Origin of the sequence: Aeromonas sp. Lyrl_2 (assembly GCF_051948815.1) — a bacterium.
Lineage (GTDB): Bacteria > Pseudomonadota > Gammaproteobacteria > Enterobacterales > Aeromonadaceae > Aeromonas > Aeromonas veronii.
The window spans coordinates 114,352-229,029 of sequence record NZ_JAYJLJ010000002.1 but is presented as its reverse complement, the minus strand read 5'-3'; the positions used below and the strand labels follow the sequence as shown (position 1 = coordinate 229,029).

The window sequence follows — 114,678 nt, the reverse complement described above, 5'->3', positions numbered from 1 at the left end:
CAAACAGGTTACCGCTCTTGCTATCAACAATACCGGTACCTGCAACTGCATCCAGCACTTCGTCAAACTGGCTAACTTTTACAGTTGCATTGCCGCCCTGTGCTTGCACAGTACCCAAGGTCAGAACCACATTCTGATCGGCTGCGATATCGGCAGTAGCAGCTACTTCAACAATAACGAAGTTCTCACCAGTTTTACCGCCTTGCATGACGGTTCTGGTAGAAGTAGGCGCAGTGACATCACCGGCAACTACGTTGGCAGAAAACACAGCGTTAGTCAGGTCAAAACGGATGTAGGTTTTCTTAGTGTCGGCTACAGCTTTCTTGATGGGATAAGTTACATTAAGAGCAGTAACACCACTCTTCAGTACAACGGGCATCTTCAGCTCTGCTGCGTAGAACGGTACTGTACCGTCAGTGACTTTACCATCAGCAGTGAAAGTAACAGCTGCGGCATTGAAGCTCAGACCTGCAATGGCCAGTGCAATTAGTGACTTTTTCATTAAAGTAATTCTCCAAAAATTAAACTAGTTTAACCCGAGCACCTCAGGTCATACTACCAACCTGCTTTTCCCGCCGACTGCCTCTTATTCCGGACAAGAGCGCAGTCACTTGAAAAAAAGATGAGGCTCTATCGCTTAAAAGCGTAACTGATCATATCTGTCGCCATAAAATAATCAAGAACTCTGTCAGGCCAATCGCCCAAAAAAGCGCCATACGCACCATTTTTAGGGGGAAATCACATAAATAAAAAGCACCACTTGACACCAAGTCGCGATAGCCGGCTGTTTTTTACCCCCCCTCTTGCTTTGATGCACCTGCAAAAGAGCCCCGTATGGTTCAAGGTGATATCCCCCCCGCCCGGCCACATTAATTAACAGGATTGACATTTAGCGCGCATTGCTAAAGCGGTTTCAGTTGAGGTGGAGCAACAATGGAGCGCCCTGAACAAACAGAGCGCCAATATCAGCAAGGTGGACTGTGCTCACACTGGCACCGAGCTATGGCGTAAGGGCAGCACGGGGCGCAGAGGGTCACGGAAAAGCGATCAAAAGAGAGAGCAGGTATAAAAAAGCAGGGATAACTGATGCTAGAGCTTAAGTCATAGCCGATTGCACCTTGCACCAGCCAGTAGGAACGCGCCAAAAAAAACCGCCCGGCAACGTCAGCCAGGCGGGGGTTATTACAACAGATTAAGCAACCGAATGGGGTCAGCGCAGATAAGTCATTAGCGCAAGGGTGTTACTGGTGCAGTTCCAAGCTCTCGCTCGGCTCTTCGGGGGCCATGCCCGGCAAAAAACGGCGCTTAAGGGTCGGGGCGTTATTGAGCTGCAACTGCTGTTGATAGCGTTCGGTCAAACTTTGCGCCTCGTTAAAGTCGCGCATCACATAGGGGATGATCATCACCACCAGTTCGGTGCGGTTTTCGCTGTTGCTCTTTGACTTGAAGAAGTTACCCAACCAGGGGATGTCCCCCAACAATGGCACCCCGGTATCCCCTTCGCCTTTTGAACTGGAGATCAGACCCGCCAGCATCACCGAGCCACCATCGCGCAGGGTGAGTGCAGTCTCCACCTTGCGGTTCATAATGGTGGGGCTTAACGCCTCACTGCTGGAGGAGGTATCGGCCTGCTCAGAAAGTTCTTGACTGACCAGCAGATCCACCACACCACTGGCTTGCACCGTGGGCTTGATAGAGAGGATCACCCCGGTCTTGCGGTACTGCACGGTTTTATTAATGGGCGCATCTGGGTTATCGCTGGCCTGGCTGGTGCCGGTGACCACAGGTATTTCGTTACCGACCTCGATGCGGGCCTCTTCGCCGCTGCGCACCATCAGCTTGGGGCTGGAGCGGATCACGGCTTGCTTGTTGTCATAGAAGGCATTGAGGGTCGCACGCGTCTGACCCGCACTATTAAGCGCCATATTGAGACCCGAGCTGCCCAGGCCGTTGGCAGTGCCCATGACCAGATCTCTAGCCCCCAAGTCAGTGCGGATATTTTTCCAATCCACCCCCAATCCCTCTTTATCATTGAGGGTCACTTCGGCCAGCAGCACATCGATCATCACGGAAGGGACGGCCTTATCCAGCTGATCGAGCAACGGGCGCAACTTGATCCACTCCTTGCCACTGCCTTTGAAGATCAGCGCATTGCGGTTGGCGTCCACTACCACAGCGCCCGCCTCACCACTACCGCCGGTGGTTGTACTGCTGGTGGCACTCGCTGCCGCACGCTGCGTACCACTGGTGGTATTACCAATTCCCTTGGCCAAACCGTTATCGCCGGCACTGCGGGTATTGCTACTATCGATGCCGCTGGCAGGTACTGTGGCACTGTACCCGAGGGAGCCAAGCATAGTGGCAATGGCCGCCGCCTGGGTATTTTTAACCTGATAGATAAAGAGGCCGTTTTCGACTTTCTCCTGGGACTCTCGATCCAGGATCTCCACCCAGTCACGCACATGACTGAGGGTGGTGCCATCGGCGGCAAAAATGATTAACCGCTGCAGCTCTGGTAGCTTTAGTACCATCACCGACCCCATGGGAGGGGTATCGGAGACGTTATAGCCCTCTGATTGCAACACCTTGATCAAGGCATTGCCAAGCTGATCGGCAGCGGAGTAAACCGGGGTAATACTCAAACTATTACTGCCTTTAAGGGTGGGCTGGTCAAATAAACGTATCGCAGCAACAGCCTGTTTGACCAACTCTACAGAGCCTCTTAGCATTATCGTATTTGCAATGACATCCTGAGATATTTTCAGTTCCTGGTTTGGGAACATCTCTTTGAGCCACCCCTCCATCTGGTTACTTTGCACCACCTTCATCGGCACAATTTGAAATACAGGCCTATGGGACATAGGTACATCCGGTAGGGCATCACCACTCACCATTAATGGCAAGGCATCATTGGCAACTGTGCTACTGACGGCAAAGTTATAGAGTCCATCGCGCAGCTTGACCTCAACACCATAGTCCGCCAGCACATTACGGGCGGTATTGAAGAGAGCAGCCGGAGGTTGCGGCTCGCTCATTCGCAAGGTCACCAGATCCGTTTTTTTCTGTAGCTCAGGGCTCAAGGTAAAGGAGAGTCCGAGCTGCTTGCCAAATACCTCGTTAATAAATGCAGGTAAGGGAAAGTTGTTGACGTTGAGGCTGACGGCATCGCCCTTCAGCCCCTGCCCCAAGGGCTGGCCATCCGGTTCCACTACACGCACTTGTTGACGCTGGCTTGGGGTACGGTTAAAGCGCTGAGCCAAGCCTTGACGGGCATCAGGTTCGGCACTGCCCGCCTGCAGCGTTTCATCCTGCTCGGTCTGGACTAACGGGGCACGCAGTGGCCCGGGCAGCGGGGTGGGATTGGTGTTGATAGCACAGCCAGCCAGCAGGCCCAAGGCACTGGCCAGCAGGGTCAGACGAGGAAGCTGCCGATGGATCATGGTCGTTACAGTGTGGTTCATAACTCGCTTCTTTATGGCCGAGTGGGCGATAAGGTTGAGATGGAAGATGTTGACGAAAAATCACCCTGTTCGGGCGAGGGGTAGAGATAGAGTATGCCTTCTTTTCCTTGCGCATCACGCCACTGCAGGCTGTCGGCATTGATAGCCAACACATCACGTCCATCCGGCAGGGCCATACCGGGACGCAGAGCAAGAGGTTCAGCATCAGGGCCCAGCAGCAACGCCTGACGCCCCCTACCTTGGGTAATAATGGCGATCAGGATGCCGTTCTGTTGCATGGCTTGCCTTGCAGCCTCTTTGCGAGCAGCGTCCATGGTGACTGAATCAGTATCTTTTAGCTGCTTTGGTGCCATCGGCCATAGGCTCGCGATCCGTGCCGGCATGGGCGGCAGATCTTGCGCCAACGGCAGGTCTGGCCAGTACCAATCTCGGGTGTTGGCAGGGCGCTCCGTCAAAGAAGGGTGGCTACAGAAGTAACCAAGCAGCATTAAAGAGAGGATGGACAAAAGGGGTACCCCGATCGTGATCCCCCGGCGCTGCAAACTCAGCTTAGGGACCATCACTTATTCTCTCCCTTTTGTTCTCCAAAGGGGTGATACCAAACCGTAGCCAGCAGCGTGAAATTGAGTTTGTCGTTCATCTGATTATTGACAGTCAGTGCGTTAACGATGAGCCGGGGTGAATGTTTTTCCAGCTCGTTGACCAGACCGATAACACCATCCCCGTTGGTGCGCCCAGTCACCCGCAACTGCAGGGGGATCAGACCATTCTGATCAAGCTGTTGTGGCGATTTTGATACCTCAACTTGGGGCTGGCCGACAGCAAAGCGAGTGAAAAGGGCTGAGACCCTGCTCTGTACTTCAGCACGAGCAAGTGCTTCATTGGGGGCCATGCCAAAGTACTTATCGAGGGCTTTGTTCGCAGCCCGAGCTTGGGTTAGTCGCTGCTGCCAACTCTCTCCTTGCAGCAGACTTTGTTGATCCTGTTGTTGCCAGGAGAGCTCTTGTAGTTGTTCACTCAGCTGCTGGCGCTGTTCTTGGCAAAGCAAGTTAACCCAGAACAACAGAATGATAATGATAAGCCACGCCCCCCATTGCAGGCGAGGGTTGGCTTGCCATTGTTGGCGAGCTTGTTGCCAATGCGGCTGAAGATTGTCGATCAGAGCATTCATATCCCGTTTATGACTCCTTGCCGGTTGTCCTTTGGACAATCCGAGGCAGTACTTCTATATCTGCTTGCAAGCGCACCAAGGTACCGTTGCCTTCCAGCTTTACTTGGACATTGTGCAGTCGTTGGCCATTGAGGGTTATCCCCTCCAACCGCCTGACATACTCCCTTGGATCTGGCGCTTTATCCTGTAACAACAATTGCAAACGCAGGGGCTGATAGTCGTATTGCTGAAGTGTGTTGACACTGGCAGGCAGAAGCGCGATTAACTGGGGCAGAGTGCGAGATTGTCCCTGCCCAAGTAAAGTGAGTCGAGCTTCATACTGGCTACGCAAGCCCTCGGCCCGCAATCTCGCATGACGGGCAGTAATAAGCCCTTCGTCAGCGGAATCGAGCTCAACCAAAAGCGTATTTGTCTGTTGCTCAAGTCTGAACCAAGACCCCAACTGCCAAGACATGCAGGCGACTAACAGTAACGCTACTACGCCACAGGCAAGATGGCCAAGTAACTGCCGATCCCTCGGAGCCAAGGGACTGGCTTGCTTAAATGAGAGTTGAATCACTGTTGAGGCATCAGGCTGAAGTACAGGCAACCAACGGCTATCGATTAATATGCCATTTTGCCAACGTTGCCACTCATAACCCTGCAGTCCGGATAGATAGCGCTGCCAATCTGCTGACTGTACTTGCTCCGGCAGTGGTGATGGTGCTAACGCGCTTTCCGGCACTACCTGATAGCGTTTTGCTTCAGCGACCCGAGCAACCAACGCAGCCTGATCCCATATCCAGACTGCCGCCCTGCCCCGATGCCAGTTGACATAATATCCCGGTTCAGTAAATGGAGTATGTAGGCTGACCTGTTGCTTCAGCGCCTGCTCACGACGAGCCTTGGGTACAGCGCCAAGATCGCAGGAAATAAAAATGCAAAGGGAGCGAGCAACAATCACCCTGGGACGCCAACCAGGGTAACTGTCAGAGGTGATTTGTTGGCGCTCAATCAGCCATTGGGGCTGGGAATAGCGGCTCCACCACCATTTGCTCAGCTGATTGGCAAGCGCGGTTATGGTTATAGGTAAAGGCATAATCAAATTCCCAAGGCGCCCGAAACGAAGAGGGCGACAATGATATCCCAATCCACTGAGCCTGTCTGCATCCTGCGGCGCTCGCATCGCTCCACAGGATGATGCGATGAAAAGCAGATACTATCGACGGAATTTGTTCCTCGGCTATGGGTAGGAGTTGTCCCAGCCTCTGATTGGCATCTTGGAGTGAATCAAATGGCTCCACCCACCTTAGTCGCACCAGCTCAGCAGCTGTTCGTTCATCAAACCGGCTCGCTAGTAATGGCTCCGGCATGGTATTCAAATTAAGGAGCATGCCTGAACGAGCGGTGACCAAAGGCATAAGGTCAGGCAACCAGCTCTGCCAAGTTGGTGCATCCAGAAGATTATTTAGCTCACCAGGACCAACCATAAAGCGGTGGCGAGGCAGTGTCAGGCCACGAGCAAGGTATTGCGCATCATTTGCTCCATTCAAGCGAGATAGATCATCTTGATCCGTGTAGTCATTCACTAGATCAACAACTCTATCTATTTGAACAGGAGTAAGCCCAAAACGCGCTAGCAGCGGCTGCCAACGCACGGGATCAGCATCAAGCACACTGAGCAATGGCCCCTCATCTTGAATCGAGAAATCTATTGTCCCTATTCCGTGATAAGCTCTGCCATCTGCTGCAAGTTGTCGATCTAACTCTGCCAAAGAGCTAACCGAACTACGTTCTTGATCATTGGCCGACGTCAGCTCGAACCCCTGATTACCACGGGGGCGCGTGGCCACTAAATGGAGTAACGTTGCCAAGGTCGCCTGCTGATCCAGCTGCTGCTGCCAGCTGCTACGAAGTTCGACAGCCTGTTGCAAGCGGCCTTCGGCATAGCTACCAATAAAGGCGGCAACCAAGGAGATAACCGCGATCAATCCTAACACGGCTATAAGAACGAACCCCCCTTGATGGGGGGGCGGCACACTCAATAATGAGATACCTCTATTTCTGACTCTGGTTACACTCATAGATCACGATAATCATTTCGAGGATAAGTTCGTCCCTTTAGGGCTATATACCAGTTCAATGGTTTCATCGCAGGTGAACTCACCATCAACTGGATTGCTACTGGCATTCTTCCATCTGGCCGGAGAGAGATAAGGGTTTGCTCCGGTGGCCATTGATTATGGGTATTACCCTGCTCATCCAGATAGCTGAACGTAACTTGAGTCCCTTCAGGCCAGCGAAAAAGGGTCCAATTTCTACCAGGCTGGCGATAATCGAGGGTCACGCCACCGGCTCCTCGCTGATTAATTGACCAGCGTACCGGCTGTACTTCACCATTCTGGGCAACCAGTGGCTGCTGACTGCTCCCCTCAAAATAGAAACTGTCACCACGGAGCTGGCGAGGAGCATCTAGCTCTGCCTGCATGGACGCGACACTATCATTCAACCATTGCATGACCAATAGTTGTGGCACACCTTCATATTGTCGCCTTTGCACACGTTCATAAATTGCTAACGACTGGGATAATCCTTGCATTAATAAAGCTGTTATCACGGAGAGCAGAACCATGACGACCAGCAATTCGAGAAGGGTCATCCCTTGCTGGCGGTTAATAGATTTCACGGCGCTCTTGCACTCCGGGCTTGAGGTGATAGTTAACGACTCGAGTGGTCAGGGGAGGTAAAGTGCGGTTCTTATGAATGATGGTAAGCTCAACCTGATAAAGCGAGAGGATGAAATTACTGCCCATCACGCCATTACGTTCTTTCTCTATAGGTGTCGCATGCCAGCTTATAGATATGTTACCACTCTCGAAAGTACCTTGTGGGTTATTGCCCAAATCCTTCAGCTTGAGATAATTCACCGCACTTTGCAAGGTGGGAGCAGCGTCAATATAGCTCTCGGCTCTTGTCAGTTGGGCCAAGCTACCACCTATCCAGCCAAATAGAGCCATAGTGGCACCCGCCAATATGGTTAATGCTACTATGGCCTCCAATAACGAAAAGCCTTGTTGACGCATTATGGTATTCCTTGCCATTGGCAATATGGAGATTCCAGCTGAATGCTCTGCTTGATGACCCCACCTGCTAGTATCTGTAATTCACCACCCAGACAGATCCCGTTGGCAAGGTAGTATATCGGTTGAGGGGCCTTAAGCTGCCAGCCTTGCGGTAAGGGAATATCGTCGGTGTGTGACCCCAGCACCACTTGAACTCCCCTCTGGCGTACTGTAAAAGGCAACTCATTGATGGCTTGTTGAACAGTTTGCCAATCGTTGCGATGCCGCAGTTTATCTGCCATCTCGAGAAAACGTGGACCTACAACCGCCGCGATCATACCAATCAAAGTCAACACCACAAGCAGCTCAAGCAGAGTAAAACCCCGTTGTTGCATGCTTACTTCTCCAGTATACCTACCTCGGCATCCAGCCCTTCGCCGCCCTCCTTACCATCTGCGCCAAGCGAATAGAGAGAAAAACCTTGCAAGTTACTCACCGGGCTTTTGTAGACATAATCTTTACCCCAAGGGTCTTTAGGTAGTTGATCTTCCAGATAGGGCCCCTGCCAGCTTGGCACATCAGCCGGCGCTTTCATCAAAGCCGATAGCCCCTGCTCTGTAGTGGGATAGCTCCCCACATCCAGGCGATAGGTTTGCAAGGCCCCGCGCAGCATCTTGACCTGAGTCTCTGCCGTTTTGACTTTTGATTTATCCACGTTGGAGAAGAGGCGCGGGCCGACCAAACCGGCCAGCATGCCCAGAATGACCAGCACGACCAGGAGCTCGATCAGGGTAAAACCGCCTTGATGGCGGGCGAAACGTTGCAATTGCATGAAGAGTCCTCAGAGTTACTATACGGCCATTTCGTTCACACTGGTGATGGCCAGGATGATGCCAAGAATAATGACGCCGATGATAGAGCCAATCAGCAGAATGGCAAGGGGTTCGATCAACGCAAGCACCTTCTTGACGCGGTTCTTACTGTTCTCTTCATACATGGCGGCCAGCGAAGAGAACATCTCGGCAAGGCGGCCACTCTTCTCGCCGACCCGCACCAGATTGACCCCGGAGCGAGCGATCAATCGCGTCTCGGCAAGAGAGTCCGACAGGCTCTTGCCCGAGCGCACCAGACGGATCACCTCTCCCATCCCGCGCTGACGAAACGGAATGCGAAAAGAGCCGCGCGATAGCTCTAGCGCCTGTAGTAACTCGACCCGGGATCCCAGCATGGCTGCCAGGGTGTAAGACCAGCTGGCAACATCGCTCTGGTAGAGCCATTCCCCCACTACTGGCAGGCGTGACACACCGTTGAGCAGACGCTGCCGCACATCGCGCGAGCGCAGCGCCAGGGCCATGCCAGCGATACAGAGGATGAGTGCTATAAGCAGCAGATCCCAGTTGGCGTTAAACCACTCCCCTGTCGAGAGCACCATTTCGGCCAACCAGGGCAACGTCACCTTACCGTGGCCCAACATACCGGTGAATTTAGGCACCACCACGGCAAACATCAGCACAACCGCAGACAAACCTGCGAGCACCAATACGATGGGATAGGTCAAAGCATTGCGCAGTTCATTGCCGGTTCGTTGATCAAACTGCATTTTCTCCAAAGCGCGACTGAGCGCCTCACCCAACTCACCGGTGGCCTCACCCGCTCTCACCAGATGAAACAGGTAGTCGGGAAGCGGTAACTTGCTTTGGGCAAGAGCTGCGGAAAAACTCTCCCCCTGCTGTAAAGCCCTGCCCATGGTGCGAAATGCCTGCTCAATTTGAGGATGGTGTCCCCCCTCAATCAGGGCATCGATTCCCTCTGAGAGCGTCACCCCGGAAATGATCAGGGTGGTCAACTCATGTAGTGCCTGCAGCAACTGGGCACGGGTCAAGCGCGGAGTAAACCAGGGAGCACGAGCCACTACCGCCTGTTCAGTTAGCTCAATGACGATGATCCCCTTGTCCCTGAGCTGGCGTAATGCAGCATGATGATGGACTGCCTCCAGCTCTCCCTTCAGACTGTTACCCTGCGCGTCTACGCCTTCATATTGAAAAATCATCAGTCATGTTCCACATAGGCGACCCGCATCACCTCTTCAATACTGGTTAATCCCCTGCTGGCCTTGATCAGGCCATCTTCAAACAGTGTCCGCTGGCCTTGTTGCCGGATCAGCGACTTGATCTCCTGAAGGGGAGCTTGTCGATTGACCAGCTGTTGCAATGCACCATCTAGGGCAACAAGCTCATAAATCCCCAATCGCCCACGATAACCAGTATGATGACAGTGCGAGCATCCCATCGCTTTCTTCCAATTAGCGGCAGCAAACGCTGGTTGGCTGATTGACCACCCTTGTGGCAAGAGCGGATGGTCGTCATCAACGGCACACTGCTCACAGAGGCGACGAACCAACCTCTGTGCCTGAACACCGCGGACCGACGCCGCCACCAGGAAGGGCTCAAGCCCCATGTCAACTAGGCGGGTAAAAGCTGAGGCGGCATCGTTGGTGTGCAACGTTGAGAGCACCAAGTGACCGGTAAGGGCTGACTGAATGGCTATCTGCGCCGTATCCAAGTCCCGGATCTCACCGATCATGATGGTGTCGGGGTCTTGACGCAAGATGGCACGCAGTGCACGGGAAAAGGTGTAACCAATCTCGTTGTGCGCCTGGATCTGGGTCACACCCGAGACTTGATACTCAACAGGATCTTCTACCGTGATGATCTTGTTGCTGCCATCGCGCATGGCTTCGAGCGCGGCATAGAGCGTGGTGGATTTACCGGAGCCCGTCGGGCCTGTGACCAACACGATCCCATTGGGACACGCCAACCAGCTGTGCAGCAAACTGAGATGGTCAGGCTCAAACCCGAGTTTTTCCAGCGACAACGTTCCCCTGTTCTTGGGCAGCAGACGCATCACGATCGACTCACCATGAACACCCGGTGCCGTCGAGACACGGATATCCATATCCTGACCACTAAGGCGCAAGGTGATACGGCCATCCTGTGGCAAGCGCTTCTCGGCAATATCCAATCCGGCAATCAGCTTGATCCGTGACCCTATCGCCGGGTAACGCTCTGCCGGTTGCACCATATGAGTGTGAAGCACACCATCTACCCGCATGCGTACCGTGAAACGAAGCTCTTCGGGTTCCACATGAATGTCTGACGCACCACTGTCGACAGCTTGTGCCAGCAAGTTATTGACCAGCTCCACGACCGGAGCCTCTTCGATCAACGCCTGTAGCGAATGCTCGCTGTTACTGAACAGGTCGGTGACGGCACTCTCACGCCTGACTTGGTCCACCAGTGTGTCGATGTCCTGGGTTCGAGCCAGCCAGTACTGCACCGGGCGCCCCGCAAACAGGTAGGCAATGAGATCCTGCAGCTGCGTCTCTAGCGGGTCTTTTGCAACCAACTGCAGCTGACCGTCCACCTCCCACAACAGAGCATCGTTATCGAGCCACCACTCCAACCTGACCGGCAGAGGCAGCAGGCATTTATAGATATCCAAGGGAGCAGGCATGTGAGCAGGCTCGACACAGGGATAGCCCAACTGCTCTGACAGCGATCGCAATACCGCATCTTCAGAGACAGCCCCCATCCTGACCAGGATGGAGCCCAGGCGTCCGCCGGCCTGACGTTGTACCTCCAAGGCTCGCTCTAAGTCTTCGCGCCCAATCGCTCTTTTGGCGATCAGTCTCTCACCAATCTTCATGATACGTCCTACAAAACATCGGCAAATCCGACCTCGGATCTATTACAGCACTCATCATGCACAATAAACTCTTTTGAATCCAAATCATTCTAAGCAAGTGATAGACATGGATTAAAAAACTTAACAGATTGAATATATATTTTTTATTATATTCGCCAAAATGGCTTAACCTAACATTCTTTAATCTGCTTTCCATATAACAAGCAAGCGCCTTATTTGATCACCAAATTAAGAATAAGCGATTTGTGTTCAAGAGAGAATTTGAAGAGCACAATTATCAGCAGTGCTCTGCGTCATTGAACGCTGCAGCAAGCGCATCTTTGGGCGACAAGGTTGGAGAGGTTATCATCTCAGGCCACACAATAGCCAAGGTGGCATCGTTCCACACGATGCTGCGTTCAGCGGCGGGTTGATAGTAATTGGTAGTCTTGTAGATAAACTCTGCGTGTTCACTCAAGGTGAGAAAACCATGGGCCAACCCTTCCGGGATCCACAACTGTCGCTTGTTTTCACCTGACAGGTGAACCCCAACCCACTGCCCGAAGGTCGGCGAGCTTTTGCGGATATCTACCGCCACATCAAACACTTCACCCACCACACAACGCACCAGCTTGCCCTGGGCATGGGGAGACAATTGATAATGCAAGCCACGCAATACCCCTTTCGACGATTTGGAGTGATTATCCTGCACAAAGTTAACCTGATATCCGACGGTCTCTTCAAATAACTTGTGGTTGAAACTCTCAAAGAAAAAACCACGCTCATCACCAAATACTTTCGGTTCAAAAATAAGTACGTCAGGAATCGCTGTCTTGATTACATTCATCTGTCTATCCACATTTGATTCAATTTCTATGGGGGAGCATCTTCCCTCCCCCTATATCACATCAGACTTTGGCAACCATTCTTAACAAATATTGGCCATAGGCATTCTTTGCCAGCGGCAGAGCAAGTTCACGAACCTGCTCCGCAGTAATGAATTTCTGGCGATAGGCAATCTCTTCCGGACACGCCACTTTCAACCCCTGGCGCGTCTCGATGGTCTGAATAAAGTTGCTCGCTTCTATCATGCTTTCATGGGTACCGGTATCAAGCCAGGCATAACCACGGCCCATCATGGCCACCGACAGATTACCTTGCTCCAGATAGATACGGTTCACATCGGTGATCTCCAGTTCACCACGGGGCGACGGCTTCAGACTCTTGGCGATCTCCACCACGCTGTTGTCATAGAAATAGAGGCCGGTCACCGCATAGTTGCTCTTGGGCTCCAGTGGCTTCTCCTCCAGAGAGATAGCGGTACCCTCTTTATCAAATTCCACCACCCCATAACGCTCGGGGTCATGCACATGGTAGGCAAAGACGGTAGCACCGCTCTCTTTGGCCGCTGCCGCCGCCAACTGTTTCTGCAGGTCGTGGCCGTAGAAGATGTTGTCCCCCAGCACCAGCGCACAGGCGTCTGAACCGATAAACTCCTCACCCAGAATAAAGGCTTGTGCCAACCCGTCCGGGCTTGGCTGCACCTTGTACTGCAAATTCAGGCCCCACTGGCTGCCATCACCCAGCAGTTGTTCAAAACGGGGGGTATCTTGCGGCGTACTGATGATCAAAATATCGCGAATACCGGCCAGCATCAGGGTACTAAGCGGATAGTAGATCATCGGCTTGTCATAGATGGGCAGCAGCTGCTTGCTCACCGCCATGGTGACCGGATAGAGACGGGTGCCTGAGCCACCAGCCAGAATGATGCCTTTACGTTTGGTCATGATGCTTGTTTCTTATTTTTAAATTGCAAAAGAAAAGGGTGGCTTGCGGCCACACCTTCCTGTTTTATCCCTGTCAGCCAGGGAGGCGTTCAACACATCCCTGACCAGTGATTTATTTGCCCAGGATCTCGGTCAACATCCGCTCCACACCGACTGTCCACTCCGGCAGCACCAGATCAAAGGTGCGCTGGAATTTGCCGGTATCAAGGCGGGAGTTATGGGGGCGTTTGGCCGGAGTCGGGAAGGCGCTGGTCGGAACTGCATTCAGTTGTGTCACCGCCAGTTCAACGCCAGCCTCTCTGGCTTTGGCAAACACCAGCTGGGCGTAGTCAAACCAGGTGGTGGTACCGGAGGCAATCAGATGGTACAGCCCGGCGACCTCGGGTTTGCACTGCGCCACGCGGATCGCATGGGCGGTGCAATCGGCCAGCAACTCGGCCCCGGTCGGAGCGCCGAACTGGTCATTGATCACTGACATCTCGCTACGCTCTTTGCCAAAGCGCAGCATGGTCTTGGCAAAGTTGGCGCCGCGGGCGGCGTAGACCCAGCTGGTGCGGAAGATCAGGTGACGAGCGCAGAGAGCCGCCCCCTGTTCCCCTGCCAGCTTGGTTTCGCCGTAGACGTTGAGCGGGGCGGTCGCATCGGTTTCCACCCAGGGGCGCTCACCGCTGCCATCAAACACATAGTCGGTGGAGTAATGCACCAGCCAGGCACCCAATGCTTCCGCTTCTTTGGCGATAGCGGCCACGCTGGTTGCGTTGAGCAGCTCGGCAAACTCACGCTCGCTCTCTGCTTTATCCACTGCGGTATGGGCCGCTGCGTTGACAATCACATCCGGCTTGACCAGACGTACCGTTTCTGCCACCCCTGCCGGGTTGCTGAAATCGCCGCAATAGTCGGTGGAGTCAAAATCAACGGCAGTGATGCGCCCCAGCGGCGCCAGTGCGCGCAGCAGCTCCCAGCCTACCTGGCCGTTTTTGCCAAACAGCAGAATATGCATCAGGCATGCTCCCCATCGTTCTGTTCAATCGCGGAATAGTGCTGCTCAATCCAGGATTGGTAGGCGCCGCTCTTGACGTTGCTGACCCACTGCTGGTTATCCAGATACCACTGCACGGTTTTGCGAATGCCAGACTCGAACGTTTCTTGCGGTTGCCAAGCAAGCTCACTGCTCATCTTGCTCGCATCGATGGCATAGCGACGATCGTGACCGGGACGATCCGCTACATAGGTGATTTGATCGCGGTAAGAGCCCGCCTTCGGCACCATCTCGTCCAGCAGATCGCAGATGGTGTGTACCACCTCCAGATTCTGCTTCTCGTTATGACCGCCGATGTTGTAGGTCTCCCCCACCAAGCCCGTGGTCACCACCTTATAGAGCGCGCGCGCGTGGTCTTCCACGTAGAGCCAGTCACGGATCTGGTCGCCCTTGCCATAGACAGGTAACGGCTTACCATCCAGCGCGTTAAGAATAACCAGCGGGATCAGCTTCTCGGGGAAGTGGTACGGGCCGTAGTTGTTGGAGCAGTTGGTGACTATGGTGGGCAGGCCATAGGTGCGGCGCCAAGCGCGCACCAGATGGTCGCTAGAGGCCTTGGAGGCCGAATAGGGGCTGCTGGGGGCGTAGGGGGTGGTCTCGGTAAAGAGCGGCAATGGCTCACCGGCGGCTACTTCATCCGGATGGGGCAGATCCCCATACACCTCATCGGTGGAGATATGGTGGAAGCGGAAGGCCGCCTTGCGCACCTCATCCAGACCGTTCCAGTAAGCGCGGGCCGCTTCCAGCAACATATAGGTGCCAACGATATTGGTCTCGATAAAGTCGGCTGGGCCAGTGATGGAGCGGTCAACATGACTCTCGGCAGCCAAGTGCATCACCGCATCCGGTTGGTGCTGGGCAAACACCCGATCCAGCTCGGCGCGATTGCAGATATCCACCTGCTCAAAGACATAACGCTCGCTTGACGATACATCTGCTAGGGATTCCAGATTGCCGGCATAGGTGAGTTTATCGAGATTGATAACGGCATCCTGAGTATCACGGATGATATGGCGCACAACGGCAGAGCCGATAAAGCCTGCGCCACCGGTAACGAGAATTTTCATATTAATTATGCTCTTACGAGAAGTTGGAGTTCAGTTAAATCGGATAGAACTAGCTAATCAGGGGATAATATGACTTGGAGCTTAATGAGAAAGCGTGAATGTGGGCAATAATGGCACACATACACATATAAAGGCATTCAAAATTCACACAACCATTGATAAGGAGTATGGCTACCGCACTGGGTTACAGCCCCCAGTTCGCTGCTTTTCACCACATTGCTCACGCTGTTGGCCATCATGTCCTCCAGCTCTATATATGTTTTTGGCAATGAATATCACAGTACGCAATCAAAGCATTGTCCTGACATAACTCATCATATAGACCCGATTTTATCGTCGAATTCTATCTCGTATCCCCCCAAAATGAACAGCTAAAACTACCCCATAGAGGGGGTAACTTGAGGCTGAACACGAGGCTGATCACAGCCACACTGCACCGGTTGCTGTTTCTTTAAACACCTCGTGAAGCGCACTGAGTGTCAATTTCAGTAAAAAAACAGGGCAACCCATGGGGTTGCCCTGCTTGATTGTCAGCCAGACCAAAGCAGACTGGCGATTTATTGAACTCTGTTCAAATTAGCTAAACCTGCATGCCATCAGTCACCTTTTGACTCAACTGCTGCAGCCATGCGCGCCTCTTTGCTCTGGTGGCTGGTGAAGTAGCGCATCACCAGCACAAAGAAGATCGGCACGAAGAAGATGGCCAGCACGGTGGCACTGATCATCCCCCCCATCACGCCGGTACCGATGGCGTTACGGCTGCTGGCACCGGCGCCGGAGCTGATTACCAGCGGTAGCACCCCGAGGATAAAGGCGAGCGAGGTCATCAGGATCGGACGCAGACGCAGGCGTGCCGCCTCCACCACAGCCTCACTCAAGCCCATCCCTTTGTCGTAGAGCTCTTTGGCAAATTCCACGATCAAAATCGCGTTTTTCGCCGACAAGCCGATGGTGGTGAGCAGACCAACCTGGAAGTAGACGTCGTTCTCCAGCCCGCGAAGGGTGGCAGCCACAATGGCCCCCAGAACCCCGAGCGGTACTACCAGCATCACCGAGAACGGAATGCTCCAACTCTCGTAGAGGGCCGCCAGACAGAGGAACACCACCAGCAAGGAGATGGCGTAGAGCGCGGGTGCCTGTGAACCGGCCTGACGCTCCTGGAAGGAGAGCCCGGTCCACTCGATGCCTACCCCTTCCGGCAGCTGTTTCACCATCTGCTCGATGGCGGCCATCGCATCACCGGTACTCTTGCCGGGCGCCGCCTCACCGACGATCTCCATCGCCGGCACGCCGTTGTAGCGCTCCAGACGGGGCGAGCCGAAGCTCCACTCGGTGCTGGCAAAAGCGGAGAAGGGCACCATCTGACCAGCACTGTTGCGCACATACCAGAGCTTCAGATCTTCCGGGTTCATCCGGAAGGGGGCATCTGCCTGCATGTAGACCTTCTTGATCCGGCCACGGTCAACGAAATCATTGACGTAGGACGAGCCCCAAGCGGTAGCCAGGGTGTTGTTGATATCCGCGATGGAGAGCCCCTGCGCCAGCGCCTTCTCGTAGTCAATCTTGATGTCGAGTTGCGGCGTATCTTCCATCCCGTTCGGGCGTACCCGCACCAGGGTGGGATCCTGCGCCGCCATACCGAGCAGCTGGTTACGCGCCGCCATCAGCTTGTCGTGACCGATACCGCCGCGATCCTGCAGGAAGAAGTCAAAACCGGTCGCCGTCCCCAGCTCCGGGATCGGAGGCAGGTTGAAGGCGAACACTTGCGCCTCCTTGATGCTGAACAGATAGCCCATGGCGCGACCGATAATGGCATTGGCGCTGCGATCCGGGCTCTTGCGCTCGCTCCAGTCCTTGAGCTTGATAAAGGCCATCCCCGCGTTCTGGCCACTACCGGCGAAGCTGAAGCCAGACACGGTCAGCACAGAATCGACGTTATCCTTCTCGTTTTTCAGGAAGTAGTCGCGCATGTCCGCCAGCACCACCTCGGTGCGCTGCTTGGTCGCCCCCACCGGCAGTTGGACCATGGACATGATGACCCCCTGATCCTCTTCCGGCAGGAAGGAGGTGGGCATCCGCATAAAGAGCACAGCCAGCACCGCCAGCATGGCGCCGTAGATCAGGCTGTAGCGCACGCCCTGTTTGATCACCTTGCGCACGCCGCTCTGATAGCGGTTGGTACCCGCATCAAATGCGCGGTTGAACCAGCCAAAGAAGCCGCGCTTGGCACCAAACTCGCCATGTTTCATCGGCTTGAGCAGGGTGGCACAAAGGGCCGGGGTCAGGATCAACGCTACCAGCACCGACAGCACCATGGCCGAGACGATGGTCAGCGAGAATTGGCGATAGATGGCGCCGGTCGAGCCGCCGAAAAACGCCATCGGCACGAACACGGCGGAGAGCACCAGGGCGATCCCCACCAGCGCGCCGGTGATCTGGGTCATCGACTTGCGGGTCGCTTCCAGCGGGGAGAGATCCTCCTCGCTCATCAGCCGCTCCACGTTCTCCACCACCACGATGGCGTCATCCACCAGCAGGCCGATGGCCAGCACCATACCGAACATGGTGAGAGTGTTGATGGAGAAGCCGAACGCCGCCATCACCCCGAAGGTACCGAGCAGCACCACAGGCACCGCAATGGTCGGGATCAGGGTGGCGCGGAAGTTCTGCAGGAACAGATACATGACGCAGAACACCAGGAAGATCGCCTCGATCAGGGTCTGCACCACCTCCTCGATGGAGATCTTCACAAACGGCGTGGTGTCGTAGGGGTAGACGATCTCCATGTTGGCCGGGAAGTAATCCGACAGCTCATTGAGCTTGGCACGCACCTTCTCGGCGGTATCCAACGCATTGGCGCCGGTCGCCAGCTTGATGGCGACCGCGGCGGTGGACTGGCCGTTGTAGAGCGCATCGGCGTCATAGCTTTCGCCCGCCAGCTCGACCCGGGCCACATCTTTCAGCCGTACCTTGGAGCCATCCTGATTCACCCGCAGCAGGATGTCGTTGAACTGATCCACGGTAGAGAGACGGGTCTGCCCCATGATGGTGGCGGTGAACTGCTGATCTTCTACCGACGGGGTGCCGCCCAGCTTGCCGAAGGCCACCTGGGCGTTCTGCGCCTTGATGGCCGCCTGCACATCCCCCGGGGTCATCTGCACCCGGTTGAGTTTGTTGGGATCGAGCCACACCCGCATGGAATACTGGCTACCGAACAAGGTGATATCCCCTACCCCGTCCAGACGGCTCAGGGGCTCCTTGATATTGGAGACCACATAGTCCGCCAGATCGTCGTTGTTCATCGAGCCATCGCTGGAGATGAACGCCGCGACCATCAGGAAGCTGCTGGAGGTCTTCTGTACCCGAATGCCCTGCTGCTGCACCTCTTGCGGCAGCAGCGACATCGCCTGCTGCAGCTTGTTCTGCACCTGCACCTGGGCAATATCGGGATCGGTCCCCGGCTGGAAGGTGAGGGTCACCGACACCCGCCCCGCGGAGTCAGACTGAGAGGACATGTAGAGCAGGTGATCCAGCCCGGTCATGTTCTGTTCGATGATCTGGGTCACCGAGTCTTCCACCGTTTTGGCAGATGCGCCCGGATAGCTGGCGGAAATACCGACCGCGGGCGGCGCAATGCTCGGATACTGGGCGACCGGCAATTTGATGATGGCCAGGCTGCCCGCCAGCATGATCACCAGCGCGATCACCCAGGCAAAAATGGGTCTGTCTATAAAAAATCGAGCCATGAGGCGACTACTCCATCCTACTTGTTGGCCGGGGTGCTGGACGCGGCTTGAGCAGACGGTGCATCAGCACCCTGCTCGGCGGGATTGACCACGGCGCCCGGTCGTACTTTCTGCAAGCCAGCCACGATCACCCGCTCGCCGGAGGTGAGTCCTGACTCCACCACCCAGTTGCTGCCAACGACGCGGCTCAGCTGCACGTTGCGCAGCTCCACCTTGTTGTCAGCGGTCACCACCATCACGGTGGCGCCGCCGTTGGGGGTGCGAGTCACCGCTGTTTGCGGCACCAGCAGCCCTTGTGCCCGCTCACCCTCTTGCAGGGTGGCGCGCATAAACATGCCGGGTAGCAGCAGCTGGTGAGGGTTGGGCACAATTACCCGCAGGGTCACCATGCCGGAGGTCTCATCCACGGTCACATCAGAGAACTGCAACGAGCCCTCTTCGCCATAAGTGGAGCCATCTTCCAGCTGGAAGGTCACCTTGGCCCCTTTCTGTTCGTCCTGGGTCAGCTTGCCCTCGGCGACCAGTCGCTTGAGGCGCAGCAGATCGGCGGTGGACTGACGCACATCCACATACATGGGATCGAGCTGCTGGATGGCGGTCAGGCTGTCAGCCTGCTGGGCAGTCACCAGCGCCCCCTCGGTCACCGCAGATTTACCGATGCGGCCGCTGATGGGGGCGGTGATGCGGGTGTAACCGAGATTGATCTCGGCAGTGCGCAAAGCCGCCTTGCTTGCCATGATCTCCGCCTTGGCCTGCTTCCAGCTGGCGTCGGCGTCGTCATAGTCCTGACGGCTGATGGATTTGACCTTGAGCAGTTCCTGATAGCGCTGCGCCTTGAGGCGGGCACTCTGCTCGTTAGCCTCGGCCTTGGCCAGATTGGCCTTGGCGCTGGCAACCGCCGCCTGATAGACAGCCGGATCGATCTGATAGAGCAGATCGCCCGCCTTCACATCGCTCCCCTCGGTAAAGAGGCGCTTGAGGATGATGCCGCTCACCTGCGGACGCACTTCGGCCACCCGCAACGGGGCACTGCGACCGGTCAACTCTGTGGTCAACATCAGCGGACCGCTCTGCAGGGTCACCACGTTGACCGCCGCAGGGGGCATGCCGCCCTGTCCCTGAGGTGCGCCCCCCTTGTCACCACAACCTGCCAGCAAGCCTGTAGCCAGCAAGGCAAGACCAACTGAACGAGCAAGAATATGTTTATGCATGAAACACCTGAGCCTTTGCCAGTCAATGAACAATCAGGGCCACACGGGCCCTGTTGGTAAATAGTCGAAAGATGAGGCAATATACATACATTCATAAATGTATGTAAGTGACTTTTTGCTTGCATGAGGCACAAATTTCGATGGCCAGACGAACCAAAGAAGAGGCGCAGCAAACCCGCTGCCACATCATGAGCACGGCGCTGGATCTGTTCTGCTCTCAGGGCTTGGCCAAGACCAGCCTGACCGACATCGCCAAGGCGGCAGACCTGACCCGCGGGGCCATCTATTGGCACTTCAAGAACAAGGATGAACTCTTCATTTCGCTCTGGCAGGAGCTCTGTAGCCCCCTCGCCCACCAGCTCGATGCCTGCCTCAACCCAGATGAGCCGGATCCGCTGGGGCAACTGCGCCTCTTCTTCGAAGGGGTGCTCCACAGCTTCATTCACAATCCGGCCCAGCGACAGATGTTCACCATCCTGTTCAATCTCGAATCGCTGGAGGGGGAAGCCATCTCACTGCGCGAACATATCCGCAGCCAGTCCGCCAACTTCTTTCGGGACCTGGAGACCACCCTGGCCAACGCGGTACGGCGGGGGCAACTGCCCGCCAACCTCAACCTGCAGCGCGCCGCCACCCTGCTCCACTGCACTCTGGATGGCTACATCATCAACTGGCTCCACTTTCCGGGGCGGATAGACCTGCAGGGCGAATCCGCCTTTATGATAGAGAGCATGTTCACCATGCTGGCCCAACCCCACGGGCCTGCCTGTGACCGCTAACCGGCTCCGGCAACTCTCACCCATCCAAATCGGGGCCTGACCGCGCGCTTTGGCAGTCTGGCCCCGATTTGTTACCCTGTGCGCCCCCTGCTTGAGGTAACCCCTGTGCCACACTCTGACGCCATCCCCGCTTCCCGGCCATTTAACGACCAGCACGCCCGCGCTCGGGCTGCCTTTGTGGCGCGCCTTAAACCCGGTGCTCACCTGCTCAATGGTCAGTGCGGTATGGGGGAGGATCTCTGCTGGCTGCGTGCAGAAGGGTATGTGGTCACTGCCTGTGACGCTGTGCTGGCTGACGCCAAAGTCGCCTCGCAGCAATCCGGGCAAGCAGTGCGGGTCTGCCCGCTGGCGAAGATGCACTCGGTGCTCCCTTACGATGGCATCTGGTTAAGCCGCCCGCTTGATGGCAACGCGGCCACCCTTGTCCCCCTGTTGCAACAGTTGGCGACCCTGCTCAAAGCGGGCGCTCCGATCTGCTTCCCCCTGCCGCCAAGCGGCAAGATAACTCAAGCTCAGCTACAGCAGCTGGTCACCACATCCGGGATAGCGCTGCAACTGGCGCCGATGGAAGCCGTATCAGCCAGTACGTCAGATTCCTCAAGTCAAAACGCCACCCAGTACGTCATGTTGCTGCGTGGCGATCATCAGGCCACCTAACGGGCTAATTCATCACGGATTTTCCCGTTCAACGCCAAGCCGACAGCTAGTCGGCGATCTTGGCTTTCGACAATATTTAACTCGGCGTTAACGCAGAAAAGGCAGACATAACACGGCTTACGTGTTAAAAAGTGTGATTAATATCAAATTTTAATAACAAAACAGACAATACAACCAACTCCGGATTTCCTTATGAAACTTGTCCTGAAACTCATTGCTGGCATCCTTGCCGGTCTCTTGCTCGGTCTCTACGCCCCTGAGTGGGTGGCGCGCGTGCTGTTTACGGCCAAGACAGTGATAGGTCAGCTGATCACCTTCACCATTCCGCTCATCATTCTGTTCTTTATCATGAGCGGTATCGCCAGCCTGCCGAAAAACTCCGGCAAGCTGCTGGGCAAAACCGTGGCCCTCTCCTACTGCTCCACCATTCTGGCGGGGCTGTTCGCCTTTACCGTGGCGAGCCACCTGATCCCGCAGTTCACCACCGCCGCCGAGCCCACCACGGCCACGGCTATCAAGCTCGCCTCCTACGTCAATCTGGAGATCCCGCCGCTGTTTGGCGTGATGTCGGCACTGGCCGCTGCCTTCGTGTTCGGCATCGGCATCAGCGCCACCCAGGCCACCGATCTGCGCCGGGTCGCCGATCAGGGTCGTGACATCATCGACCGCCTGCTGGCCAAGGTGATCATTCCGCTGCTGCCGTTCTACATCGCTGGCGTCTTTGTCGAGATGACGGTTGAAGGCACCGTATTCGCTACCCTGAAAACCTTCGGCGTGGTGCTGGTGATGGCGATCCTGATGCACTGGATCTGGCTATCCGTGCTGTTCGTGGGTACCGGTCTGGCCCTTGGCCGCTCACCGGCCCAGCTGATCAAGAACATGCTGCCCGCCTACTTCACCGCGCTGGGGACCATGTCGAGCGCCGCCACCATTCCGGTCGCCCTGCAGTCGAGCAAGAACAACGGGGTGAGCGACGGTATCGCCAACTTCACCGTGCCCCTGTGCGCCACCATTCACCTCTGTGGCTCCACCATTACCCTGGTCACCTGTGCCACCGCGGTGATGTTCCTCTCCGAGCATCTGGCCATTCCGGGCATCGAGACCATGCTCCCCTTCATCATGATGCTGGGGGTGATCATGATCGCCGCACCGGGCGCGCCAGGTGGTGGCGTGATGTCGGCGCTGGGCCTGCTCACCTCCATGCTCGGTTTCGGTGAAGCCTCCATCGCCCTGATGATCGCCCTCTATCTGGCGCAAGACAGCTTCGGCACCGCCTGCAACGTCACCGGTGACGGCGTGATTGCCCTGTGGGCGGATCGCTTCGCCAACGGTAGCGAGAGCGCAGCTCCAGTGGCCGAGGCCGAACAGGCGTAAGCTCGCCGGGATAGCTCGACCATCCTCTGCAAAACCGCAGGCCCGAACCATGTTCGGGCCTGCGTCGTTTCTGCCACCTTCACTGCTTTTGTACGTATTCCTCCTCCCCCTCTTTACCCCCCTCTGCCGTAAACAGCACTGGCGCTACCCTCTGCATCAGACAAAATTATTGGCATATGCTACATATGAGCGTATAAATGGCTTATGCCAATTAGGAGCCACCATGCCAAGACCCAAAATTGCCCGCCAGATCTGTGGCCGCCCCGCCAACAGCTGCTTCAAACCCAACGGCCGCCCCATGCATCAGCTGGAACAGGTCACGCTGGCCCCTGACGAGTTCGAGGCACTGCGCCTCGTCGACCTTCAAGGAATGCAGCAGCAGCAGGCCGCGCTGGTGATGGGGGTTTCCCGCCAGACCCTGGCTAATATCCTGAAAAAAGGGCGCTACAAGGTGGTGGAGTGTCTGAGTCTGGGCAAAGCATTGATGATGCAACCCGCCGAGCCCGACCACCCAACCAGTGGAGAAGAGCCGACATGAATGCTGTCACAACCATGACCACCAACCCCAGCAACAGCGCCCTGATGCTGAGTCAGGGGCTGCTGGCTGGCCACTTTACCCGTGCCGAGCAGCTGCAAATTCTTAACCCCGAAGGGAGCGTCATCGCCACCCTGACCAACCCGGCCGTCGCCGAAGGCTGCCACGGCAAGCAAGCGCTGCTCGACGCCCTCGCCCATCATCAGGTGGGTCAGGTGGTGGTGCGCAATATCGGCGAGCGAATGCTAAGTCGCCTGCTGGCGGCCAATATCCGGGTGCTGCAGTGCCGCTCTGCCCGCCTGCCGCTGCCCGCGCTGCTGGCCCCCGCCAATCTGCAACCTCTCACCGAGGCCAGTCAGGGGCGTCCGTCTCGCCGTCATCAGAGCAAATCTGCGATCCGTGCCATCCAGCCCGTCGGCGCAGGCCAGAGTCATAGCCATTGTCATGGTGGTTGCAACAGTGGCTCCGATCACTGTTGCGCCAGTAGTGGCAATCAGGCAGAGAGCTCACGACAAGGCCATACTTGTTGCCACGGCAGTGAAGGCGCCAACCAGCAGGGTGGTTGCTGCCATCATCACTGATGCCATCGCTGTGCATGTCATCACCATCAAGGAGAAGAGATCATGTCCATCTGGTTGTTGAGCCTGCTCGCCTCGTTCGTGCTGATCCTGGCCATGGGCACCATCATCTGGTGGCGCCAATACCAGCTTGCCCAGAAGCGGGAAGATAAAGAAGTGCGCCCCTGTGGCTGCTCCAGCGCTTGCGCGGATCACCTCTATCAAATCAGCGAGCCGACGCCCAAACAGTAACCTGAGCGCAAACGCCATAGCCGCAGATAGAAGGTCGGCAAACTAAAGGCGCATTTAATAGAAAGACGTATAAAAGAGAGGGGGCACCTGTTGGTGCCCCCTCTCTATATTTATTCCTCGTCATGCTTGATCCGCCGTATTGCCCCTTAAGCTCATCACACACGCTCAACCCGGCTCGGCGCCGCTGGCCGCCACGCTCGCAGAGCAGGCCGGATCCTGATACTGCTGATAGATGGCATAAAACTCGGCCTTGTTGTGCAGGGCTGCGGCGACACAGGCGGGATCAAACTGGCTGCCAGCATGCTCCTCCAGATAGGCAAACGCCGTCTCGAACGGCCATGCCCTCTTGTAGGGGCGCTCGCTGGTCAGGGCATCAAACACATCGGCCACCGTCACGATGCGGGCCGCCAGCGGGATCGCCTCCCCCGCCAGCCCCAGCGGATAGCCGGTGCCGTCAAAGCGCTCGTGATGGCTGGCGATGATGTTGGTCAGCATATCGGTGTGATGAATGCCATCGAGACCAAACTCGTTGATCATCAGGCTGATCATCTCCCGCCCCTTGCCGGGGTGGATCTTCATGATCTCGAACTCTTCCGGCGTCAGCTTGCCCGGCTTGAGCAAAATGGCATCCGGCACCGCGATCTTGCCGATGTCGTGCAGCTCGGAGAAGAGGTAGATAAACTCCACCTCCTCATCGCTCAGCCCGCAAGTCGGGGCCAGCGTCTTGGCGATCAGCCGGGAGTAGGCCGACATCCGGTGCAGATGGTTGGCGGTCTCCTCATCCCGATAGCGGCTGAACTCCCGCGCCGTGGTCAACGCGCCGCCAAGGGTCTGGATGGAGAAAAACTCCACCGCAATGATGGCCGAGAGCGCCTGGGCATAGGCCGACAGCTCGCTGCGGATCGGCTCCTCGAAGTATCCCGGCTCCATGGCATCGCAAAACAGAAAGCCAAACAGCTTGCTGTTGAACAGCAGCGGCTCGGTATAGCTGGAGGCATAACCCGCCTCCAGCACCTTGCGGCTGTGCTCCGACGCCGAGCCACGCAGGGCATCGAGATTTCCGAGCACCCGGGGCTGCTTGTGCTCCGCCAGATAACTCAGGGAGGGAACATCGCTCAGCTTCACCTCATATTGCACCAGTGGCGAGGGCCCCTCTGTGCTGTGGGCAAAGGTCTTGAGCTGATCGGTATGCGGGTCATAAATCGCGATGGCTACCCGACTCAGCTTGTCAAAGCGCTGCCTGAGCGTGGCATGCACGCTCTGCATTTTTTCGCCAAATGAACTTTCCATCGCCTTCTCCAACGGGACCCCGTGATGGAAGTATAGTGACTCCCTTTGACGCTCTCCCCGCCACAGCGTCAAAATTGACAGAAAAATCAACAAAGCAGCTTCCCCACAACCAACCCGCATGGCAGAGGCAATAGCCCCACCAAGTGCACGCCATCACCGACTGCTGGTGCGGCCCAATCTTGCCTGGTCGGAGATATTGTTCGGTTCTGCCATGCTGGCTGTATAGTTTTTGGTTAACCATTCCGGTAAAATCCGCGCCCTTAAAGAAGAGCCACCTAAGAGTGATTGAGCGATGTCCAACACAAAACAGGCCCCCAAAGTAGGATTCGTCTCCTTGGGTTGCCCCAAAAACCTGGTCGATTCAGAACGCATCCTGACCCAGCTGCGTACCGAAGGGTACGACGTGGTGCCCAGCTATGACGATGCGGAGCTGGTGGTGGTCAACACCTGCGGCTTTATCGACAGCGCGGTGCAAGAGTCACTGGAAGCGATCGGCGAAGCGCTGGCCGAGAACGGCAAGGTGATCGTCACCGGCTGCCTTGGCGCCAAAGAGAACCAGATCCGCGAGATCCACCCCAAGGTGCTCGAGATCACCGGCCCCCACGCCTATGAAGAGGTGCTGGGTCACGTCCACAAATATGTGGAGAAGCCGCAGCACAACCCCTTCACCAGTCTGGTACCGGCCCACGGCGTCAAGCTGACCCCGCGCCACTACGCCTATCTGAAGATTTCCGAGGGCTGCAACCACCGCTGCACCTTCTGCATCATCCCCTCCATGCGCGGGGATCTGGTGAGCCGCCCCATCGGCGACGTGCTGGCAGAAGCCAAGCGCCTGAAAGAGGCGGGCGTGAAGGAGCTGCTGGTGATCTCCCAGGACACCTCCGCCTACGGCGTCGATGTGAAACACCGCACCGGTTTCTACGACGGCATGCCGGTCAAGACCAGCATGGTCGCCCTGTGCGAAGAGCTGGCCAAGCTCGATATCTGGGTGCGTCTGCACTACGTCTACCCCTACCCGCACGTAGATGACGTCATCCCGCTGATGCGCGATGGCAAGGTGCTGCCCTACCTCGATATTCCGTTGCAGCACGCCAGCCCGCGCATCCTGAAACTGATGAAGCGCCCGGGTACCGTCGAGCGCACCCTGGAGCGGATCCAGAAGTGGCGCGAAATCTGCCCGCAGATCACCCTGCGCTCCACCTTTATCGTCGGCTTCCCGGGCGAGACCGAGGAAGATTTCCAGATGCTGCTGGACTTTATCGACAAGGCAGAGCTGGATCGCGTCGGCTGCTTCAAATACAGCCCGGTCGAAGGGGCGCTGGCCAACGAGCTGGCGGACCCGGTGCCGGAAGAGATTCAGGAAGAGCGCTTCCAGCGCTTTATGGAGCTGCAACAGCAGGTCTCCATCCGCAAACTGGCCCGCAAAGTGGGTCAGGAGATGACCGTTATCATCGACGAAGTGGACGAAGAGGGTGCCACTGGCCGCTCCTTCGCCGATGCGCCGGAGATCGACGGTCTGGTCTACCTCAACGGCGAAACCGGCCTCAAGCCGGGCGATATGGTCAAGGTGCGGATCGACGAATCCGACGAATATGACCTGTGGGCCAGCCTGATCAGCTAATTGAGGCCTTACCAGCCAAATGAAAAAAGCGCCTGCGGGCGCTTTTTTATTGGCTGAATGTCGCAGGCAAAACCGCTGGCCTAGCTCAAATCATGGAGCGCCTTGCCAAGGGGCGGCGTGAGGCGCAAGTCAGAGAAGCGCACCGCCAGCCCCTGCCGCTCCGGCGTGCAGCACATCACCCCGATAAAGCAGCGCTCGCTTGGCGGGAACGGGGCGAGGCGCAGCAGCGGCCACACCTTGCCATCGGTGGAGTATTGCAAACGCAGGCAATCGGCCAGCCGGGTCAGCCGCAGCCAGAAGCGGCGCGGATTGCCGGTAAAAATACCGGTGGCCCAGTCAGAGCGCGGATTGGTCAGCACGCTGCCGATCATCGGCTGGGCATCGTTGTACTCGATCCCCGCTTTCAGCCAGTGCGCCTCGTCTTGCAACAGCATCAGCCCCGCCTGATCGTAGAGGGTGGTGAACTCCCCCTCGACGCAGACCTGAAAGGTAAACTCCCCCGCCACCTCGCAACCATAGAGATGCCCACTGTGGCGCTCGAAGCCATACCAGGTGCTGCGCCAAAAATCGGTCTGCTGGTCCGTGACTACCTGTAAACCATCGTCTGTCTGGTGCCACCGGGCCGGTTCATTGAGCCAGCGCCATTGTTGCCCTTCCATCATCCTGCTTTGCTCCCTTATCGCGCGTAATCCCGCACGGATGTGGCTCGCCAACGCCTCGTCCGGTCACGGCAGGTTATGGCTGCGCCTCTGCGGAATCCATAAAAGGAGTCAATAGTGTCGCTATTGCCGTCCCGATACAAGGTTTGTGCGTTGCGCCATCAGTGCTCCCAAAAAGCGCGGGGGGCCTGATGGCCCCCCGCAAACACACCGGATGAGAAAATGCCTTACTTGGCGGCGCTATCCTTCACGCACTTCTGGACAAAGCTGTTCTTGGCCGCGCCAGCCAGCTTCTTGTCGGCCGCCGCCTTCTCGCACTTGGCCGCCGGATCGATTGCCGCGCCCGTCTTCACGCACTTCTGGATAAAGCTGTTCTTGGCCGCACCGGCCAGCTTCTTGTCGGCGGCCGCCTTCTCGCACTCGCCGGTCGCGGCGCCAGCGGCATCTTTCACACACTTGCCGACAAAGCTGGTTTTAGCGGCGCCGTTAAGCTTTTTGGCGGCAGCCTGCGCCTCGCACTGCAACTGGGCTGCGTCGTTGGCAAAGACCGGATTGGCCAGCAGCACGCTGCCGCAGAGCAGGCCGAACAGGAGTAACCGTTCACCGGGACGGTGTTGACAGCACCAACTCCTCCGGGAACGGGTAGTCGGTTTTCTCGATGCAGGACCTGACAACTGCCCTCAGCCACTCCTGCGGGCAGCGGCCCAATCGCTTGGCCGTCTCCACCAACGATAGGATACGCTGCCTGAACTGCTCGCCTCGATGCGACCAGACGCCATAGCTTCCCTTGCGCCACAGCACATAGCCACGCAGCGCCCGCTCCGCTTCATTGTTGGTCAGCGCTATCTCATCGTTTTCCATAAAACGCCATAGCATCTCATCGTCCTTGAGCAGTAACTGGCAGCGCCCACGGTAGCGCTTGGAACACAGTACACTGCCCCGCTCCAGCTGCCTTCGCCAGCTTTGCCGACATCGCTGCAACCTTCGCTGGTACTGCTCCCGGCTTAAGCAGCCTTGTTCATAGCCATGCCGGGTTCTGAACACCGTGTCAGCCAGCAGTACCAGCCGGGCTCCGATAGGCTGGTTGACGGCGTCGCTACTCTCGGCAATCGCCGCCACGTTGCGCAGCACATGCGCCCAGCACAGTTGGCGCTGGGCGCTGTCGATGAAGCGGTATCCCGCATACTGGTCGGTCACCAGCACCCCATCAAGCTCACTGCCCAGCAACCGCTTCGCTGCCTCCTGACCGCGGCCAAACGCCGTCATGAAGCAGACCGCGACCTTGCTCAGGGCCAGCCACATCCAGCGTCGCTCACCGCCCCGCTGGTGCCGGGTTTCATCGGCATGGATGATGGCGGCAGACTGCACTTGCTGTTTGATGGCTTGGTGGGTCGGGGTGAGCATGGCGCTGACCCGGCCTTGCGCTTCACTGATGGCGCCTCGGCTAAAGCTCAAACCGAAGTGCTGCTTGAGCTGCTGCTGTATCTTGCTGATGCTCTGGTGGAACTGACCACTCTGCAAAGCGATATAGCTCAGCAGATTAGCCCCCATCTGGCTGTGGCTCACCGTATCGGGCAGGGCTGCTTCACTGGTGATGACGCACCCACGGCAGGTGCCCCGATACAGCTGATGCTCTGTCACCACATAGCTGACCTCGGGCAGGTCAAACACCTGATGAACCCGGTAGGGCTTGTCATGGGACACCACCTGCTCACCACAGCAGGCGCACTGCCGGGCAGGATAGTGTGGTATTGCCGTCAGTCGGTCGTCCTCAGGATGACGTTCACGCCGCTGCCCCTTGTGGCCAGGCTGGGCACCACGAGCCTTGCCGGAAGCGGGGCGCTTGCGCGCAGGCGGGGTCCCCGAGCCATCAGTGGAGGGGGGCTTGGAGGAGTTATTGCTGTTTTGGTTGAGGCGGTCTTCAAGCTCGGCGATGCGCGCCATCAGCTTGTAAATCAGCTCGTTGGCTTGCTCGAGGGTCAGCGGCAGGCCGGGTGGTGGCGTAATGGGTTTGCTCATGACGTGATGGTGCCAAGCTGGCGGGATCAGGCAAGGGGCAACAGTGGATCAAGGGATGATCGTCTCACTTTTTCCTGTCAATGCCATCTGGGTGAACAGTTACGAACAGGATGGTACGCTTCATGGGAGATATCCTCTCTATCAGGTGATGTGTTTGCATGGTCATATTTGCATGGCGATGTGTTGCAAATAGCTGTGATTGCAACAGCTGATTGTTGCCGCAGATCCCCCGCCTCGCCAGCTTGGGAGCGGAGCACAGAGCAACCATCGCCCGCACTATAGCGCCGATTGGCAGAGCGGGATGCCCCCCGCCAGCCCCTCCTCAGCGGCAAGCCAGCCCTATTCCTTCCTGCCACGCCCGCCAACCCCAATAGCATCAAGGGCCATGGGAATCCTGCCTCCGGTCACTGTCTTTTATTGAGCCAGCGCAAAAAATCAGTCATTACTGACACTTACATCACTTTTTGACTGGTACGGCCAGATTCGACTGGCTTAACATAGCCATCCGGTGCCTATTCATCTGCGATGGGCTGCTGCCCTCGCTGGTCAATGGAGCATTTTGGAAGCTGTAATCCACGGGCGGTAGCGTGGTGTTTGGTAGCGTTACGCCTCCCCAAAAAGGTGGGTGTCTCAGATTTCCCTATAGCGCGACTAGCAATAATTACTTACTTACTTACCATCACTCTGAACGCAAAAAAATAAATACCCCATGCGTTAAATCCCCACGTCATTCAGTTAACGCGAGCACCAAATAAATCTAACGCAAAATTTACATAAAAAACAACTCTGAGATTTAACAAAATGAAAAAAATAACTCAAAAACAACGAGAGCGGGATGTTCGAAGAGTTTTAAAGCAGCGATTCAATTTTAAAAGAAAAAACAAGCAGTTTAGAAATGACGATTCATTCATCAAGCATAAAAGAGATATCCAGTGGAAGGAACTAAACGCATGGATTAATAGTGAAAAGAACAATGGCCTTTCCGTTAAAGATTGCAAAACTAAAAGACAAAAAAAACAAAATATGATCGCCATTGAATTACCTCAAGAAATGGATTTCGAGAGTAATTATGACAAAACTGTACAGTCATTAACTGCAATAAGAAGGCTAGTTGAACTATTAGACGCCTATAAAGGCTGTAAATTGCCTGTTAGAGCATATAAAATTGGCACCGTCATTTTTGATAAGTTAACAAAAATTTCAACATCCGCAGCCCTTGTACTAACAGCTGAGATATCAAAATGGGACTCGTCAATTATTAAAAGATTAAAACCACAAGAGGATGGATGGCAAGAAAATATATATGATAATTTTTTCCAATTAGGTTTTTTTGAACTATTTGAAAATAAACCTAAAAAACCACATACAGGAAAGAATACGCCTTCTCACCTCAATTTCGTTAAATACTTCAAAGGTGACTGTTCCGATAGCGAAAAAGCAAGAAAAAATAAAGTAGAACTCAGAACACAAATTTCTGAACTTGTGGGTTCAAAAGTTCCAAAATGGACAATTTTACATAGCGGATTATCTGAAGCAGTTACTAATGTTACACATCATGCATACCCAGATAATTTCGAAAAAAATGATAAATCATGGTATTTAACTGGTTCATATAACACCAATACAAAAGAGATGATGATTTCATTTTTTGATCAAGGAGTCGGAATTCCAAACTCCTTGCCTGATTCAAAAATATGGGAAAAAGTGCTCTCATATTTTGCATCAACCGGAGTATCTATTGCAGAGCAAAAAAAACATGAGACTTTATTAAAAGCCGCCGTTAGTTTAGATCGCACTAGAACTGGGCAAAATGATAGAGGAAAGGGTCTGCAAGACCTGCTTGAATTTATTAGGCAACGAGCGGAAGGCTCGCTTTCCATAATGAGCTACCATGGCGCATACGAATGCAACGTAATAGCAGGAAAAGAGCATGTTAGTACAGCAAGCTTTTCAAGGCCATTATGTGGTACACTAATAACGTGGTGTGTGACACTAAATGATTAATTACGAGGTTAATATGTGCACCATTTATATTGGAAATCAGTTTCATAACGATCCATCAGGTAGATATTATACTGATGGTGATGGCTCTGGCGAAGAGTTTAGAGAAGAGGTTTTAAGACCTTTACTTGAGTGCAAGAGCATTGATAAAATCACAATAAACATTTCGCGTAATGTGGAAGGTTATGGCTCATCATTTCTTGTTGAGGCATTTGGAGGGTTAATCAAATATGGTTATTTTAAATCTAACTTTGTTGATAACAAGATAGAACTATCTGTCGATGAAGAAGACTTAGATGATTACTCATTCTACAAAGATAGAATCTTAGAATATATTAGAAGTGCAAAATTCAACTCACAGAAATATATATCAACAAAAAACAAGGCCATTGAGGAAAAAACATTTAAAGGCATAATCGACAAAACATTTGTAGAAGGATTTATTAAAAATGCTACAAAGTAGTCATATGCTTTCGACCACTGACAAGCTTTTACAAAACTACAATGCCTTAGCTATACCGTCATCAGATGCTAAGGCATGTAATAGCTTGGTTTATAGTTTTTCAGAACCATCTACATTTTATAGCCTCGAACGAATTAACAGTACTGTTAGTTCAATCCCTGACGGCTCTTATCCTCTAACTATTTTATCTGCAGTTTTAGGCGCTCTAGTGGCTGCTATTGCAGCCTTTTTATTTAATATCGCATACTGGAGAAAGTTAAATAAGGAAAACTTCAAGTCTCATTACGCAAATATATGTCTAGAGCACTTGACAACATTTGAAAAGGCAGCGCTGCAATATTGGATAAGTAATAAAACCAATGAAAACGCTCAAGAGATGCAACTACTAGAAGTTAAGATACGCTCAACCTTTATCGTACTTAAAAGTAGCCTAGATAATCTTTCCAACGTTGTAGTTGACCCCGCCGACAAAGCAAGTATATCCACATTCACAACCACAATATTCGATGTTGCAACAGGTGGAAATTTTGAAAGCTCAGTCAAAAAGACAGAACGAAACACGTGTCTAAAAATATCAAAGGAATGTTCTAAAATCATGACCGTAATATTAAGGCACTCACAAAAAACACTATAAAACTATATCTACCACAACAAATAACCCTGCCTAATATAGCAGCCTCGCATCACTCACACTGACGCACCAGAAATAATGTATCTAGGCAACATATCTTTCTGAGCCAGTTATTGCCTGATTGGCTCACATATTATCCATCCTATCCCAAAGGCATAAAAAAACCCGTTGCCGGGTTTTTTTATTTCTATCGGTTATCTAAGCTCAGCTACTTACCCCACCAAAAACGCCCTTAACCGGGCAAACTCCGCAGGCAAATTAACAGAAAGCAGCGGCAGCTCGGCGTGCTTGGCGAGCGGGCCGGGTAGCGGCACATCGAGATGCAAGATCTCGTCCACCGACTCCTTGAACTTGGCGGGATGGGCGGTGCAGAGGAACACCCCCACTTCGTCCTCGGCCAGCTGTTCCCCCAGCAGATCCCAGGCTATGGCGCCGTGGGGCTCACAGAGGTAATCCAGCTGATGCAGCCGTTTAAGGGCAGCGCGAGTCTGGGCATCGTCACGCATGCCGGAGCCTAAGGTCTCCAGCGCCCAGCCCTTGCGACGGCAGAGCTCTTCTACCCGTGGCCAGTTGTTGGGGCGGCTGACATCCATGGCGTTCGACAGGGTGGCTACTGTCTGGTGCGGCTCCCACTGACCGGTTTTCAGATAGCGCGGCACGGTATCGTTGGCGTTGGTGGCGGCGATAAAGCGCTTCACCGGCAGCCCCAGCGCCTTGGCAATCAGCCCCGCAGTGAGGTTGCCAAAGTTGCCGGACGGCACGCTGATCACCGCCTTGGCGCGGGAGGCTTTCGGCAGCTGGGCCACCGCTTCGAAGTAGTAGCAAACCTGCGCCAGCAGACGGCTGATATTGATGGAGTTGGCGGAGTTGAGGCCAATGGCCTTTTTCAGCTCCTCGTCGTCAAAGGCCTGTTTTACCAGCGCCTGACAGGCATCGAAGTCGCCATCGATGGCGATGGTGCGGATATTGCCGCCGAGGGTGCAGAAGAGCTTCTCCTGCAAGGGGCTGATCTTGCCCTTGGGATAGAGGATCACCACCTCGATCCCCTCCAACCCGTAGAAGGCGTGGGCCACGGCGGCGCCGGTGTCGCCGGAGGTGGCGGTGAGGATGGTGATCTTGTCGTTGGTGCGAAACGCCGCGAGACACTGAGCCATAAAGCGGCCGCCGAAATCCTTGAACGCCAGGGTCGGGCCGTGGAACAGCTCAAGGGCATAAGTGCCATCTTTGAGTTTCACCAGCGGCGCCGGGAAGGTGAAGGCGGCGTTGATAAGCTCGCTCACTTTCGCTGCGGGCACTTCGTCCCCCAGCAGGTGACTCAGGATGCGGGCAGAGCGTTCGGCCAGCGGCAGATCGAGCAGGGCATCCACATCGGCGAGCGGTTCGAGTTGTTCGGGGAAGAAGAGCCCTTGTTCGCGACCCAAGCCCTGACGCACCGCCTGCGCGAAGCTCACCTGTTCGCTGTTGTCCTTGATGTTGTAGAGATTCATAGCTCGCTTCCTGTTACCCGTGCCCCGGCCATGTCCAGTTTGCAGACCCGGGCAAATCCATCTTCGTTCTGCACGAAATGTGCTTCCATCCAATCCTTCATCCGCTCGGCCTGCGCCAGATCCTTCATCACCACAAACACGGTGGGGCCGGAGCCGGAGATGCCGGTAGCCAGCGCCCCGTTCTGGGCCGCCTGCGCCCGCACCTCGGCAAAGCCTTCGATCAGCGCCGCGCGGTAGGGTTCGGCAATCACGTCTTTCAGTACGCTCGCCGCCAATCCCTCCTGTCCGGTGTAGCTGGCGTGGACAAAGGCAGCCAGACGGCGGCCATAGGTGAGGCAATCCTGACGGCGATATTGGGCCGGCAGAATGGCGCGGGCGGCAGCGGTCGAAACTACGGTACCCGGGTAGCAGACCACCCAGTACCACTGATCGAACACCGGAATGCCCTGACTGATAACGCCGTGCTCTTCCAACACCAGCTGCATGCCGCCCAGATAACAGGGGGCCACGTTGTCGTAGTGAACGGAGCCGGAGATGCGCCCCTCCATCTCCCCCATCAGCAGCAGCATGTCGTGCTCATTGAGGGGCTCGCCGTGAAAGGCGTTGAGCCCTTCAAGGGCCGCCACCACGCTGCAGGCGCTGGAACCCAGACCAGAGCCCACCGGCAGGTTCTTCTCCAGCACCATTTCGAGCGGCTTGAGTTTAAGGCCGCGCTTTTCCAGCGCCTCGCCATAGGCGACCCAGCAGTCATGGAGGATATTCTTTTTCGGATCGTCCGGCAGCTTGTGGGCGTAGCGGCCCACAGAGGACAGCGCAAACGGCACGTCAGCCGCTTTTACCTGCACCCGATCGCCGAGCAGAGAGCCATCCACGGGGGCGAGCGCCGCCCCCAGTACATCGAATCCCACGCTCAGGTTGGCGCTGGAGGCGGGTGCATAGGCGACTACGCTGCCGCCTTCAGTCATATAAGAGGGGTACATGTCTGAACTCATGCTTATAGCTCCTGCTTCCAGTTCTGGGTGCGCAGCACGTCGGCAAAGACGCCAGCGGCAGTCACTTCGGTACCGGCGCCATAGCCGCGCAGCACCAGCGGGATTGGCTGGTAGTAGGTGGAGAAGAAGGCGAGCGCGTTCTCCCCGTCTTTGACCTTGAACAGCGGCTCGTCGCCACCGACCGCCTTGATGGCGACCTTGCACTTGCCACCCTCGATGGAACCCACGTAGCGCAGCACCTTGCCTTCACGCTGGGCCGCGGCGAACTGGTCGCGGAACCAGCCGTCCGCTTCGGGCAGGCGGGCCATAAAGGCTTCTACATCGCCGCTCACATCAAATCCGGGCGGCAGCGCCTGCTCGACTTCGACATCGGAGAGCTCCAGCGCCATGCCAGCCTCACGAGCCAGAATGAGCAGCTTGCGCGCCACATCCATGCCGTTGAGATCGTCGCGGGGATCCGGCTCGGTAAAGCCGTTGCTGCGGGCAATCTTGGTAGCTTCAGAGAAGGCCATCCCTTCATCCAGCTTGCCGAAGATAAAGGAGAGCGAACCGGACAGAATGCCGTCGAAAGCACGCAGCTTGTCACCGGCCTTGATAAGGTTCTGCAGGTTCTCGATAACCGGCAGGCCCGCGCCGACGTTGGTTTCATAGAGGAACTTACGGCGAGTCTGGCGGGCGGTGCGACGCAGCGCCTTGTAGTAATCGAGCGAGCCGGTGTTGGCCTTCTTGTTCGGAGTCACCACGTGGAAACCGGCGGCGAGGAAGTCGGCATACTGGACGGCCACCGCCTCGGAGGAGGTGCAGTCAACGATCACCGGGTTGATAATGTGGCTATCTTCCACCAGCTTTTTCACCCCTTCCAGCGAGAAGCTGTCGCGGGCTTCCGCCAACTGTTCACGCCAGTTGGCGAGGTTCAGGCCATCCTTGTTGACCGCCATCTGGCGACTGTTGGCGATGCCCACTACCCGCAGACCAGTGCCCTGCTCGGCCAGTACCGGCTGCTGGCGGGCAATCTGATCCACCAGCGCGGCACCGACGCCACCGACACCGACCACAAACAGATCGATAAACTGCTGGCTGCCAAAGAAGTTCTGGTGGCACGCCTTGATGGCTTCCGCCACCTTGCGATCCCGCACTACCGCCGAGATGGAGCGCTCGCTGGAGCCCTGCGCAATGGCGACGATATTGATGGAGGCTTGCGCCAGCGAGGTGAAGAAGCGGGCCGCCATCCCCTTGCTGGTGCGCATGCCGTCACCGATGAGGGAGATGATCGCCAGATCGCTGATGATATCCAGCGGCTCCAGCAGCTGGTTTTTGAACTCCAGCTCGAACTCGCGCTCCAGCACCTTACGGGTCTTCTCACTGTCGTAGCTGTGGATACAGAAGCTGACGCTGTACTCGGAAGATGACTGGGTGATCAGCACGATACTGACCCCGGCGCGGGAGACGGCTGAGAAGATGCGACCGGCCATGCCGACCATCCCCTTCATGCCGGGGCCGGAGACGTTGAACATGCACATGCCGGAAAGATCCGAGATGGCCTTCACTTTCAGGTCATCGTCGCCGCTCTCGGGGCCGATCAGGGTGCCCGGCCCCTGCGGGTTGAAGCTGTTCTTGATGAGGCAGGGAATATGGAACTGGGCCACCGGCGCGATGGTTTTCGGGTGCAGCACCTTGGCGCCGAAGTAGGAGAGCTCCATCGCCTCCTTGTAGGAGAGGGTTTTCAGCAAGTAGGCATCCGGCACCAGACGGGGGTCACAGCTGTAGCAGCCTTCGACATCGGTCCAGATCTCGCAGCACTCGGCATCGACACAGGCGGCCAAGACGGCTGCGGAGTAGTCGGAGCCGTTGCGGCCCAGCAGCACAGTCTCGCCCTTGTCGCTGCCACCGGTAAAGCCCGGCATCAGGTAAAGACAGTCGCGGCGCAGCCCCTTGGCGGCAAAGCGCAGGCGAGAGGCTTCGATATCGACATGGGCTTCCAGATAGCCACCGTCGGTGGCCAGCAGCTCTTCCGGTACGATCAGCTCCAGATCCAGACCGCGCACCCGCAGCAGCTCGTGCATAAAGGCGATGGAGAGGTTCTCGCCACGGCTCAGAATGCGTGCCTGCACGTTGTCCGGGCAGAGGCCCAGCAGACGGATGCCCTGCATCAGCCGCTCCACCTGATCCAGCTCGGCGGTGAGGCGGGCCAGCAGCGCCTTGTCATCGAGCGCCGGATAGGCCGCCTTCAACCCGGCCAGCAGACGGGAGAAGATGCCGTTGACTTCAAACAGGGTGGAACTGGCATCCATGCCGCGGCTGGTCTGCTCGACCAGCGCCACCAGATGATTGGTCACCTTGGCAGGTGCAGAGAGCACCAGGGCTACCTGAGATTGGCCGTGGGTGTTGACCGCGATATCGGCCACCCGTAAAAAACGCTCTGCATCGGCCAGTGAAGACCCGCCAAATTTCAACACTCTCATCGCTTTCTCTCCCTGTAAATCTATGAAATTCAATCTAAAAACCAATCCAACAAAAAGGCCCGTACTGGGTGGGTACGGGCCTTTTCTGATTTCTGTGCTTGTTCGTCAGCGCATCAACCGGCCCCAGTGCCACCTGTGGTGGTACCGGTAATAATGGTGGTGGTGATGACGTTGGTGAATAACTGCATGACGAACACTCGTTGACGAAGCTGGCTTTTAGCAATACCGCGCCGGGCGATGGGCTGTCAACTTAAACCTCTTTGCCAAGTTTGCGCGCAAGGTCTTTGCAGAGCAGGTGGAGCATGTTCAAATCCCGCTGCGGCAGCATGGGCACCCGGTCCATCACCCATTGATGCAGTTTTTCATCCTGCGAAACTCCGAGTTCACCCAGCAATTCTGCTGTTTTGCTTTTCAGCACCCGAACCTGCCCGGCGTTATCAAAATTTTCTGCTACCGCAGCGCCGCCGTCGGCGTTCAGCTCATCCATCAGCTGACTCATCTCGTAGGCGTAGAGCATGATCGCCTGCCCCAGATTGAGGGAGGGGTAGCTCACCTTGAGGGGCAGATAGCTGATGAGATCGACCTCGGCCAGCTGCTCGTTGGAGAGCCCCGACTCCTCGCAGCCAAAAACGATGGCCACCTTGTCGAGGGAAGGCTTGCTGCGGATCTGCTCGCGGATCTCCCCCGGGGTGAGGTAGTGCTGGTAACGACCGCGCTCACGGGCGGTGGTGGCGATCACCAGATCCATGTCGGCCAGCGCCTCGGGCAAAGTCTCGAACGCTTCGGCCTGAGTCAGGATCTCCTGGGCGCCGTGGGCCACCCAGCTCGCCTCCTCCTCTTCGTGTACCCGGCTCGCCACCAGTCGCATGGCATCGAATCCCATGGTTTTCATGGCGCGGGCAGCCGCCCCCACATTCGCAGGTCGGGCAGGTGCCACCAGGACAAAATAGAGCTTCATCGGGTTTCCTCACAGGCCGGACGGCCTCTCAAACAGACAGCAAACAGTCGCTAAACCATCACCAAAACAGGGGCGCAATCTACCGTTTATCCCCGAAAATTGCCACTTGAACAGACGTTTGAATGTTGCGATAGTGGCCTGACGTGTGAACAAATTACACCCAATCCTTCGCGCTATCGGCCCGACAGATCACAAGGAAGAGAGAGATGCAGCAGCCATTGGAACAGGCCGTCGCCGAGACTATCCTGCAACGCTTCGAGTCGTTTTACAGCCGGTTTCTCGAGATAACCCAGGGCAGCAAGAGCCGCTTCGAGAACAGTGACTGGCTGGGGGTACAGCTCGCCGGGCGCGAGCGTATTCGCCTCTATGACCACCATGTGGGGGCCACCGCCAGCTCCATTCGCCAGATGATGGGGGAGCACCACGCCACTCAGGAGCTGCTCAAGCGGGTCAAAAGTGCCTTCAGCGATCTGCTGCCCCGTTGTGACAACTTCGAGGTGGCGGAGTCCTTCTTCAACTCCGTCTATCGCCGGATCTTTCGCCATCGCAATATCCGCGACGAGAACCTCTATATCCACCCCTTTGTCAGCCGTGGCGAAAAACCGGACCTGAGCGCCCTGCTGCGGATCTATCGCACCGATCTGGCCCACTTGCCGCAGACCCTGAGCCAACTTTTGGGAGATTACAGCTTCACCCTCCCCTACGAGGACAAGCAGCGGGATATTGTCGACATCCACCGCCATCTTGCGGAGAACGGCCCACAAATCCTCCATGATGAGCCCTTTGCCATCGAGCTGCTCAAAGAGGTGTTCTACCGCAACAAGGGGGCCTATCTGGTGGGGCTGATCCGGGCCCGGGATCAGGTCTTCCCGTTTATCCTGCCCCTGCTCAGCACCGGCCACAGCATCTATGTGGATACCGTCATCTTCGAGCCGGATCTCGCCTCCATCGTGTTTGGTTTCGCCCGCGCCTATTTCATGGTCTATGCCCGCGAACCGGCGCTGTTTGTCGCCTTCCTGCGCCAGATCATGCCCCACAAGCCCGATTACGAGATCTACAACGCCATCGGCTGCCAAAAACATGGCAAGACCGAGCTCTATCGCCACTACCGCCACCATCTGGCACAGAGTCGGGATCAGTTCATCATCGCTCCCGGCATCAAGGGGATGGTGATGAGCGTGTTCACCCTCCCCTCCTACGATGTGGTGTTCAAGGTGATAAAAGACGAGTTCACTCCCCCGAAGGATGTGAGCCACGAGCAGGTGAAAGCAAAGTACCGGCTGGTTAAACAGCACGATCGGGTTGGCCGGATGGCCGATACCCAGGAGTTCACCAACTTCGAGTTTCCGCTGGACCGCATCTCGCCCGAGCTCCTTGCCGAGCTCAAGACGGTGGCACCCTCGGCCCTCACCATCAGTGACGACAAGCTGGTGATCAAGCACCTCTACACCGAGCGCAAGATGATCCCCCTCAACCTCTATCTGGACAAGGCGGACGAGCAGCAGACCCGCCTCGCGCTGGAGGAGTACGGCAACGCCATCAAGCAGCTGGCGGCGGCCAACATCTTCCCGGGGGACATGCTGTTCAAGAACTTTGGCGTCACCCGTCACGGCCGGGTGGTGTTCTACGACTACGACGAGATCTGCTACATGACGGAGTGCAACTTCCGCCAGATCCCGCCGCCTCGCTACCCCGAGGATGAGTGGAGCGCCGAACCCTGGTATTCGGTGGCCCCCAACGACATCTTCCCCGAGGAGTTCGCCACCTTCCTGCTGCAAAAGCCGCAGGTGCGGGAGATCATGCTGCAACTGCACAAGGAGATGTTCGACGCCAACTACTGGAAGATGCTGCAGAGCAACATCAAGGTGGGGGTGTTCGAGGATGTCTATCCCTACCGGCGCAAGAAGCGCTTCAAGTACCAGCGCGGCGGCTGATCCCGCAGCGCCCGCGCACATCGCAGCAACGAAAACGGGGTGGCCAGTGCCACCCCGTTTTGCTATCCGCTTTGCGCCTTAACTGCCGCGACGGCGGATCACCCCCTCCTGCATGGTGCTCGCCACCAGCACGCCGTCACGGGTAAAGAACTGACCGCGCACCAGACCGCGACCGCTGCTGGCGCTCGGGCTGTCTACCACGTAGAGCAGCCAGTCGTCGAAGCGGAAATCCCGGTGGAACCACATGGAGTGATCGATGGTGGCCACCTGCATATCCGGCTCCCAGTACGACACCCCGTGCGGCTGCAGCGAGGTGAGCAGGAAGTTGAAGTCGGAGGCGTAGGCCAGCAGGTATTTGTGCACCCGCAGATCGTCCGGCATCTGACCGTTGGCCTTGAACCAGACGTGACGCACCGGGTCCTGCACCGTCGGCCGAATAGGGTCGACCAGGGTCACCGGGCGCATCTCGATGGGCTGCTCGCAGAGGATCTTGTCCCGCAGGGAAGCCGGGATCAGGTTCTCGTAGGGGCGCACCAGCTCAAGCTCGCTCTTGAGCTCTTCCGGCGGGGTGATGCCGGTGGGCATCTGCGCCTGATGCTCGAAGCCGTCGGCCGGCACCTGAAACGAGGCGTTGAGATAGAAAATGGGCTTGCCGCCCTGAATCGCCTTGACCCGGCGGGTGGAGACGGTCTGGCCGTCACGGATATTCTCCACGTCATAGACGATGGGACGGGTCACATCCCCCGGACGCAGGAAGTAGGAGTGAAAACTGTGAACCTGACGGCCGGTCTCGACCGTCTGCTTGGCGGCTGACAAGGCCTGCCCCATTACCTGTCCACCAAACACGGCCCGCAGACCGAGATCCTGGCTCTGGCCCCGAAACAGGCCCTCCTCGATTTTTTCCAGCGCCAGCAACGCCAGCAGCTCATCAAGTACCTTGCTCATCGTTCACTCCTCTATCAGAGCCGCACAGGCTAACAAGCTCACCGGAGCAGAGCAACCGCAGCGGCGAGTCTGCGGGCAAACAGACGACAGAAATTCCCCTCAATTTCTCACCAACCCCCCTTTTACCAGCCAGGGGGGTTGATACAAAAAGGCCCGCACCAGTTGGTGCGGGCCTTTGCTTGGCCGACTGCGCGCTCTTTGACGAGCACGCAGTTCGCAACGGGTTGTCGGCTTACTTGCTGCCGGTACCGGAATTGCGGGTAGAGGCTTGCGGCTTGCGACGGGCGGTGGTGGCGCGGGCACGGGGCTCTTTGCCCTGCATCTCTTTGTGACGCTGTACGGCGCGACGGATCTGGGCGGCCTGCTTGTGACGGCTGGTTTTGCCATCCTGCTGCAGATCGACCTTGGATTCGGTCTCCGGCGGCAGGTTGACCAGACCGCGCAGGTAGTTCACTTCCGGCAGTTTCAGCTCTTGCCAGCCGCCGCGCGGGATGCCGCGGTCCAGCTTGACGTCGCCGTAGCGGATCCGCATCAGGCGGCTCACCTGCACTTCCTGGGATTCCCACAGGCGGCGCACTTCACGGTTGCGTCCTTCGGTCAGGGTGACGTTGAACCACTGGTTCAGACCCTCACCGCCAGCCGGTTTGATCTTGTTGAACTTGGCGGTGCCATCTTCCAGTTGCACGCCCTTGCGCAGACGCTGCAGCATGGCTTCGGTGATTTCGCCAAAGACACGTACCGCGTATTCCCGCTCCACTTCGTGGCTCGGGTGCATCAGACGGTTGGCCAGCTCACCGTCGGTAGTGAACAGCAGCAGACCTGAGGTGTTGACGTCGAGGCGGCCGACCGCAATCCAGCGGGCCCCTTCCATCTTGGGCAGACGATCAAACACGGTGGGACGACCTTCCGGATCGTGACGGGTACACATCTCCCCTTCCGGCTTGTGGTAAGCCAGTACGCGGCAGATCACTTCCTCTGCGGCACGGGTCTTGACCTGGTGACCATCCACCCGGATCACGGCGTTCACTTCGACGCGATCCCCCAGTGTGGCGACCTTGCCATCCACACTGACCCGACCTGCGGTGATCAGGGCCTCCATCTCACGACGGGAGCCGTGACCCGCGCGGGCCAACACTTTTTGCAGTTTTTCACTCATCGGGGTTACCTGATTGTTGATCGCTGCCCACTGGTGAAAGGGGCAACGGGGTTAACTGTAACAAACGCCGGTTGGAGCACTCGCCACAGTTGAAAAATGTATATCTCGGTGAAATCGGTACACTTGGGCGCCATTCACCGGGCATCGCTCTCCCCGTCCACCGCAGAGGGCAACAGGGGTTGCAGCTCCGGATCCAGCTCGGGGAGCTGCTCCAGACTCTGCAGATTAAAGTAATCCAGAAACTCTCTGGTGGTGGCGAGCAGCTCGGGGCGACCTGCCACCTCTTTGTGGCCAATGCTGCGCACCCAGCCACGCTCTTTCAGGGTATTCACTATCTGGCTCGACACCGCCACCCCGCGGATCGCTTCTATCTCGGCCCGGGTGATGGGTTGGCGATAGGCGATCAGGGTCAGCGTCTCCATCACGGCGCGCGAATAACGCGGCGCCCGCTCGCTCCAGAGCCTTGAGAGCTCCTCGGCATACTCCTGACGCGCCTGAAAGCGCCAGCCGGAGGCGACCTCTTTGAGTTCGACGCCTCGCGAGCTGTAATCTTGCCTGATCTCGGCCAACAGCAGCTGAACATAGCGACTGGTCACCGGATAATCCGCCAGCACGCTGCTTTTCAGTTCGCTGACATTGAGCGGACGACCGGCCACAAACAGCGCCGCTTCGATCAGGGTCTTGAGTCGTTCAGTGGGCAGCGCCACGGTTGCCCTCCTCGCTCTGCTCGGCCAATGCGAAATGGATTGGGCCAAGGGGTTCTGCCTGCAGGATCCAGATCAGTTGTTCCTTGCACAACTCCAGCAGGGCCAGAAACGTCACCAGTACCCCCATGCGCCCCTCTTCGGCGCGCAGCACCTGCTCAAGGCGCAGGGTCTGCCCCAGCGTGAGCATGGCGAGGATCTCCGCCATGCGCACCCGGGTCGGGATCTGTTCGCGGCGGATCTGGTGATGCTCAAAATGAGTCGCGCGTTTTACCACACTTTGCATGTAAAGGGCGAGCTCAACCAGCGAAACATCGGGCGCCAGTGGCTTGAGGGCGCCAAAATCGGGGGGCAAGGCCGCGGCGATATAAATCTCCCGCTCCACCCGTGGCAGCTCATTGACCCGCTCCGCCCCTACCTTATAGCGCTCGTACTCCTGCAGGCGGCGAATAAGAGTAACACGGGGATCTTCCCCCTCCTCTTCGTCCTCCAGCTCCGGCGCCTTGGGCAGCAGCAGGCGGGATTTGATCTCCGCGAGCCAGGCCGCCATCAGCAGGTATTCGGCCGCCAGCTCAAGGTTGAGCCCCTGCATCAGCTCCACGTACTCCATGTACTGGGCGGTGATCTGCAGGATCGGCAGGTTGAGGATATCGAGCTGCTGGCGCCGGATAAGGTAGAGCAGCAGATCGAGCGGCCCCTCGAAGGTATCGAGGAACACCTCCAGCGCATCGGGCGGGATGAACAGGTCCTGAGGCAGCTCGTGATAGGGCTGCCCCAGGACTTTCGCGATGGGTAGCGCGGCGCCAGTCCCCGTCTCGGCGGAAGGAACTGTCACCGGTTCAGCGACATCACTCAAACGGAGTCGGGTCTCCGGCGCCGCGACGACGCAATACCGGCTCGTCGTCAGAGAAATCGACCACAGTGGTGGGCTGCTCACCCAGATAACCGCCGTTGACCACCAGATCGATCTGCTTGCCCAGCTTGTCGAAGATCTCTTCCGGATCGAACTCAGCCATTTCAGAGTCCGGGAGGATCAGTGTGGTGGAGAGCAGCGGCTCTCCGAGTGCTTCCAACAGCGCCTGGGCAATCTTGTTGTCCGGCACCCGGATGCCGATGCTCTTTTTCTTCTCGTTCATCAGGCGGCGCGGCACCTCTTTGGTCGCCTTGAAGATGAAGGTGTAGGCGCCCGGGGTGTTGTTCTTGATCAGGCGAAACGCGCTGTTGTCGACCTTGGCGTAGGTGGAGATCTCGGAGAGATCGCGGCACACCAGGGTGAAGTCGTGGTTGGCGTCGAGGCGACGGATGCGGCAGATGCGCTCCAGCGCGCCCTTGTCACCCATCTGGCAACCCAGCGCATAACCGGAGTCGGTCGGATAGACGATAACGCCGCCGTTCTGGATGATCTGTACCGCCTGACCGATCAGACGGGCCTGGGGGTTTTCCGGATGTACGTAAAAATGCTGACTCATAGCTTGTTCTCGCAATGGGGGCAGCAATACCTGCCCGCTCGTATGGTCACGGGTCAAAGACCCATGACACTACCTTAACCTGTTTGTGGCTGCTTCGCTGGCGCCGTTACCGGCTCGCCAGCAGCTCGGCATGTTGCTCGGTGGTGAGCCCAAAGTGACCGGGATAGGCAAGCCAGACGGGCATCCCCTCTTTGGGCAGCCAGAGGTGGCGGCCCAACTCGGTCCAGTTGGAGGGGAAGTGAAAATCCGATCCCACCGAGATATAGAGGTCGTGATCCTTGGCCCACTGGCCCAGATTGGCCCGCTCCTGCGGGCTCTGCTGAGGCAATGAGACTTCCATGGCATCGCCACCGGCCGCCTTGAAGGCCACCAGCAGCCGCTTGATCCACTTGGCGGTGAGATCGTAACGGCTGGGGTGGGCCAGCACCGCCAGCCCACCGGCGGCATGAATGGCCGCGATAGCTTCGCTCATCTCGGGCCACTCGGCCGGGGCATAGCCTTTATTGCCACGGCTCAGGTACTTTTTGAATACCTTCTGCATATTGTCGGCCACCCCGCGTGCCACCAGCACCCGGGCAAAGTGGGCGCGGGTCACGGCAGCGTCACCGGCGAGCGCCTTGGCCTCTTCATAGGTGCCGGGGATGAGGCACTTCTCCAGACGACGCCCGATTTCCAGTGCACGCGCCTCGCGACGGGCCAGCTGACCGGCCAGAAAGTCGGTCAGCTGCAGATTTTTTTCATCCACCCCCAGCGCCACGATATGAATTTCGTGATGCTCCCAGCCGGTGGAGATCTCGACCCCGCTCACCAGTCGCAGCGGCAGTTGCTCGGCTTCGATGGTGCGGCGCACCTCATCAAGCCCGGCGAGGGTGTCGTGGTCAGTAACTGCTAACACCTCGACCTGTTTTTCGGCGGCGCGGCGCACCAGTTCGGCAGGGCTCAGCACCCCATCGGAGGCAGTGGTATGGCAGTGAAGATCGAATCTCATCAGGTTATTCCGCTCTCGTGGTCAGGTCACCATTCATGGCAAATCGGTGAAAGAAGGCTAAAAAGCGACTTGACTTGGCCGCGGCTTTATCGTTTTCTGTAGGCACTTCATTGCAAACATCTTTTTACAGGACTTTATCATGCAAACGACTTCCATCCTGACCATCTGGTGGTGGCACACTCCCTGACATGCGGGCGTGTGGTCGTTGCTGTACCTGTAATCTGACAGCAAATTAAGAACCCAAAGAAAAGCCCGCTGACCCCAGCGGGCTTTTTTATTATCCGGCAAATGGACCTGTGATGAAACCGAGAATTCAGACAAGCAAGCTGACCTGGCGATGGCGCCCCTGAGCCAGCCACCCCGGACCAATTAAATTTTCAAGGAATTCAACGTCATGAACATCGGTAACACGCATCACACGCAAGGGAACGCACTATGACAGCCACACATCGCCTTCCTCTGGGTGAATTCGATACCCTCAAGCTCAACGCCCCCTATGTGGCCGATCCGCTGGCGCTCTATACCCGTCTCTGTCAGGGCCGCCCCAACAACCTGCTGCTGGAATCGGTGGAGATCGACTCCAAGGCGGGCAAGCAGAGCCTGCTGCTGGTAGACGCCTGCCTGCGCATCGAGTGCCGTGGTCGCACCGTGCAGGTTCGCAGCCTGAACGACAACGGCGCCCAGTTGCAGAGCCTGCTGGCCGAGCGGCTGCCTGCGGTGGTGACCCGCTCGCTGGTAGATGGCGAGCTGCAGCTCGGCTTCCCGGCCTCCGATCGGGAGCTGGACGAAGATTCCCGCCTCAAGGGGAGCAGCGTGCTGGACGTGCTGCGCACCCTGCAGCGGGAGCTCGATTGCCAGTTGGGTAAAGAGGCTCTCTTTATGGCGGGCAGCTTTGCCTATGACCTCATCGCCTCATTTGAAGAGCTGCCTGAAGTGCCGGAGGGGAGCAACAGCTGCCCCGACTACTGCTTCTACGTGGCCGAGACCCTGATCACCATCGACCATATCGAGCGCACCACTCAACTGCTGGCCTGCATCTTTGGCGGCGACAGCGACGAGAGCCAGGTGGAAGACAGATACACCCGCCTGACCGAACGACTCACCGACTTCAAACAGATTTGCCAGCAACCTCTAAGCGCCGAACTGACCCCCCAGCCCCTGACCGGTGGCATGAGCGTGGACAAGAGCGACAAGCAGTTCTGCGCCGAGGTGGAGAAGCTCAAGGGCTTTATCCGCCGTGGCGACATCTTCCAGGTGGTGCCGTCCCGCTGCTTCTCCCTGCCCTGCCCGAGCCCCCTGGCCGCCTATCGCCGCCTCAAGCAGACCAACCCCAGCCCCTACATGTTTTACGTGCAGGATGAGGGCTTCACCCTGTTTGGCGCCTCCCCCGAGAGCGCGGTGAAATTCTGCGCCGCCAGCCGCGATGTGGAGATGTACCCCATCGCCGGTACCCGCCGCCGCGGCTTCAACCCCGATGGCAGCATCAACCGGGATCTCGACGGCCGTATCGAGCTGGAGCTGCGTCAGGACGAGAAAGAGGTGGCCGAACACCTGATGCTGGTGGATCTGGGCCGCAACGACATCGCTCGCATTTCGGAGCCGGGTACCCGCTACGTCAAGGAGCTGCTGAAAGTGGATCGCTACAGCCACGTGATGCATCTGGTCTCCAAGGTGGTCGGCACCCTGCGCGCCGACCTTGACGCCCTGCACGCCTATCAGGCCTGCATGAACATGGGCACCCTCACCGGCGCCCCCAAGATCCGCGCCAGCGAGCTTATTCGCATGGTGGAAGGCAAGCGCCGCGGCAGCTACGGCGGCGCGGTCGGCTACATCAACGGCGCCGGCGAGATGGATACCTGCATCGTCATTCGCTCCGCCTTTGTCAAAGAGGGCGTGGCCCACGTACAGGCCGGTGCCGGGGTGGTCTATGACTCCAAGCCGCAAGCCGAAGCGGACGAAACCCGCGCCAAGGCGGCCGCCGTGCTGGCCGCCATCGCTGCCAGCCATGGCACCTCTCTGCAAGCCCTGAGCGCCCAGCAGGAGCAACATAAGGACGTGAGCCATGACTAATATCTTCCTGCTCGACAACTTCGATTCATTTACCTACAACCTCGTCGACCAGTTCCGCTCCCTCGGCTATCCGGTGCGGATCTACCGCAACAGCCTGCCGGCCAGCCGCATCATGAGCGAGATCGCCGCCTGCGAAGGGGACGCCGTGCTGGTGCTCTCACCGGGCCCGGGTGCCCCCCACGAAGCGGGTTGCCTGATTGATCTGATCAAACTGGCCCGCGGTCAGGTGCCCATCCTCGGTATCTGCCTCGGCCATCAGGCTCTGTGCGAAGCCTACGGCGGCACCGTCGGCGCGGCGGGCGAGATCGTCCACGGCAAGCGTTCCCTGATTGAACACAACGGCCACGGCGCCTTCGCCGGTCTGCCGAGCCCGCTGCCGGTAGCCCGTTACCACTCGCTGGTCGCTACCTATGTACCGGAAGAGCTGACGGTGATTGCCCACTATCAGGGGATGCCCATGGCCATCGAGCAGCAGGATGAGCGGGTGCTGGGCTTCCAGTTCCACCCGGAATCCATCATGACCTCGGAAGGGGCCCGTCTGCTGACTCAGGCGCTCGCCCATATCACCCGTCCAGAAAGCATTTTTTCGACACGCGGCGCGCGGTAAGGAAGACCCTATGCATCATCATCTCAACACCCTCTATCAGGGTCAGTCTCTGAGCCGTGAAAGTACCCGCGACGCCTTCGGTCAGGTGGTTCGTGGCGAAGTGGATCCCATCGTGCTCGCAAGCCTGCTGACTGCCCTCAAGATCAAGGGAGAGACCCCGGAGGAGATCGCCGGCGCCGCCGAGGCTCTCTTGGCAGAAGCGCGCGACTTCCCGCGTCCGGATTACGAGTTTTGCGACATCGTCGGCACCGGGGGCGATGGCCTCAACACCATCAACGTCTCCACCACCTCGGCGCTGGTCGCTGCCGCCTGCGGCCTGAAAGTGGCCAAGCACGGCAACCGTTCGGTCTCGAGCAAGTCGGGTTCGAGCGATCTGCTGGACAAAATGGGCATCAAGCTCGACATGAGCCCGGCGCAGGCGCGCCGCTGTCTGGACGAGCTCGGCATCTGCTTCCTGTTCGCCCCCCAGTATCACGCCGGCGTGCGCCACGCCATGCCGGTGCGCCAAGCCCTCAAGACCCGCACCCTGTTCAACGTGCTGGGGCCGCTTATCAACCCCGCTCGCCCCACCTATCAGCTGATGGGGGTCTATGCCCCCGAGCTGGTGCGTCCCATCGCAGAAACCCTGCTGGCACTGGGGCTGAAAACCGGTATGGTGGTTCACGGCGCCGGGCTCGACGAGATTGCCATCCACGGCCCGACCCAGGTGGCCCAGATCCGTGACGGCGAGATCCGTGAATTTATGATCACCCCGGCTGACTTTGGCCTGGAGACCTATCCGGTCAGCGCCATTCAGGGTGGGGAACCGGAAGAGAACCGCGCCATCACCGCCGCCATTCTGGAAGGGCGTGGTACCCCGGCCCACAACGCCGCCATCGCCGCCAACGTGGCGCCACTGCTGCTGATGGCGGGCAAGGCGACCGATCTCAAGAGCGCGGCGGCCGAGGTGCTGGCGGTGCTGGCGAGCGGCAAGGCAGCGGAGCTCGCCGCCCGGCTCGCCACTTTGAGCCATCAGGAAGCGGGCCATCAGGAGGCATGATGTCAGCCACCACATTGCACAGCAGTCATTCAGAACGCCCACAGGGCAAGAGCCAGTTTCGCAAGGATAACGAGATGTCAGACCTTATTGCCCCCCATGCATTTCTGAACATGGCCTCCATCAGCCAGACCATTCTCGGCAAGATCGTGGCGGCCAAACAGGAGTGGGTTGCCGCCCGCAAGCTGGCCCAACCGCTGGCGAGCTTCCAGAGCGCGCTGACCCCAAGCGATCGGGATTTCGTCGGGGCGCTCAAGGCGGGCTCCACCCGCTTTATTCTGGAGTGCAAGAAGGCCTCCCCCTCCAAGGGGTTGATCCGCGACGATTTCAGCCCGGAGGACATCGCCGACATCTATGGCAAATACGCCACCGCCATCTCGGTGCTGACCGACGAGAAGTTCTTTCAGGGGGATTTTGCCTTCCTGCCGCGGGTGCGCAGCCGCGTATCGCAGCCGGTGCTCTGCAAGGATTTCATGATTGACCCCTATCAGGTCTATCTGGCCCGCCACTATCAGGCTGACGCCATCCTGCTGATGCTCTCGGTGCTCACCGACGAAGGCTATCGCGTCCTGTTCGCGGTCGCCAAAGAGCTGGGCCTTGGCGTACTCACCGAGGTGAGCAACGAAGAGGAGCTGACCCGGGCCATCGCGTTGGGCGCACCGGTCATTGGCATCAACAACCGGGATCTGCGCGACTTGAGCGTCGATCTCAACCGCACCAAACAGCTGGCTAAAGATATTCCGAGCGATCGGGTGGTGATCAGCGAATCCGGCATCAATCACCGCACTCAGGTGGCAGATCTGCGCCACCACGCCAAGGGCTTTCTGGTGGGCTCGTCATTGATGGCCGAGCCGGATCTGGAAGCGGCTGTACGCAAGCTGATACTGGGCCAGAACAAGGTGTGCGGTCTCACCCGCGCCGAGGATGCCGCCGCCGCCCATCAGGCGGGCGCGGTGTTTGGCGGTCTGATTTTTGTGGCCAAAAGCCCGCGCTATGTGGACATCCCCGCCGCCCGCGCCGTGATGGCGGGTGCACCGCTCTCCTATGTCGGGGTATTTCGCAACGCCCAGCCCGCCACCATCGCCAAGACGGTGGATGCGCTGGGGCTAGCCGCGGTACAGCTGCACGGCGATGAAGATGCCGCCTATATCGGCACCCTGCGCCCACTGCTGCCGACTGGCTGCCAGATCTGGAAGGCCGTAGGCGTCTCTCTCGGCAAAGAAAGCGGCGAACCGCTGCCCGCCCTCGACTATCCGGCCGATCGCCTGCTGCTGGATACGAAAGTAGGCAGCCAGAGCGGTGGCACCGGTCAGGCGTTCGACTGGGCCCTGCTGGCAGATCTCGATAAAGCCAAGCTGATGCTGGCGGGCGGCCTTAATCCCGACAACGCCCTGCAAGCGGCACAAGTGGGCTGCCTCGGCCTTGATTTCAACTCCGGGGTGGAGAGTGCCCCGGGCCAGAAGGATGCGCACAAGATTGCAGCCGCCTTCGGCGCACTGCGCAACCTGTAACGCAACCCTTTTTGACGTTTCGATTTAGCTAATACAAGGAAGAAGCCATGACCCTGCTCAACCCGTTTTTCGGTGAATTTGGCGGTATGTATGTACCCCAAATCCTTATCCCGGCCCTGCTCCAGCTGGAGAAAGCCTTCGTCGATGCCAAGGATGACCCGGCCTTTATCGCCGAGTTTCAGTCCCTGCTGACCGAGTATGCCGGTCGCCCGACCCCGCTCACCCTCACCCGCAATCTGACCAAGGGCACCAAGACCCGCCTCTATCTCAAGCGTGAAGATCTGCTGCACGGCGGCGCCCACAAGACCAACCAGGTGCTGGGTCAGGCGCTGCTGGCCAAGCGGATGGGCAAGAGCGAGATCATCGCCGAGACCGGTGCCGGTCAGCACGGTGTGGCCACTGCGCTGGCCTGCGCCCTGCTCGGTCTCAAGTGCCGGGTCTATATGGGCGCCAAGGATTGCGAGCGCCAGAAACCGAACGTATTTCGCATGAAGCTGATGGGCGCCACCGTCATTCCGGTGCACTCCGGCTCCAGCACCCTGAAAGATGCCTGCAACGAGGCGCTGCGCGACTGGGCTGCCAACTACGAGTCGGCCCACTACCTGCTCGGCACCGCCGCAGGCCCGCACCCCTTCCCCACTATCGTGCGGGAGTTCCAGAAGATGATCGGCGAAGAGGCCAAGGCCCAGTGCTTCGAGAAGGAAGAGCGACTGCCCGATGCGGTGATCGCCTGCGTCGGCGGTGGGTCGAACGCCATCGGCATGTTTGCCGACTTTATCGATGAGCCGTCGGTGCGCCTCATCGGCGTCGAGCCGGGCGGTCACGGCATCGAGAGTGGCGAGCACGGTGCGCCGCTCGGTCACGGCAGCAAGGGGGTCTTCTTTGGCATGCACTCCTACCTGATGCAGGACACTCAGGGTCAGATCCAGGAGTCCTACTCCGTCTCGGCGGGGCTCGATTTCCCCTCCGTCGGCCCGCAGCACGCCCATCTGGCCGCCATCGGCCGCGCCGAGTACCCCTCGGTGACCGACAAGGAGGCGCTGGACGCCTTCCAGGAGCTGGCCAAATCCGAAGGCATCATCCCGGCGCTGGAGTCCTCCCACGCGCTGGCCCACGCCCTCAAGATGGCCCGCAGTGAACCGGAAAAAGAGCAGGTGCTCATCGTCAACCTCTCCGGCCGTGGCGACAAAGATATCTTCACCGTTGCCGATATTTTCGAGAAAGAAGGAACCTTGTCATGAACCGTTACGCACAACTCTTCTCCCGTCTGGATGAAGCCAATCAGGGCGCCTTTGTGCCGTTCGTGATGCTGGGTGACCCCACCCCCGAATTGTCGCAGGCCATCGTCGATGCGCTGGTCGCAGGGGGCGCCGATGCCCTCGAGCTCGGCATTCCCTTCTCCGATCCGGTAGCGGACGGCCCCACCATTCAGGGCGCCGCCCTGCGCGCGTTTGCCAGCCACACCACCCCGGACGACTGCTTCGAGCTGCTTGGCCGCATCCGCGCCAAGTACCCGCAGCTGCCCATTGGCCTCTTGGTCTACGCCAACCTGGTCTATGTGCGCAAAATTGACGGCTTCTACGAGAAGTGCCAGCAGGCGGGCGTGGACTCGGTGCTGGTTGCCGACGTGCCGGTGCAGATGTGCGCCCCCTACAAGGCGGCCGCCGACAAGTTCGGCATCGACAGCATCTTTATCGCCCCGCCCAATGGCGACGCAGAGACCCTGAAACAGGTGGCGGAGCTCGGCAATGGTTACACCTATCTGGTGAGCCGCGCCGGCGTCACCGGTGCCGAGACCAAGGCCGGCATGCCGGTGGAAGGGCTGATCAATACCCTGCGCGAGTTCAACGCCCCCCCCGCCCTGCTCGGCTTTGGCATCAGCGAACCGGCTCAGGTGCGTGAGGCCATCGCCGCTGGCGCCGCCGGTGCCATCTCCGGCTCCGCCGTGGTGAAGATCATCGAAACCCACCACCAGAACCCGGAGCATATGCTGACCCGTCTGAAAGAGTTTGTGGAAGGGATGAAGGCCGCGACCCTGCGCTAAGCGTTCAGTCAAACGCCCACCCCCATGACAAGCAAGGGAGCCCAAGCGGGCTCCCTTTTGTTATCCACCATCCCTGGTTGGTGCCACCCTTGTAGGTCTGATTAGCGAAGCGTAATCAGACGTTCGCGGAATTGATGCTGATGCTATGGCGCGGCTTCGCCACGCAGGACACGAGGGCGCCGCCCTCGACGGGGTTTCGCCCGCCCTTCGGGCTCGGGCGAGTGACTTTGGAAAGACCCGCTCTCTTTAGCAAATCACACCAAAGGTCTTCTCCCCGCTTATTCGCCCGACTGACGTCGGGTACCTTCGGCTCAGCGAATCAGAGGGGGGATCAAAACCGTGCCCGCCTGAGGCTACCGTGCAACAGTGAACAAGCCCCCTCTCCCCTTGGGAGAGGGTTGGGGTGAGGGGAAGCTACGGCAACCGAATTTGCTCAAATTAAATACTGCTGATGGCTAATTTATTGATCCAACACAGATTCCCGCCAACACCCGCTTCTCAACGCTCCCCCCTCCCCCTTAAGATAGCCAAACGACAATCCCTCTCTCGGGAGTGCACCATGGCTGCGATTGTTGCTATCTCGCAGGTTAAAAGCAGCGAACTGGGAGCTGTCACTCAGGGGCGGTAGCGTGGTTTTTTTGTAGGTTGACGCAACGTGTAGCAAAGCCCAACAGGCGAGTATTATTGCGCCAACCAGTTCGGGGTAAACAAGGATGTGGCAGACCCGTAAACCAGATCTACAGATATATTCGCGGTAAACGTTGGGCTTCACTTCGTGAAGCATCAACCTACGATTTTTAGCCCAACATACGAGATATCAGGGCAGAGAAGAGTTATATGGAAGGCTCTGCTATTGGATTAGTGCAGCCATTTCTCAAATTACAGTTATAAACTCAAGAGGATTTATGAGTATTTCAGATAAGTTTTCTACTTTTTGTAGTTCATTACGAATGTCAGATGAAACGGTTGATGACATTCGTTATAGATATAAAAGAATAACAAAACAGCTAAATATGGATTTTTGGGATAGTAGTTCAGATACAAATAATAGCCTGTATGTTGGTTCATATGGCAGAGGTACAGCAATACACGTCAGTGATATTGATGTTATTTTTAAATTACCTTATGGAAAATACACTCAATACAATGCTTATCAAGGGAATGGACAATCAGCACTACTGCAAGAAGTTAAAGCATCTATTCAAAAGACATATCACTCATATATGAGAGCTGATGGTCAAGTAATAAAAATAGATTTTACCGATGGTATCTGTTTCGAGATTGTTCCAGCATTTATCAACACTGATGATAGTTATACGTACCCAGACACAAATAATGGCGGCTCATGGAAAACTACCGATCCAAAAGCCGAAATTGATGAAATGAATACAGCAAATAAAAATTGGAATAAGAATTTAAAAAGACTCGCTAGAATGGCAAGAGCATGGAAAGACCAATGGGACGTACCAATCGGCGGGTTATTGATAGACACTTTGGCCTACAGATTTCTTTCTAATTGGGAATACAAAGACAAATCCTTCGTTTATTATGATTGGATGACCAGAGATTTTTTAAAATTTTTAAGTGAACAGAATGAAGAACAAGAGTATTGGCTAGCACCAGGCAGTTTAAAATATGTATGGAGAAAGGGAAAGTTCGAATATAAAGCCAAACAATGCTACAATATAGCGATTAAAGCTATTGAGTATGAAGCCAACAACCAGGAATATTCAGCTAATAAAAAATGGCGTGAGATATATGGAACAAAATTCCCAAATTGAAATTTTAGAAGCTCAAATCAGAGAGTGTTATGGTCGCGCAGTTTGGACACATAAAACTCAAGAGAAATGTGCGGACTTACTTTTAAAAAAACAAGATAGAATTAAATTCTGGCAGATTATTTTATCTGCTATAACTACATCTGGAATTATGGTCTCTGTCTTTGGTGACAGTAAGACAATTGGTATTATTTCTGTAATCATTTCTTTAATCCTAACAATAATCAACGCCTATGTTAAGAATTATGACCTAGGTGGCTTAGCACAAAAGCATTCTGTCGCCGCTGCCTCCATCTGGAATATAAGAGAAAACTATTTATCTCTTTTGACCGACATTAAATCGAATTCACTTTCCATTGACGAAATAAAAACAACTAGAGACCAGCTACAAGCTGATCTACATAAGATATACAAAGGTGCCCCGAGGACTATTGACAAAGCTTATAATGCAGCATCTAACGCCTTAAAAAATATGGAGGAAATGACTTTCAATGATGAAGAGATAAATAAACTTCTCCCAGCTGCTCTCAGGAAATAAGTAAAAATCAGGCCCCCCATCTTTATAAGCAAAACATTGCATAGCCAGAACACAAAAGATGGGGGGCAGTTTTTGATTTTTTGCTCAGCCACAATATAACCCCTCCCTTTCCAATCCCACCACTACCTCTCCTTTTTCCACACCCGCCACCCCATCAATACCAGCAACAATACAACCCCCGGCAGCCAGACCCAGTAGAGCTCGGAGAGGATCACCGCCTCACCTCGGGCGGTGAGATAGGTCTCCAGCTTGAAGGGGGCGACCCGGATCACCTGCCAGGGGGCGAAGAAACGCTCGTCACGCCACGGCCAGAGCCAGCCAACCCCCTTGCCGCCGGTGGTGAGGGAATCGAGCAGGCTGTGGGAGAGCAGAGAGATCAACAGAAACGACCAGACGGTGGCGGCGCGGGCCCGAAATTGGCGGTGAAACAACATGGCCAGGGTGGGCAAGGCAAAGGCGAACAACAGGGAGTGGGTAAAGCCGCGGTGGCCAAAGACATGGCCGTAGGCGACCCCCAGTTTAAAGGCGAGCACATCGGCATCGGGCAGCATGGCGATGGCAACCCCCGCCAGCAGCAAGCGCGGTGGGATAATCCGGCTGCCAAGCCCCAGTCCAAGGCAGAGAGGTACGGCGGCGTGGGTGACTATGGTGGGCATATCGAAAAGCTCCAAATGAAAACGTGAGCCTACCCTACCCCCGCTCGGTGAAGTGAAGGTGAAGTGCACCCTCTTATGTTGCTTGATTCCTCCCTCGAATCCTTATCCATCAGCCATAAGAGGCGTCACTCAGGAAGTGATGAAAACGGCTGTTGCGCGCGTCCCCAAAGCCGGGGCTGAGCTTCTTTCCTTTGTTTCCTCTGTATTGGCTCGCAGTTAGATAAACGCAGCGCCAATCAGCCTTGGCACGTTAACTTGAAATGTTCATTTAACAGCGGCTGACATACAGAGCGGGATCGTGATAAGTAGTCTCTTCGATTCACATCACAGGGATAGTGGCAGCGATGAATGTACCAAAAAGCGTCATGCGGATTGCGAGCGTTATCAGCCTTTGGTTAATGACAGGGTGCATGGCAGAGGCCGCCTCTGCACAGCCGCAGCAAGAGCCGTATGCGCTGATCTATAACGGGCCTGTTTCTGATGGGGATAGCACGAAGGCGATTGCGGATGTGGTCAGGCAGGTGGGCTTGCCGGTCAGGTATCTCTCCAATATCGAAGCGCTGCCTGCAGAGCTCGATAATGCCAAGGTGTTTATCGTTGGCGGTACAGAGGACGATGTTGAGCCGCTTCTCAACGCCTTCACCGCGGACGCGCGCTCGGCATTAAAAACCTATTTGCTAAGCGGTGGCCGCTACCTCGGGATCTGTGGGGGCGCCTTTGTGGCATCCACCGGCTGGTCTGAGGAGGAGGGCTTTGTGCCGGCGCTGGGCCTTGTCCCTGCCACATCCGATGATTATGACGGCGACTTTAGCGCCAGGATCTTCCCGATCACCTGGCTTGGTGAAGAACGCCAGATGTATTACCAAGCCGGCCCGCAATTTACGCCGGTGCCAAGCCCAGAGCAGGTCAAGGTTATCGCCCATTTTCAAAACCATCAGATTGCCGCGCTGATCAGCTCATACGGCAAAGGCAAGGTGGCCGTTTCCGGGCCACACCCCGAAGCCCCCGAATCGTGGAAAGAGAATGCGGTGGATGGCGACAAGATGGAGTCGAATATTCATCTGGCTGCAGGACTCGTTAACGAGTTGCTCTCCGAAGAGCCCGTCACCCATTCGAAGTAGTCACATCCCTACACCCCTGGATGTGACCCCATTGCTCGGCCCGGAAGTCAGGCCAGCCAATCGGCAGCAATCCATAAAAAAAACCACCGACCGGCAAAAGGTCGGTGGTTTTTTTATCGGTGGTAGATAACGGGTAGCCGATACGAAGCGTTCGCTACCTCAACTTTCGCCCGGGAGCGAGCACTACTCTTCCTGCTCCTCCGGTTGTCTCTCCTCACCCCGTATCTGTAGCAGCTCCTCGACCCTGGCTTGCCACTTGTCGTGGGCCTGTTTGCGCTCCTGCTGCATAAATGCTTCTCGCATGGTGTCGATTTTCTGGTCAAGTGTTTCCATCAGAGTGTCTCCTTGTGTGACCGCGTAAAGACTGGCTGACGGCGCGTTGGCCAACCTGCTCCCCTAATCTGACACCGCTAATGCCGTTACTGCCCAATCAAATAATCGATTGGAAATAGTAAAACCAATCTAAAAATTCTTTTCGTGTTTGTTCCACCACGCCAGCGCAAGGGAAACTGGCCGCTCAGAGCGGGATAATCCGGCACGCGGCCAACACATGATTGAGTGCGGTCTCCCCGTTTGTCAGGGGGATGGGGTGCCATCACCCAATCCGTCCGGTGAGGAGTACCGGCAGATTTGCGGGGTGTTGCTGTGCCCATGATCACACAGTCACAACTATCGCCCTCCTCTCACCGCGCCCCCGCTTTTTATCATCTAGAGTTAGCGGGCAGTCCAAAAGCTGCTGATTTATATACATTCGCCGCCAAGAGGGATCTTTTTTCATGACCGAGCATATCGATCTGCTACCTATCAGCACGGATGATGAGCAGGACGCAGGCAACCGTTACCTCTACTACACCGAAGGGGATCTGGCCCGCATTCTCGCCAATCTGGAACAGCTGCGCCACGCGGTGTTTCCGGCCGCCATCGGAGAGAGTGAAACGGGCGCCACCGTACCCCACAACTTTCCGTCCGTCTGTCTGGTGGGGCTGGGACGCTGCGGCTCCAACATCGCGCAGGATGTGGCCTCGCTGGTCTACAACGCCCGCAGCTTTTATCTCAATGAGTTCAATAGTGAAGAGCAACGAAAGCGGGAGAAGGAGTTTGGCCCGGTGAGCTGGATCCGGCGCAATCTGCGGCTGCCAAACAACGGGGCTCGACCGGTCTTTCTGATCGAGCCCATGGTGATGCTGGGGGATCTGGACAAGGACATCGATGGCCGCATCCGCCACTCCAATCGCAGCGGCGAAGGTGGCTCCTTGCGTGATTACGCCAAGATGCGGGTGATGGACTTGTCGGAGATCCACGCGGGAGGCGCGGGTAACGCCCCTATCCTTGGCCAGTATCTGGCCAAGATCATCCTCAACAAGAGCCCCCACTACTTCGCCAACTCCGAGTGGCAGGCCATTCATACCTATCTGGTGGACTCCTGCGGCATCAAGGCCAACCAGTCCCGCCTCTATTTCTACATCTTCAGTGCCGGGGGCGGTACCGGCTCCGGCATGGCCTCCGAGTTCGGGCTGGCCCAGCAGTACTCCTACATGAGCAAGACCTTTTCACCCCCGTCAGAAGAGGAGGAGCACCTCTCCCTCGGGGAGCACTTCATGTTCGATCCCATCTTCACCAGCGGCATCTGCATCCTGCCCAATATCTGTGATCGGGGTATCGAGATCTCGGAAGCGTTGCACATCAACGCGGGGCGTTTGCTGTGCAAGTATCTGGCCGAGGAGTGGGACTTCTCCTATCACTTCGACAACGAGCAGGCTTGCGATGCCAGCATGCTCAAGCGGATCAGGCCCTGGAATGCCATGATGCTGATCTCCAACGACATCATGCGCTACGCCGAAGAGAGCGACGATGGCGAGATCCAGCATGTTGACGTCAACACCATGGAGAAGTACGCCAACCAGTACATCTCCCAGCAGATCTTCAACATCCTCACCGCCCAGGCCGTCACCACCGACTACGACGAGAACTACTTTCGCCGGGCGGGCATCGACATCAGCGAGACCATTCGACTCGATGCCAACGACCTCTTTATGAGTCTGGCGGGGCCGGTGGCGGTGGCGTATGCCGAGTCCATCTCGCCCCCCGGCGGCCTGTTTGACAAGGAGGACGGGCTCAATGTGGACGATCTCTTCACCCGTTCCATCGAGCTGCCCCACTTCAACAAGATGACCCAGGCCATCGAGGGGATCAGTCTGCTGCCCATCGAGGCGGGCAACTATCGGGAGTATCTGGACGACTATGTGAAAAGTGGCCATGACCCGGCCCACCTCAACGAGCTGCACTTCTTCAAGAACTGCTCCTCTGTGGTGTCGATCATCTCCCTGCCCAAGGAGTACAAGCTCTCCTATATGGATCTCAACCGGCTCAAGTCTCACCTCAACGGGCTCTTCCCCAATACCACCCTCAAGCGGTATGCGCTGGTCATCGGGGCGTCGGCCAACATCTCCCTCACCACCCTGATCGTCAAGAGCCCCTGCCTGAGCGATGACTTCCTGACCCTGATCGTGGCCTTTATCAAGCGCTGCTTTGCCAAGGATCACTATCGCTTCGATGAGCATCTGGACAAGGCGGTGATCGAGATGATCTGCAATGAGGAGTGGAACGATACGCTGCTCGACAGCATGCTCAACGAGTTCGAGAACCCGGCCAAGATCCTCGATACCAACTGGTACGCCATCAAGCCCATGTATGAGAAGAAATATCGGGAGCTTATCCGCGAGAAGGAGAAGTTCGTCTCCATCAACGATATTCGCCTCAGTCGCGAATCGGTGAAAAAGGCGCTGCTCTATCTGCGGGAGATCTATCGCCACCGGGTCAGCAAGACCCGGATCCTCTCCCTCAACCCACGGCTGGGGGAAGCGAACACTCGCTAGCACCCAGCCCATAAAGCAAAGCGCCCGCCCCACATGGGGCGGGCGCTTTTTTACTGGCGCAGCCTGGCTTTATCTCATCAGAGGGAGACAAAGATCCCGGCCAGGGTGGCGCTCATCAGGTTGGCCAGGGTCGCCGCCAACACTGCCTTGAAGCCCATATTGGCCACATCGTGACGGCGCTCCGGCGCCATGGTGCCGATGGAGCCGAGCTGCACCGCAATGGAGCCCAGATTGGCAAAACCGCACAATGCGAAGGTGATGATGATCTGGGTGTGTGCGCTCAGACCCTCCTTGATGTTGGCAAAGTCCAGATAGGCGACAAACTCGTTCATGATCACCTTCTGACCAATCAGGGAGCCTGCCGCCATCATCTCACTGGCGGGCACGCCAATCAGCCAGGCCACCGGAGCAAACAGATAGCCCAGCAGCTGCTGCAGGGAGAGATCGGCCCAGCCGAACCACTCGCCGACAGTGGTGAGACCGGCGTTGATCATGGTGATGACGCTGACAAAGGCTAGCAGGATAGTGCCGATGGCCACGGCGATCTTCATGCCGCCCATGGCGCCACCCGCCAGTGCGTCGATGGCGTTGCTGTAGTCGCTCTTGTCGAGGGTGATCTCGGTCTGATCACTCACCTGCTGCTGCTCCGGCACCAGCAGTTTGGCCATCAGCAGGCCACCCGGCGCCGCCATAAAGGAGGCGGCGATGAGGTATTTCAAATCCACACCCAGACCGGCGTAACCACCCAGCACCGAGCCCGCCACCGAGGCCATGCCGCAGGTCATCACCGCAAAGAGTTCGGAGCGGGTCATACCGGCGAGGAAGGGACGAATAAGCAGCGGCGACTCCCCTTGCGAGAGGAAGATATTGCCGGTGGCCACCAGGGATTCGGCGCGGCTGGTGCCGAGCAGGCGGTGCACGGCGCCGCCCAGTACCCGGATCACCCACTGCATGATGCCGAAGTGGTAGAGCACGGCGATCAGCGCGCTGATAAAAATCACCAGCGGCAGCACCCGCACGGCGAAGATAAAACCGTTGCTGGCGAGATCGCCAAACACGAAACGGATGCCGCTGTCGGCAAAGCCGAGCAGGGCGGAGACGCCATTGCTCATGGCTCCGAGCATGATTTGTCCGGGGGGAAAATAGAGCACCAGCGCAGCAAAACCGGTTTGCAGGGCGAGCGCACCCAGCACGGTTCGCCAGCGGATGGCTCGGCGGTTTTCACTCGCCAGCCAGGCGATAAACATCAGGGCCAGCATACCGACCAGACTCAATAACAGTGTCATCTTGCACCTATGAAGAGAGGAGTTTCATATGGCAAGTCTGCAGACAGGCGTCGCGGGCGATCCGGCGGGAGAGGTGCCGACCCACGCGACACGCAGACCACAAACCTACAGGTTAGTGGCGGGTCCCATCCTGGGGTCATTCACGTTCCGGGTGACAGCATGTATCGGGTGACGCCAGCGCCGTCGCAGGGGGAGATGCGGCCGGGTGGCAGGTCGGGCGGCGATGGTACAGTGATCATCGTCACAGAAAAAGCGGTAAAACGATTGGCCGGAGTAACTTTTTCAACTTGTTCACAGAACGAAACAGGGCCAGCGTGAAGCTGGCCCTGTTTCAATCCGTACTTGAGCGTTCAGATGATTACTTGAGGCGCTTGCCGCTCGCATCCACCACCTGCTCGCCATCCTCCTTGGCGAAGGCCCCTTTTTGCTGATCGGGCAGAATATCGAGCACCACTTCCGACGGACGGCACAGCTTGGTGCCAAGCGGCGTGACCACGATAGGCCGGTTGATGAGGATGGGGTGGGCCAGCATGGCATCGATCAGTTCATCATCGCTGAAACGATCTTCCGCCAGCCCAAGCGCCTCGTAAGGCGGCACGTTCTTGCGCAGCAGATCGCGCACCGGCATGGCCATGGCAGCGATCAGCGCCACCAGCTGGTCACGGGAGGGGGGCGTCTCCAGATAGTGGATGACAGTGGGTTCCACGCCGCTGTTGCGGATCAGCTCCAGGGTGTTGCGGGAGGTACCACACTCCGGGTTGTGATAGATGGTGATTGCACTCATTTGCGTGTCTCTCATTAATCAAGTGAATAGAAAATGGATAGCATCAGTTCGCGGCCAGCTGTTAGCGGCCATCAGTTAACGGCTCAGCCCCGCTTCGTACCAGGGTTTGCTGGCGTTAACCACCCGCACCACCAGCAGCATGACCGGCACCTCGATCAGCACGCCAACCACGGTGGCGAGCGCCGCGCCGGAGTGAAAGCCGAACAGGCTGATGGCGGCGGCCACCGCCAGCTCGAAGAAGTTGGAGGCGCCGATCAGGGCGGAAGGACAGGCAACCGAGTGCTTCTCCCCCACCTTGCGGTTGAGCCAGTAAGCCAGCCCGGAGTTGAATAGCACCTGGATCAGAATGGGCACCGCCAACAGGGCGATAACCAGCGGCTGCTCAATGATGGCGTTGCCCTGAAAGGCAAACAGCAGCACCAGAGTGAGCAGCAGGGCCGCCACCGACCAGGGCTGGATGCGGGTCATGACGCCGTCAAAATGGGCCTCTCCCTTTTTCAGCAAAGCCTTGCGCAGCAGCTGGGCGATGATGACCGGAATGACGATATAGAGCACCACCGAAGTGAGCAGGGTATCCCACGGCACTATGATGCTGGAGACCCCGAGCAGCAGCGCCACCAGCGGTGCGAAGGCAAACACCATGATGAGGTCGTTCACCGCCACCTGCGACAGGGTGAAGTAGGGATCGCCGTTGGTGAGGCGACTCCAGACAAACACCATGGCGGTGCAGGGGGCCGCCGCCAGCAGGATCAGCCCCGCTACGTAACTGTCGAGTTGATCCGCCGGCAGCCAGTCGGCAAACAGCACACGGATAAAGAGCCAGCCGAGGAAGGCCATGGAGAAGGGCTTGACCAGCCAGTTGATAAAGAGGGTGACCCCAATGCCCTTCATGTGGCCCTTCACCTGATGCAGGGCGCCAAAGTCGATCTTGAGCAGCATGGGGATGATCATCACCCAGATCAGCAGCCCCACCGGCAGGTTGACCTTGGCCACCTCCATGGCGCCGATCGCCTTGAAGAGATCCGGCAACCCCTGCCCGAGCCCAATCCCCACCAGAATGCAGAGGGCGACCCAGGCGGTCAGATAACGTTCAAAAAAGCCGATGGCAGGCACGGCCTTGGCATCACATGTTGCAGACATCACAGCTCCCGATGCGGCGCAATTTCGCATCTTCTATTGGTTCAAAACACGGGTTTATAACAAGTAACGGCATATTCAAGCCGCCCCGGCAGCAGGCCGGGGCGGCGACTCAATGGTGCTGGCAGAGGCGGCGCAGGGCATCCGGCCCCACCGGCTCCTCGGCGAGCAGCGGCACCACGGCGAAGCGGCTGGCATGTTGCTGCTCGACCGCCTCGATATGGGGCAACTGGCGCTCGGCCCGCTGTTGCAGCAGCGGCGAGCTGACCGCGGCTTGCTGCAAGCTGTGGTTGATGAGCCAGCCCCAGGGCTCGATGCCGGCCCGGCGCAAATCGGATTGCAGATTGGCCGCCTCCTGCACTGGCGTCGGCTCGGGCAGCGTCACAATCAACACCTTGGTCTGTTTGGGGTCCTGCAACTGCATCATGGGGGTGGTGAAGTGCAGCCCCTTGTTTCCCATCTGGCGAGCGATCTCCCTGTGGTAGGCGCCGGTGGCGTCGAGCAGCAGCAGGGTGTGGCCGGTGGGGGCGGTATCCATCACTACGAAGCGCTTGCCCGCCTCGTGAATGATGCGCGAGAAAGCCTGAAACACGGCAATCTCCTCGGTACAGGGGGAGCGCAAGTCCTCCTCCAGCAGTGCCCTCCCCTGCTCGTCCAGGGCCGCTCCCTTGGTGGCCAGCACCTGGGCGCGGTAACGCTCGGTCTCGGCGTGGGGGTCGATGCGGCTCACCTCCAGATGGGGCAGACTAGCTGCCAGCGTCTCGCTCAGGTGCGCGGCGGGATCCGAGGTGGTGAGGTGCACCGGCAAGCCGCGGCTCGCCAGCTCCACTGCCACAGCGGCCGCCAAGGTGGTCTTGCCCACCCCGCCCTTGCCCATCAGCATGATAAGGCCGTGACAATCGGCGGCCAGCTCGTCCACCAGCGAACTCAACTCGGGCTGGGCTTGCTTGACAGTGGACTGTATTGTCGAGAATTGAGCGGCTGTTCCCTCTGATTGCAGCAACAACCGCAAACTGTCGACCCCCACCAGATTGGTGGCCAGCAGCGGGATATGATCCTGCGCCAGCCCTTTTATCCCTTGCGGCATCTGGGCGAGAGCCTGTTGTTCGCGCTGCCAGAGCGCCATTGCCAGCGGATCTGCGGCAATGGCGCCTTCGGGGAAGAGGCCATTGATCACCAGTTGCTGGTTCAACAAGCCGATGGCGGCCAGCTCTTCGTGGGTGCGGGCCACTTCCCGCAGAGTGGATTGTTGGGCCCGCGCCACCAGCACCAACCGGGTGCGAGTGGCATCAGCCAGTGCGGCGACCGCCTCGGCATACTGGCTGCGCTGTTTCTCCAACCCCGCCAGCGGGCCGAGGCAGGAGGCATCCCCCTTGCCCTGCTCCAGAAATTCGCTCCAGGCGCCCGGCAGTTGCAGCAGCCGGATGGTGTGGCCGGTTGGCGCCGTATCAAAGACGATATGGTCATACTCGGCCAGCAGCGTTTGGTCAGTCAGCAGGGCGGTGAATTCGTCAAAGGCGGCGATCTCGGTGGTGCAGGCGCCAGAGAGCTGCTCCTCGATGCTGCGCACCACGCTCTCGGGCAACTTGCCGCGCACCGGCCCGACGATCCGCTCCCGATAGGCTTTGGCCGCCGCAGGGGGATCTATCTCCAGCGCCGACAAACCGGGCACAGCGGCGATGGTGGTGACGCGATTGCCGATCTCGGTGGCAAACACCTGCCCCACGTTGGAGGCAGGATCTGTGCTCACCAGCAGCACCCGCTTGCCAATATCACAGAGAGCCACCGCACTGGCGCAGGCCAGCGAGGTCTTGCCCACCCCGCCCTTGCCGGTGAAAAAGAGAAACGGCGGTGGATTGGTCAGAAAATGGTACATAGCCTCTCCCGAATGGTGCGTCGCGACTCAGCAGCAACCACTGCCGGAGCAGCAGCCGCCCTTGACGATCCCCTTGATGGCCGCTTGCGGCGCAGGCAACCCGGCATAACGGGCCAGCTCGCTGCGGTTCGGGTAACGGCCGGTCAACACCACCTGTCCCTCCACCAGCACCAGCGGCAACCCCTCCTCCCCGGCGTGGGTCAGAAAAGCGCTGACGGCAGGAGTCTCGGCAAACTGCATTGGCTGCTGGGCCAGATTGAAACGCTCGATGGCCACCCCCTGCTCCTTGGCCCAGGCAAGGTCGGCAGCGAAGGTGACCAGTGCCTGATCAACCTCGGTACCGCAGACACCGCTGGAGCAGCAGAGGGCGGGATCAAAAATCTGAATGGAGGACATGGCATTACTCCTTGTTGCAGCAGGGCTGCGCAGGCAGAACATGGGGGGAGCAGGCTGACTCGGCACGCATCACGCCGCACGCCTCGGGATGACCGGCGCAGCACTCCTCGGTAAGGTAGGCGATCACATCCAGCATCAGGGGAATATTGGCGCGGTAGCGCAGAAAGCGCCCCTCCTGCTCCACCGACAGCAGACCGGTGTTGAGCATCGCCTTGAGGTGAAACGAGAGGGTATTGGGGGCAATATCGAGCTCGCTGGCCAGTTCACCGGCGACCCGCCCCTCCAGCCCGGCCTTCACCAGCAGCCGCCATACATCGAGCCGAATGCCGGATGCCAGCGATTCAAAGACCTTGGTGGCCATCTCTTTGTTCATCTTCACTCCCCTTGGTGCGACCTTTCATTTCAACTATACAAGAATTATTGAAATGATCAAGATACGTACTGAAACGAAGATCCGAAGTGCTGGCATCAAACCGGGCAGAAAGGGGGCGACGAGTGAACAACCGTTGAGGACGACCACACAGGGCTCATCGCAGATAAACAGACGCCCTCCAGAGGGAGGGCGTATCAGAGCGTTTGACCGGCAGCACAGTCAGCGCTGTCGGGGCAATCAGACAAAGGCGTGCCTTATTTGGCAGCTGGCACCGCGTTGAAGGTGAGCAGGGCCGCCTTGTTGGCATCGCTCAGAGTCAGCTGGTTGCCGTTGATGGAGTAGGTTGCCACCTTCTCCAGCTTTTGCAGGAACTCGGTCTCTTTGTTCATGGCGTCGCCGATGCACATCATGCGAGTGGAGCCCATGGCGCCCAGCGTCAAGACACCGTCACCCTGCTTGGTGATACCGCCAAAATAGCGGTTACAGCCACCCTTGCCCGCCACCTTGCCGTCGACCACTTGCAGGGTGAAGGTATCGCCGGTGGCGCCTTGCAGCTGCCAGCTGGATGCTTGCAGTTGAGCCATGCTGGAACCTGTTGCCATTGCGCAGCCTCCCAGTGCCAGCGCGGCCAGCAGAGTCAGTTTCTTGTTCATGGATTCACCTCTTAATGATTAGAGCCATCAATACGGCAGCCTGTTTAACATGGCTGGCGCCCATGCCAAAGGATTTTATTGTGATCTCCCTTCACTTTACTACCAGCTGGCATGTGCCATGCTTAGGCTCAGTTCCGGACCCAGGGAGGGGAAACGAATGGTCAAATCGCTCATCATCACACTGCTTGCAACCTGCGCCAGCATGGCCGCACAGGCCGCCGACTGGGCAGTGGTTCAGCCGCAATCCAATCCGTCTCTCTATGTCAAAAGTTACTCGGGTGTGCTGCTCAATGGCCATAGCCATCACAGCGACAGTTTTGATCTCTGGCTGGTCAATAGCGGCTATCAATATCCGGTGGTGGATGATGTGACCCTCTTTATGGAAGCGGGCCCGGCGGTGGCGGATCAGAATCGCACATCAGGTTTCAATATGAGTTCGGGGGTACGCTACCAGCTCTCTCCGGCATTCAATATCGGCAGCCAGATCAAACATCTCGATCTCAACAAGGCCAGCACCCTGCTGGAGCTCAACTCCAGCCTGCTGCTGACCCCCAGACTCTCCCTCACCGCCAACTACGGGGTCAGCGCCATCACTGCCGATCAGGCACTGAGTCTGGGGGTCGGCTTCAATTTCTGATGATCACAACAGCGGAGTGGCGCTCACCACCACGCCGTTGCGATCCGCATAGACATAATCCCCTTCGTGGATGGTCACACCGGCAAAGCTGACCACAGCCCCCAGCTCTCCCAATCCTCGCTTCTCGGTCTTGACCGGACAGGCCGCCAGCGCCTTGACCCCGAGTGCCAATGTCGCCAGGGTGCCCACATCCCGGGCCGCACCGTGGATCAGGATCCCCTCCCACCCCTGCTCCACCGCCTTGACCGCCAGTTGATCGCCAAGCAGCGCACGGCGCAGCGAGCCGCCGCCGTCGATCACCATCACCTTGCCGTGACCGGGGCGGGTCACCAGATCCCGCACCAGACTGTTGTCTTCATAACAGGAGAGCGTTACGGCGCGACCATAGAAGATGGCCTTGCCGCCAAAATCCTGAAACACCGGGTCGGCCACTTGCAGCAAGTCGCCGTGTTGATCGCAGAGGTCGGGCAGGAGATCCAGCATGATTTGATTCCTTTCAGATGCATGAAGGTGTTCATTCTTTCATCAGGCAAGGTTTCTGGCAATCCAGAAGGATTCAATATTGCCCAGACAAACTGCTGATTTATCCGTCAATACAGGTGTCAGCCAGAGCTGGCCATCCTCCACCCAGTAGATGGCGTTCTGGCCAAAACGGGCAGCCAGCTGACGGGCTTGTGGCAGGGATAGCGCCACCGCCAGCGATGACTCCTGCCAGCGTTCGTCCGGGTCAGATCCCCAAAACGGCCCCACCACGGGCACCTGCAAATCCACGGTCAGATGGCACCACAGCGCCCGTTCCCGCCGCATATTGCGTCGTTGTGTGGCCCACTGGCTGGCCGGATTCCAGGCTGTGATGATGGCAAAAGCAGACCACTCTGGTGGTTCAAATGGCGCGATAAAGCAGATTTTCTTGTAGTTTTCCCACAAATTCATGTCAATCACATGTTACATTCCATTACATTTTGTAGGGGCGAAAACCCGGTTCAGGCCAAGTATGATGCTGCTGTACCAGGGTTTGACCTATATCAAATCAGAGTTAAAAAGTTGCTATCTGACGGCAAAGAGTGTTGTTATGCTCCTGTTAACTGATAAAATGCGGCCACTTTCGTAATGGACGACCTTTCCAGGCTCTGCTCGACCAGACTTGTCGGGAACCTATAAGTGGCACAGGGATACTTGCCGGTACTGATGCCTAATTCGCGATATTCCGACCTGACTCTCATACCCAGGATGACGTAATAAATTTTCAGGATCAGTCAGGAAATCGGTTTGAAACGCCAAAGAGTGTTAAATTTAAGATAATTAACTGATAAGAATCTGGGAATACTCATGCAAACACCACACATTCTGATCGTCGAAGACGAGCTGGTCACACGCAATACCCTGAAAAGCATTTTTGAAGCCGAAGGCTACATCGTGCTCGAAGCCAACAACGGCGACGAAATGCATCAAGCCCTCACTTCCCACACCATCAATCTGGTGATCATGGACATCAACCTGCCGGGCAAGAACGGCCTGCTGCTGGCCCGTGAGCTGCGTGAGAACGACAACATCGCCCTGATGTTCCTGACCGGTCGTGACAACGAAGTGGACAAGATCCTGGGTCTGGAGATCGGCGCCGATGATTACATCACCAAGCCGTTCAACCCGCGCGAGCTGACCATCCGTGCCCGCAACCTGCTGAGCCGCACCATGAACGTGGCTGCCGGTGGCGAAGAGAAAAAGCTGGTTGAACGTTATCTGTTCAACGGCTGGGCGCTGGATATCAACAGCCGCGCACTGGTCAGCCCGACTGGCGACATGTTCAAGCTGCCGCGCTCCGAGTTCCGCGCCATGCTGCACTTCTGCGAAAACCCGGGCCAGATCCAGACCCGTGCCGAGCTGCTGAAGAAGATGACCGGCCGTGAGCTCAAGCCACACGACCGTACCGTTGACGTGACCATCCGTCGCATTCGCAAGCACTTCGAAAGCGTTAACGATACTCCGGAGATCATCGCCACCATCCACGGCGAAGGCTACCGTTTCTGTGGTGAGCTGGAGCAGGAATAAGCTCCCGCGACGCTGTTGATCTGAAAAGGCGCCTTGGGCGCCTTTTCTGTCTCTGCGGCTTGCCTTAAAAGCTGAGAAATGGTGAGCGTGACGTTGAACGCCGCACAAGGCAGATGAAAAACAAAAAGCCCACTCGCAGGAGTGGGCTTTTTGTTTTGAAGCTGGAGCGGGCAGCGGGAATCGAACCCGCATCATCAGCTTGGAAGGCTGAGGTAATAGCCATTATACGATGCCCGCCTGGCATCTGAAATTTGGAGCGGGTGATGGGAATCGAACCCACGTATGCAGCTTGGGAAGCTACCGTTCTACCATTGAACTACACCCGCGTCAGGGCTCCTACTATATGCATTTTGCCGCCGAGCGCAATGGCGCCTTTGCCACTTTTTTCAATAAATCAATCTGTTCGGACAAGGATTGAACAGACGGTTGCTTTTTCAATCAAACATTTTCAACACAGATAATTTACAAGGTTGCCAAGGCCAAACGGCAAGGATAGTCTTGCGCCACTCGACGCGAGGATGGTGGTAATGGATAAAAAAACGCAAAAACGTCTCTATGGCTGGTTGCGCAAGCAATCGAGTCACGGTCGCCGCTGGATCACGATATCCATCGCTTTTGGCCTTGGCCAAGGCATTCTGATGGTGGCGCAAGCCTGGCTGCTGGCGACCCTGTTGCACGGCTTTATCATCGAAGGCTCCGCGCCTGAGCAATCCATCACGCTCTTTATTACCCTGCTGCTGGTGACGCTTGGCAAAGCGGCGCTGGCCTATGGCCGCGAAGTGGCCAGTTTCAAGGCGGGCAGCGCGGTGCGCCAGACCATCCGCCAACTGGTGCTCACACGCTTGAGTCGTCTCGGCCCTGCCTATATCCAGCGCCGCCCGGCCGGTAGCTGGGCCAGCCTGTTGCTGGAACAGATTGAAAACATGCAGGATTTCTTCTCCCGCTATCTGCCGCAGATGGCCATCGCCGTCTTTATTCCGGTGGTCATTCTGGTGGCCGTGTTCCCGGTCAACTGGGCGGCGGGTCTGATCCTGCTGGGCACTGCGCCCCTCATCCCCATCTTTATGATCCTGGTGGGTGTGGGCGCCGCCGATGCCAACCGCCGCAACTTTCAGGCGCTGGCCCGTCTCTCCGGCCACTTCCTCGATCGCCTGAAGGGGCTGCGTACCCTGCAACTCTTTATGCGGACCCAAGCGGAAGGTGACGCCATTCGCGACGCCTCGGAAGACTTTCGCGAGCGCACCATGGAGGTGCTGCGCCTGGCATTTTTGAGCACCGCCGTGCTGGAGTTCTTCGCCGCCATTTCAGTGGCGCTGGTCGCCGTCTACTTCGGCTTCTCTTATATCGACCATCTGAACTTTGGTAGCTATGGGGTAAAGGTCACCCTCTTTACCGGCCTGTTCGTGCTGTTTCTCGCCCCCGAGTTCTATGCCCCTCTACGGGAACTGGGTGCCCACTACCACGCCAAGGCGCAGGCCATTGGCGCCGCCGAACAGCTGCTGGAATTCCTCGAAGCCGAGGTGAGCGAACCGGCCGCAGGCACAGCGCCGTTCCATGCCGACAGCCCGGTCAAGGTAGAAGCCAAAAGGCTTGAAGTGCTCAGCGCCGAAGGCAAGGTGCTGGTCGGCCCCATCGACTTCACTCTGGAGGCCGGTTCGCGCACCGCCCTCATCGGCGTCAGCGGCGCAGGCAAGAGCTCGCTGGTCAACGCCCTGCTCGGCTTTGCCCCCTATCGCGGTGAGCTCAAGGTCAACGGGCAGGAGCTTGCCACCCTCGACATGAGCCAGTGGCGCCTGCAACTGGGCTGGCTCTCGCAAAACCCGCAGCTGTTCCACACTTCCTTGCGTGACAACCTGCTGCTGGCCAAACCAACGGCCAGCGATGCCGAGCTGGAAGATGCCCTGAAACGGGCGCAGGCGTGGGAATTTGCGATGGAGAAGGGGCTCGACTATCCGGTCGGCGATCAGGCAGGCGGCCTCTCGGTCGGTCAGGCCCAACGCCTCGCCCTGGCGCGAACTCTGCTCAAATCAACCCAGCTGATGGTGCTCGATGAACCGACCGCCAGTCTGGATCGCCACTCCGAACGCGCCATCATGACCACCCTCGAGCAGGCGATGGCTGGCCAGACCCTGCTGATGATCACCCACCGCCTCGACCAGCTTACCAAGATGGACAAGATAATGGTGCTGGCCCGCGGCCAGCTGGTGGAGCAAGGCAGCTTCCAGCAACTTAGTTCTGGGCAGGGGCCTTTTGCCCGCCTGCTCTCCCAACGTTCCGGAGGTTCTCTCGATGAGTGATCTGTTGCCGTTTCTGCGCCTCTATCGCCAACACTGGCTCAGCCTCACCATTGGTTTGCTGCTGGCGCTGGTGACCCTGGCCGCTGGCATGGGGCTGCTCTCCCTCTCCGGCTGGTTCCTCTCCGCCGCCGCCGTGGCGGGGATGACAGTTGCGACGACCCATGCCTTTAACTACATGACCCCTGCAGGCGGGGTGCGCTTCTTCTCCATCGTCCGTACCGCCGGTCGCTGGGGTGAGCGGGTGGTGAGCCACGATGCCACCTTCCGGGTGCTGACCCGGTTGCGGGTCTGGTTCTGGCAGAAACTCTCGCCGCTCTCCACCGGTACCCTGGCCGGTTTCCGTCAGGCGGATCTGCTCAACCGACTGGTGGCAGACATCGATGCGATGGACCACGTCTATCTGCGGCTGATCACCCCCATAGGCGCGGCCCTGCTCAGCACAGCCGGACTGGTCTTCTTCCTGTCGTTTTTCGACAGCCGCCTCGCCCTCACCCTGGGTGCCATTCTGCTGTTTGGCATGATTGCACTGCCGCTGGTGTTCTACTTCCTCGGCCGTCGCCCCGGTCAGGCGCTGATTGCGGAAAAATCAACCTTGCGTACCCGGATGGTGGACTATCTGGATGGTCAGGCCGAGCTGCAGATGTTTGCCGCCGCCCCCAAGGCGCTGGTTGAGCTGCAACAAGCCGAACAGGCTCTGCTTGCCGCGCAGGCCCGGATGGCCAAGGTGAGCGGGCTGGCCAACTTCTCGGTGCAACTGCTGAGCGGCTGGACCCTGACTCTGATGCTCTGGCTGGCCGGTCATGGGGTGGCGGGTGCGGCGCCCGACCCCATCACCGCATTGATGGTCTTTGCCACCCTGGCGAGCTTCGAGGCACTGATGCCGCTGGCGGGTGCTTTCCAGCACCTCTCCACCAGCCTCACCTCGGCACGTCGTTTGAACGAGATCCTGCAAGAAGCAAAAGCCCCCGTGTGGGGCGACGAACAGACCCACGTCACCGCTGGCGCCCTGCAGATCAATGACCTCTATTTTGGCTACCCCGGCAACCCCCAGCCGGTGCTGCGTGGCTGCACCCTGCAACTGCACGCCGGTGAGAAGCTGGCGCTGCTGGGCCAGACCGGCTGCGGCAAATCGACCCTGATGGGGCTGCTGACCCGGGAATGGAGCCCGCAGGCTGGCAAGATCCTGCTGGGTGGCAAGCCGCTCACCGACTACAGCGAAGGGGCGCTGCGCGCCTCCATCTCGGTGGTGAGCCAGCGGGTGCACCTGTTTGCCGATACCCTGAGGGGCAACCTAAAACTGGCCGCCCCGACCGCCACTGACGAGCAGCTGATTGCGGTACTGACCCAGGTCGGACTGGCCAATCTGCTGGAAGATGAGGCGGGCCTCGACGCCTGGCTCGGTGACGGTGGCCGCCCCCTCTCCGGTGGCGAGCGTCGCCGTATCGGTATCGCCCGCGCCCTGCTGCACGATGCGCCGCTCTGGCTGCTGGACGAACCGACCGAAGGGCTCGACAGTCAGACCGAACGGGAGATCATGGATCTGCTGTTCAAGCTCGGGGCAGATCGCACCTTGCTGCTCATCTCCCACCGCCTGCTGGGGATGGAGCAGATGGACCGGATTGCCCTGATGGAAGAAGGACAGATCCGCCTCTGCGCCCCTCACAACGAGCTGCTGGCGGATGATTACTACCGCAGCCTCTATCAGCGACTGGCTCCGGTTTGATATCAGCCTGATGGGGGTCACACCCTGACAACCGGGCGCAAAACGGGGCTGGTCGCCGCAGGCGGCTGGCCCCTATAATGTCCCCCTCATTATTCAACAAGATGCCGACATGGAGCGCCTGCGCATTTCTACTGTCCTCATCACCGACACAAGATACGAGACGATGAAACGCCTGATCCTGATGATGCCCCTGATTGCCTCCGGCTGTGCCAACTACGCCTTCAACAGCAATCTGGATAAAGAGAACTTCGACGAATACTTCAAACCCGGTAGCGTGCGCATCTATGAACAGGATGAGCTGGCTGACCTCAACTACCTCTACCTCGGCACCATCGAGGGTGAATCCTGCCAGGCCGATGCCAACCAGCCGGTGCCCAACGCCGGTGAAGCGCGCACCCTGGCTCGCCGCCGCGCGGCCGACATGGGTGGCAACGGCGTCACCATCGACAAGTGCGCCGAGTTCAGCGACACCCCGGGCTGCCTGAAACAGGTGATCTGCTACGGGCAGGCGCTGAAAGTGGCCGAAGAGAAGTAACCCGCTGTCATGGCCCTCGCTATCGTTCGCCTTGGCAGCCCGCGCCTGCCCGATGAGGGGCTGCGGATCGGCACGGTGCGCCGCCCGCCCCGCGGCGTACCCAAGAGCGAATTTGCCAGCCAGCATTGGTACGATGTCTGGTTTCCCAACCTTGCTCCCAGCAGCGAAACCATGAAGCTGGGGCAGGCAGCCGAGACACCCGCCCAGTGGGCGGCGTTTGGCAAACAGTACAAGGCCGAGATGGCGCAACCTGCCGCCAGGCATGATCTGGCGCTACTGGCCGCCCTCTCCCACACCACCAACCTCTCGGTCGGTTGCTACTGCGAGCAGGAGTCCCGCTGCCATCGCACCATTTTGAAAGAGCTGCTGGTAGCCGCGGGGGCCGCCATCCGCTAACTCGGCGAGCAACAGCGATACGATAGGAAATGGAGTCAGCCGATCTTCGGTAGCCATCAGGTACGAATAGACAGAGAGGGCATCCCGCGGGATGCCCTCTCTCGTTGTATTCACACCTGCCGCGCCACGTTCGGCAGCAGCGGCTCGATGCCCCCTCTCTCATTGCAGACTGGGCTCCAGCAACTGCTGCCGCAGCGAAGTCTCCTCGGCCTGAGTCATGGCATGTTCCGCCACCCCGGCGGCAGGCTCGATGGCCAGCCAGTGGGCAAGATCGGCGACGGTCTCCTCCAGCGGCCGGAAATTCAACCCCTTAACGATGGCCGCCTCGGCGCTTATAGAGCCGTAACCGGCAAACTCCGCCTGCGCGCAGGGCAGCAGGGTGGGATAGCTCTGCCAGGGCTCGATTCCGGCTGCCATCAGGGCCGACCAGGGCAGCCACTCGGGCTGGATGGGACGAGCGGGCTGCAACCTAGCGCTCAGCCGCTCCAGCCAGTCACTCAGGGTAATACCGGGTTTGAGCAGGTTGAATATGCCCCCCAACTGCTGCTCGGCCGCACGCAGCACAAACTCGGCACAGTCGCGCACATCGAGATACTGCAAGCGATCCTCGCCACTGCCCGGCAGCAACCAGGGCCCGCCCTGCTGCACCCGCTTAATCCACCAGGCCATGCGACCGGTGGGATCATGGGGGCCGCACAGCACGCCCGGGCGCAGGATGCAAAGCCGCTCGCCCCAGCGGGCGCGATACTCCTGCTCGCACAACACCTTGAGGGGGCCATAGTCAGTGGGCATTTCCCCTTCGGGGATAGGGTGCAACGGCGCAGACTCATCCATCCCGGGCATTGAGAAATCGCGATAGACGCTGATGGTGGAGATAAAGATGAGCCGTGCGCAGCACCCTAGCAAGGCCGCCGAGAGGCTCGCCGCCTGCTCGGGGCGATAGCAGCAGGTGTCGATGACGAGATCCCACTGCAACCCGGCCCCTTGCAGGGCGCTCAGGCTCTTGTCCCTGTCGCCGATGAGCTGCACCAGATCGCGCCAGTCCGGATGCTGGTGCAGGCCACGGTTGAACAGAGTCACTTCATGGCCCCAATCCAGCGCCAGCGCGGTGAGGTGGCGCCCCAAAAAGCCGGTGCCACCGATAATCAGCAGTTTCATCCCTCTCCCTCCCCCTTCGGCGCGAGTGCGCACATTTCATCCTGACACGCCAGTTGCCTCCACCCTACGCAACTTGGCGCGCGGGCACAGCCCCCGACTGGCCGGGATGGGACAGGGATCACGGCAGCGCCGTAGAAATTGGCGTAACGAGGCCAAGCCTGCGTTTTGGGGCCACCTGTGCTAAATTGCCGGGGTTTTCAGTCAGGATCCGCCATGAAGTTCGAAATCGACACCCTCGGGATCATCCGCTCTCCCTACAAGGAGAAGTTCGCCATCCCCCGCCAGCCCGGTCTGGTCAAATCAGCCCGCGCCCGCCTCGAGCTGCTCCCCCCTTACGATCAGCCGGATGTGCTGCGCGGCATCGAGCAGTTCTCCCATCTGTGGCTCAGCTTCGTGTTTCACCAGACCATGGCGCAGGGCTGGCACCCGACGGTGCGCCCGCCGCGCCTTGGCGGCAACGAACGGGTCGGCGTCTTTGCAACTCGCTCCACCTTCCGCCCCAATCCGCTTGGCCTCTCTGTGGCCGAACTGCACGGGGTCGGTCGCGAGCGGGGCAAGCTGTGGCTGGAGCTGGGAGCGGTGGATCTGCTCGATGGCACCCCCATCGTCGATATCAAACCCTACATTCCCTATGCCGACAGCCTGCCGGATGCCTGTGGTGGTTTTGCCCCCGACGCCCCCACCCCGCCGCTGGCGGTGAGCTTCAGTGCCGAGGCCGAGCAGCAGTTGCAACCCTGGCTCAAGGCCCATCCCGAGCTGCGCCAGCTGGTGAGCGAAGTGCTGGCACAAGATCCGCGCCCCGCCTACAAGAAGGGCAAGCCCGATGAGAAGGAGTACGGGGTGCGACTGTTTGACTGCAACGTCCGTTTTCGCATCAGCGAGCCGGATTGCGTGGTGCTGGCCATCGAGCCCGCCTGAACCTGGGCGGGCCGACATCACTGATGCTATTTCACGCCTTCTTCACGTCACAAGGGGCTTAATGAGCCTGTAAATTGTGTGGCATTGATCAGACTATCCACCCGGTTGCCAGTGATACCATGCAGACAGCAGAGGGCATCTCCTCTCTGACTGAGGCCAGCAGCAGGCTATCGATGTATGGCAAGCATGGTAGCTCTGCTATTGCCGCCAAAGGATCTGGCCTCGCCCCGACACGTTTGAGTGCGGGGATGCCACACGGATGTGACAGCACTTCGAAGGAACAAACCTATGCTGATGAACAGTGAACAACGTTATGGCACCCTGAATATCGGGCTGCACTGGCTGACCCTGTGGGCCATGATCGCCGTCTACGCCCTGATCGAATTTCGCGATATCTTCCCCAAGGGCGACCCGGGTCGGGATCTGATGAAGGAGTGGCACTTTATGCTGGGGCTGCTTATCTTCGCCCTGGTGTTTGTCAGACTGGCCCTGCGCTGGATGAGCCCGACGCCGCGTATCGTGCCCGAGCTCTCCCCGATCATGCACAAGCTGGCAAAACTGGCCCATCTCGCCCTCTACGGTTTTCTTATTCTGACCCCGCTGTTTGGCTGGCTGCTGCTAAGCGCCGCGGGCAAGCCCATCCCCTTCTTCGGGCTTGAGCTGCCTGCCCTGCTCTCCCCCAGTCCGGACCTCAAGGGGCTGATCAAGGAGGTACACGAGACCTTGGGCAATATCGGTTACGCCCTGATCGGCCTGCACACGGTGGCGGCCCTCTATCACCACCATATTCTCAAAGACAACACCCTCACCAATATGCTGCCACCGCGCCGCAGCTAACGGGGAACGTGGAAACGCAGAGGGGGCCATTGTGGCCCCCTCTCTGTTTTCCTGAACCATCGTCATCTGCACCGCTGGCAAACGGCATCACGCCTGCTTGGCCAGCTCCTCGGTCGGCTTGCCTTTCGGCTCGTGCGGCAGCTTTTTCACATTGCTCTTGTTCTCCGGCTGCTTGCTCCCGGACGAACTGTTTTCAGACAAGGCTTGCAACACGGGATCGGCCTTGCCGGCCACGGTGGGCTGGGACTGGCCAACAAAGTTGCCGCCCTTGCAGATGGAGAGACTGCCCCCCTTGAAGATCCCCTGCATCTTGCCGCTCTCCAGGATCTCCACCTCGGCGGAGGTACAGGTGCCTTCCAGCAGGCCATTGATGATCACGTGGGGCGCACTCACCTCCCCCTCAACACTGCCGCCCTGCATGATGCGCAGCACACCACCGCTGAGCTGGATGGTGCCATTGACCTGACCGCGCACCTCCAGATCCCCCTCCACCTGCAACTCGCCCTTGAAGCGGGCACCGGCTGCAATCACAGTGGCCCCGGCCGACCCAGTAGCCGCACCACCTTTGTTTCTTCCAAACATCCGTACTCTCTCCACCAACCACACAAGCAGAACCAGCGGCATCGGCGCCACTGGCCACAGAAAACAGGGCGACCCCAGCACGTAGAGCAGCAAGGCTGCCCCCCAGCAGAGCCAGACAATATAGAGGAGGTCGCTGCGCTCACGCTGTTGCAGTCGCGCCAGCAGCCTCCCGGCCATCTCTCTCATCACACCAAACCTTTCGCAGCATGGCTGCCGACCAGCAGGCCATCGACAACCCGGACCATGGTTAAACGACCAGTTGGCGCGAACTCTGAAGTCACGCTGATTCAGTCCCGATACAGCCGGGATGCATTAGGATTCGAATTGACTCGAAGCGACATACACTTTCTAATTGACAGCCTGGATCCCTATGACCGCTCACATCATGAAAATTCTGTTGGTCGAAGACGACAAGCTGCTCAATCACCACCTCTCCTCTCTGCTGACCGAAGCCGACAATCAGGTCTACAGCACCGACCAGGCCGGGATTGCACTGCACTACGCCGCCGACTATCCCATTGATGTGGCCATCATCGACCTCGGTCTGCCCGATATGGACGGCCTGCAACTGATCCGGCAACTGCGCGAACGGCAGATCCCCTTCCCCATCATTGTGCTGACCGCCCGTGGCAACTGGCAGGACAAGGTCGAAGGACTGGAAGCGGGTGCTGATGACTATCTGGTCAAACCGTTCCAGAAAGATGAGCTGCTGGCCCGACTCAATGCGCTGGTGCGCCGCAGCGCCGGTTTTATCTCGCCCAAGGTGAAGGCCGGTGATTACGAGCTGGATCTCTCCCGCAAGGAGCTGACTATCGCCGGTGAAGTAGCGGTGCTCACCAGCTTTGAATACCTCATTCTGGAGTACCTGATGCGCAACGCCCGTCAGGTGGTCTCCAAGCAGCAACTGCTCGACCAGCTCTACGGCGACGGCGAAGGGGATCCCAACACCATCGAGGTGATGGTGAGCCGCCTGCGCAAGAAGCTGGATCCGGAAGGGACGATTCAACCCATCTCCACCATCCGGCGTCAGGGTTACATCTTCAACCTCTCCTGTAACTGATGCAGTTTCATCTGCCGCGCCCCATCAAGATGATCCGCAGCTCACTGCACATCAAACTGCTGCTCAGCTCGCTGCTGGTCATCGCGCTTATCATGGGGTTTGCCGTCTACGCCCTCTATCTTGGCCACGTCGAGGAGCAGACCCAGAAGGCCAGCGCCCGGATGCAGGAGAACCTGGCCAAGCTGTTTTCCTCCACCGAGCCGGATGACAAGGGGTCGAACGTCGAGCTGGGGCGGATATCCCGTGGGGCGGGGGATCGCAACCTCGATACCCTGATCTGCCGCGCCGATGGCGATCTGGTCTGGTCGAGCCTCCATATGCCGGAGGTGATCAAGGCCAAACAGACCATCTGCGGCGATCTGATGAAGTATCTGGGGGGGATGGATCTCGACTACTTCTTCAAGAAGCACACCATCAAGAACGGCGAGAGCTACTTCGTCTACAGCCTGCGGTTTATCCGCAATCCCGGCAGCGGCACCACCGCCTACTACGTGGTGATGATCGACTCGGCCAAACGCTATCACGAAGAGTCCCGCACCTACCTCTACCAGACAGCCAAACAGGCGCTGCTCGCCTATATGCTGCTGGCCGGGCTGCTGCTGCTCACCACCTTCTGGAGCCTCAGCTCACTGCGCACCATCGCCCGTCAGATCGACGATATCCGGGCCGGCAAGCGCGATGACCTCTCGAGCGATTTTGAGCGGGAGCTGGCCCCGCTGACCGACTCCATCAACCAGTTGCTGGAGAACGAACGCCAGCAGACCCAGCGCTACCAGCACGCCCTCAACGATCTCGCCCACAGCCTTAAAACCCGGCTGGCGCTGATCCAGATCACCACCCGCGAAGTGAAGCTGGGGCGGGAGATCCACGACAACATCAACGAGCAGATCCTCACCATGGATCAGATGATCCAGTATCAGCTCAGACGGGCCGTGACCGGCCGCCAGCGCCTTGCCAGCAAGGGCACCGAGCCGGTGCCGCTGATTGAAAAACTGCTGGCCAGCCTGACCAAGGTCTATCGCCACAAGAAGCTGCAAACCCACTTCAAGTTCGATGATGACGCCCTCTTTCACGGCGAACAGGGCGACCTGATGGAGCTGATGGGCAACCTGCTCGACAACGCCTGCAAGTTTGCCATCAGCGAAGTGAAGGTGACGGTGCGCCGCCATCTCGAGCGGCTGCGCATCGAAGTGGAAGATGATGGTCCGGGTATCGACCCGGCCAAATCGGAGCAGATCTTCCAGCGCGGCGTGCGGGCAGACAGTTCACCCGGTCAGGGCATAGGTCTGGCGGTGGTGACCGAAATCGTCCACAGCTACGGCGGCCAGATCCGGGTCGATGAATCCCCCCTCGGCGGCGCCCGCTTTACCCTGGATCTTCCCTGACACCGGATAGGCCCGACCACGGGCCCTCTGCCACCCGCTGCACTGCCCTACCCAGGGTTAACAACTCCTGCCTGACACCACCCAATTCAGCAATATGCTATCGAGATGCTTGAGATGTGAGGCATCTCGGTTAAGCTATGGCCGACTCGTTTGTTAACCATTTGATGGACCTGTAATCGCACTATGGAAAACATGTTTGAAAGATTGATGTACGCATCCCGCTGGATCATGGCCCCCATTTATCTTGGGCTCAGCCTCATACTGCTGGCACTGGGAGTGAAATTCTTTCAGGAGATCCTCCATATCCTGCCCAACATACTGGAGATGAAAGAGGTGGATCTGGTGCTGGTCACACTGTCGCTGATCGATATCACCCTGGTGGGGGGACTTATCGTGATGGTGATGTTTTCCGGCTATGAGAACTTCGTCTCGCGCCTCGATGTCGGGGATGAGAGCGACAAACTGGTGTGGCTCGGCAAGCTCGATGCCGGCTCCCTGAAAAACAAGGTCGCCGCCTCTATTGTCGCCATCTCATCTATTCACCTGCTCAAGGTGTTTATGAATGCCGAAAATCTCCCCAACGACAAGATCAAGTGGTACCTGCTGATCCACATCACCTTTGTCCTCTCGGCCTTCGCCATGGGCTACCTCGACAAGCTGACCCGCAAATAGTAGCCAGCCTGCGATAGACGATATGCCCGATAACACGACATGGATCGGGCATATCGTGCGACCACTCTTCACAGTCGAGGCCAATATGATCCGCCCATTATCTGCCACCGATCTGGATGCCGCCGTCGAGCTCTGGTATCAGGCATCGGTGCAAGCCCACGACTTTATTTCCGCCGCCTTTTGGCATGAGCAACGGGCAGCGATGCGGGACATCTATCTGCCCGCCAGCAAGAGCTGGGGTTATGAGGAGGATGGACAGTTACTGGGCTTTATCTCCTGGTATCAGGGGTCTGTCGCCGCACTGTTTATCTCCCCAGATCACCAATCACACGGGCTGGGTCGCCAACTGCTCGAATACCTCAAAGCCCAATATGACCGGCTCGAGTTGACGGTCTACGCCGAAAATGAGCAGGCGCGGCGCTTCTATTCCCGCAACGGTTTCAAAGAGGGTAAGCAGCTGTTGTGCGAGCATAGCGGACACCCCGAGTTGGTGATGCATTGGCAACGAGGATAAGCGGGTCGCCCATAGCGATGGAGAGCACGCTTTGCCTGTTTTGTGGCCGCCTTGAATGCCATGGCGGCATTCTCTACAATGACCCACTTTTTATTCATTTCGGGTTATATCGATGAGCGATACCAGCACCAAACCGGCTCTGCCGGATCACCTCTCCTGCAATCCCCGCAGCCCTCACTATGTGGCCGCCTGCTTCGAGCACCCGATCGGTATTCGCCTGAACGGCAAAGAGCGCACCGATGTCGAGGAGTACTGCATCAGCGAAGGTTGGGTGAAGATCCCCTCCCCCAAGGCGCTGGATCGCCGTGGTCAGCCCATCCTGATCAAGCTCAAGGGCACCGTTGAAGCCTTCTACAGCTAATCAGCGCGCTACTGCATGATAAACAACAAGGCCACCCTCGCGGTGGCCTTGTTGTTTCCGGTATTGGTGCTGGCGTCAGCGTTATCTAAGCGGCAACCACCAGCCCACATTTCTCTCTGGGCAGCCCTTTATAGCCCCAGCCGATCGCGCAGGGTGTACCAGGCGGCGCCCGCGGCGGTAAAGGGGATACGGAACAGACGGCCACCCGGGAAGGGGTAGTGCGGCAGTTTGGCAAAGGCATCGAAGCGCTCCGCCTGACCGCTCAGCACCTCGGAGAGCAGCTTGCCCGCCAGATGGGTACAGGTGACACCGTGGCCGCTGTAGCCCTGCATGTAGTAGATGTTGGGGCCGATGCGACCAAACTGCGGCAGCCGCGACAGGGTGAGCAGGAAATTGCCGGTCCAGGTGTACTCCACCTTGACGTCAGCCAGCTGCGGGAAAGTCTTGAGCATCTTGGGGATGATCAGCCGCTCGATATCCGCCGGATCTCGCGCCCCATAGACCACGCCACCGCCATAGAGCAGCCGGTGATCGCCGGAGGTACGGTAGTAGTCGAGCAGATAGTTGCAATCCTCCAGACAGTAGTTTTGCGGCAAGAGTGAACGGGCCCGCTCCTCTCCCAGCACTTCGGTGGCGATCACCTGGGTGCCACAGGGCATGCTCTTGCTGGCCAGTTCCGGCACCAGATTGCCGAGGTAAGCGTTGCCAGCCACTACCACAAAGCGCGCCTTCACCGCCCCCTTGGCGGTCTTGACCAGTGCTGGTTGACCCGGGGTGATACTGGTGACGGCGGATTGTTCGAAGATCTGCCCACCCTGGATGCGGATCGCTTCCGCCTCCCCCAACGCCAGATTGAGGGGGTGGATATGGCCGCCGCTCTTGTCGAGCAAGGCGCCGACGTAGCGATCGCTCGCGACCACCTCGCGCACCCCCTTGGCATCGAGCAGCTCCAGCTGGTCGTTGCCCCACTTCTGCCAACGGGCGTATTGGGATTTGAGCTCGTGCAGCTGCTTCTCGGTCTCGGCGGCAAAGACGCCCCCCTCCTGCAGATCGCACTGGATGTTGTAGCGCTTGATCCGCTCGCGGATGATCTGTCCCCCCTCAAACAGCATGGAACCGAGCAGCCTGGCCTGATCCGGCGGGCAGTTCGCTTCTATGGTGTCGATGTCGCGGCTGTAGGAGTTGACGATCTGGCCACCGTTGCGGCCGCTGGCGCCAAAGCCGACCCGGGCGGCCTCCAGCACCACCACCCTGTAGCCCTTTTCTACCAGATGCAGCGCGCTGGAGAGGCCGGTATAGCCCGCCCCGATGACGCAGACATCGCACTCCAGCTGCTCGGTCAGTGTCGGGTAGGGCGCGTGTTTATTAGCGCTGGCTGCATAGTAACTGTTTACATGTTCGGTCATGATCCCTGTTTCCTTACCGGTTCGGTTGCCAAACTACTGTCAGGATTAAAAGCTCGCCGGGGTGTGGGCGCTGACGATGCGACAGGTCTCCCCCGACGGATTGCTAAAGCTGTGGGGCTCGCCGGTGTCGATCACATAGCTGTCGCCCGCCTCCAGCGGATAACTCTGGCCCGCCACCGTCAGGATCACCGACCCCTCCAGCACGGTGCCGACCTCCTCCCCCTGATGGGTCACCTGACCTCCGGTATCGGTGCCGGGGGGATAGGTCTCCAGCATAAAGCCGAGCTGGCGGCGGTTGTTGCCGTTGTGCACCAGCTTGAGGGAGACCCCCTGACTGCCCAGCTCGATAAGCTGATCAGCCTTGATCACCACTTCCGGAGTGCGGCTCTCCTCCTCGGCGAAAAAGCGCGACAGCGGCAGGCCATAGATGGTGAGCAGCTTTTGCAGGGAGGCGACCGAGGGGCTCACCTTGTCCTGCTCGATCATGCAGATGGCGCCATGAGTCAGGCCGCTCAGCTCGGCCGCTCGCCGCTGGGAGAGCCCCAGCTGATGGCGCACCGCCGCCAGCCGTTCCCCCATGGTGCGCGCCCCGGTGTCAGCCCCACTCAACGGTCGAGCCACGCCTTCCCGGCTCTGTGGCCCGCTCATGACAAGCCCCCTGCTGCGCCATGTCTGCATCCTTGCATCATCAGCCTCTCCTGCTTGCGCGTGATCGCATCGGATCAGGCGCTGCCTGTTTACCCTGCTGGTTAAAATAGCCAACCAGCTTTCCCTTGCCGTTCACTATGTTACACAGCACAGCCGTTCATTATTTTGCACACCTGATTTACCATCTCCCGGTCGTCTGCCCACTTGCAGCCTGCAAGCGAACCGGAGAAAGCGCGCTACACAGCCCATTTTCTAGCATGGCGCCCCCCAGCAATTCAAATATATTTAACACTTGAAAAACATTTCAGCTCAAATTATGGTCTTCCTGTGCTTATTATTTTATACGGCAGCGGCGCAGGAAGGGTCGGCTCACTCCGGCAACCAGCTGCTCTGACCCACACTCGAGGCTTCTCATGTCAGGAACAACATCCCACTCCAGCTTGATCACATCCCGCGCCTATATAGATGGACAGTGGTGCGAGGCCGCCAGCGGCCGCACCTTCGAGGTCACCAACCCCGCCAGCGGTGCCGTCATTACCCAGGTGCCCGACATGGATGCCGAGGATACCCGCCGCGCCATCGCGGCCGCCCACGCGGCGCAACCCGCCTGGGCAGCGCTGACCGCCAAGGAGCGCAGCAACAAGCTCTACGCCTGGTTTGCCGCCATCACAGCCCACAGCGATGAGCTGGCACGTATCATGACCTGCGAGCAGGGCAAGCCGCTGGCGGAAGCAAAGGGCGAGGTGACCTATGGCGCCAGCTTTATCCAGTGGTTCGCCGAGGAGGGCAAGCGCGCTTATGGCCGCACCATCCCGGGCTTTAGCGGCGATCGCCGATTGGCCACCATCAAGCAGCCGGTCGGGGTCGTCGCCGCCATCACCCCGTGGAACTTCCCCATTGCCATGATCACCCGCAAGGCGGGCCCGGCGCTGGCCGCCGGTTGCACTATCGTCATCAAACCTGCCGCCGAGACCCCGCTCTGCGCGCTGGCGCTGGCGCTGCTTGCCGAGCAGGCAGGCATCCCCGCCGGTGTCATCAATATCGTCACCAGCCATCAGGCGAGCGCGGTGGGCAACGAGCTGTGCAGCAATCCGGTGGTGCGCAAGCTCTCCTTCACCGGCTCCACCCGCATCGGCAAGCTGCTGATGCGCCAGTGCGCCGACACCATGAAAAAGCTGTCGCTGGAGCTGGGTGGCAACGCCCCCTTTATCGTCTTTGACGACGCCGACCTCGATGCCGCGGTGGCCGGGGCGCTCGCCTCCAAATACCGCAACGCCGGGCAGACCTGCGTCTGCGCCAACCGGATTCTGGTGCAGGCCAGCGTCTATGACGCCTTCGCCGAGAAGCTGACTGTCGCCGTTGCCGCCTTCAAGGTGGGGGATGGCATGGCGGAAGGCACCCAGATCGGCCCGCTCATCAACCCCGCCGCCGCCAGCAAGGTGGCCGAGCTGGTACAACAATCGGTCGCCGCCGGTGCCGAAGTGCTGCTGGGGGGCGAAGCTCACCCCGCTGGCCCCCTCTTCTACCAACCCACCATTCTGGGCAAGGTGGATAAAACCAACCCCATCCTGCAGGAGGAGATCTTCGGCCCGGTGGCACCGCTGGTGCGCTTCGAGAGCGAAGCCGAGGCCATCGCCATTGCCAACGACACCCCCTACGGGCTCGCCGCCTACTTCTATGGCCGCGACATCGCCCGGGTCTGGCGGGTGGCCGAGCAGCTTGAATACGGCATGGTCGGCATCAACGAGGGGATCATCTCCACCGAGCTGGCCCCCTTCGGCGGCATCAAGGAGTCGGGGTTGGGTCGGGAGGGGGCGGCCGAGGGGCTGGAGGAGTATCTGGAAACCAAATACCTCTGCTTTGGCGCCATTCGCTAGGGCAGCAACAGAGAGACAAGGCGCCGCCGATCTGGCCCGATGGGCTGATCGGCGGTGATGGGCGTCAAAACGCCTGCCACATTTTCAGGGAATATCGGGGGCTACGGCCCCTCAGGGAGGAAAGATGAGTCAGTCAGAATCAAACAAGGCGTGGCAAGCGCGCCGCGAAGCATCAGTGGTCAACGGCGTTGGCACCCTGCTGCCGGTCTTTATCGACCGTGCGCAAAATGCCGAGCTGTGGGATGTGGAGGGCAACCGCTACATCGACTTTGCCTCCGGCATCGCCGTGCTCAATACCGGCCACAACCACCCGAAAGTGGTGGCAGCGGTGCGCGATCAACTGGAAAAGTTCAGCCACACCTGCTTCCAGGTCACCCCTTACCCGGGCTATATCGAGCTTGCCGAGAAGCTCAACGCCCTGGTGCCCGGCCCGACCCCGAAACGCACCCTGTTTCTCTCCACCGGCGCCGAAGCGGTCGAGAACGCCATCAAGATTGCCCGTGCCCACACCGGCCGCAGCGGCACCATCGCCTTCAAGGGGGGCTTTCATGGCCGCACCATGATGGGGATGGCGCTCACCGGCAAGGTGGTGCCCTACAAGACCGGCTTTGGCCCCTTCCCGGGCGAGGTCTACCACATCCCCTTCCCCGCCGATTATCTGGGGGTGAGTGAAGAGGATGCCCTGCACGCCCTCGAGCTCTGCTTCAGCGCCGATATCGAGCCGAGCCGGGTGGCAGCCATCATCATCGAGCCGGTGCAGGGCGAAGGGGGCTTCTATCCCGCCTCCCCGAGCTTTATGCAGAAGCTGCGCAGCGTCTGCGACCAGCACGGTATTTTGCTCATCTGCGACGAGATCCAGAGCGGTTTTTGCCGCACCGGCAAAACCTTCGCCACCGAATATGCAGGCATCGAGCCGGACATCATGACCCTGGCCAAGAGTCTGGCGGGGGGCTTCCCTCTCTCGGCGGTGGTGGGCAAGGCGGAGATCATGAACGCGGCCAAGCCGGGGGGCCTGGGTGGCACCTATGCCGGTTCCCCCATCGCCTGCGCCGCCGCGCTGGCGGTCTTGCAGGTGATCGACGAGGAGAAACTCAACCAGAAAGCGCTGGATCAGGGGGAGCAGATCAAGGCGGGGCTGGAACGCATAGCCGAGCGTTTTGACTGCATAGGTCAAATTCGCGGCCCCGGTGCCATGGTGGCCATGGAGCTGGTGAAACGCCGTGATGCCAGCCAGCCCGATCCCGACCTCACCAAACGACTGGTGGCCGAGGCGGGAAAACGCGGTCTGGTCCTGCTCTCATGCGGGGTGCGCGCAAATGTCATCCGTTTTCTCGCCCCCCTGACAGCCCCTGCGGCAGTGATTGACGAGGGGCTGCAACTCCTTGAAAAATCACTGGAGGCCGTGCTGGCCTGACCAGCAGGAAAGTGACCACTTACCTGTGCAAATAAATGCAATTTTGCCCCCTTTTTTTCTTGTCAAGGGGGCCCTGCAAATGCACAATGCGCCGCCACTGAAAGAACCGATGTAAAACAATGGCATCGGTTCTTTTTTAGACAGTGAACAAACCCATAAACGAGGCCGGATCACCCCCGGAAAAGATAGCGAGATTGGCAGCAGTCTCCCGACACCAAGTCTAGTGAGGAACAACATGGGGCATCTCAATGCTTTCCAACCGGCCACGGCCGGTGTGCGCCGCCCTGGCGCCCTTGATTCCCGGGCCTCTCTCCCGGTTTCGTTGATGGACCGTGCCACTCTGGCACTGCATGAGGAACATGCATAATGGCGGCCCAGCAGGTTGGTCTGAAAAAGACCCTCAAACTGTGGCAGGTCGTGGTTATGGGACTGGCGTACCTCACCCCCATGGCGGTGTTCGACACCTTCGGCATCGTTACCGAGATCACCGAAGGTCATGTGCCGACCGCCTACCTGTTTGCCCTCATCGGCATGCTGTTCACTGCCCTGAGCTACGGCCATCTGGTGCGCAAGTTCCCGTCAGCCGGCTCCGCCTATACCTATGCCCAGAAGGTGTTTCACCCCTATGTCGGCTTTATGGTGGGCTGGACCTCCCTGCTCGACTACATGTTTATGCCGATGATCAACATGCTGCTGGCCAAGATCTATCTGGAAGCCCTCTTCCCGAACGTAGAGCCCTGGACCTATATCTTCGGTCTGGCGGCGGTGATGACCGCCCTCAACCTGCGCGGCATCAAGCTGGTAGCCAACTTCAACAGCCTGATCGTGGTGATGCAGTTCAGCATCATCGCCATCTTCATCGGCCTGATCGCCTGGGGCGTGCACAACGGTGAAGGGCTGGGCACCGTGGCGAGCAGCCGTCCCTTCTTCTCGGAGCAGATCCAGGTGTCGCCGCTGCTGATGGGGGCCTCCATCCTCTGTCTGTCGTTCCTCGGCTTTGACGCCATCAGTACCCTGTCGGAAGAGACCCCGGACGCGGATCGGGTGATCCCCCTCGCCATCGTGCTGACGGCGCTGATTGGCGGCGTGCTGTTTGTCACCACCTCCTACTTCCTGCAACTCTACTTCCCGGACATCTCCCGCTTCCAGCATCCGGATGCGGTATTGCCGGAGATCGCCCTCTATGTCGGCGGCAAGCTGTTCCAGGCGGTGGTGCTGGTCTGCACCACAGTAGCGGTGCTGGCCTCGGGGCTCGCCTCCCACGCCGGTGTATCGCGCCTGCTCTACGTGATGGGTCGTGATCGCGCCCTGCCCGCCCGCTTCTTCGGCTACATCCATCCGAAGTGGCAGACCCCGGCGTTCAACGTGCTGCTGGTCGGCCTGCTGGCCCTCTCTGCGGTGTCGCTGGATCTGGAGATGGCGCTGGCGCTGATCAACTTCGGCGCCCTGGTGGCCTTCACCTTCGTCAACCTGGCGGTGATTGCCCACTTCTATGTGAAGCTGGGCCGCAACAAGTGTCTCAAGGATCACCTGATGTACCTGCTGTTGCCACTCTGTGGCGCCGCCTGCATCGGGGTGCTGTGGCTCAACCTCGAGCCCTCTTCCTTCGAGCTGGGGCTGATCTGGGCGGCGCTGGGGGCCATCTACCTGTTCCTGCGCCTCACCGTGTTCCGCATCCCGCTGCATACCGCCGACAAGGTGGAGATCGCCCAGTAACTACTGGCGCCCCTCCCCCCGATAGAGAACAAGGAGCCTGCGGGCTCCTTGTTGTTTTTGCGGCGCGCTGGTGGCCAGCTGCACGGGTTGCCAGAAACGCGGTTTCAGCAGGAAGTGTGACTGATTTCAAATAACTACCCAGCCGGACTGCTCGCCGGGCCATGGCCCGAGCCGCGTCGCCTCTTATCCTCAGTCATTAATATGAATGGATATGCAACCACTCTTTTTCCACTTCACCCCCTCCCATCCCCCGCCAGCCGATAAGCTCGCAGGACTCGAGCCCGGGGGAACACCGCCAAATATGATCAGGATCAATGTTGAGGCGCTATGCACCCTGCAGCCCCGATTTGCCGATTTTTCATACGCCATGACAGGGTTCTCTTCCCCCCCGAAAAAGGGGGAGCGGCTCGGGGACGGCTGCAGGGGGAGAGTGACCACTTACCTGCCCCGTGTGTATGCAAAAAAATGCGTTAATCCGCCCTTTTTTGCTTGTCAAGGGGGCTGACCGAATGCACAATACGCCGCCAATAAAGGACCGATGTTCACTGCGACATCGGTTTTTGTATTTTTGAAGTGCAGTACAAACCCACCACAAGAGGCCGGAACGTTTCCGGAAGTGATATTCGAGATTGCCAAACAATCTCCCGACGTTGAGAGGATAACAATGGGGCGTTTTAATGCTTTCCTGCCGGTACAGCCCGGTATGCGCCTCCCCGGCGCCCTTGATGTACAGGCTTGCGAATCCATCGTATCCCTGCGCTCGTTGCAAGCACGTGCTGCGGCACTGATTGAGGAGAAAGCGTAATGGCATCGCAAAACGCCAAGCTGCTCAAGACCCTTACCCTGACACAAGTGATTGTGATGGGTCTGGCCTATCTGACCCCCATGGCTGTCTTCGACACCTTCGCCATCGTCGGTGACATCACCGATGGCCGGGTCGCCACCGCCTATCTGCTGGCTCTGGGTGGCATCCTGCTCACCGCTTTCAGCTACGGACATCTGGTACGCAAGTTCCCCTCTGCGGGCTCTGCCTATACCTATGCCCAGAAGGTGTTCAACCCCTACGTCGGTTTCATGGTCGGCTGGTCATCCCTGCTCGATTACATGTTCATGCCGATGATCAACATCCTGCTGGCCAAGATCTACCTGACCGCCATGTTCCCGGGCGTCGAGCCCTGGGTGTTCATCTTCGGTCTGGTGACCGTGATGACCTTCCTGAACCTGCGTGGCATCAATCTGGTGGCCAACTTCAACGGTCTGATCGTGGTGATCCAGCTGGCCATCATCACCCTCTTTATCGGCCTGATGGCGTGGGGCATCTACCACGGCGAAGGGGCTGGCACCCTGATGAGCAGCCGTCCGTTCCACTTCGAGTCAGCACAGCTGGTACCGCTCTTTACCGGTGCCACCATCCTCTGCTTCTCGTTCCTGGGCTTTGACGGTCTGAGTTCCCTCTCCGAAGAGACTCCGAACGCTGGCAAGGTGATCCCCAAGGCGATCGTGCTGACTGCCCTTATCGGCGGCATCATCTTCGTGGTGGTCTCCTACTGCCTGCAGCTCTACTTCCCGAGCCTCGCCCGCTTCCAGCATCCGGATGCGGTACTGCCGGAGATCGCCCTCTACGTTGGCGGCACCTTCTTCCAGTCCGTGGTGCTGGTCTGCACCACGGTCGCGGTACTGGCCTCCGGCATGGCGGCTCACGCCGGTGTGTCGCGCATCCTCTACGTGATGGGGCGTGATCGCATGATCCCGGAGCGAGTGTTTGGCTACATCCACCCGAAATACCGCACCCCGGCCATCAACGTGCTGATGGTGGGTGGTCTGGCCCTCTCCGCCGTGTCGTTTGATCTGGATACAGCACTGGCGCTGGTCAACTTCGGCGCACTGGTGGCGTTCAGCTTCGTCAACCTGTCGGTGATCGGTCAGTTCTGGGTGCGCGAGAAGCGCAACAAGACCCTCAAGGATCACGTCATCTACCTGTTGATGCCGCTGCTCGGCGCCGCCACCATCGGTGCTCTGTGGATCAACCTGGAGCAGAGCTCGCTGGAGCTGGGCCTGATCTGGGCGGGCCTCGGCGCAACCTATCTGTTCCTGCGTCTGGCGGTGTTCCGCATCCCGTTCCGTCAGTACGAAGAGGCGGCTGACGCCTGATCCTTTGCGGATAACGGATAGACAGAAGGGGAACCATGGCTCCCCTTTTTGCTGCCGGTCTCTTGCCGGTCACACGGGCTTGGGCCCGGTCTGCTTACTGCTTATCCAGTACGGCGGTCGCCGCAGCCTTGAGCGGATCGCGAGCGATGGTCTTGGCATCCTGCTCCGCCTTGTGCAGCTGCTGGTTTGCCTTGTCCATCTTCTGCTGCATACCGTTGCCGCTCTCCTTGAGGTCGGCACGCTTCTCGCCCAGCAGGTCGGTGCGGCCTTTTTGCACCTCAGCTTTCACCTTCTCTTTCTCCTGCTTCACCAGCTTGCTGGTATCACAGTTGCCCTTGACCCCCAGAGTGGCATTCACCGCTTCGTTTTTTAGGGCCTTGTCGAGGTTGCAGTCGGTTTTAAACAGGCTGGCCTGTGCCCCTGCCGAGAGCAGCCCCAGCGACAGAGAGAGGATCCATGCACGCATCATCTTGTTTACTCCTGCTTGCCAATAAAGGGGCGCAGTGTAGCGATCACGTCCCGGCTGGCAAGGCGGCAGTGCCTTCGTCCCCCCTTTTGCCACCCCTGAGCCAACCGGCTCGGTCAGCGCCTGTCGCCGCAGTTCGTCGTCATAAAAACATCATCGAAATGTCACGTTGTCATATTTCTGTCATTAACCACTGATTAAATGCGCGGGTCATCAACAACCCAAGACGGAACGACCGTCTCAAGAGGCTTTATGCAACACCATCACTCCTTGTCACAGCCGCCCGCGACCCGCGCCCTGTTCAACTGGATGAGTGTCATCGTACTGGTCTACCTGATCCTGGTTGCCGTGGGCGCCATCTCCCACGGCTTCAAAGATTTCTCCGGCGGCGCCGAGGGCGCAGCCCAGATCTTCGCCTTTGCCAACAACCCCTTTGTCGCCCTGCTGCTGGGTATTCTCGCTACCGCGCTGGTGCAATCCTCCAGCACCGTCACCTCGGTGATCGTCGGTCTGGTGGCTGGCGGCCTGCCCATCAGCATGGCCATCCCCATGGTGATGGGTGCCAACCTCGGCACCACCATCACCAACACCATTGTCTCCATGGGCCATGTGCGGGATCGCGCCGAGTTCCGCCGCGCTTTCGCCGCCGCTACCGTGCACGACTTTTTCAACCTGCTGGCGGTGTTCATCTTCCTGCCGCTGGAGCTGATGTTCGGTCTGCTGCAACATAGCGCCGAGTGGCTGGCCAACCTGCTGGTAGGCTCCGCCAATATGTCGATGAAGGGCATGGATTTCATGAAGCCGCTGACCGCACCGGCCCAGCAGCTGATTGACAGCGCCGTGGCCTTCCTGCCGGGCAAGGGCGCCGCCATCGCGACCATCATCATCGGTATCCTGCTGATCCTCGCCTGCGTCACGTATCTCGGCAAAGTGCTGCAACAGGTACTGGTTGGCCGTGCCAAAGAGGTGCTGCACAAGGCGCTGGGCCGTGGCCCGCTGACCGGCATTACCTCCGGTGCGCTGGTGACTATCATGGTGCAGTCCTCCTCCACCACCACCAGCCTGATGATCCCGCTGGCCGGCGGCGGCGTGTTCAGCACCCGTCAGCTCTACCCCTTCACCCTGGGGGCCAATATCGGTACCACCATTACCGCCCTGCTGGCTGCAACAGCCATCAGTGGAGCCGGTGCCCAGCTGGCCCTGACCATCGCGCTGGTCCACGTGCTGTTCAACCTCTTTGCCGTGGTCATCATCTATGGCATCCCCTTCCTGCGCGACCTGCCGGTGCGCGCCGCCGAGGGGCTGGCCCGGGTAGGCAGCGAGAACAAGCTGCTGGCTCTGGGTTATGTGACGGGTCTCTTCTTCGCCCTGCCCGCCCTGATGATGGTGGCCGCCAAGTAAGCGCCGCCGCCATGACAAGGGGCGAGTCACCGACTCGCCCCTTTTTGCGTCTGCGTCTCCGAGATTTGCCTGCCCACTCACATCCTCCCGCCCTGTGGCTCGCCATCAGGAGCGGTGCGCGATAAGATGGCGCCCTCATTGCACTTTTTACATTTCATGGAACAGGAAAAACCGATGAAATTCATACTGATCGCGCTGCTCATCGCCGGTGTGGCCTACTACTTCTACTCCAGCAGCAACAACAAGAAGCTGGCGGCTGACAACGTGCGGATTGGCGCCGAGTTCCTCGCCAGCAACAAGGACAAACCGCTGGTGACCACCACCGCCTCCGGCCTGCAGTACGAAGTGCTGACCCCGGGCACCGGCACCGTTCACCCCACCGCCACCAGCAAGGTGAAGGTGCACTACGAGGGCAAGCTGCTGGACGGCACCGTCTTTGACAGCTCGGTCGCCCGTGGCGAGCCCATCGAGTTTGGCCTCAATCAGGTGATCGCTGGCTGGACCGAAGGGGTGCAGCTGATGGTGGAAGGTGAGAAGACCCGTTTCTACATCCCTGCCAACCTCGCCTACGGCGACCGTGCCGCAGGCAAAATCCCGCCGGGATCAGTCCTGATCTTTGACGTGGAGCTGCTGGGTATCCAGTAACTCGCTCTGCCATGCACCATCAGCAACAAGGCCAGCATCATGCTGGCCTTGTTGCTATGGGAACCTCACTCCCCCTTGGCGATCCCTTCCCGGCGCGGATCCGCTGCGCCAAACCAGCCACCGCCATTGCGCTCAACCCCTTGCAGGCCGGAGGTTTGCTCGTTCAGTACCACCTCATGTCCCCTCGCCTTCAATCCCTCGACCACCGACATGGGGGTGCGTCCCGCTTCCAGCTCGGTGGGGCCGTTGCGGCTGCCAAAGTTGGGCAGGTTGATGGCCTGTTGCAGGTTCAGACCCCAATCCTGGGTGCCGAGCAGGGTCTTACCCACGTAGTTGATGATGGCGGAGCCCCCCGGCGAGCCCAGCGTCATGGTCAGCTCGCCGCTTGGCTTGTCAAACACCAGCAGGGGTGACATGGAGGAGCGGGGCCGCTTGCCCGGCTCCACCCGGTTTGCCACCGGCAGACCGGCGGCATCCACCGAGGTGAAGGAAAAATCGGTGAGCTGGTTGTTGAGCAGGTAGCCGTTGACCATCTGACGCGATCCGAAACCATCCTCGATGGAGCTCGTCATGGAGATGGCCATCCCCGCCTTGTCGACGATCGAGACATGGCTGGTGGAGGGGAGTTCCGGAGTCGCATCCTGGCCCCGCGCCAACGCCAGTGGCGGCGTACCGGGCTTGGCAATCCCCATGGAGTGCTGACCGACAAGCTTGCCGCGCTCGGCCAGATAGCCCTTGTCCAGCAGCCCCTGCACCGGCACGCTGACAAAATCGCTGTCGGCGACGTACTGGTTGCGATCGGCGAAGGCCAGACGCGCCGCTTCACTGTAGAGATGGATAGCCTCGCTGGAGGCAGCCAGTCCCCCCTCCTTCGTGGTGATCGGCTTGAGGGCCGCCATATCGCGGCTCTCCAGCATGCCGAAGATCTGGCCGAGCGCCAGGGTGCCGGACGAGGGAGTGGGAAAACCGCAGATCTTGCTCTGGCGATAGTCAAAGCAGAGGCCATCCCGCACTTTGGCCTGATAGCTGGCCAGATCGGTGGCCGCCAGTACCCCGGGATTGGTGGGATGCTGGCGAACCTTGGCCACCATAGCATCCGCCAGCGCCCCCCGATAGAAGGCATCCGCCCCCTCTGTGGCCAGAGTGCGCAGCACCTTGGCCAGCGCCGGGTTGGTCAGCCGGGTGCCTGCCGTTTTGGGGCTGCCATCCACCTGATAGAAGTAGGCTCGCGCCTGCGGATCCCGTGCCAGATAGGGATCCTTGGCCAGCAATGTGGCCAGCCGTGGACTTATCACAAATCCTTGCTCTGCCAGCGTGATGACGGGCTCGAACAGCACAGCCCAGGGCAGCTTGCCATAACGTTGATGGGCCAGTGCCAGAGCGCGCAGGGTGCCGGGAACGCCGACCGAGCGGCCTCCCACCACCCCGTCATAAAACGCCAGCGGCTTGCCATCTTGCATAAACAGCTGGTCGGTGGCGGCAGCCGGCGCCGTCTCGCGGCCATCCACCGCACTCACCTTGCGGCCATCCCACACCAGCAGCAGCGTCCCGCCACCGATCCCGGAGGATTGCGGCTCAACCAGCGTCAACACCAGCTGTACCGCAATGGCAGCATCGACGGCACTGCCACCGGCCTTGATGATCTGGTAGCCCGCATCCACCGCCAGCGGGTTGGCGGCCGCCACCATGAAGTCATGGCCCTGCCAGCCCTGCTTGTCGGTCCAGCCACTGGCGGCTTCCGGCGCGCTCAGGGTCTGGGCTGGCGGGGTGTAGTGAAAGCCGTTGTCACTGGCACAACCGGCCAGCAGGGCAAGGGCGATAGCGAGCCCCAGAGGTTTGCGCAACATGACACTCTCCTTGTCTGTTTTATGACCATAAAGAGGGACTATGTCACGATTGGCGCTGGTAGCTCAAGTTATTGAACAAGATCAATATCTTACTCATCTATCAATAATGGCTATCCGTAACAGACATAAAAAAACCGCCCGAAGGCGGCTTTTACGATGGGATGGCAGAGGCCAAACAGGCGCAAGTCCGGTTAGATGGACTGCTCTTCACCACCCAGGGCGGCAAACAGCGCCGGGATAAACTGGGACAGCTCGGCGGTGACCAGCGCGAAGTCCGCATCCAGACGGGCAGCCGGATCTTCGCTGGTGACGTCGTCGTTCTGCTCGCGCAGCTCTTCGCTGAATTTCAGACGCTTGATGGAGAGATCATCCCCCAGCACGAAGCTGACGGTCTCGCCCCAGTTAAGGGCCAGCTTGGTCACCAGCTTGTCGTTGGCCAGATGGTTCTTGATTTCATCCGTCATCAGATCCTGCTGCTTGCAGCGGATGATGCCGCCGTGCTCCATGGCACTGCGCAGCTCGGCTTCATCTTCCAGCGTGAAGGAGGCGGGCAGGTTGCCCTCGTTCAACCACTCGGTCATGGTGATCTCGGGTGGGTTCTTGAGGGCCACCGGCACCACCGGCAGGGAACCGATAGATTTGCGCAGCAGCGCCAGCAGATCGTCCGCCTTCTTGGCAGAACCTGCATCCACCACCATCAAATTGTCGGCCGGATTGATCCAGGCGAAGGTCTGGCTGGTACGACTAAAGGCACGGGGCAGCAGGGTATGGAGGATCTCCTCTTTCAACGCCTCCTTCTCTTTCTTCTTGAGGGCGCGTCCCTGTTCGAACTCGATCGCCTCTACCTTCTCGGCCAGCATCTCCTTGACCACGGTACCGGGCAGCATCTTCTCCTCTTTGCGGGCGCAGATGAGGATGTGGCCGGAAGCAGAGTGGGTCAGGGTTGAGCCGAATTTGCCAAGGGGCTTGACCCACCCGAAACGGGAGATGTCCTGACTGCCGCAAGGGGTGAAGGCACAGGCTTCCAGCTGGGTTTCCAGCTGATCCACGGTCAGGTCAAAGGGGCGGGTAAAGCGATAAATCTGCAGGTTTTTAAACCACATGGCGTCCTCGGTCTCTAGATTGTCCGGCGGGCATTGTACTAGAGAGGCGCTTTGTGATCAGCCAATCATTCTCGCTAAATAAAGGGCGATCGACCTCACAGGGTCTCATTTATGTCACCAGTTTGTTCATCAAGTTCTCCTAGACTGCGAAAGTAAATTGTTAATAAGGATGAAGGTATGTTGCGGCCCAGTCGCCCGGAAGACATGGAAGAGATCGTCGAAATCTGGTTGCTGGCCTCCCTGCAGGCCCACGATTTCGTCGATGCCTCCTGCTGGTGGCAGGCCCAGGAGGATCTGCGTACCCGCTATCTCGATCGCGCCGCCATCTGGGTGTTCGAGGAGCGCGGCGATCTGCTCGGTTTCATGGCGCTGGTGGACAACTATCTCGCCGCCCTGTTCGTGCGCCCCGATCGTCAGGGCCGCGGCGTCGGCCACGCCCTGCTGCAGGAGGCCAAGCGTCAGGGGGCGTCGCTCCACGCCCGGGTCTTCGTCGAGAACGATCAGGCGGTGCGTTTCTATCGCCGCCACGGCTTCGTTATCGAGGCCGAGGAGTCCGATCCCCTTACCGGCCACCCCCAATACCGGATGTGCTGCGAACCTGCCTGAATCGATGCCAGCCCCCTGTTTTACTTGAAAAAAGCACGGGGCATCCTCATCTTGTCTTCATCGGGTGCCACAGGCACCGTCCCTGCAACCGGGCTGCTTTCCAATGAAAATCCTCCATACCGCCGACTGGCACCTTGGCCATCAACTCCATGGTCACGACCGCCGTTTTGAACACGATGCCTTTCTCGACTGGCTGAGCGACACCCTCAAGGCGCGCGAGATCGACGCCCTGTTGGTAGCGGGCGATCTGTTTGATACCGCCAATCCCCCCGCCAGCGCCTGGCAACAGCTCTACCGTTTTCTGGCGCGGCTGCGCGCCGAGATGCCCCAACTCAACATGGTGCTGATCGGCGGCAACCACGACTCCCCCTCCAAGCTCGATGCCCCCCACGAGCTGCTGCGCGCCTTTGATCTGCATCTGGTGGGCAGCATCAGCCGCGACAGTGAGGGCAAGCTCGAGACCGACCGTCTGCTGGTACCGCTGCAAGACCGGGAGGGCAGCATTGCCGCCTGGTGCGCCGCCGTGCCGTTCCTGCGCAGCAGCGATCTGCGGGTGGAGCAGTTGGCAGAAGGACAAGACAGGCTGATCGAAGGGGTGCGTCAGGTCTACGCCGAGGTACTGGCCGAAGGGCGCGCTCGCTGCGGGGAGGATCTGCCGCTCATCGCCATGGGCCACGCCTATCTGGCGGCGGGCCAGCTCTCGGAGCTGTCAGAGCGGCGGGTGCTTGGCGGCAACCAGCACGCCCTGCCCGCCGAACTCTTTGCCGGTGCAGACTACACGGCGCTCGGCCACCTTCATCTGGCCCAGAGCCCGGCCGAGGGGGTGCACTACAGCGGCTCGCCGCTGCCGCTTTCGCTCGCCGAAGCCAACTACAACCATCAGGTGCTGGAAGTGACCTTTGCGGAGGGGAAACTGGCCGGGCTGGAGCGGATCCCGGTGCCCCGCGCGGTGGAGATGATCCGCCTGCCCCAGAACACCCTCGACGACGCGCTGAACGCCATCGCATCGCTCGAGCTGCCTGATTGTCCACAAGAGGCACAACCTTTCCTCGAAGTGCGGCTGCTGCTGCCCAAGCCCGAGGCCCGCATCCGCGAGCGCATTCTCGCCGCCATCGCAGATAAACCGGTGCGTCTGGCCCGCATCAGCACCCAATATCAGGGCACGGGGGAAGGGCTGGCCGATGGTCGCGAGCGGCGCAGGCTCGATGAGCTCTCCCCCACCGAGGTGTTTCGCCTCTGCTATCAGCGCCAGTTTGAAGGGGAGCCCGAGGCCGGGCTGGTCGCCTCGTTTGAAGAGATCCTGGAGCAGGTGAAGGAGTCAAACCAATGAAAATCTTGTCTCTGTCAGGTGAGAATCTGGCCAGTCTGACCGGCCCCTTCACCATCGACTTTACCAAGGGGGCCCTCGGCGCCGCCGGTCTGTTTGCCATCACCGGCAACACCGGCGCAGGCAAAAGCACCCTGCTCGACGCCATTTGTCTGGCCTTATACGACGAGATGCCGCGCTTTATCGCCAATCGCAAGAACGTGGCCGAAGTGGGCCGCATGGATGATGAAGAGAAGCTCAAGGCCAACGACGTGCGCGGTATCCTCAGTCGCGGCCACGCCAGCGGCTTTGCCGAGGTGCAGTTTCGTGGCTGCGATGGTCGCATCTGGCTGGCCCGCTGGGCAGTGCGCCGGGCGCGCAACCGCTCGGAGGGGCGTTTTCAGGCGCAGGAGCGAACCCTGACCGATGTGGAGTCAGGGCAAGTTTTCTCCGGCAGCAAGCGGGAGCTGCAGGATCGCATCGACGAGCTGGTGGGTCTCTCCTGGGAGCAGTTCCGCCGCGCGGTGATCCTGCCGCAGGGGGAGTTTGCCGCCTTCCTCAAATCGGACGCCAACGAGCGCTCCGCCCTGCTCGAACGGATGACAGGCACCGAGCTCTACTCCGCCATCTCCATCCAGACCTATGAACGGGCGCGGGAAGAGCAGCAGAAGCTGGCCACCATCGCCCAGCGCCTCGGCGACGTGGCGCTGATGGACGAAGTGACCCGCGAGCATTTGGTAAGCCAGCAGGTGAACCTCTCCACCACCCTCAAGCACGAGCAGCAACAGCAGCAGCTGATGCAGGACTTGCGCGACCTCAATAGCCGCATTGCCGCCCAGCTGCAGGGCTGCGCCGAGGGGCAGGCGGCGCTCGATGCCGCCCTGCAGGCCCACGGCGCCGCGGCCCCCGAGCGCGAGGAGTTCGCTCGTGCCGAACAGGCCCAGGTGGCCCGAGCCGATCACGACGAGCTGGCCCGCCTCACCCTTGAGGTACAGCAGCAGGAGAAGGTGATCGCCGAGCTGGGGCCGGAGCTTGCCAAACTCGAGGAGCAGACCCAGCAGAGCGCGCTGACCGAACAGCAGTTGCTGGCGGAGAAGATCGCCGCCGAGCGGGAATGGGGTGCCCTGCAACCCGAACTCAAGCGGGCGCAGGAGCTCGATACCCGCATCAGGGAGAAAGTGCAGCAGTTGCAGAAGATCCAGCAGGAGGGGGCGCAGGAACGGGAAGTGCAACTCACGCTGGAGCAGGGCTGGCGCGAGCAGAGCCGACAGGTAGAACTGCTCAAGCAGCAGCACCAGCAGTGGGGCCTTTGGCTCGAAGAGCACAAGGAGCTGGCACCGGTGGCCCGTCAGTGGCAACCCCTGCTCACCGCCATGCAAGATTGGGCCGAGGATGCCGACAAGCTGCAACAGCTGCTCACCCTGCGGGATCACAAGCTGCGCGCCCTGCAACAATTGCAGCGCCAGCTGGAGCAAGGCCAGCAAGAGCGCGACTACTGGCAACATGAACAAGCTCGGCTGCAACAGCAACAGAACGAGCTGCAGGAGCAGCAGTGGGAGAGCCGCCTCGCCAAGGCGCAGGAGCAGTGGCAGCAGCAAACCGAACAGCTGGGTCAGCTGCGCCAGCTGCTGGAGCTGGCCGATTATGGCCGCAACCACGGCGAACAGCATGGCCGCTTGCAGCAGGAGATTGCCCAGCTGGAGCTAGCGCTGGGCAAGCTCGCCACCCTTGGCGAAGAGCTGGCCCCCGCCCGCGAGCGGCTCGCCCTGCAGCGGGATGAAGCGCGCCACGCGCTGGAGCAGTCCCGCGCCATCGCCAGCTTCGAGCAGTATCGCCATATCCTGAGCGATGGCGAACCTTGCCCGCTGTGCGGTTCCGGGGAGCACCCCTACAGCCAGAGCCAGCCACAGGTGGCCGGCATTCTCGGTCAACTGGCTGAGCGGGCCCGCAGTCTGGAGCTGGAGTGGGAACGGCTCAACCATCAATACATCCAGTGCGATAGCGAGCGTCAGGAGTTGGCCCGCCAGCTGGCGGTGCGTCAGCAGCACCTGCCGGAGCTGGAAACCCGCGCCGAGCAGCTGACCCAGCGCTGGCAACAGCTGGGGGGCGATACCCTGCTCGGCCATCCGCTGCCGCTGCGCCAAAGCCCCATTGAGTGGAACGAGCTGATGAGCACACTGCTTGGCCGTGGCCAGGCGCTGGAGCAGGGGTTGGCCCAGAGCCAGCAGCAGCTGCGTCAGGCCCAGCTTGGCCAACAACAGCTGCAAGGGGTGCGTCAACAACTGAGCCAACTGGCTGCCCAGCACCAGCAGTTTGACCAGCAGTGGCAAGAGGCCGATCGCCAGCGCATCGCGCTGGAAGGGGAAGTGAAGGGGATGGGCGAGCAGGAAGCGCCCCTGCGCCAGCGCCTTGAGCAAGGCGCCCACCGCCTCGACGAGCAGATGGGCGGCCAACCGTGGCGCCAATGGCTCGGCAGCCAGCAGTGGCACGAGTGGCAGCGAGCCTGCGAAGCCTGGCTGCACGGCCAGAGCGAGTGGGAGCGGCTGGCCAGCGAGATCGCCAGCCTCACCCCCGCCCTGAGTGCGCAGGAGGCGCGCCTGCAGATCCAGCGCGAGCTGCTGCACAAACTCGAGCGGGACTACAAGGAGCACGAGCAGCAGCGGCAGGGGCTGCTCACCAGCCGCGCCGCCTGTCTGAATGGCGAGGAGATCCCGCTGGTCGAGAGCCGCTGGCAACAGCGGCTGCAACAGCTCGCCAGCGAACTGGAGCTGATGCAAAGCAGCGCCCGCGTTCTGCGGGAGCGGCAGACCGAACTCAAGACCCGTCTCACCCATGTGGAGCAGGAAAAGCAGACCAGCAGCCGCCGCAAGCGGGAGGTGCTGGGGCGCTGGGCTGCCCACGCCAGTACCCTCGGCATCGCCGAATACGACCTGCGCCGTCTGCTCGCCATCAGCCCCGATGAACTCAAGGCTCGCCGCACTGCCCTGCAAGGGCTGGAGGATGCGGTTGGCGAGGCGCGCACCCGCCTTGCCGAGCGGCAACGGGCACTGGCACTGGAGGAGAGCAAGCGGGATCGCTATCGCGAGCATCACCCCGAGCTGGCTGCCCTGCCGGATGCAAAGCTGAGCGATCAACTGGCGGCACTCGATGCCCGTTGTCGCGCCCTTGAAGAGCAGCTGTTCGAGTGCAAGAGCAAGCTGGCACAGGCCGAAGCCGCCGCTCTCAAGGCCGGTAGCCTGCAACAGGAGCTGGCCGCCCAGCAGGCAGTGGCCGACCACTGGCAGCAGCTGTGCGATCTGATCGGGCAAGCCAACGGCGCCAAGTTCCGCACCTTCGCCCAGAGCCTTACCCTCGAGCGTCTGCTGCTGGAGGCCAACGCCCAGCTCGCCGAACTATCACCGCGCTACCGGCTGGAGCGAGTACCCGGCACCGATCTGGCGCTGCAAGTGGTGGATCTCGACATGGGGGATGAGGTGCGCTCGGTGGACTCTCTCTCCGGCGGCGAGAGTTTTCTGGTGTCGCTGGCGCTGGCGCTGGCCCTCTCCAGCCTCTCGTCACGCCAGACCCAGGTCGAGTCGCTCTTTATCGACGAAGGGTTTGGCACCCTGGATCCGGACAGTCTGGATCTGGCGCTCGCCAGCCTAGACTCCCTGCAGGCCGCCGGTCGCCAGATCGGGGTCATCTCCCACGTCCAGACGCTGGTGGAGCGGATCGGCGTGCAGATCAGGGTCGAAGCCCTCGGCGGCGGCGAGAGCCGGGTGGTGGTCCCCTGAGTAGCATCAGTTCCATCACCAATACCATCGGCTCCCCCCCACGCCGTAAACAACAAGACCCCGCCAATTGGCGGGGTCTTGTTGAGAAGTTATCAGCCGAAGCGGTAGGCGCCCATATAGAGGCTGCCGCCATCCCAGCTCTCGTGCAGCCGGGTGGGCGCCACACCATCGGCCGCCCCCAGCGCCACAAAGAGCGGGCGCAGGTGGTCATCGTGGGGATGAGACTCCACCGCTCCGGGGGCCTGCTGGCGATAGTCGAGCAGCGCCAGACGATCCTCGTCGGCCATCTTCTGCTCCAGCCAACCGACAAACTGGCTAGCCCACTCCGGTACTGGCGAGCCTTCCGGTGCCAGCGCCCGCAGGTTGTGGGTGATGGCGCCGGAGGCGAGGATGCCAATCCCCTGACTGCGCAGCGCCCCCAGCACCTCCCCCAGTTGCCACAATTGGGCCGGGGTGAAGCTTGCGGGGATGGAGATCTGCACCAGCGGGATCTCGCTCTCAGGGTCTATCAGGGAGAGGGGCGACCAGACCCCGTGATCCAGCTCGCGCCGCACCGGGGTGGCGGTCAGTCCGGCCAGCGCCAGCTGGTCGCTCACCCCTTGTTGCAGCCACTCGGGGCTGCTGGCAGGCCAGCGCATCCGGTAGAGTGGCTCGGGGAAGCCGTAAAAGTCGTACATCAAGGCCGGTTTGGGCTCGACGTTGATCTGCAACTCGCGGCTGAACCAGTGGGCGGAGATGACCACCAGCCCCTTGAGCTCACCCAGACGCAGGGTTCGCAGAAAGCGGGTGGCGGATTGCTCACGCAGCACCAGATCCGGTGCGCCGTGAGAGATAAACCAGACGGGGGCGAGGGACATAAAGCAGACTCCAACAAAGTATCAGGGGGCGATACCGGAGGGGATATCGCTGTTGGAATCGATTATCCCCCTGCCATTAAAGGTGAACAATCCAGCAAGATAGATAAGAACTATCAACCAACGGTTGATAATTTCACGCTTTCACGACCGGTAAGCAGCAATAGATATCAAGGCTGCGGTGCATCCGGCTGCAGTCGGGCTGCACGAAGCGCCATCCGGGTCGCTGCACTGTGATCCTGCCACTCTCGCCACGCCAATCCCTCGGCGGCCGCCTCCCCTTTCACCGGATGGGAGAAGATCGCCAGCAGACCGGCATTATCGGGCCAGTAGCGGGCTGGCAGTGTCTGAACCAGCAGCAGGGCGGCGCCCAGCAAGAGCAGAGCCCATCCGGTTTCATGGCTGTTTTTCATCCCGACCTCATTCACCCTTGCGCCAATGGACTAACATTTTTGCGCAAGCCGGTGACAAGACGGTGACAGCGGATGGGTGGTCATTTTACAACATCTGAACCTCAACCCGGCCAAACAACCACAGATGGCAACATTTGTATCCCTTCAGCCCGAACCTGTGGCCGTATGCTCTAAAATGTGACTCACAGGAAAACGTTATCCCTGAAAAGAAAACGTTATCTGGTCAAAACGTTGTTTCTGGATCATAAAAAGATTCCAAAAACTGGTGTATATTGCTCGGCGGAAATTCCTTAACCATGAAGATTGACATGAAAAAGACCAAAATTGTCTGCACCATCGGTCCGAAGACCGAATCCAAAGAAATGCTGGCCAAAATGCTGGACGCCGGCATGAACGTCATGCGCCTGAACTTCTCCCACGGTGACTACGCCGAGCACGGCAGCCGCATCAGCAACCTGCGCGCTGTGATGGCCGAGACCGGCAAGCACGCAGCTATCCTGCTGGACACCAAGGGTCCGGAAATCCGTACCATGAAGCTGGAAGGCGGCAACGACGTCGCGCTGGTCGCTGGCCAGACTTTCACCTTCACCACCGACCAGACTGTGGTTGGCAACAAAGACAAAGTGGCCGTGACCTATGCAGGTTTCGCCAACGATCTGCGCGTCGGCAACCGCATCCTGGTTGATGACGGCCTGATCGGTCTGGACGTTATCGAAATCACCGAGCGCGAAGTTATCTGTAAAGTGCTGAACAACGGTGATCTGGGCGAGAACAAGGGCGTTAACCTGCCGGGCGTCTCCATCAAGCTGCCGGCCCTGGCCGAGAAAGACAAGCGCGACCTGATCTTCGGTTGCGAGCAAGGCGTTGATTTCGTTGCTGCTTCTTTCATCCGTAAGAAAGAAGACGTTCTGGAAATCCGTGAGCACCTGAAAGCCCACGGTGGCGAGAACATCCAGATCATCTCCAAGATCGAAAACCAGGAAGGTCTGGACAACTTCGACGAGATCCTGGCTGTTTCCGACGGCATCATGGTTGCTCGTGGCGACATGGGTGTAGAGATCCCGGTTGAAGAAGTTATCTTCGCCCAGAAGATGATCATCGCCAAGTGCAACAAAGCCCGCAAAGTGGTTATCACTGCCACCCAGATGCTGGACTCCATGATCAAGAACCCGCGTCCGACCCGCGCCGAAGCTGGTGACGTGGCCAACGCCATCCTGGACGGTACCGACGCAGTCATGCTGTCCGGTGAATCCGCCAAGGGTAAGTACCCGCTGGAAGCCGTGACCATCATGGCCACCATCTGCGAGCGTACTGATGCCGTGATGCCGTCCAACCTGTCTGCTGCCAACGACAGCAACAAGCTGCGCATCACCGAAGCCGTATGTAAAGGCGCCGTAGAGACCTCCGAGAAGCTGGACGCCCCGCTGATCGTGGTTGCTACCGAAGGCGGCAAGTCTGCCAAGGCCATTCGCAAGTACTTCCCGAAAGCCTGGATCCTGGCTATCACCACCAACAAGAAAACTGCTGCCCAGCTGGTTCTGACCAAGGGTGTGGTTGCTCACGTGGTTGACAGCATCGCCTCTACCGACGATTTCTATCGCATCGGTAAAGAAGCTGCGCTGGAAATCGGCATGGGTCTGAAAGGTGACGTGGTTGTGATGGTCTCCGGTGCTCTGGTACCGAGCGGCACCACCAACACCGCTTCTGTTCACGTTCTTTAATCAGAGCTGAACGAGTTGAAAACGGCGCCTGCGGGCGCCGTTTTTTTTGTCCCTCCCCCCTGCTTACCTGACAAGCCCGGTGTTAGAATCCACGCGAATTTAATCTATGCGGGAAATCTCCCGAATATCGCGTAATAACCCGGAAGTTATATGCCCTCAATACGTTTTAAAAGAGTCTCGGCCACCCTGTTGCCGCTGCTCTGTCTCCTCGCCAGCCTCTGCGTGCCGCAAGCCATGGCGCAAGATGTCCCCTCTCGCAACGCAGTTCAGCGAGCGCTGGATGGTCTGGGTAAATCAGAGACCCTGACCGTCAGTCAGCAAGCGGACCAGAAGTTGCTGACCGAAACCCTCGCCCTGCTTGACAGCATCGACAAGGAAGAGGCGAAGGCCAAGACCCAGGCCCAGCGTATCCGCAACCTGCCCACCGAACTCAGAGAGATCAGTGCCAAGCTCGATGCCCTGACCAAGGGCAAGAGTGCCGAGCAGATCAAGAGCGAATACGCCAGCATGAGTCTGGCAGAGCTCGACAGCCGTCAGCCGGAAGTGCTGGCCAACATGCAGGCGGCCCAGGAGGCCCTCGGCGCCATCGGCAGCCAGCTCACCAGCTTGCAGACCCTGCCGGAGCGGGCCCAGGCCAGCATGAGCCGTGCCTACCAGCGCAGTCAGGAGATCCGTACCCGCCTCAACGCCGGTGAAAGCGTCTCCAGCGCCGAGAAGATGAAGCTCGGTGCCGAGCTGGCCCTGCTCGACCTGCAACTGGCCCACCTGCAAAAGGAGCTGGATAACCGAACCAGCATGCAGGATCTGGCGATCAAGCAGCGCGACTACCAGAGTGCCCGTCTCGCCAGCGAAGAGCAGAAACTGCAGCTGTTGCAGGATCAGAGCAGCGCCAAGCGCCTCGGCGACACCGAAAAAACCGCCGAGCAGACCGGTGAACTGGTGGCGACCGAAGACAGCCCGCTGGTGCAAAAAGAGCAGGAGCTCAATCACCAGCTCAGCCAGCAGCTGATCGGTGCCACCACCAGCCTCAACTCGCTGGTACAGAAAAACCTGCAAGCCAAGAGCTGGCTGGAGCGCGGCATCCAGACCGAGCGCAACCTCAATGAACAGGTGCAGATGCTCAAGGGCAATCTGCTGCTATCACGCATCCTCTATCAGCTCTACCAGCAGCTGGAGGCAGCGCCCACCATCGCCGTCAAAAACCTGGAAGAGCAGATCGCCGATCTGCATCTGGCCCAGTTTGAACTGAGCCAGCAGCGTGACCAACTATTCCAGAAGAACCTCTATCTGGACAATCTGATCGCCGGCAGCAAGGATCCGGTCAGCGAAGAGGACAAGGAGAGCCTTGCCAAGCTACTCGATACCCGTATCAATCTGCTCGATCAGCTCAACCGCCAACTCGACAGCCAGCTCACCAACGCCATCAGCCTGCAGCTGACCCAGCAGCAGCTGGCGCGGGTCTATGCCTCTATCGAATTTACCCTGCAGCAACACATCTTCTGGGTAAGCAGCAACAAGCCCATCGACAGCAAGTGGTTTATCAGCTGGCCCGCCCAGGCCTACAAACAGGCCTCCGACTGGGTATTGAAACCGGACTGGAAACGCTGGCGCGAAGAGCTGCTCGGGATCTCCCTGCTTGCCTTCCCGCTGCTGCTGATCGGCGGCCTGCTGGTCTGGAAACGTCCGGCGCTGGTTGAGCGCGAGAAGAAGATCACCAAGGACCTTGGCCGTTTCCGTCAGGACAGCCAGTGGCACACCCCGCGCGCCCTGCTCTATACCGTGCTGCAACGCCTGCCGGGCAGCATGTTCATTCTGGCTGGCGGTCTGCTGCTCACCTACTGCGGTCTGCTCAGTCCCAAGCTGATGTTCCAGATCACCCTGAACCTCGCCCTCGGTTATCTGGTGTTCAGCGTCTATCTGGCCGTGATGCGCCCGGGCGGCATCGCTGAGACCCACTTCCGGATCCCGAAAGCGGAGCTGCAAGCCAAGCGCAACAGCATGCGCTACATCTGGTTGCCACTGCTGCCGCTCATCATGCTCGCAACCAAGGCGGTGGTTGAACCCTCCACCCTGGGCAACGACGTGATCGGCCAGGCCATGACCCTGACCCTGCTGGGGCTGGCCGCCTATCTGGTATTCCCCATCTCCCGCGCCCGCATCAAGGGCGAGGCGAGCATGCAGAAGTCGCTGATCGCCATCGCCCTGGCGCTGGCACCGGTGGCGCTGATCGTGCTGGCCGTGCTCGGTTACTACTACACCGCGCTGAAGCTGACCGGTCGCCTGATCGAATCCTTCTACCTCATCATCATCTGGAGCCTGGTCTACCGCACCGCCCTGCGTGGTCTGGAGCTGGCTGCCCGTCGTCTGGCCTACCGTCGTGCGGTGGCCAAGCGTGAGCACAAATCTTCGGAAGATGCGGAAGGTGGCGAGTCCATCGAAGAGCAGCCCATGGATCTGGAGGATGTCAGCCAGCAGTCCCTGCGTCTGACCCGTACCGTGCTGATGCTGATCTTCGGTGTCGCCTTCTACTGGCTCTGGTCCGATCTGGTCGCGGTCTTCTCCTACCTCGACAGCATGGTGCTGTGGCACCGCAGTGAAGGCACCGGCGCCAACGCCGTGCTGTTCCCCATCAGCCTCAGTGACGTGCTGATTGGCTTCCTGCTGCTCGGCGGTGCATGGTCACTGGCGCGCAACCTGCCGGGCTTGCTGGAGGTGCTGGTGCTCTCCAAGCTCAACCTGGCTCAGGGGACCGCCTACGCCATCACCACCATGCTTAACTACGTGCTGATCGGTTTCGGTTCCCTCACCGCTCTATCCATGATGGGCGTGCAGTGGGACAAGCTGCAGTGGGTCGCGGGTGGTCTGTCAGTCGGTATCGGTTTCGGCATGAAGGAGATCCTCTCCAACTTCGTCTCCGGCATCATCATCCTGTTCGAGCGTCCGGTGCGGATCGGTGACACCGTCACCATCGGCTCCTTCTCCGGCACCGTCTCGCGGATCCGCATTCGCGCCACCACCCTGACCGACTTCGACCGCAAAGAGGTGATCATCCCCAACCAGCAACTGATGACAGAACGGCTCATCAACTGGTCGCTGAGTGACACCGTCACCCGGGTGATCGTACGGGTGGGCGTGGCGTACGGCTCAGATCTTGAACTGACCCGCACCCTGCTCAAGCAAGCGGCCGACGAAAACAGCCGGGTGCTGAAAGACCCGGCTCCCATCGTCTACTTCCTCACCTTTGGCGCCAGCACTCTGGATCACGAGCTGCGCTTCTTCGTGAGCGAACTGGGTGATCGCAACCCGGCGGTGGACGAGTTGAACCGCAAGATCGACCAGCTGTTCCGCGAGAACGGCATCGAGATCGCCTTCAACCAGATGGATGTCTACATCAAGAACATGCAGGGCGAAGAGCAGAAGGTGGAGTCCAACTCCGCCGCCCTGCCGCCGCCCGCGGAAGATGGCAAGCAGCCAGCCTGATAGCGAACTGCACGGATCTGATGGCAACAGCCGCTCACCCAGGTGAGCGGCTTTTTTATGCCCAGTTGAAGATAGAGACGGCTATCCACCGCCAGCATGGCTGGCCGCCGCACAACAAGCAGCCATCACCCTTGATAAAATATAAAGAGAAATAAAAGTCTAAAAACAGATACTTGCCCCACACCACTACTTACCGCATGGATGAAACCTGCGCCCTTCTCCCCTAACTGCTTACCCCATACCGCGCTCGCTCCGGCTCCCGGACTTTTATAACTTTTTTTAATTTTATTTGAGTGTCCTCTTCATCCTGACCATTGCAAAGTGGCGCCATTCCCGCGCCGGGCCCTGTGACCACCGTCCGGCTGACACCGACTTGCTCATTTGATAATTGAAAGGATCCGAGAGATGAAACACTCCTTGATGGTAATGGGGTTGGCCGCCTGTCTGGCATTAAGCGGCTGCCAGAATATGGATACCAAGAAAGTCCTGATAGGTGCAGCGGCGCTGGGGGCCATCGGCGCCGCGGGCTATTACGCCGGGAAAAAGCACAGCGATAACAAACACGAGCATAATGGCCAGCATGACGATAGCGATGACCAGCATATGGCCACCAGCAAGATGCCCCGTTACTGCTCGGGGGAAGCAGCCAGCAAATTCCATGTCTCCCCGCGCGATATCACCACCGAGTCGGCAGAAGAGAGTGGCCACAGATACAAGGTCTATGGCCAGTACGAGACCGACGATGATGCGGTCGACTTTACCTGCACCTTCAATCACGACGGTCGCTTCCTCTCGGTCGTTCGCAGCTGATTGGCCAGCGGGTATAGCCGATTCACTACTGGCACCCCATACAGGACACACAAGATGAAACAGCAACGCAGCATGATCGCCAGCCTCATTGCGCTGGCCCTGCTTGGCCTCGCGCCATGCGCCGGTGCCACCAGCGGCCACTCCGGGGTGGATCTGGCCAGCATGGATAACAGCGTGCGCGCGGCGGACGATCTGTTTAGCCACGTCAACGGCAACTGGCTGGCCCAGACCCAAATACCGGATGACCTGCCGGGGCAGACCATCGGCAATCTGCTGGCGGACAAGTCGCTGGAGGATCGCAAGGTGTTGCTGGAGGAGCTGCTCAAGCGCCCGCAACAAGCCGGAACCCCTCGCCAGCAGATAGCCGACCTCTACGCCAGCTATCTGGATCAGGGCGGACGGGATGCCAAAGGGCTGACCCCCATTCAGCCGCTGCGCGACGAGATCATGGCCATCCATGATGGCGCCTCGCTGGCCACCTACTTTGCCCGGGTTAACAAGCTGGGCGGCGGCGCTCCCTTTGGTATCGGGTTCATGGCCGACAAGAAGCAGCCTGACAGCTACGGGATCTACCTGCAGCAATCCGGTCTCGGTCTGCCGGATCGGGACTACTACCTGAAAGCAGATACCGCCAGCAAGGCTCTGCGGGCCAGTTACGAGCAGTTCATTACCGCCCTGCTCAACCATGCCGGCGTCGAGGGGGCAAGCGAACAGGCCCATCGCATTCTGGCGCTGGAGACCCGCCTCGCCAGCCTGCAGTGGGACAGAGTCAAGCTGCGGGATGACAACCTCACCTACAACAAACTGCCCATCGCTCGCCTCAGTCAGTTGCTGCCCACCCTGGATTGGCAACGCTACCTGACAGAGGCCGGTATCGCCGGGGAAACGGAGACCATCGTCAGTGAGCCGGACTATCTGGAGAAGCTGGCCGCAGTGATGCAGGAGACCAGCATCGCGCAGTGGCAATCCTACTGCCTGTTCCATCTGCTACGCACATATGCGCCCTATCTCGACAGCCAGAGCAATGCACTGCACTTCGCGTTCTACGGTACAACCCTGAGCGGCATCCCCCGGCAGCGGGAGCCCTGGAAGCAGGCCATGGAGGTGCTGGACGACTATCTGGGTCAGGCGGTGGGCAAACTCTACGTGGAGCGCTACTTCCCGGCCGAAGCCAAGGCACAGATGGCGACCATGGTACGCAATCTGATCGCCGCCTATCGCCAGGAGATCGGTGGGCTCGACTGGATGTCTGCCCCGACCAAACAGCAGGCGCTGGCGAAACTGGAGCAGGTACGGGTCAAGATCGGCTATCCGGACCAGTGGCAGGATTACAGCGCAATCGAGATCCGTCCCGATGATCTGGTCGGCAATGCCCAGCGCGCGGCCACGGTGCGTTACAACGAGCACCTTGCCCGCCTCCATCAACCGGTGGATCGGGAGGAGTGGTTCGACAATCCGCAGACGGTGAACGCCTACTACAGCCCGAACAACAACGAGATCGTCTTCCCGGCAGCCATACTGCAACCGCCCTACTTCGATCTGAAGGCGGATGATGCGGTCAACTATGGCGCCATCGGCGCGGTCATTGGTCACGAGCTGAGCCATGGTTTCGATGATCAGGGGGCCAAATTCGATGGCAACGGTGCCTTGCACAACTGGTGGGCTCCGGCCGATCTCAAGGAGTTCACCGCCCGAGCACAAAAACTGGCGAAACAGTACGACCGTTTCGAGCCCATCAAGGGGGAGCATGTCAACGGCCAGCTGACCCTTGGCGAAAACATCGGCGATCTCGGCGGCTTGACCATCGCCCACAAGGCGTACCAGCTCGCCTTGGGCAACCGCCTGCCAGCGGTGCTCGATGGCTTCACTGCCGAGCAGCGTTTCTTTATCGGCTGGGCGCAGGTGTGGAAAGGAAAGTACCGGCCCGAGCTCGCTGCCGTTCTGCTCAAGACAGATCCCCACTCACCGCTGGAGTACCGGGTCAACGGCGTCGTCGCGAATATGCCGGCCTTCTATCGCGCCTTTGCCATCAAGCCGGGAGACAAGCTCTATCTGCCACCTTCCGAGCGTGTGAAGATTTGGTGACCACCAGCAGGGGCCCTGGCCCGAAAAGCTCCAGCAGATGGACCACCTCCACCTGAGCTGAAGATGACCGACACAGGGAGTGTCTGTTTTACCCTGTCTGGTTTTTCCCGACCCACATGTGCCTGACCATGTGGGTTTTTTTGAACCTTTTGTCCCTCCCCTTCTCCTCAGCCAGCCCTGCTTTCACCCGATACGGTCACGGCACACAACTCTGCCATTTTCTCGCCTTTTCCTTTGGCTGAAAAACCGGCGGCGGAACCGCTATAAATCGGTTTACCACCAAACAGGTCTGACCTATGGTAAAGCATGTAAAAGATGCATCGTGGAGCCGCTTTTCCTATGAATGACCGAGAACTGCAACAGATCCTGTTTCGCTCCTTCGATGTGATCCCGCTGCCTATTCTGGTGTCAGAATCCATTGCCCGTCACGATGGCTGCTCACCCGACATGATCCCGCAGCGGCGCCACCGCTTCCTGAATAAAGCCTTTATTGAGCAGCTGGGCTACAACCTTGACGATCTGCCGGACATGGCCTCCTGGTTTCAGGTCGCCTACCCGGATGAAGGGTATCGCCGCACCATCATCGACTCCTGGCACTCCCAGGTGGAACAGAGCTTGTCGCAAGGGCTGGAGGTCGCCGAAATGCCTGCGCTGATCCGCTGCAAGAGCGGTCAGTCGCGCTGGTTTATCGTCACTGCCCAGCTGGGTGCCGATGCCATCCCGGATGGCCATATCGTCACCTTTCGCGATATCCACGACCTGCAGTGCATGGTGGAAGAGGTGAGCCGCCTCTCCTGCACCGATCCGCTCACCGAACTGACCAACCGGCGCGGCGCCCAGCAACAGTTGCAGGCCCTTTGGTTGCAAGGTGAGCCCCTCTCGGTGGTGTTGGGAGATATCGACCATTTCAAACAGGTCAATGACCGCTACGGCCACCCTGCGGGTGATGCCGCGCTCTGCGCCGTCGCCCACGCCATGGCGAGCCAGCTGTTGCCGGGGGAGAGTCTGGCCCGTTGGGGCGGAGAGGAGTTTCTGCTGATCCTGCCTGGTTGCGATATTGAACAGGCAGCACGGCGCGCCGAACAGCTGCGCCAGCATGTCAGTACCACCCGATTGCCATGGCAGGGGAAACAGCTCTCCCTCACCATCAGTCTGGGGTGTGCCAGCATGAAGGGGCAGGAGAGCATCGACTATCTGCTGATGATGGCAGACCGGGCCCTTTATCAGGCCAAGGATCAGGGCCGTAACCGGGTTGTCAGCTCGACGGAATAGAGTAATAACCAGAAAGAAAAGCCGACTCGCAGCCATAAAAAAACCGAAGCACAAGGCTTCGGTTTTTTACTGCGCAACTGGCGTGAGCCAGCCGGGCATTACTTCTTGATACGGATAACCGGGGTCTCGCCCACAGTCACGGCACCAGTCATTTTGATCAGCTCTTTGATCTCGTCCATGTTGGAGATGACCACCGGAGTCAGGGTAGACTTGGCTTTCGCTTCCAGAACGGCCAGATCGAACTCGATGATGGTGTCGCCACGCTTGACCTGCTGGCCTTCCTGAGCGATACGCTTGAAGCCTTCGCCTTTCAGTTCAACGGTGTCGATACCGAAGTGAACGAACAGCTCGATACCGGAGTCGGATTCCAGAGAGAACGCATGGTTGGTCTCGAAAATCTTGCCGATGGTACCATCGCACGGAGCAACCATCTTGTTGCCAGCCGGCTTGATGGCGATACCGTCACCAACGATCTTCTCGGCGAAGACAACGTCAGGCACATCTTCGATCGGCACGATTTCGCCAGACAGCGGAGCAAAGATTTCGATGCCGCCGGTGTCAGAGCTATCGTCGGAAACCAGTTTCTTCAGTTTATCAAACAGACCCATATAAAGCTCCTAGAGATGATTTGTCGCTGTTTGCAGCCGATCTTAGCAGACTGCTTTCTGCTTAATAAAGTTATCTACGCATGCTTCGATTTCAGCGGCGGTGGCAAAGCTCAGTGCTTGATCAGCCATTGCCTTCACATCTTCGAAGTTGGTGTTGCGGATAAGCTTCTTGATACGCGGTACAGAGATGGCGCTCATGGAGAACTCATCCAGACCCATACCCAGCAGCAGCAGGGTAGCGCGCTCGTCACCAGCCAGTTCACCACACATACCGGTCCACTTGCCTTCGGCGTGGGACGCATCGATAACCATCTTGATCAGGGTCAGGACGGAGGGTGACAGCGGGTTGTACATGGCGGAGATCATCTCGTTACCACGATCGACAGCCAGGGTGTACTGGGTCAGGTCGTTGGTACCGATACTGAAGAAATCCACTTCCTTGGCCAGATGATGAGCCATCACGGCAGCGGCCGGGGTCTCGATCATGATACCCACTTCGATGGATTCATCAAAGGCTTTGCCTTCGGCACGCAGTTCGGCTTTCAGCGTCTCTACGGTGGCTTTCAGGCTACGGAACTCTTCGACAGAGATGATCATCGGGAACATGATGCGCAGTTTGCCGAAGGCAGAGGCGCGCAGAATGGCCCGCAGCTGAGCATGCATGATGTCTTCGCGGTCGAAGAAAATACGCACGGCACGCCAGCCCAGGAAGGGGTTCATCTCTTTCGGGAAATTCATGTACGGCAGCTCTTTGTCGCCGCCAATGTCCATGGTACGCACGATGATCGGCTGATCCGGCATCGCTTCGGCCACTTCTTTGTAGGCTTTGAACTGCTCTTCTTCGGTCGGCAGCGCGTCACGGTCCATGAACAGGAACTCGGTACGGTACAGACCCACGCCTTCGGCGCCATTGCGGATGGCACCTTCGGTATCCTTGACGGTACCGATGTTGGCGCACACTTCGACCTGGTGACCATCCAGCGTGATGGCAGGCAGATCTTTCAGCTTGGCCAGCTCATCTTTCTCGGCCTGGAACTGAGCCTGGAACTTCTTGGCTTCGGTCAGCTGTT

The 114,678-nt window shown here is 58.7% G+C and carries 103 protein-coding genes and 2 tRNA genes (2 of these 105 cut by a window edge); 49 read left to right on the top strand and 56 right to left on the bottom strand.

The window, feature by feature from the left end; translation table 11 throughout:
- The 18 genes from VF684_RS02790 to VF684_RS02705 all read right to left on the bottom strand — a co-directional run.
- Positions 1-502, bottom strand: partial view of a hypothetical protein gene (locus tag VF684_RS02790; RefSeq protein WP_440173691.1) — the beginning only. It extends 845 nt beyond the left edge of the window; only the first 502 of its 1,347 coding nucleotides appear in the window; its start codon is at positions 500-502; its stop codon lies beyond the left edge, outside the window.
- A gap of 739 nt (positions 503-1,241) precedes the next feature.
- Positions 1,242-3,461 (bottom strand): type II secretion system protein GspD, encoded by a 2,220-nt coding sequence (locus tag VF684_RS02785; protein WP_440173688.1) that lies wholly within the window; start codon positions 3,459-3,461, stop codon positions 1,242-1,244.
- Positions 3,462-3,472: 11 nt separating this feature from the next.
- Positions 3,473-4,021 (bottom strand): hypothetical protein, encoded by a 549-nt coding sequence (locus VF684_RS02780; RefSeq protein WP_064336928.1) that lies wholly within the window; start codon positions 4,019-4,021, stop codon positions 3,473-3,475.
- Complete coding sequence (locus VF684_RS02775) at positions 4,021-4,632, bottom strand: GspMb/PilO family protein (RefSeq protein ID WP_201904083.1); 612 nt, start codon at positions 4,630-4,632, stop codon at positions 4,021-4,023. The genes VF684_RS02780 and VF684_RS02775 overlap by 1 nt, the downstream gene beginning before the upstream one ends.
- Positions 4,633-4,639: 7 nt before the next feature.
- The gene (locus VF684_RS02770; RefSeq protein WP_440173684.1) at positions 4,640-5,710 is read right to left on the bottom strand and encodes a hypothetical protein; all 1,071 of its coding nucleotides are present in this window, start codon (positions 5,708-5,710) and stop codon (positions 4,640-4,642) included.
- The gene (locus VF684_RS02765) at positions 5,622-6,611 is read right to left on the bottom strand and encodes a general secretion pathway protein GspK (RefSeq protein ID WP_440173681.1); all 990 of its coding nucleotides are present in this window, start codon (positions 6,609-6,611) and stop codon (positions 5,622-5,624) included. Before VF684_RS02765 ends, VF684_RS02770 begins: the two co-directional genes overlap by 89 nt.
- Positions 6,612-6,691: 80 nt before the next feature.
- Positions 6,692-7,297, bottom strand: a complete 606-nt coding sequence (locus VF684_RS02760; protein ID WP_005338090.1) for a prepilin-type N-terminal cleavage/methylation domain-containing protein — start codon at positions 7,295-7,297, stop codon at positions 6,692-6,694.
- Positions 7,284-7,694, bottom strand: coding sequence for a type II secretion system protein (locus tag VF684_RS02755; protein ID WP_005338091.1), 411 nt, complete (start codon positions 7,692-7,694; stop codon positions 7,284-7,286). The genes VF684_RS02760 and VF684_RS02755 overlap by 14 nt, the downstream gene beginning before the upstream one ends.
- The gene (locus VF684_RS02750) at positions 7,694-8,068 is read right to left on the bottom strand and encodes a prepilin-type N-terminal cleavage/methylation domain-containing protein (RefSeq protein WP_005338093.1); all 375 of its coding nucleotides are present in this window, start codon (positions 8,066-8,068) and stop codon (positions 7,694-7,696) included. The genes VF684_RS02755 and VF684_RS02750 overlap by 1 nt, the downstream gene beginning before the upstream one ends.
- A 2-nt stretch (positions 8,069-8,070) precedes the next feature.
- Positions 8,071-8,505, bottom strand: a complete 435-nt coding sequence (gspG, locus tag VF684_RS02745; protein ID WP_005338094.1) for a type II secretion system major pseudopilin GspG — start codon at positions 8,503-8,505, stop codon at positions 8,071-8,073.
- An 18-nt stretch (positions 8,506-8,523) separates the two neighbouring features.
- The gene (locus tag VF684_RS02740) at positions 8,524-9,723 is read right to left on the bottom strand and encodes a type II secretion system F family protein (RefSeq protein ID WP_005338095.1); all 1,200 of its coding nucleotides are present in this window, start codon (positions 9,721-9,723) and stop codon (positions 8,524-8,526) included.
- On the bottom strand, positions 9,723-11,378 hold the full coding sequence (locus VF684_RS02735; RefSeq protein WP_368176660.1) for a GspE/PulE family protein: 1,656 nt from the start codon (positions 11,376-11,378) through the stop codon (positions 9,723-9,725). Before VF684_RS02735 ends, VF684_RS02740 begins: the two co-directional genes overlap by 1 nt.
- Positions 11,379-11,655: 277 nt before the next feature.
- A complete protein-coding gene (gene rfbC / locus VF684_RS02730; RefSeq protein ID WP_368176659.1) occupies positions 11,656-12,204 on the bottom strand; it encodes a dTDP-4-dehydrorhamnose 3,5-epimerase in 549 nt (182 codons plus the stop codon).
- A 61-nt stretch (positions 12,205-12,265) separates the two neighbouring features.
- Positions 12,266-13,144 carry a glucose-1-phosphate thymidylyltransferase RfbA gene (gene rfbA, locus VF684_RS02725; RefSeq protein ID WP_368176658.1) on the bottom strand — a complete coding sequence of 293 codons (879 nt, stop codon included), beginning with the start codon at positions 13,142-13,144 and terminating at the stop codon, positions 12,266-12,268.
- A 112-nt stretch (positions 13,145-13,256) separates the two neighbouring features.
- Complete coding sequence (gene rfbD, locus VF684_RS02720; protein WP_368176657.1) at positions 13,257-14,144, bottom strand: dTDP-4-dehydrorhamnose reductase; 888 nt, start codon at positions 14,142-14,144, stop codon at positions 13,257-13,259.
- Positions 14,144-15,250, bottom strand: coding sequence for a dTDP-glucose 4,6-dehydratase (gene rfbB / locus VF684_RS02715; protein WP_368176656.1), 1,107 nt, complete (start codon positions 15,248-15,250; stop codon positions 14,144-14,146). Before rfbB ends, rfbD begins: the two co-directional genes overlap by 1 nt.
- A gap of 596 nt (positions 15,251-15,846) precedes the next feature.
- The gene (locus VF684_RS02710; RefSeq protein ID WP_440173675.1) at positions 15,847-18,996 is read right to left on the bottom strand and encodes an efflux RND transporter permease subunit; all 3,150 of its coding nucleotides are present in this window, start codon (positions 18,994-18,996) and stop codon (positions 15,847-15,849) included.
- Between the two features lie 17 nt (positions 18,997-19,013).
- A complete protein-coding gene (locus VF684_RS02705; RefSeq protein ID WP_139732522.1) occupies positions 19,014-20,207 on the bottom strand; it encodes an efflux RND transporter periplasmic adaptor subunit in 1,194 nt (397 codons plus the stop codon).
- 140 nt (positions 20,208-20,347) lie between these two features.
- Between VF684_RS02705 and VF684_RS02700 the strand changes: the two genes are divergently transcribed.
- From VF684_RS02700 to VF684_RS02675, 6 genes are all read left to right on the top strand, one after another.
- Positions 20,348-20,986, top strand: coding sequence for a TetR family transcriptional regulator (locus VF684_RS02700; protein ID WP_440173672.1), 639 nt, complete (start codon positions 20,348-20,350; stop codon positions 20,984-20,986).
- Between the two features lie 105 nt (positions 20,987-21,091).
- Positions 21,092-21,643, top strand: a complete 552-nt coding sequence (locus tag VF684_RS02695; RefSeq protein WP_440173669.1) for a hypothetical protein — start codon at positions 21,092-21,094, stop codon at positions 21,641-21,643.
- Between the two features lie 192 nt (positions 21,644-21,835).
- Positions 21,836-23,017, top strand: coding sequence for a dicarboxylate/amino acid:cation symporter (locus VF684_RS02690; protein ID WP_005359180.1), 1,182 nt, complete (start codon positions 21,836-21,838; stop codon positions 23,015-23,017).
- A gap of 223 nt (positions 23,018-23,240) precedes the next feature.
- Entirely contained in the window at positions 23,241-23,555 is a 315-nt protein-coding gene (locus VF684_RS02685; protein ID WP_440173666.1) for a DUF134 domain-containing protein, read from the top strand.
- On the top strand, positions 23,552-24,133 hold the full coding sequence (locus VF684_RS02680) for a NifB/NifX family molybdenum-iron cluster-binding protein (RefSeq protein ID WP_440173663.1): 582 nt from the start codon (positions 23,552-23,554) through the stop codon (positions 24,131-24,133). Before VF684_RS02685 ends, VF684_RS02680 begins: the two co-directional genes overlap by 4 nt.
- A gap of 42 nt (positions 24,134-24,175) precedes the next feature.
- Entirely contained in the window at positions 24,176-24,361 is a 186-nt protein-coding gene (locus VF684_RS02675) for a hypothetical protein (RefSeq protein ID WP_128836170.1), read from the top strand.
- A gap of 165 nt (positions 24,362-24,526) precedes the next feature.
- On the opposite strand, the gene VF684_RS02670 is transcribed toward VF684_RS02675, so the two are convergent.
- On the bottom strand, positions 24,527-25,651 hold the full coding sequence (locus VF684_RS02670; protein ID WP_440173660.1) for an HD-GYP domain-containing protein: 1,125 nt from the start codon (positions 25,649-25,651) through the stop codon (positions 24,527-24,529).
- A 292-nt stretch (positions 25,652-25,943) separates the two neighbouring features.
- Here VF684_RS02670 and rimO point away from each other — a divergent pair, with 292 nt between their 5' ends.
- Positions 25,944-27,272: a 30S ribosomal protein S12 methylthiotransferase RimO gene (gene rimO, locus VF684_RS02665; protein ID WP_440173658.1), complete on the top strand. Its 1,329-nt coding sequence runs from the start codon at positions 25,944-25,946 to the stop codon at positions 27,270-27,272.
- A gap of 80 nt (positions 27,273-27,352) precedes the next feature.
- Here rimO and VF684_RS02660 read toward each other — a convergent pair whose 3' ends face one another.
- The 3 genes from VF684_RS02660 to VF684_RS02650 all read right to left on the bottom strand — a co-directional run bounded on the left by VF684_RS02660 (position 27,353) and on the right by VF684_RS02650 (position 29,950).
- Positions 27,353-27,934 carry a DUF1349 domain-containing protein gene (locus VF684_RS02660; protein ID WP_440173656.1) on the bottom strand — a complete coding sequence of 194 codons (582 nt, stop codon included), beginning with the start codon at positions 27,932-27,934 and terminating at the stop codon, positions 27,353-27,355.
- Between the two features lie 224 nt (positions 27,935-28,158).
- Entirely contained in the window at positions 28,159-28,497 is a 339-nt protein-coding gene (locus VF684_RS02655; protein WP_440173654.1) for a hypothetical protein, read from the bottom strand.
- Between the two features lie 34 nt (positions 28,498-28,531).
- Positions 28,532-29,950, bottom strand: a complete 1,419-nt coding sequence (locus VF684_RS02650; RefSeq protein ID WP_279459176.1) for an IS66-like element ISAs21 family transposase — start codon at positions 29,948-29,950, stop codon at positions 28,532-28,534.
- 801 nt (positions 29,951-30,751) lie between these two features.
- Here VF684_RS02650 and VF684_RS02645 point away from each other — a divergent pair.
- Genes VF684_RS02645 through VF684_RS02635 form a run of 3 tightly spaced genes read left to right on the top strand, consistent with a single transcriptional unit; the run spans position 30,752 to position 33,048 of the window.
- Complete coding sequence (locus VF684_RS02645; RefSeq protein WP_335841489.1) at positions 30,752-31,954, top strand: hypothetical protein; 1,203 nt, start codon at positions 30,752-30,754, stop codon at positions 31,952-31,954.
- Between the two features lie 13 nt (positions 31,955-31,967).
- Positions 31,968-32,414 carry an STAS-like domain-containing protein gene (locus VF684_RS02640; protein ID WP_101531749.1) on the top strand — a complete coding sequence of 149 codons (447 nt, stop codon included), beginning with the start codon at positions 31,968-31,970 and terminating at the stop codon, positions 32,412-32,414.
- Positions 32,401-33,048, top strand: a complete 648-nt coding sequence (locus tag VF684_RS02635; RefSeq protein ID WP_335841488.1) for a hypothetical protein — start codon at positions 32,401-32,403, stop codon at positions 33,046-33,048. Before VF684_RS02640 ends, VF684_RS02635 begins: the two co-directional genes overlap by 14 nt.
- Before the next feature lie 209 nt (positions 33,049-33,257).
- On the opposite strand, the gene thrC is transcribed toward VF684_RS02635, so the two are convergent.
- From thrC to VF684_RS02615, 4 genes are all read right to left on the bottom strand, one after another.
- A complete protein-coding gene (gene thrC / locus VF684_RS02630; RefSeq protein ID WP_440173651.1) occupies positions 33,258-34,532 on the bottom strand; it encodes a threonine synthase in 1,275 nt (424 codons plus the stop codon).
- Complete coding sequence (gene thrB, locus VF684_RS02625) at positions 34,529-35,524, bottom strand: homoserine kinase (protein WP_335847952.1); 996 nt, start codon at positions 35,522-35,524, stop codon at positions 34,529-34,531. Before thrB ends, thrC begins: the two co-directional genes overlap by 4 nt.
- A gap of 2 nt (positions 35,525-35,526) precedes the next feature.
- A complete protein-coding gene (gene thrA / locus VF684_RS02620; protein WP_440173648.1) occupies positions 35,527-37,986 on the bottom strand; it encodes a bifunctional aspartate kinase/homoserine dehydrogenase I in 2,460 nt (819 codons plus the stop codon).
- Positions 37,987-38,236: 250 nt separating this feature from the next.
- Positions 38,237-38,944 (bottom strand): tRNA/rRNA methyltransferase, encoded by a 708-nt coding sequence (locus VF684_RS02615; protein ID WP_139442019.1) that lies wholly within the window; start codon positions 38,942-38,944, stop codon positions 38,237-38,239.
- 206 nt (positions 38,945-39,150) lie between these two features.
- Here VF684_RS02615 and aceK point away from each other — a divergent pair, with 206 nt between their 5' ends.
- Positions 39,151-40,878 (top strand): bifunctional isocitrate dehydrogenase kinase/phosphatase, encoded by a 1,728-nt coding sequence (gene aceK / locus VF684_RS02610; RefSeq protein ID WP_058059117.1) that lies wholly within the window; start codon positions 39,151-39,153, stop codon positions 40,876-40,878.
- Positions 40,879-40,956: 78 nt separating this feature from the next.
- Here the strand turns inward: aceK and tesB are convergent, their stop codons facing one another.
- The 6 genes from tesB to rnm all read right to left on the bottom strand — a co-directional run bounded on the left by tesB (position 40,957) and on the right by rnm (position 46,140).
- Positions 40,957-41,823, bottom strand: coding sequence for an acyl-CoA thioesterase II (tesB, locus tag VF684_RS02605; protein ID WP_005338122.1), 867 nt, complete (start codon positions 41,821-41,823; stop codon positions 40,957-40,959).
- A 232-nt stretch (positions 41,824-42,055) separates the two neighbouring features.
- Positions 42,056-42,979, bottom strand: coding sequence for a 23S rRNA pseudouridine(2605) synthase RluB (rluB, locus tag VF684_RS02600; RefSeq protein WP_005347347.1), 924 nt, complete (start codon positions 42,977-42,979; stop codon positions 42,056-42,058).
- A 134-nt stretch (positions 42,980-43,113) separates the two neighbouring features.
- Positions 43,114-43,686: an SMC-Scp complex subunit ScpB gene (scpB, locus tag VF684_RS02595; protein WP_005350230.1), complete on the bottom strand. Its 573-nt coding sequence runs from the start codon at positions 43,684-43,686 to the stop codon at positions 43,114-43,116.
- Entirely contained in the window at positions 43,670-44,539 is an 870-nt protein-coding gene (locus VF684_RS02590) for a segregation and condensation protein A (RefSeq protein WP_160880718.1), read from the bottom strand. Before VF684_RS02590 ends, scpB begins: the two co-directional genes overlap by 17 nt.
- Positions 44,532-45,152 (bottom strand): L-threonylcarbamoyladenylate synthase, encoded by a 621-nt coding sequence (locus VF684_RS02585; RefSeq protein ID WP_005338129.1) that lies wholly within the window; start codon positions 45,150-45,152, stop codon positions 44,532-44,534. Before VF684_RS02585 ends, VF684_RS02590 begins: the two co-directional genes overlap by 8 nt.
- Positions 45,153-45,258: 106 nt before the next feature.
- Complete coding sequence (gene rnm / locus VF684_RS02580) at positions 45,259-46,140, bottom strand: RNase RNM (protein WP_440173644.1); 882 nt, start codon at positions 46,138-46,140, stop codon at positions 45,259-45,261.
- A 435-nt stretch (positions 46,141-46,575) separates the two neighbouring features.
- Between rnm and VF684_RS02575 the strand changes: the two genes are divergently transcribed.
- From VF684_RS02575 to VF684_RS02540, 8 genes are all read left to right on the top strand, one after another.
- Positions 46,576-48,210 carry an anthranilate synthase component 1 gene (locus VF684_RS02575; RefSeq protein WP_440173642.1) on the top strand — a complete coding sequence of 545 codons (1,635 nt, stop codon included), beginning with the start codon at positions 46,576-46,578 and terminating at the stop codon, positions 48,208-48,210.
- The gene (locus tag VF684_RS02570; protein ID WP_100646427.1) at positions 48,203-48,817 is read left to right on the top strand and encodes an aminodeoxychorismate/anthranilate synthase component II; all 615 of its coding nucleotides are present in this window, start codon (positions 48,203-48,205) and stop codon (positions 48,815-48,817) included. The genes VF684_RS02575 and VF684_RS02570 overlap by 8 nt, the downstream gene beginning before the upstream one ends.
- 10 nt (positions 48,818-48,827) lie before the next feature.
- Positions 48,828-49,856: an anthranilate phosphoribosyltransferase gene (gene trpD / locus VF684_RS02565; protein WP_439831186.1), complete on the top strand. Its 1,029-nt coding sequence runs from the start codon at positions 48,828-48,830 to the stop codon at positions 49,854-49,856.
- Positions 49,856-51,364, top strand: coding sequence for a bifunctional indole-3-glycerol-phosphate synthase TrpC/phosphoribosylanthranilate isomerase TrpF (gene trpCF / locus VF684_RS02560; RefSeq protein WP_440173739.1), 1,509 nt, complete (start codon positions 49,856-49,858; stop codon positions 51,362-51,364). Before trpD ends, trpCF begins: the two co-directional genes overlap by 1 nt.
- A 47-nt stretch (positions 51,365-51,411) precedes the next feature.
- Positions 51,412-52,605 (top strand): tryptophan synthase subunit beta, encoded by a 1,194-nt coding sequence (gene trpB / locus VF684_RS02555; protein ID WP_106552996.1) that lies wholly within the window; start codon positions 51,412-51,414, stop codon positions 52,603-52,605.
- Entirely contained in the window at positions 52,602-53,408 is an 807-nt protein-coding gene (trpA, locus tag VF684_RS02550; protein ID WP_440173637.1) for a tryptophan synthase subunit alpha, read from the top strand. The genes trpB and trpA overlap by 4 nt, the downstream gene beginning before the upstream one ends.
- Positions 53,409-54,313: 905 nt before the next feature.
- Positions 54,314-55,189, top strand: a complete 876-nt coding sequence (locus VF684_RS02545; RefSeq protein ID WP_440173634.1) for an SMODS domain-containing nucleotidyltransferase — start codon at positions 54,314-54,316, stop codon at positions 55,187-55,189.
- Positions 55,167-55,724 carry an SLATT domain-containing protein gene (locus tag VF684_RS02540; RefSeq protein ID WP_335851758.1) on the top strand — a complete coding sequence of 186 codons (558 nt, stop codon included), beginning with the start codon at positions 55,167-55,169 and terminating at the stop codon, positions 55,722-55,724. The genes VF684_RS02545 and VF684_RS02540 overlap by 23 nt, the downstream gene beginning before the upstream one ends.
- 122 nt (positions 55,725-55,846) lie before the next feature.
- Here VF684_RS02540 and VF684_RS02535 read toward each other — a convergent pair whose 3' ends face one another.
- A complete protein-coding gene (locus VF684_RS02535; protein WP_440173630.1) occupies positions 55,847-56,380 on the bottom strand; it encodes a metal-dependent hydrolase in 534 nt (177 codons plus the stop codon).
- 344 nt (positions 56,381-56,724) lie between these two features.
- Here VF684_RS02535 and VF684_RS02530 point away from each other — a divergent pair, with 344 nt between their 5' ends.
- Positions 56,725-57,501: a BPL-N domain-containing protein gene (locus tag VF684_RS02530; protein WP_440173628.1), complete on the top strand. Its 777-nt coding sequence runs from the start codon at positions 56,725-56,727 to the stop codon at positions 57,499-57,501.
- Positions 57,502-57,684: 183 nt separating this feature from the next.
- Here VF684_RS02530 and VF684_RS02525 read toward each other — a convergent pair whose 3' ends face one another.
- Entirely contained in the window at positions 57,685-57,834 is a 150-nt protein-coding gene (locus VF684_RS02525) for a hypothetical protein (RefSeq protein WP_005338159.1), read from the bottom strand.
- A 443-nt stretch (positions 57,835-58,277) separates the two neighbouring features.
- Here VF684_RS02525 and VF684_RS02520 point away from each other — a divergent pair, with 443 nt between their 5' ends.
- On the top strand, positions 58,278-60,377 hold the full coding sequence (locus VF684_RS02520) for a hypothetical protein (RefSeq protein ID WP_440173625.1): 2,100 nt from the start codon (positions 58,278-58,280) through the stop codon (positions 60,375-60,377).
- A 77-nt stretch (positions 60,378-60,454) separates the two neighbouring features.
- On the opposite strand, the gene VF684_RS02515 is transcribed toward VF684_RS02520, so the two are convergent.
- The 7 genes from VF684_RS02515 to VF684_RS02485 all read right to left on the bottom strand — a co-directional run bounded on the left by VF684_RS02515 (position 60,455) and on the right by VF684_RS02485 (position 66,882).
- Positions 60,455-61,663, bottom strand: a complete 1,209-nt coding sequence (locus VF684_RS02515; protein ID WP_440173624.1) for a NupC/NupG family nucleoside CNT transporter — start codon at positions 61,661-61,663, stop codon at positions 60,455-60,457.
- Positions 61,664-62,021: 358 nt separating this feature from the next.
- A complete protein-coding gene (gene arsC, locus VF684_RS02510; protein ID WP_005338171.1) occupies positions 62,022-62,447 on the bottom strand; it encodes a glutaredoxin-dependent arsenate reductase in 426 nt (141 codons plus the stop codon).
- 75 nt (positions 62,448-62,522) lie between these two features.
- Entirely contained in the window at positions 62,523-63,587 is a 1,065-nt protein-coding gene (arsB, locus tag VF684_RS02505; protein WP_005338173.1) for an ACR3 family arsenite efflux transporter, read from the bottom strand.
- Between the two features lie 109 nt (positions 63,588-63,696).
- Positions 63,697-65,460, bottom strand: coding sequence for an arsenical pump-driving ATPase (gene arsA, locus VF684_RS02500; RefSeq protein ID WP_368176632.1), 1,764 nt, complete (start codon positions 65,458-65,460; stop codon positions 63,697-63,699).
- A 27-nt stretch (positions 65,461-65,487) separates the two neighbouring features.
- Positions 65,488-65,856, bottom strand: a complete 369-nt coding sequence (arsD, locus tag VF684_RS02495) for an arsenite efflux transporter metallochaperone ArsD (protein ID WP_106842498.1) — start codon at positions 65,854-65,856, stop codon at positions 65,488-65,490.
- A 4-nt stretch (positions 65,857-65,860) separates the two neighbouring features.
- Positions 65,861-66,229: an ArsR/SmtB family transcription factor gene (locus VF684_RS02490; RefSeq protein ID WP_005338181.1), complete on the bottom strand. Its 369-nt coding sequence runs from the start codon at positions 66,227-66,229 to the stop codon at positions 65,861-65,863.
- 254 nt (positions 66,230-66,483) lie between these two features.
- Positions 66,484-66,882 carry an META domain-containing protein gene (locus tag VF684_RS02485; protein WP_005359119.1) on the bottom strand — a complete coding sequence of 133 codons (399 nt, stop codon included), beginning with the start codon at positions 66,880-66,882 and terminating at the stop codon, positions 66,484-66,486.
- A 157-nt stretch (positions 66,883-67,039) separates the two neighbouring features.
- Between VF684_RS02485 and VF684_RS02480 the strand changes: the two genes are divergently transcribed.
- Positions 67,040-67,519, top strand: a complete 480-nt coding sequence (locus tag VF684_RS02480) for a hypothetical protein (protein WP_064338427.1) — start codon at positions 67,040-67,042, stop codon at positions 67,517-67,519.
- Between the two features lie 3 nt (positions 67,520-67,522).
- Here the strand turns inward: VF684_RS02480 and VF684_RS02475 are convergent, their stop codons facing one another.
- Entirely contained in the window at positions 67,523-68,002 is a 480-nt protein-coding gene (locus VF684_RS02475; RefSeq protein WP_042054958.1) for a putative 4-hydroxy-4-methyl-2-oxoglutarate aldolase, read from the bottom strand.
- A gap of 42 nt (positions 68,003-68,044) precedes the next feature.
- Positions 68,045-68,452 (bottom strand): DUF3293 domain-containing protein, encoded by a 408-nt coding sequence (locus VF684_RS02470; protein WP_267511398.1) that lies wholly within the window; start codon positions 68,450-68,452, stop codon positions 68,045-68,047.
- Positions 68,453-68,848: 396 nt separating this feature from the next.
- Between VF684_RS02470 and arcA the strand changes: the two genes are divergently transcribed.
- Entirely contained in the window at positions 68,849-69,568 is a 720-nt protein-coding gene (gene arcA / locus VF684_RS02465; protein WP_005338193.1) for a two-component system response regulator ArcA, read from the top strand.
- Positions 69,569-69,730: 162 nt separating this feature from the next.
- Here arcA and VF684_RS02460 read toward each other — a convergent pair.
- Both VF684_RS02460 and VF684_RS02455 read right to left on the bottom strand, forming a co-directional pair.
- Positions 69,731-69,805, bottom strand: a tRNA-Gly gene (locus VF684_RS02460).
- Between the two features lie 15 nt (positions 69,806-69,820).
- Positions 69,821-69,894 (bottom strand) — tRNA-Gly (locus VF684_RS02455).
- Positions 69,895-70,095: 201 nt separating this feature from the next.
- Between VF684_RS02455 and cydD the strand changes: the two genes are divergently transcribed.
- The 4 genes from cydD (at position 70,096) to VF684_RS02435 (ending at position 74,519) form a co-directional block, all read left to right on the top strand.
- Positions 70,096-71,865, top strand: a complete 1,770-nt coding sequence (cydD, locus tag VF684_RS02450; protein ID WP_440173618.1) for a heme ABC transporter permease/ATP-binding protein CydD — start codon at positions 70,096-70,098, stop codon at positions 71,863-71,865.
- Positions 71,858-73,588, top strand: a complete 1,731-nt coding sequence (gene cydC / locus VF684_RS02445; protein WP_440173615.1) for a heme ABC transporter ATP-binding protein/permease CydC — start codon at positions 71,858-71,860, stop codon at positions 73,586-73,588. The genes cydD and cydC overlap by 8 nt, the downstream gene beginning before the upstream one ends.
- A gap of 163 nt (positions 73,589-73,751) precedes the next feature.
- Positions 73,752-74,123, top strand: a complete 372-nt coding sequence (gene rcsF / locus VF684_RS02440) for an Rcs stress response system protein RcsF (protein ID WP_013723982.1) — start codon at positions 73,752-73,754, stop codon at positions 74,121-74,123.
- Positions 74,124-74,132: 9 nt separating this feature from the next.
- The gene (locus VF684_RS02435) at positions 74,133-74,519 is read left to right on the top strand and encodes a DUF488 domain-containing protein (RefSeq protein WP_005338205.1); all 387 of its coding nucleotides are present in this window, start codon (positions 74,133-74,135) and stop codon (positions 74,517-74,519) included.
- 159 nt (positions 74,520-74,678) lie between these two features.
- Here the strand turns inward: VF684_RS02435 and VF684_RS02430 are convergent, their stop codons facing one another.
- Entirely contained in the window at positions 74,679-75,677 is a 999-nt protein-coding gene (locus VF684_RS02430) for an NAD-dependent epimerase/dehydratase family protein (RefSeq protein WP_440173613.1), read from the bottom strand.
- A 213-nt stretch (positions 75,678-75,890) separates the two neighbouring features.
- Here VF684_RS02430 and tsaA point away from each other — a divergent pair, with 213 nt between their 5' ends.
- Together tsaA and VF684_RS02420 are read left to right on the top strand one after the other, a co-directional pair.
- Entirely contained in the window at positions 75,891-76,595 is a 705-nt protein-coding gene (gene tsaA, locus VF684_RS02425) for a tRNA (N6-threonylcarbamoyladenosine(37)-N6)-methyltransferase TrmO (protein WP_440173610.1), read from the top strand.
- Between the two features lie 288 nt (positions 76,596-76,883).
- Positions 76,884-77,432 carry a cytochrome b gene (locus VF684_RS02420; protein ID WP_005350133.1) on the top strand — a complete coding sequence of 183 codons (549 nt, stop codon included), beginning with the start codon at positions 76,884-76,886 and terminating at the stop codon, positions 77,430-77,432.
- Between the two features lie 87 nt (positions 77,433-77,519).
- Here VF684_RS02420 and VF684_RS02415 read toward each other — a convergent pair whose 3' ends face one another.
- A complete protein-coding gene (locus VF684_RS02415; RefSeq protein ID WP_120415104.1) occupies positions 77,520-78,200 on the bottom strand; it encodes a bactofilin family protein in 681 nt (226 codons plus the stop codon).
- A 199-nt stretch (positions 78,201-78,399) separates the two neighbouring features.
- On the opposite strand from VF684_RS02415, the gene VF684_RS02410 reads away from it, so the two are divergent.
- From VF684_RS02410 to VF684_RS02390, 5 genes are all read left to right on the top strand, one after another.
- Entirely contained in the window at positions 78,400-79,074 is a 675-nt protein-coding gene (locus tag VF684_RS02410; RefSeq protein WP_040066247.1) for a response regulator transcription factor, read from the top strand.
- Positions 79,074-80,459 carry an ATP-binding protein gene (locus VF684_RS02405; protein WP_005338217.1) on the top strand — a complete coding sequence of 462 codons (1,386 nt, stop codon included), beginning with the start codon at positions 79,074-79,076 and terminating at the stop codon, positions 80,457-80,459. The genes VF684_RS02410 and VF684_RS02405 overlap by 1 nt, the downstream gene beginning before the upstream one ends.
- 192 nt (positions 80,460-80,651) lie before the next feature.
- Positions 80,652-81,131: a TIGR00645 family protein gene (locus VF684_RS02400; RefSeq protein WP_227096060.1), complete on the top strand. Its 480-nt coding sequence runs from the start codon at positions 80,652-80,654 to the stop codon at positions 81,129-81,131.
- A gap of 85 nt (positions 81,132-81,216) precedes the next feature.
- Positions 81,217-81,645 (top strand): N-acetyltransferase, encoded by a 429-nt coding sequence (locus VF684_RS02395; protein WP_440173605.1) that lies wholly within the window; start codon positions 81,217-81,219, stop codon positions 81,643-81,645.
- Positions 81,646-81,757: 112 nt separating this feature from the next.
- Positions 81,758-82,006 carry a DUF3297 family protein gene (locus VF684_RS02390; RefSeq protein WP_005338226.1) on the top strand — a complete coding sequence of 83 codons (249 nt, stop codon included), beginning with the start codon at positions 81,758-81,760 and terminating at the stop codon, positions 82,004-82,006.
- A 128-nt stretch (positions 82,007-82,134) separates the two neighbouring features.
- Here VF684_RS02390 and VF684_RS02385 read toward each other — a convergent pair whose 3' ends face one another.
- The gene (locus VF684_RS02385) at positions 82,135-83,412 is read right to left on the bottom strand and encodes an NAD(P)/FAD-dependent oxidoreductase (protein WP_440173603.1); all 1,278 of its coding nucleotides are present in this window, start codon (positions 83,410-83,412) and stop codon (positions 82,135-82,137) included.
- 45 nt (positions 83,413-83,457) lie between these two features.
- Entirely contained in the window at positions 83,458-84,060 is a 603-nt protein-coding gene (gene puuR, locus VF684_RS02380; RefSeq protein ID WP_113738864.1) for an HTH-type transcriptional regulator PuuR, read from the bottom strand.
- A 413-nt stretch (positions 84,061-84,473) separates the two neighbouring features.
- On the opposite strand from puuR, the gene VF684_RS02375 reads away from it, so the two are divergent.
- From VF684_RS02375 to VF684_RS02355, 5 genes are all read left to right on the top strand, one after another.
- Positions 84,474-85,937 (top strand): NAD-dependent succinate-semialdehyde dehydrogenase, encoded by a 1,464-nt coding sequence (locus tag VF684_RS02375; RefSeq protein WP_440173600.1) that lies wholly within the window; start codon positions 84,474-84,476, stop codon positions 85,935-85,937.
- Positions 85,938-86,061: 124 nt separating this feature from the next.
- Positions 86,062-87,351: a 4-aminobutyrate--2-oxoglutarate transaminase gene (gene gabT, locus VF684_RS02370; RefSeq protein WP_440173598.1), complete on the top strand. Its 1,290-nt coding sequence runs from the start codon at positions 86,062-86,064 to the stop codon at positions 87,349-87,351.
- A gap of 366 nt (positions 87,352-87,717) precedes the next feature.
- A complete protein-coding gene (locus VF684_RS02365) occupies positions 87,718-89,067 on the top strand; it encodes an APC family permease (protein ID WP_440173595.1) in 1,350 nt (449 codons plus the stop codon).
- Positions 89,068-89,605: 538 nt separating this feature from the next.
- Entirely contained in the window at positions 89,606-89,872 is a 267-nt protein-coding gene (locus VF684_RS02360; protein ID WP_021230505.1) for a hypothetical protein, read from the top strand.
- Positions 89,872-91,218 carry an APC family permease gene (locus tag VF684_RS02355; protein WP_021230506.1) on the top strand — a complete coding sequence of 449 codons (1,347 nt, stop codon included), beginning with the start codon at positions 89,872-89,874 and terminating at the stop codon, positions 91,216-91,218. Before VF684_RS02360 ends, VF684_RS02355 begins: the two co-directional genes overlap by 1 nt.
- 94 nt (positions 91,219-91,312) lie before the next feature.
- Here the strand turns inward: VF684_RS02355 and VF684_RS02350 are convergent, their stop codons facing one another.
- Entirely contained in the window at positions 91,313-91,687 is a 375-nt protein-coding gene (locus tag VF684_RS02350; RefSeq protein ID WP_368176620.1) for a hypothetical protein, read from the bottom strand.
- Positions 91,688-91,936: 249 nt separating this feature from the next.
- Here VF684_RS02350 and VF684_RS02345 point away from each other — a divergent pair, with 249 nt between their 5' ends.
- Both VF684_RS02345 and VF684_RS02340 read left to right on the top strand, forming a co-directional pair.
- On the top strand, positions 91,937-93,085 hold the full coding sequence (locus VF684_RS02345; protein ID WP_005338243.1) for a sodium:phosphate symporter: 1,149 nt from the start codon (positions 91,937-91,939) through the stop codon (positions 93,083-93,085).
- Between the two features lie 174 nt (positions 93,086-93,259).
- Positions 93,260-93,730, top strand: coding sequence for an FKBP-type peptidyl-prolyl cis-trans isomerase (locus VF684_RS02340; RefSeq protein ID WP_005338245.1), 471 nt, complete (start codon positions 93,260-93,262; stop codon positions 93,728-93,730).
- Positions 93,731-93,795: 65 nt separating this feature from the next.
- Here the strand turns inward: VF684_RS02340 and ggt are convergent, their stop codons facing one another.
- Both ggt and rdgC read right to left on the bottom strand, forming a co-directional pair.
- Entirely contained in the window at positions 93,796-95,577 is a 1,782-nt protein-coding gene (gene ggt, locus VF684_RS02335) for a gamma-glutamyltransferase (protein ID WP_440173590.1), read from the bottom strand.
- Between the two features lie 191 nt (positions 95,578-95,768).
- Entirely contained in the window at positions 95,769-96,680 is a 912-nt protein-coding gene (rdgC, locus tag VF684_RS02330) for a recombination-associated protein RdgC (protein WP_005347467.1), read from the bottom strand.
- Between the two features lie 177 nt (positions 96,681-96,857).
- Between rdgC and VF684_RS02325 the strand changes: the two genes are divergently transcribed.
- The 3 genes from VF684_RS02325 to VF684_RS02315 all read left to right on the top strand — a co-directional run bounded on the left by VF684_RS02325 (position 96,858) and on the right by VF684_RS02315 (position 102,365).
- Positions 96,858-97,286 carry a GNAT family N-acetyltransferase gene (locus tag VF684_RS02325; RefSeq protein ID WP_005338252.1) on the top strand — a complete coding sequence of 143 codons (429 nt, stop codon included), beginning with the start codon at positions 96,858-96,860 and terminating at the stop codon, positions 97,284-97,286.
- A 103-nt stretch (positions 97,287-97,389) separates the two neighbouring features.
- The gene (locus VF684_RS02320) at positions 97,390-98,616 is read left to right on the top strand and encodes an exonuclease SbcCD subunit D C-terminal domain-containing protein (protein WP_368176617.1); all 1,227 of its coding nucleotides are present in this window, start codon (positions 97,390-97,392) and stop codon (positions 98,614-98,616) included.
- Positions 98,613-102,365, top strand: a complete 3,753-nt coding sequence (locus VF684_RS02315; protein ID WP_440173587.1) for an AAA family ATPase — start codon at positions 98,613-98,615, stop codon at positions 102,363-102,365. The genes VF684_RS02320 and VF684_RS02315 overlap by 4 nt, the downstream gene beginning before the upstream one ends.
- A gap of 92 nt (positions 102,366-102,457) precedes the next feature.
- On the opposite strand, the gene VF684_RS02310 is transcribed toward VF684_RS02315, so the two are convergent.
- Together VF684_RS02310 and VF684_RS02305 are read right to left on the bottom strand one after the other, a co-directional pair.
- Positions 102,458-103,222, bottom strand: coding sequence for a DODA-type extradiol aromatic ring-opening family dioxygenase (locus VF684_RS02310; protein ID WP_439984234.1), 765 nt, complete (start codon positions 103,220-103,222; stop codon positions 102,458-102,460).
- A 167-nt stretch (positions 103,223-103,389) separates the two neighbouring features.
- Positions 103,390-103,632 (bottom strand): hypothetical protein, encoded by a 243-nt coding sequence (locus VF684_RS02305; protein ID WP_108613198.1) that lies wholly within the window; start codon positions 103,630-103,632, stop codon positions 103,390-103,392.
- A 308-nt stretch (positions 103,633-103,940) separates the two neighbouring features.
- On the opposite strand from VF684_RS02305, the gene pykF reads away from it, so the two are divergent.
- The 5 genes from pykF (at position 103,941) to VF684_RS02280 (ending at position 113,000) form a co-directional block, all read left to right on the top strand.
- The gene (pykF, locus tag VF684_RS02300) at positions 103,941-105,353 is read left to right on the top strand and encodes a pyruvate kinase PykF (protein ID WP_031227651.1); all 1,413 of its coding nucleotides are present in this window, start codon (positions 103,941-103,943) and stop codon (positions 105,351-105,353) included.
- A 150-nt stretch (positions 105,354-105,503) separates the two neighbouring features.
- Positions 105,504-108,833: a mechanosensitive channel MscK gene (gene mscK, locus VF684_RS02295; protein ID WP_058057772.1), complete on the top strand. Its 3,330-nt coding sequence runs from the start codon at positions 105,504-105,506 to the stop codon at positions 108,831-108,833.
- Between the two features lie 405 nt (positions 108,834-109,238).
- Positions 109,239-109,643 carry a hypothetical protein gene (locus VF684_RS02290; protein WP_179903429.1) on the top strand — a complete coding sequence of 135 codons (405 nt, stop codon included), beginning with the start codon at positions 109,239-109,241 and terminating at the stop codon, positions 109,641-109,643.
- 54 nt (positions 109,644-109,697) lie between these two features.
- On the top strand, positions 109,698-111,728 hold the full coding sequence (locus VF684_RS02285) for a M13 family metallopeptidase (protein ID WP_440173584.1): 2,031 nt from the start codon (positions 109,698-109,700) through the stop codon (positions 111,726-111,728).
- A gap of 339 nt (positions 111,729-112,067) precedes the next feature.
- Positions 112,068-113,000, top strand: a complete 933-nt coding sequence (locus VF684_RS02280; protein WP_058058330.1) for a GGDEF domain-containing protein — start codon at positions 112,068-112,070, stop codon at positions 112,998-113,000.
- Positions 113,001-113,098: 98 nt separating this feature from the next.
- Here the strand turns inward: VF684_RS02280 and crr are convergent, their stop codons facing one another.
- Both crr and ptsI read right to left on the bottom strand, forming a co-directional pair.
- The gene (gene crr, locus VF684_RS02275; protein ID WP_005338264.1) at positions 113,099-113,608 is read right to left on the bottom strand and encodes a PTS glucose transporter subunit IIA; all 510 of its coding nucleotides are present in this window, start codon (positions 113,606-113,608) and stop codon (positions 113,099-113,101) included.
- A 42-nt stretch (positions 113,609-113,650) separates the two neighbouring features.
- Positions 113,651-114,678, bottom strand: partial view of a phosphoenolpyruvate-protein phosphotransferase PtsI gene (gene ptsI, locus VF684_RS02270; protein WP_440173581.1) — the 3' portion only. The gene runs 700 nt beyond the window's last position; 1,028 of the gene's 1,728 nt are visible here — the last part of the coding sequence; its start codon lies off the right edge, out of view; its stop codon occupies positions 113,651-113,653.

Excerpts from the sequence above, each read along its gene's own strand:
- VF684_RS02785 (WP_440173688.1), bottom strand. The coding sequence starts at position 3,461 with ATGAACCACACTGTAACGACCATGATCCATCGGCAGCTTCCTCGTCTG.
- VF684_RS02780 (WP_064336928.1), bottom strand. The coding sequence starts at position 4,021 with ATGGTCCCTAAGCTGAGTTTGCAGCGCCGGGGGATCACGATCGGGGTA.
- VF684_RS02775 (WP_201904083.1), bottom strand. The coding sequence starts at position 4,632 with ATGAATGCTCTGATCGACAATCTTCAGCCGCATTGGCAACAAGCTCGC.
- VF684_RS02770 (WP_440173684.1), bottom strand. The coding sequence starts at position 5,710 with ATGCCTTTACCTATAACCATAACCGCGCTTGCCAATCAGCTGAGCAAA.
- VF684_RS02755 (WP_005338091.1), bottom strand. The coding sequence starts at position 7,694 with ATGCGTCAACAAGGCTTTTCGTTATTGGAGGCCATAGTAGCATTAACC.
- VF684_RS02750 (WP_005338093.1), bottom strand. The coding sequence starts at position 8,068 with ATGCAACAACGGGGTTTTACTCTGCTTGAGCTGCTTGTGGTGTTGACT.
- gspG (WP_005338094.1), bottom strand. The coding sequence starts at position 8,505 with ATGCAATTGCAACGTTTCGCCCGCCATCAAGGCGGTTTTACCCTGATC.
- VF684_RS02740 (WP_005338095.1), bottom strand. The coding sequence starts at position 9,723 with ATGATTTTTCAATATGAAGGCGTAGACGCGCAGGGTAACAGTCTGAAG.
- VF684_RS02735 (WP_368176660.1), bottom strand. The coding sequence starts at position 11,378 with ATGAAGATTGGTGAGAGACTGATCGCCAAAAGAGCGATTGGGCGCGAA.
- rfbC (WP_368176659.1), bottom strand. The coding sequence starts at position 12,204 with ATGAATGTAATCAAGACAGCGATTCCTGACGTACTTATTTTTGAACCG.
- rfbA (WP_368176658.1), bottom strand. The coding sequence starts at position 13,144 with ATGACCAAACGTAAAGGCATCATTCTGGCTGGTGGCTCAGGCACCCGT.
- rfbD (WP_368176657.1), bottom strand. The coding sequence starts at position 14,144 with ATGCATATTCTGCTGTTTGGCAAAAACGGCCAGGTAGGCTGGGAGCTG.
- rfbB (WP_368176656.1), bottom strand. The coding sequence starts at position 15,250 with ATGAAAATTCTCGTTACCGGTGGCGCAGGCTTTATCGGCTCTGCCGTT.
- VF684_RS02710 (WP_440173675.1), bottom strand. The coding sequence starts at position 18,996 with ATGGCTCGATTTTTTATAGACAGACCCATTTTTGCCTGGGTGATCGCG.
- VF684_RS02705 (WP_139732522.1), bottom strand. The coding sequence starts at position 20,207 with ATGCATAAACATATTCTTGCTCGTTCAGTTGGTCTTGCCTTGCTGGCT.
- VF684_RS02700 (WP_440173672.1), top strand. The coding sequence starts at position 20,348 with ATGGCCAGACGAACCAAAGAAGAGGCGCAGCAAACCCGCTGCCACATC.
- VF684_RS02690 (WP_005359180.1), top strand. The coding sequence starts at position 21,836 with ATGAAACTTGTCCTGAAACTCATTGCTGGCATCCTTGCCGGTCTCTTG.
- VF684_RS02685 (WP_440173666.1), top strand. The coding sequence starts at position 23,241 with ATGCCAAGACCCAAAATTGCCCGCCAGATCTGTGGCCGCCCCGCCAAC.
- VF684_RS02680 (WP_440173663.1), top strand. The coding sequence starts at position 23,552 with ATGAATGCTGTCACAACCATGACCACCAACCCCAGCAACAGCGCCCTG.
- VF684_RS02675 (WP_128836170.1), top strand. The coding sequence starts at position 24,176 with ATGTCCATCTGGTTGTTGAGCCTGCTCGCCTCGTTCGTGCTGATCCTG.
- VF684_RS02670 (WP_440173660.1), bottom strand. The coding sequence starts at position 25,651 with ATGGAAAGTTCATTTGGCGAAAAAATGCAGAGCGTGCATGCCACGCTC.
- rimO (WP_440173658.1), top strand. The coding sequence starts at position 25,944 with ATGTCCAACACAAAACAGGCCCCCAAAGTAGGATTCGTCTCCTTGGGT.
- VF684_RS02660 (WP_440173656.1), bottom strand. The coding sequence starts at position 27,934 with ATGATGGAAGGGCAACAATGGCGCTGGCTCAATGAACCGGCCCGGTGG.
- VF684_RS02650 (WP_279459176.1), bottom strand. The coding sequence starts at position 29,950 with ATGAGCAAACCCATTACGCCACCACCCGGCCTGCCGCTGACCCTCGAG.
- VF684_RS02645 (WP_335841489.1), top strand. The coding sequence starts at position 30,752 with ATGAAAAAAATAACTCAAAAACAACGAGAGCGGGATGTTCGAAGAGTT.
- VF684_RS02640 (WP_101531749.1), top strand. The coding sequence starts at position 31,968 with ATGTGCACCATTTATATTGGAAATCAGTTTCATAACGATCCATCAGGT.
- VF684_RS02635 (WP_335841488.1), top strand. The coding sequence starts at position 32,401 with ATGCTACAAAGTAGTCATATGCTTTCGACCACTGACAAGCTTTTACAA.
- thrC (WP_440173651.1), bottom strand. The coding sequence starts at position 34,532 with ATGAATCTCTACAACATCAAGGACAACAGCGAACAGGTGAGCTTCGCG.
- thrB (WP_335847952.1), bottom strand. The coding sequence starts at position 35,524 with ATGAGTTCAGACATGTACCCCTCTTATATGACTGAAGGCGGCAGCGTA.
- thrA (WP_440173648.1), bottom strand. The coding sequence starts at position 37,986 with ATGAGAGTGTTGAAATTTGGCGGGTCTTCACTGGCCGATGCAGAGCGT.
- VF684_RS02615 (WP_139442019.1), bottom strand. The coding sequence starts at position 38,944 with ATGAAGCTCTATTTTGTCCTGGTGGCACCTGCCCGACCTGCGAATGTG.
- aceK (WP_058059117.1), top strand. The coding sequence starts at position 39,151 with ATGCAGCAGCCATTGGAACAGGCCGTCGCCGAGACTATCCTGCAACGC.
- tesB (WP_005338122.1), bottom strand. The coding sequence starts at position 41,823 with ATGAGCAAGGTACTTGATGAGCTGCTGGCGTTGCTGGCGCTGGAAAAA.
- rluB (WP_005347347.1), bottom strand. The coding sequence starts at position 42,979 with ATGAGTGAAAAACTGCAAAAAGTGTTGGCCCGCGCGGGTCACGGCTCC.
- VF684_RS02585 (WP_005338129.1), bottom strand. The coding sequence starts at position 45,152 with ATGAGTCAGCATTTTTACGTACATCCGGAAAACCCCCAGGCCCGTCTG.
- rnm (WP_440173644.1), bottom strand. The coding sequence starts at position 46,140 with ATGAGATTCGATCTTCACTGCCATACCACTGCCTCCGATGGGGTGCTG.
- VF684_RS02575 (WP_440173642.1), top strand. The coding sequence starts at position 46,576 with ATGACAGCCACACATCGCCTTCCTCTGGGTGAATTCGATACCCTCAAG.
- VF684_RS02570 (WP_100646427.1), top strand. The coding sequence starts at position 48,203 with ATGACTAATATCTTCCTGCTCGACAACTTCGATTCATTTACCTACAAC.
- trpD (WP_439831186.1), top strand. The coding sequence starts at position 48,828 with ATGCATCATCATCTCAACACCCTCTATCAGGGTCAGTCTCTGAGCCGT.
- trpCF (WP_440173739.1), top strand. The coding sequence starts at position 49,856 with ATGTCAGCCACCACATTGCACAGCAGTCATTCAGAACGCCCACAGGGC.
- trpB (WP_106552996.1), top strand. The coding sequence starts at position 51,412 with ATGACCCTGCTCAACCCGTTTTTCGGTGAATTTGGCGGTATGTATGTA.
- trpA (WP_440173637.1), top strand. The coding sequence starts at position 52,602 with ATGAACCGTTACGCACAACTCTTCTCCCGTCTGGATGAAGCCAATCAG.
- VF684_RS02545 (WP_440173634.1), top strand. The coding sequence starts at position 54,314 with ATGAGTATTTCAGATAAGTTTTCTACTTTTTGTAGTTCATTACGAATG.
- VF684_RS02540 (WP_335851758.1), top strand. The coding sequence starts at position 55,167 with ATGGAACAAAATTCCCAAATTGAAATTTTAGAAGCTCAAATCAGAGAG.
- VF684_RS02535 (WP_440173630.1), bottom strand. The coding sequence starts at position 56,380 with ATGCCCACCATAGTCACCCACGCCGCCGTACCTCTCTGCCTTGGACTG.
- VF684_RS02530 (WP_440173628.1), top strand. The coding sequence starts at position 56,725 with ATGAATGTACCAAAAAGCGTCATGCGGATTGCGAGCGTTATCAGCCTT.
- VF684_RS02525 (WP_005338159.1), bottom strand. The coding sequence starts at position 57,834 with ATGGAAACACTTGACCAGAAAATCGACACCATGCGAGAAGCATTTATG.
- VF684_RS02520 (WP_440173625.1), top strand. The coding sequence starts at position 58,278 with ATGACCGAGCATATCGATCTGCTACCTATCAGCACGGATGATGAGCAG.
- VF684_RS02515 (WP_440173624.1), bottom strand. The coding sequence starts at position 61,663 with ATGACACTGTTATTGAGTCTGGTCGGTATGCTGGCCCTGATGTTTATC.
- arsC (WP_005338171.1), bottom strand. The coding sequence starts at position 62,447 with ATGAGTGCAATCACCATCTATCACAACCCGGAGTGTGGTACCTCCCGC.
- arsB (WP_005338173.1), bottom strand. The coding sequence starts at position 63,587 with ATGTCTGCAACATGTGATGCCAAGGCCGTGCCTGCCATCGGCTTTTTT.
- arsA (WP_368176632.1), bottom strand. The coding sequence starts at position 65,460 with ATGTACCATTTTCTGACCAATCCACCGCCGTTTCTCTTTTTCACCGGC.
- arsD (WP_106842498.1), bottom strand. The coding sequence starts at position 65,856 with ATGTCCTCCATTCAGATTTTTGATCCCGCCCTCTGCTGCTCCAGCGGT.
- VF684_RS02490 (WP_005338181.1), bottom strand. The coding sequence starts at position 66,229 with ATGAACAAAGAGATGGCCACCAAGGTCTTTGAATCGCTGGCATCCGGC.
- VF684_RS02485 (WP_005359119.1), bottom strand. The coding sequence starts at position 66,882 with ATGAACAAGAAACTGACTCTGCTGGCCGCGCTGGCACTGGGAGGCTGC.
- VF684_RS02480 (WP_064338427.1), top strand. The coding sequence starts at position 67,040 with ATGGTCAAATCGCTCATCATCACACTGCTTGCAACCTGCGCCAGCATG.
- VF684_RS02475 (WP_042054958.1), bottom strand. The coding sequence starts at position 68,002 with ATGCTGGATCTCCTGCCCGACCTCTGCGATCAACACGGCGACTTGCTG.
- VF684_RS02470 (WP_267511398.1), bottom strand. The coding sequence starts at position 68,452 with ATGAATTTGTGGGAAAACTACAAGAAAATCTGCTTTATCGCGCCATTT.
- arcA (WP_005338193.1), top strand. The coding sequence starts at position 68,849 with ATGCAAACACCACACATTCTGATCGTCGAAGACGAGCTGGTCACACGC.
- cydD (WP_440173618.1), top strand. The coding sequence starts at position 70,096 with ATGGATAAAAAAACGCAAAAACGTCTCTATGGCTGGTTGCGCAAGCAA.
- cydC (WP_440173615.1), top strand. The coding sequence starts at position 71,858 with ATGAGTGATCTGTTGCCGTTTCTGCGCCTCTATCGCCAACACTGGCTC.
- rcsF (WP_013723982.1), top strand. The coding sequence starts at position 73,752 with ATGAAACGCCTGATCCTGATGATGCCCCTGATTGCCTCCGGCTGTGCC.
- VF684_RS02435 (WP_005338205.1), top strand. The coding sequence starts at position 74,133 with ATGGCCCTCGCTATCGTTCGCCTTGGCAGCCCGCGCCTGCCCGATGAG.
- VF684_RS02430 (WP_440173613.1), bottom strand. The coding sequence starts at position 75,677 with ATGAAACTGCTGATTATCGGTGGCACCGGCTTTTTGGGGCGCCACCTC.
- tsaA (WP_440173610.1), top strand. The coding sequence starts at position 75,891 with ATGAAGTTCGAAATCGACACCCTCGGGATCATCCGCTCTCCCTACAAG.
- VF684_RS02420 (WP_005350133.1), top strand. The coding sequence starts at position 76,884 with ATGCTGATGAACAGTGAACAACGTTATGGCACCCTGAATATCGGGCTG.
- VF684_RS02415 (WP_120415104.1), bottom strand. The coding sequence starts at position 78,200 with ATGAGAGAGATGGCCGGGAGGCTGCTGGCGCGACTGCAACAGCGTGAG.
- VF684_RS02410 (WP_040066247.1), top strand. The coding sequence starts at position 78,400 with ATGAAAATTCTGTTGGTCGAAGACGACAAGCTGCTCAATCACCACCTC.
- VF684_RS02405 (WP_005338217.1), top strand. The coding sequence starts at position 79,074 with ATGCAGTTTCATCTGCCGCGCCCCATCAAGATGATCCGCAGCTCACTG.
- VF684_RS02400 (WP_227096060.1), top strand. The coding sequence starts at position 80,652 with ATGTTTGAAAGATTGATGTACGCATCCCGCTGGATCATGGCCCCCATT.
- VF684_RS02395 (WP_440173605.1), top strand. The coding sequence starts at position 81,217 with ATGATCCGCCCATTATCTGCCACCGATCTGGATGCCGCCGTCGAGCTC.
- VF684_RS02390 (WP_005338226.1), top strand. The coding sequence starts at position 81,758 with ATGAGCGATACCAGCACCAAACCGGCTCTGCCGGATCACCTCTCCTGC.
- VF684_RS02385 (WP_440173603.1), bottom strand. The coding sequence starts at position 83,412 with ATGACCGAACATGTAAACAGTTACTATGCAGCCAGCGCTAATAAACAC.
- puuR (WP_113738864.1), bottom strand. The coding sequence starts at position 84,060 with ATGAGCGGGCCACAGAGCCGGGAAGGCGTGGCTCGACCGTTGAGTGGG.
- VF684_RS02375 (WP_440173600.1), top strand. The coding sequence starts at position 84,474 with ATGTCAGGAACAACATCCCACTCCAGCTTGATCACATCCCGCGCCTAT.
- gabT (WP_440173598.1), top strand. The coding sequence starts at position 86,062 with ATGAGTCAGTCAGAATCAAACAAGGCGTGGCAAGCGCGCCGCGAAGCA.
- VF684_RS02365 (WP_440173595.1), top strand. The coding sequence starts at position 87,718 with ATGGCGGCCCAGCAGGTTGGTCTGAAAAAGACCCTCAAACTGTGGCAG.
- VF684_RS02360 (WP_021230505.1), top strand. The coding sequence starts at position 89,606 with ATGTTCACTGCGACATCGGTTTTTGTATTTTTGAAGTGCAGTACAAAC.
- VF684_RS02355 (WP_021230506.1), top strand. The coding sequence starts at position 89,872 with ATGGCATCGCAAAACGCCAAGCTGCTCAAGACCCTTACCCTGACACAA.
- VF684_RS02350 (WP_368176620.1), bottom strand. The coding sequence starts at position 91,687 with ATGATGCGTGCATGGATCCTCTCTCTGTCGCTGGGGCTGCTCTCGGCA.
- VF684_RS02345 (WP_005338243.1), top strand. The coding sequence starts at position 91,937 with ATGCAACACCATCACTCCTTGTCACAGCCGCCCGCGACCCGCGCCCTG.
- VF684_RS02340 (WP_005338245.1), top strand. The coding sequence starts at position 93,260 with ATGAAATTCATACTGATCGCGCTGCTCATCGCCGGTGTGGCCTACTAC.
- ggt (WP_440173590.1), bottom strand. The coding sequence starts at position 95,577 with ATGTTGCGCAAACCTCTGGGGCTCGCTATCGCCCTTGCCCTGCTGGCC.
- rdgC (WP_005347467.1), bottom strand. The coding sequence starts at position 96,680 with ATGTGGTTTAAAAACCTGCAGATTTATCGCTTTACCCGCCCCTTTGAC.
- VF684_RS02325 (WP_005338252.1), top strand. The coding sequence starts at position 96,858 with ATGTTGCGGCCCAGTCGCCCGGAAGACATGGAAGAGATCGTCGAAATC.
- VF684_RS02320 (WP_368176617.1), top strand. The coding sequence starts at position 97,390 with ATGAAAATCCTCCATACCGCCGACTGGCACCTTGGCCATCAACTCCAT.
- VF684_RS02315 (WP_440173587.1), top strand. The coding sequence starts at position 98,613 with ATGAAAATCTTGTCTCTGTCAGGTGAGAATCTGGCCAGTCTGACCGGC.
- VF684_RS02310 (WP_439984234.1), bottom strand. The coding sequence starts at position 103,222 with ATGTCCCTCGCCCCCGTCTGGTTTATCTCTCACGGCGCACCGGATCTG.
- VF684_RS02305 (WP_108613198.1), bottom strand. The coding sequence starts at position 103,632 with ATGAAAAACAGCCATGAAACCGGATGGGCTCTGCTCTTGCTGGGCGCC.
- pykF (WP_031227651.1), top strand. The coding sequence starts at position 103,941 with ATGAAAAAGACCAAAATTGTCTGCACCATCGGTCCGAAGACCGAATCC.
- mscK (WP_058057772.1), top strand. The coding sequence starts at position 105,504 with ATGCCCTCAATACGTTTTAAAAGAGTCTCGGCCACCCTGTTGCCGCTG.
- VF684_RS02290 (WP_179903429.1), top strand. The coding sequence starts at position 109,239 with ATGAAACACTCCTTGATGGTAATGGGGTTGGCCGCCTGTCTGGCATTA.
- VF684_RS02285 (WP_440173584.1), top strand. The coding sequence starts at position 109,698 with ATGAAACAGCAACGCAGCATGATCGCCAGCCTCATTGCGCTGGCCCTG.
- VF684_RS02280 (WP_058058330.1), top strand. The coding sequence starts at position 112,068 with ATGAATGACCGAGAACTGCAACAGATCCTGTTTCGCTCCTTCGATGTG.
- crr (WP_005338264.1), bottom strand. The coding sequence starts at position 113,608 with ATGGGTCTGTTTGATAAACTGAAGAAACTGGTTTCCGACGATAGCTCT.